At 61.9% G+C, this 115,343-nt stretch carries 102 protein-coding genes (1 of these 102 running past the window's edge); 34 read left to right on the top strand and 68 right to left on the bottom strand.

Features of this window, described 5'->3' with window-relative positions; genetic code table 11:
* Window positions 1-293 carry the beginning of a MacB family efflux pump subunit gene (locus tag K8B33_RS00510; protein ID WP_223422097.1) on the bottom strand. It extends 1,690 nt beyond the left edge of the window, so 293 of the gene's 1,983 nt are visible here — the first part of the coding sequence; the start codon lies at window positions 291-293; its stop codon lies off the left edge, out of view.
* The gene (locus tag K8B33_RS00505; RefSeq protein ID WP_223422094.1) at window positions 290-1,474 is read right to left on the bottom strand and encodes an efflux RND transporter periplasmic adaptor subunit; all 1,185 of its coding nucleotides are present in this window, start codon (window positions 1,472-1,474) and stop codon (window positions 290-292) included. The genes K8B33_RS00510 and K8B33_RS00505 overlap by 4 nt, the downstream gene beginning before the upstream one ends.
* A gap of 162 nt (window positions 1,475-1,636) precedes the next feature.
* Between K8B33_RS00505 and K8B33_RS00500 the strand changes: the two genes are divergently transcribed.
* Window positions 1,637-2,251 carry a trimeric intracellular cation channel family protein gene (locus K8B33_RS00500; protein ID WP_223422092.1) on the top strand — a complete coding sequence of 205 codons (615 nt, stop codon included), beginning with the start codon at window positions 1,637-1,639 and terminating at the stop codon, window positions 2,249-2,251.
* On the opposite strand, the gene K8B33_RS00495 is transcribed toward K8B33_RS00500, so the two are convergent.
* Window positions 2,248-3,234: an NHL repeat-containing protein gene (locus K8B33_RS00495; RefSeq protein ID WP_223422090.1), complete on the bottom strand. Its 987-nt coding sequence runs from the start codon at window positions 3,232-3,234 to the stop codon at window positions 2,248-2,250. The two genes, K8B33_RS00500 and K8B33_RS00495, sit on opposite strands and share 4 nt — an antisense overlap.
* A gap of 174 nt (window positions 3,235-3,408) precedes the next feature.
* Complete coding sequence (locus tag K8B33_RS00490; protein WP_223422088.1) at window positions 3,409-4,398, bottom strand: NHL repeat-containing protein; 990 nt, start codon at window positions 4,396-4,398, stop codon at window positions 3,409-3,411.
* A 206-nt stretch (window positions 4,399-4,604) separates the two neighbouring features.
* Between K8B33_RS00490 and K8B33_RS00485 the strand changes: the two genes are divergently transcribed.
* Window positions 4,605-7,505, top strand: a complete 2,901-nt coding sequence (locus K8B33_RS00485; protein WP_223422086.1) for a hypothetical protein — start codon at window positions 4,605-4,607, stop codon at window positions 7,503-7,505.
* A gap of 22 nt (window positions 7,506-7,527) precedes the next feature.
* On the opposite strand, the gene K8B33_RS00480 is transcribed toward K8B33_RS00485, so the two are convergent.
* The 23 genes from K8B33_RS00480 to K8B33_RS00370 all read right to left on the bottom strand — a co-directional run bounded on the left by K8B33_RS00480 (window position 7,528) and on the right by K8B33_RS00370 (window position 31,171).
* Window positions 7,528-8,607 carry a 5-(carboxyamino)imidazole ribonucleotide synthase gene (locus tag K8B33_RS00480; RefSeq protein WP_223422084.1) on the bottom strand — a complete coding sequence of 360 codons (1,080 nt, stop codon included), beginning with the start codon at window positions 8,605-8,607 and terminating at the stop codon, window positions 7,528-7,530.
* A gap of 6 nt (window positions 8,608-8,613) precedes the next feature.
* Window positions 8,614-9,126 carry a 5-(carboxyamino)imidazole ribonucleotide mutase gene (purE, locus tag K8B33_RS00475; RefSeq protein WP_223422081.1) on the bottom strand — a complete coding sequence of 171 codons (513 nt, stop codon included), beginning with the start codon at window positions 9,124-9,126 and terminating at the stop codon, window positions 8,614-8,616.
* 328 nt (window positions 9,127-9,454) lie between these two features.
* The gene (locus K8B33_RS00470) at window positions 9,455-10,723 is read right to left on the bottom strand and encodes a DcaP family trimeric outer membrane transporter (protein ID WP_223422079.1); all 1,269 of its coding nucleotides are present in this window, start codon (window positions 10,721-10,723) and stop codon (window positions 9,455-9,457) included.
* 233 nt (window positions 10,724-10,956) lie between these two features.
* On the bottom strand, window positions 10,957-11,382 hold the full coding sequence (locus K8B33_RS00465) for a PaaI family thioesterase (protein WP_223422076.1): 426 nt from the start codon (window positions 11,380-11,382) through the stop codon (window positions 10,957-10,959).
* Between the two features lies 1 nt (window position 11,383).
* Window positions 11,384-12,940 (bottom strand): class I adenylate-forming enzyme family protein, encoded by a 1,557-nt coding sequence (locus K8B33_RS00460; protein ID WP_223422074.1) that lies wholly within the window; start codon window positions 12,938-12,940, stop codon window positions 11,384-11,386.
* Window positions 12,941-13,003: 63 nt separating this feature from the next.
* Entirely contained in the window at window positions 13,004-13,990 is a 987-nt protein-coding gene (locus K8B33_RS00455; RefSeq protein ID WP_223422072.1) for a Bug family tripartite tricarboxylate transporter substrate binding protein, read from the bottom strand.
* 258 nt (window positions 13,991-14,248) lie between these two features.
* Entirely contained in the window at window positions 14,249-15,643 is a 1,395-nt protein-coding gene (locus K8B33_RS00450; protein WP_223422069.1) for a hypothetical protein, read from the bottom strand.
* Between the two features lie 94 nt (window positions 15,644-15,737).
* Window positions 15,738-16,892 carry an acyl-CoA dehydrogenase family protein gene (locus tag K8B33_RS00445; protein ID WP_223422067.1) on the bottom strand — a complete coding sequence of 385 codons (1,155 nt, stop codon included), beginning with the start codon at window positions 16,890-16,892 and terminating at the stop codon, window positions 15,738-15,740.
* Between the two features lie 28 nt (window positions 16,893-16,920).
* A complete protein-coding gene (locus K8B33_RS00440; protein WP_223422065.1) occupies window positions 16,921-18,102 on the bottom strand; it encodes a thiolase in 1,182 nt (393 codons plus the stop codon).
* A complete protein-coding gene (locus tag K8B33_RS00435; protein WP_223422063.1) occupies window positions 18,099-18,485 on the bottom strand; it encodes a Zn-ribbon domain-containing OB-fold protein in 387 nt (128 codons plus the stop codon). Before K8B33_RS00435 ends, K8B33_RS00440 begins: the two co-directional genes overlap by 4 nt.
* 42 nt (window positions 18,486-18,527) lie before the next feature.
* The gene (locus K8B33_RS00430; RefSeq protein WP_223422061.1) at window positions 18,528-19,445 is read right to left on the bottom strand and encodes an SDR family NAD(P)-dependent oxidoreductase; all 918 of its coding nucleotides are present in this window, start codon (window positions 19,443-19,445) and stop codon (window positions 18,528-18,530) included.
* A gap of 17 nt (window positions 19,446-19,462) precedes the next feature.
* The gene (locus K8B33_RS00425; protein ID WP_223422059.1) at window positions 19,463-20,245 is read right to left on the bottom strand and encodes an enoyl-CoA hydratase/isomerase family protein; all 783 of its coding nucleotides are present in this window, start codon (window positions 20,243-20,245) and stop codon (window positions 19,463-19,465) included.
* 22 nt (window positions 20,246-20,267) lie between these two features.
* Window positions 20,268-21,110, bottom strand: a complete 843-nt coding sequence (locus tag K8B33_RS00420) for an SDR family oxidoreductase (protein WP_223422057.1) — start codon at window positions 21,108-21,110, stop codon at window positions 20,268-20,270.
* A gap of 11 nt (window positions 21,111-21,121) precedes the next feature.
* Window positions 21,122-22,111, bottom strand: coding sequence for a Bug family tripartite tricarboxylate transporter substrate binding protein (locus K8B33_RS00415; protein WP_223422055.1), 990 nt, complete (start codon window positions 22,109-22,111; stop codon window positions 21,122-21,124).
* A 39-nt stretch (window positions 22,112-22,150) separates the two neighbouring features.
* Window positions 22,151-23,830: a long-chain-fatty-acid--CoA ligase gene (locus K8B33_RS00410; protein ID WP_223422052.1), complete on the bottom strand. Its 1,680-nt coding sequence runs from the start codon at window positions 23,828-23,830 to the stop codon at window positions 22,151-22,153.
* 59 nt (window positions 23,831-23,889) lie between these two features.
* Window positions 23,890-25,050, bottom strand: coding sequence for an acyl-CoA dehydrogenase family protein (locus K8B33_RS00405; protein WP_223422049.1), 1,161 nt, complete (start codon window positions 25,048-25,050; stop codon window positions 23,890-23,892).
* An 8-nt stretch (window positions 25,051-25,058) separates the two neighbouring features.
* A complete protein-coding gene (locus tag K8B33_RS00400; RefSeq protein ID WP_223422046.1) occupies window positions 25,059-25,880 on the bottom strand; it encodes an SDR family NAD(P)-dependent oxidoreductase in 822 nt (273 codons plus the stop codon).
* A 13-nt stretch (window positions 25,881-25,893) separates the two neighbouring features.
* A complete protein-coding gene (locus tag K8B33_RS00395; protein ID WP_223422044.1) occupies window positions 25,894-26,316 on the bottom strand; it encodes a MaoC family dehydratase in 423 nt (140 codons plus the stop codon).
* 16 nt (window positions 26,317-26,332) lie between these two features.
* The gene (locus K8B33_RS00390) at window positions 26,333-26,797 is read right to left on the bottom strand and encodes a MaoC family dehydratase N-terminal domain-containing protein (RefSeq protein WP_223422042.1); all 465 of its coding nucleotides are present in this window, start codon (window positions 26,795-26,797) and stop codon (window positions 26,333-26,335) included.
* On the bottom strand, window positions 26,769-27,953 hold the full coding sequence (locus K8B33_RS00385) for a lipid-transfer protein (RefSeq protein ID WP_223422039.1): 1,185 nt from the start codon (window positions 27,951-27,953) through the stop codon (window positions 26,769-26,771). Before K8B33_RS00385 ends, K8B33_RS00390 begins: the two co-directional genes overlap by 29 nt.
* A gap of 133 nt (window positions 27,954-28,086) precedes the next feature.
* Window positions 28,087-29,133 carry an AraC family transcriptional regulator gene (locus tag K8B33_RS00380; protein ID WP_223422037.1) on the bottom strand — a complete coding sequence of 349 codons (1,047 nt, stop codon included), beginning with the start codon at window positions 29,131-29,133 and terminating at the stop codon, window positions 28,087-28,089.
* A gap of 94 nt (window positions 29,134-29,227) precedes the next feature.
* Window positions 29,228-30,718, bottom strand: coding sequence for a tripartite tricarboxylate transporter permease (locus tag K8B33_RS00375; protein ID WP_223422035.1), 1,491 nt, complete (start codon window positions 30,716-30,718; stop codon window positions 29,228-29,230).
* Window positions 30,719-30,724: 6 nt separating this feature from the next.
* Entirely contained in the window at window positions 30,725-31,171 is a 447-nt protein-coding gene (locus K8B33_RS00370) for a tripartite tricarboxylate transporter TctB family protein (protein WP_223422032.1), read from the bottom strand.
* 350 nt (window positions 31,172-31,521) lie between these two features.
* Between K8B33_RS00370 and K8B33_RS00365 the strand changes: the two genes are divergently transcribed.
* The 8 genes from K8B33_RS00365 to K8B33_RS00330 are packed head-to-tail and all read left to right on the top strand — an operon-like array spanning window position 31,522 to window position 40,554.
* Window positions 31,522-32,685: a CaiB/BaiF CoA transferase family protein gene (locus tag K8B33_RS00365; protein ID WP_223422030.1), complete on the top strand. Its 1,164-nt coding sequence runs from the start codon at window positions 31,522-31,524 to the stop codon at window positions 32,683-32,685.
* 1 nt (window position 32,686) lies between these two features.
* Window positions 32,687-33,511 carry an FAS1-like dehydratase domain-containing protein gene (locus tag K8B33_RS00360; protein WP_223422027.1) on the top strand — a complete coding sequence of 275 codons (825 nt, stop codon included), beginning with the start codon at window positions 32,687-32,689 and terminating at the stop codon, window positions 33,509-33,511.
* 34 nt (window positions 33,512-33,545) lie between these two features.
* Complete coding sequence (locus tag K8B33_RS00355; protein WP_223422025.1) at window positions 33,546-34,712, top strand: acyl-CoA dehydrogenase family protein; 1,167 nt, start codon at window positions 33,546-33,548, stop codon at window positions 34,710-34,712.
* Window positions 34,713-34,737: 25 nt separating this feature from the next.
* Window positions 34,738-36,087: an MmgE/PrpD family protein gene (locus K8B33_RS00350; protein ID WP_223422023.1), complete on the top strand. Its 1,350-nt coding sequence runs from the start codon at window positions 34,738-34,740 to the stop codon at window positions 36,085-36,087.
* Between the two features lie 14 nt (window positions 36,088-36,101).
* Window positions 36,102-37,307, top strand: coding sequence for a CaiB/BaiF CoA transferase family protein (locus K8B33_RS00345; protein ID WP_223422021.1), 1,206 nt, complete (start codon window positions 36,102-36,104; stop codon window positions 37,305-37,307).
* Between the two features lies 1 nt (window position 37,308).
* On the top strand, window positions 37,309-38,133 hold the full coding sequence (locus K8B33_RS00340) for an HpcH/HpaI aldolase/citrate lyase family protein (RefSeq protein WP_223422019.1): 825 nt from the start codon (window positions 37,309-37,311) through the stop codon (window positions 38,131-38,133).
* Entirely contained in the window at window positions 38,130-39,707 is a 1,578-nt protein-coding gene (locus tag K8B33_RS00335; RefSeq protein ID WP_223422016.1) for a class I adenylate-forming enzyme family protein, read from the top strand. The genes K8B33_RS00340 and K8B33_RS00335 overlap by 4 nt, the downstream gene beginning before the upstream one ends.
* Before the next feature lie 10 nt (window positions 39,708-39,717).
* Window positions 39,718-40,554, top strand: coding sequence for a thioesterase family protein (locus K8B33_RS00330; protein WP_223422013.1), 837 nt, complete (start codon window positions 39,718-39,720; stop codon window positions 40,552-40,554).
* A 7-nt stretch (window positions 40,555-40,561) separates the two neighbouring features.
* Here K8B33_RS00330 and K8B33_RS00325 read toward each other — a convergent pair whose 3' ends face one another.
* Together K8B33_RS00325 and msrB are read right to left on the bottom strand one after the other, a co-directional pair.
* Window positions 40,562-41,230 (bottom strand): DNA-3-methyladenine glycosylase I, encoded by a 669-nt coding sequence (locus K8B33_RS00325; protein ID WP_223422010.1) that lies wholly within the window; start codon window positions 41,228-41,230, stop codon window positions 40,562-40,564.
* A complete protein-coding gene (gene msrB, locus K8B33_RS00320) occupies window positions 41,227-41,661 on the bottom strand; it encodes a peptide-methionine (R)-S-oxide reductase MsrB (RefSeq protein ID WP_223422007.1) in 435 nt (144 codons plus the stop codon). The genes K8B33_RS00325 and msrB overlap by 4 nt, the downstream gene beginning before the upstream one ends.
* A gap of 92 nt (window positions 41,662-41,753) precedes the next feature.
* On the opposite strand from msrB, the gene K8B33_RS00315 reads away from it, so the two are divergent.
* From K8B33_RS00315 to htpX, 3 genes are all read left to right on the top strand, one after another.
* Complete coding sequence (locus K8B33_RS00315; RefSeq protein WP_223422004.1) at window positions 41,754-42,980, top strand: pyridoxal phosphate-dependent aminotransferase; 1,227 nt, start codon at window positions 41,754-41,756, stop codon at window positions 42,978-42,980.
* An 11-nt stretch (window positions 42,981-42,991) separates the two neighbouring features.
* Window positions 42,992-43,540 (top strand): hypothetical protein, encoded by a 549-nt coding sequence (locus K8B33_RS00310; protein ID WP_223422002.1) that lies wholly within the window; start codon window positions 42,992-42,994, stop codon window positions 43,538-43,540.
* A 123-nt stretch (window positions 43,541-43,663) separates the two neighbouring features.
* A complete protein-coding gene (htpX, locus tag K8B33_RS00305; protein ID WP_223422000.1) occupies window positions 43,664-44,557 on the top strand; it encodes a protease HtpX in 894 nt (297 codons plus the stop codon).
* 184 nt (window positions 44,558-44,741) lie between these two features.
* Here htpX and K8B33_RS00300 read toward each other — a convergent pair whose 3' ends face one another.
* Entirely contained in the window at window positions 44,742-45,887 is a 1,146-nt protein-coding gene (locus tag K8B33_RS00300; protein WP_223421997.1) for an ATP-NAD kinase family protein, read from the bottom strand.
* A gap of 119 nt (window positions 45,888-46,006) precedes the next feature.
* Between K8B33_RS00300 and K8B33_RS00295 the strand changes: the two genes are divergently transcribed.
* On the top strand, window positions 46,007-46,195 hold the full coding sequence (locus K8B33_RS00295; RefSeq protein ID WP_223421994.1) for a PA1571 family protein: 189 nt from the start codon (window positions 46,007-46,009) through the stop codon (window positions 46,193-46,195).
* A gap of 78 nt (window positions 46,196-46,273) precedes the next feature.
* Here the strand turns inward: K8B33_RS00295 and K8B33_RS00290 are convergent, their stop codons facing one another.
* Window positions 46,274-47,416: a 4-phosphoerythronate dehydrogenase gene (locus K8B33_RS00290; protein WP_223421991.1), complete on the bottom strand. Its 1,143-nt coding sequence runs from the start codon at window positions 47,414-47,416 to the stop codon at window positions 46,274-46,276.
* 84 nt (window positions 47,417-47,500) lie between these two features.
* Entirely contained in the window at window positions 47,501-48,373 is an 873-nt protein-coding gene (locus K8B33_RS00285) for a hypothetical protein (RefSeq protein ID WP_223421989.1), read from the bottom strand.
* Window positions 48,374-49,120: 747 nt separating this feature from the next.
* Between K8B33_RS00285 and K8B33_RS00280 the strand changes: the two genes are divergently transcribed.
* The 9 genes from K8B33_RS00280 to K8B33_RS00240 are packed head-to-tail and all read left to right on the top strand — an operon-like array spanning window position 49,121 to window position 58,403.
* Window positions 49,121-49,666, top strand: a complete 546-nt coding sequence (locus K8B33_RS00280) for a hypothetical protein (protein WP_223421986.1) — start codon at window positions 49,121-49,123, stop codon at window positions 49,664-49,666.
* Complete coding sequence (locus tag K8B33_RS00275) at window positions 49,666-51,618, top strand: tetratricopeptide repeat protein (protein WP_223421983.1); 1,953 nt, start codon at window positions 49,666-49,668, stop codon at window positions 51,616-51,618. The genes K8B33_RS00280 and K8B33_RS00275 overlap by 1 nt, the downstream gene beginning before the upstream one ends.
* A complete protein-coding gene (locus K8B33_RS00270; protein WP_223421981.1) occupies window positions 51,615-54,647 on the top strand; it encodes a tetratricopeptide repeat protein in 3,033 nt (1,010 codons plus the stop codon). The genes K8B33_RS00275 and K8B33_RS00270 overlap by 4 nt, the downstream gene beginning before the upstream one ends.
* Window positions 54,628-55,359, top strand: coding sequence for a tetratricopeptide repeat protein (locus tag K8B33_RS00265; RefSeq protein WP_223421980.1), 732 nt, complete (start codon window positions 54,628-54,630; stop codon window positions 55,357-55,359). The genes K8B33_RS00270 and K8B33_RS00265 overlap by 20 nt, the downstream gene beginning before the upstream one ends.
* Window positions 55,359-55,667: a hypothetical protein gene (locus tag K8B33_RS00260; RefSeq protein ID WP_223421977.1), complete on the top strand. Its 309-nt coding sequence runs from the start codon at window positions 55,359-55,361 to the stop codon at window positions 55,665-55,667. The genes K8B33_RS00265 and K8B33_RS00260 overlap by 1 nt, the downstream gene beginning before the upstream one ends.
* A gap of 48 nt (window positions 55,668-55,715) precedes the next feature.
* On the top strand, window positions 55,716-56,426 hold the full coding sequence (locus K8B33_RS00255; protein ID WP_223421975.1) for a MotA/TolQ/ExbB proton channel family protein: 711 nt from the start codon (window positions 55,716-55,718) through the stop codon (window positions 56,424-56,426).
* Between the two features lie 14 nt (window positions 56,427-56,440).
* On the top strand, window positions 56,441-56,968 hold the full coding sequence (locus K8B33_RS00250) for an ExbD/TolR family protein (RefSeq protein ID WP_223421972.1): 528 nt from the start codon (window positions 56,441-56,443) through the stop codon (window positions 56,966-56,968).
* Window positions 56,965-57,468 carry an ExbD/TolR family protein gene (locus K8B33_RS00245; RefSeq protein ID WP_223421970.1) on the top strand — a complete coding sequence of 168 codons (504 nt, stop codon included), beginning with the start codon at window positions 56,965-56,967 and terminating at the stop codon, window positions 57,466-57,468. Before K8B33_RS00250 ends, K8B33_RS00245 begins: the two co-directional genes overlap by 4 nt.
* Window positions 57,468-58,403, top strand: a complete 936-nt coding sequence (locus K8B33_RS00240) for an AgmX/PglI C-terminal domain-containing protein (protein WP_223421967.1) — start codon at window positions 57,468-57,470, stop codon at window positions 58,401-58,403. Before K8B33_RS00245 ends, K8B33_RS00240 begins: the two co-directional genes overlap by 1 nt.
* A 120-nt stretch (window positions 58,404-58,523) precedes the next feature.
* Here the strand turns inward: K8B33_RS00240 and K8B33_RS00235 are convergent, their stop codons facing one another.
* Window positions 58,524-59,093, bottom strand: coding sequence for an elongation factor P hydroxylase (locus K8B33_RS00235; protein ID WP_223421965.1), 570 nt, complete (start codon window positions 59,091-59,093; stop codon window positions 58,524-58,526).
* Window positions 59,094-59,107: 14 nt separating this feature from the next.
* On the opposite strand from K8B33_RS00235, the gene K8B33_RS00230 reads away from it, so the two are divergent.
* Together K8B33_RS00230 and K8B33_RS00225 are read left to right on the top strand one after the other, a co-directional pair.
* The gene (locus tag K8B33_RS00230; protein ID WP_223421962.1) at window positions 59,108-60,499 is read left to right on the top strand and encodes an MATE family efflux transporter; all 1,392 of its coding nucleotides are present in this window, start codon (window positions 59,108-59,110) and stop codon (window positions 60,497-60,499) included.
* Between the two features lie 117 nt (window positions 60,500-60,616).
* Window positions 60,617-61,348, top strand: a complete 732-nt coding sequence (locus K8B33_RS00225; protein WP_223421960.1) for a hypothetical protein — start codon at window positions 60,617-60,619, stop codon at window positions 61,346-61,348.
* Between the two features lie 193 nt (window positions 61,349-61,541).
* Here K8B33_RS00225 and tusA read toward each other — a convergent pair whose 3' ends face one another.
* Window positions 61,542-61,796 carry a sulfurtransferase TusA gene (gene tusA, locus K8B33_RS00220; RefSeq protein WP_223421957.1) on the bottom strand — a complete coding sequence of 85 codons (255 nt, stop codon included), beginning with the start codon at window positions 61,794-61,796 and terminating at the stop codon, window positions 61,542-61,544.
* Between the two features lie 73 nt (window positions 61,797-61,869).
* Entirely contained in the window at window positions 61,870-63,132 is a 1,263-nt protein-coding gene (locus K8B33_RS00215; protein WP_223421955.1) for an MFS transporter, read from the bottom strand.
* Between the two features lie 79 nt (window positions 63,133-63,211).
* Between K8B33_RS00215 and K8B33_RS00210 the strand changes: the two genes are divergently transcribed.
* Window positions 63,212-63,508 (top strand): antibiotic biosynthesis monooxygenase family protein, encoded by a 297-nt coding sequence (locus K8B33_RS00210; protein ID WP_223421952.1) that lies wholly within the window; start codon window positions 63,212-63,214, stop codon window positions 63,506-63,508.
* Here K8B33_RS00210 and rlmM read toward each other — a convergent pair.
* Window positions 63,505-64,575, bottom strand: coding sequence for a 23S rRNA (cytidine(2498)-2'-O)-methyltransferase RlmM (rlmM, locus tag K8B33_RS00205; RefSeq protein WP_223421949.1), 1,071 nt, complete (start codon window positions 64,573-64,575; stop codon window positions 63,505-63,507). The genes K8B33_RS00210 and rlmM overlap by 4 nt on opposite strands.
* A 74-nt stretch (window positions 64,576-64,649) precedes the next feature.
* On the opposite strand from rlmM, the gene K8B33_RS00200 reads away from it, so the two are divergent.
* Entirely contained in the window at window positions 64,650-65,396 is a 747-nt protein-coding gene (locus K8B33_RS00200; RefSeq protein ID WP_223421947.1) for an outer membrane beta-barrel protein, read from the top strand.
* Between the two features lie 5 nt (window positions 65,397-65,401).
* Here K8B33_RS00200 and purU read toward each other — a convergent pair whose 3' ends face one another.
* Both purU and K8B33_RS00190 read right to left on the bottom strand, forming a co-directional pair.
* Window positions 65,402-66,304, bottom strand: coding sequence for a formyltetrahydrofolate deformylase (gene purU, locus K8B33_RS00195; protein ID WP_263284471.1), 903 nt, complete (start codon window positions 66,302-66,304; stop codon window positions 65,402-65,404).
* Window positions 66,291-67,310 carry an AraC family transcriptional regulator gene (locus tag K8B33_RS00190; protein WP_223421944.1) on the bottom strand — a complete coding sequence of 340 codons (1,020 nt, stop codon included), beginning with the start codon at window positions 67,308-67,310 and terminating at the stop codon, window positions 66,291-66,293. The genes purU and K8B33_RS00190 overlap by 14 nt, the downstream gene beginning before the upstream one ends.
* A 267-nt stretch (window positions 67,311-67,577) precedes the next feature.
* On the opposite strand from K8B33_RS00190, the gene K8B33_RS00185 reads away from it, so the two are divergent.
* The 3 genes from K8B33_RS00185 (at window position 67,578) to K8B33_RS00175 (ending at window position 70,727) form a co-directional block, all read left to right on the top strand.
* Window positions 67,578-68,480 carry an SDR family oxidoreductase gene (locus K8B33_RS00185; RefSeq protein ID WP_223421941.1) on the top strand — a complete coding sequence of 301 codons (903 nt, stop codon included), beginning with the start codon at window positions 67,578-67,580 and terminating at the stop codon, window positions 68,478-68,480.
* Window positions 68,481-68,603: 123 nt separating this feature from the next.
* Window positions 68,604-69,164 (top strand): GTP cyclohydrolase I FolE, encoded by a 561-nt coding sequence (gene folE, locus K8B33_RS00180; RefSeq protein WP_223421938.1) that lies wholly within the window; start codon window positions 68,604-68,606, stop codon window positions 69,162-69,164.
* A 3-nt stretch (window positions 69,165-69,167) separates the two neighbouring features.
* Window positions 69,168-70,727 carry a cryptochrome/photolyase family protein gene (locus tag K8B33_RS00175; RefSeq protein ID WP_223421936.1) on the top strand — a complete coding sequence of 520 codons (1,560 nt, stop codon included), beginning with the start codon at window positions 69,168-69,170 and terminating at the stop codon, window positions 70,725-70,727.
* Window positions 70,728-70,783: 56 nt separating this feature from the next.
* On the opposite strand, the gene K8B33_RS00170 is transcribed toward K8B33_RS00175, so the two are convergent.
* The 11 genes from K8B33_RS00170 to K8B33_RS00120 form a co-directional block, all read right to left on the bottom strand.
* Window positions 70,784-71,425: an outer membrane beta-barrel protein gene (locus tag K8B33_RS00170; protein WP_223421933.1), complete on the bottom strand. Its 642-nt coding sequence runs from the start codon at window positions 71,423-71,425 to the stop codon at window positions 70,784-70,786.
* Between the two features lie 142 nt (window positions 71,426-71,567).
* On the bottom strand, window positions 71,568-74,711 hold the full coding sequence (locus K8B33_RS00165) for an Ig-like domain-containing protein (RefSeq protein WP_223421931.1): 3,144 nt from the start codon (window positions 74,709-74,711) through the stop codon (window positions 71,568-71,570).
* Window positions 74,712-74,734: 23 nt separating this feature from the next.
* A complete protein-coding gene (locus tag K8B33_RS00160) occupies window positions 74,735-76,072 on the bottom strand; it encodes an OmpP1/FadL family transporter (RefSeq protein WP_223421928.1) in 1,338 nt (445 codons plus the stop codon).
* Window positions 76,073-76,094: 22 nt separating this feature from the next.
* Complete coding sequence (locus K8B33_RS00155) at window positions 76,095-77,330, bottom strand: lipase family protein (RefSeq protein WP_223421925.1); 1,236 nt, start codon at window positions 77,328-77,330, stop codon at window positions 76,095-76,097.
* Window positions 77,327-78,532 carry a DUF6801 domain-containing protein gene (locus K8B33_RS00150; RefSeq protein WP_223421923.1) on the bottom strand — a complete coding sequence of 402 codons (1,206 nt, stop codon included), beginning with the start codon at window positions 78,530-78,532 and terminating at the stop codon, window positions 77,327-77,329. The genes K8B33_RS00155 and K8B33_RS00150 overlap by 4 nt, the downstream gene beginning before the upstream one ends.
* 62 nt (window positions 78,533-78,594) lie before the next feature.
* The gene (locus K8B33_RS00145) at window positions 78,595-80,403 is read right to left on the bottom strand and encodes a choice-of-anchor D domain-containing protein (protein ID WP_223421921.1); all 1,809 of its coding nucleotides are present in this window, start codon (window positions 80,401-80,403) and stop codon (window positions 78,595-78,597) included.
* 284 nt (window positions 80,404-80,687) lie between these two features.
* On the bottom strand, window positions 80,688-81,716 hold the full coding sequence (locus tag K8B33_RS00140) for a helix-turn-helix domain-containing protein (protein WP_223421918.1): 1,029 nt from the start codon (window positions 81,714-81,716) through the stop codon (window positions 80,688-80,690).
* A gap of 109 nt (window positions 81,717-81,825) precedes the next feature.
* On the bottom strand, window positions 81,826-82,542 hold the full coding sequence (gene gspN / locus K8B33_RS00135) for a type II secretion system protein N (RefSeq protein WP_223421916.1): 717 nt from the start codon (window positions 82,540-82,542) through the stop codon (window positions 81,826-81,828).
* Window positions 82,539-83,573: an AraC family transcriptional regulator gene (locus tag K8B33_RS00130; protein WP_223421914.1), complete on the bottom strand. Its 1,035-nt coding sequence runs from the start codon at window positions 83,571-83,573 to the stop codon at window positions 82,539-82,541. The genes gspN and K8B33_RS00130 overlap by 4 nt, the downstream gene beginning before the upstream one ends.
* 253 nt (window positions 83,574-83,826) lie before the next feature.
* Complete coding sequence (locus K8B33_RS00125; RefSeq protein ID WP_223421912.1) at window positions 83,827-85,506, bottom strand: Na/Pi cotransporter family protein; 1,680 nt, start codon at window positions 85,504-85,506, stop codon at window positions 83,827-83,829.
* Window positions 85,507-85,585: 79 nt separating this feature from the next.
* Window positions 85,586-85,939: a DUF6482 family protein gene (locus K8B33_RS00120; protein ID WP_223421909.1), complete on the bottom strand. Its 354-nt coding sequence runs from the start codon at window positions 85,937-85,939 to the stop codon at window positions 85,586-85,588.
* 141 nt (window positions 85,940-86,080) lie between these two features.
* On the opposite strand from K8B33_RS00120, the gene dauA reads away from it, so the two are divergent.
* Window positions 86,081-87,814 (top strand): C4-dicarboxylic acid transporter DauA, encoded by a 1,734-nt coding sequence (dauA, locus tag K8B33_RS00115; RefSeq protein ID WP_223421907.1) that lies wholly within the window; start codon window positions 86,081-86,083, stop codon window positions 87,812-87,814.
* 34 nt (window positions 87,815-87,848) lie between these two features.
* On the opposite strand, the gene K8B33_RS00110 is transcribed toward dauA, so the two are convergent.
* Entirely contained in the window at window positions 87,849-88,814 is a 966-nt protein-coding gene (locus tag K8B33_RS00110) for a quinone oxidoreductase family protein (protein ID WP_223421905.1), read from the bottom strand.
* Window positions 88,815-88,877: 63 nt separating this feature from the next.
* Between K8B33_RS00110 and K8B33_RS00105 the strand changes: the two genes are divergently transcribed.
* The gene (locus tag K8B33_RS00105) at window positions 88,878-89,510 is read left to right on the top strand and encodes an NADPH-dependent FMN reductase (protein ID WP_223421903.1); all 633 of its coding nucleotides are present in this window, start codon (window positions 88,878-88,880) and stop codon (window positions 89,508-89,510) included.
* 38 nt (window positions 89,511-89,548) lie between these two features.
* On the opposite strand, the gene K8B33_RS00100 is transcribed toward K8B33_RS00105, so the two are convergent.
* The 3 genes from K8B33_RS00100 to K8B33_RS00090 are packed head-to-tail and all read right to left on the bottom strand — an operon-like array spanning window position 89,549 to window position 91,931.
* The gene (locus K8B33_RS00100; protein ID WP_223421901.1) at window positions 89,549-91,267 is read right to left on the bottom strand and encodes a potassium channel family protein; all 1,719 of its coding nucleotides are present in this window, start codon (window positions 91,265-91,267) and stop codon (window positions 89,549-89,551) included.
* 7 nt (window positions 91,268-91,274) lie between these two features.
* A complete protein-coding gene (locus K8B33_RS00095) occupies window positions 91,275-91,658 on the bottom strand; it encodes a DUF6394 family protein (protein ID WP_223421900.1) in 384 nt (127 codons plus the stop codon).
* 24 nt (window positions 91,659-91,682) lie between these two features.
* Window positions 91,683-91,931, bottom strand: a complete 249-nt coding sequence (locus K8B33_RS00090) for a DUF1244 domain-containing protein (RefSeq protein ID WP_223421898.1) — start codon at window positions 91,929-91,931, stop codon at window positions 91,683-91,685.
* Window positions 91,932-92,023: 92 nt separating this feature from the next.
* On the opposite strand from K8B33_RS00090, the gene K8B33_RS00085 reads away from it, so the two are divergent.
* Window positions 92,024-92,446 (top strand): DCC1-like thiol-disulfide oxidoreductase family protein, encoded by a 423-nt coding sequence (locus tag K8B33_RS00085; protein WP_223421896.1) that lies wholly within the window; start codon window positions 92,024-92,026, stop codon window positions 92,444-92,446.
* Window positions 92,447-92,503: 57 nt separating this feature from the next.
* Here the strand turns inward: K8B33_RS00085 and K8B33_RS00080 are convergent, their stop codons facing one another.
* The 9 genes from K8B33_RS00080 to K8B33_RS00040 form a co-directional block, all read right to left on the bottom strand.
* Window positions 92,504-99,922 carry a choice-of-anchor Q domain-containing protein gene (locus tag K8B33_RS00080; protein WP_223421893.1) on the bottom strand — a complete coding sequence of 2,473 codons (7,419 nt, stop codon included), beginning with the start codon at window positions 99,920-99,922 and terminating at the stop codon, window positions 92,504-92,506.
* Window positions 99,923-100,084: 162 nt separating this feature from the next.
* Complete coding sequence (locus K8B33_RS00075; RefSeq protein WP_223421891.1) at window positions 100,085-100,612, bottom strand: phage tail protein; 528 nt, start codon at window positions 100,610-100,612, stop codon at window positions 100,085-100,087.
* 15 nt (window positions 100,613-100,627) lie between these two features.
* The gene (locus K8B33_RS00070; RefSeq protein WP_223421888.1) at window positions 100,628-101,128 is read right to left on the bottom strand and encodes a phage tail protein; all 501 of its coding nucleotides are present in this window, start codon (window positions 101,126-101,128) and stop codon (window positions 100,628-100,630) included.
* A 25-nt stretch (window positions 101,129-101,153) separates the two neighbouring features.
* Window positions 101,154-101,666 carry a phage tail protein gene (locus K8B33_RS00065; protein ID WP_223421887.1) on the bottom strand — a complete coding sequence of 171 codons (513 nt, stop codon included), beginning with the start codon at window positions 101,664-101,666 and terminating at the stop codon, window positions 101,154-101,156.
* Between the two features lie 13 nt (window positions 101,667-101,679).
* Window positions 101,680-102,114 carry a DUF6916 family protein gene (locus tag K8B33_RS00060; RefSeq protein WP_223421884.1) on the bottom strand — a complete coding sequence of 145 codons (435 nt, stop codon included), beginning with the start codon at window positions 102,112-102,114 and terminating at the stop codon, window positions 101,680-101,682.
* A 48-nt stretch (window positions 102,115-102,162) separates the two neighbouring features.
* A complete protein-coding gene (locus K8B33_RS00055) occupies window positions 102,163-102,453 on the bottom strand; it encodes a DUF6916 family protein (RefSeq protein ID WP_223421882.1) in 291 nt (96 codons plus the stop codon).
* The gene (locus K8B33_RS00050; RefSeq protein ID WP_223421880.1) at window positions 102,450-102,977 is read right to left on the bottom strand and encodes a GNAT family N-acetyltransferase; all 528 of its coding nucleotides are present in this window, start codon (window positions 102,975-102,977) and stop codon (window positions 102,450-102,452) included. The genes K8B33_RS00055 and K8B33_RS00050 overlap by 4 nt, the downstream gene beginning before the upstream one ends.
* A 231-nt stretch (window positions 102,978-103,208) precedes the next feature.
* Window positions 103,209-105,371 carry a 3-hydroxyacyl-CoA dehydrogenase NAD-binding domain-containing protein gene (locus K8B33_RS00045; RefSeq protein WP_223421878.1) on the bottom strand — a complete coding sequence of 721 codons (2,163 nt, stop codon included), beginning with the start codon at window positions 105,369-105,371 and terminating at the stop codon, window positions 103,209-103,211.
* Window positions 105,372-105,397: 26 nt separating this feature from the next.
* Entirely contained in the window at window positions 105,398-106,609 is a 1,212-nt protein-coding gene (locus K8B33_RS00040; RefSeq protein ID WP_223421876.1) for an acetyl-CoA C-acetyltransferase, read from the bottom strand.
* Window positions 106,610-106,853: 244 nt separating this feature from the next.
* Here K8B33_RS00040 and K8B33_RS00035 point away from each other — a divergent pair, with 244 nt between their 5' ends.
* A complete protein-coding gene (locus tag K8B33_RS00035; protein ID WP_223421873.1) occupies window positions 106,854-107,612 on the top strand; it encodes a glutathione S-transferase N-terminal domain-containing protein in 759 nt (252 codons plus the stop codon).
* 39 nt (window positions 107,613-107,651) lie between these two features.
* Here K8B33_RS00035 and K8B33_RS00030 read toward each other — a convergent pair whose 3' ends face one another.
* From K8B33_RS00030 to K8B33_RS00005, 6 genes are all read right to left on the bottom strand, one after another.
* Window positions 107,652-109,082 (bottom strand): MFS transporter, encoded by a 1,431-nt coding sequence (locus tag K8B33_RS00030; RefSeq protein WP_223421871.1) that lies wholly within the window; start codon window positions 109,080-109,082, stop codon window positions 107,652-107,654.
* An 89-nt stretch (window positions 109,083-109,171) separates the two neighbouring features.
* Window positions 109,172-110,653, bottom strand: a complete 1,482-nt coding sequence (locus K8B33_RS00025) for a RimK family protein (RefSeq protein WP_223421869.1) — start codon at window positions 110,651-110,653, stop codon at window positions 109,172-109,174.
* A gap of 129 nt (window positions 110,654-110,782) precedes the next feature.
* The gene (locus tag K8B33_RS00020; protein WP_223421866.1) at window positions 110,783-111,508 is read right to left on the bottom strand and encodes a proteasome-type protease; all 726 of its coding nucleotides are present in this window, start codon (window positions 111,506-111,508) and stop codon (window positions 110,783-110,785) included.
* 113 nt (window positions 111,509-111,621) lie between these two features.
* Window positions 111,622-112,419, bottom strand: coding sequence for a transglutaminase family protein (locus tag K8B33_RS00015; RefSeq protein WP_223421863.1), 798 nt, complete (start codon window positions 112,417-112,419; stop codon window positions 111,622-111,624).
* Window positions 112,420-112,438: 19 nt separating this feature from the next.
* Entirely contained in the window at window positions 112,439-113,365 is a 927-nt protein-coding gene (locus tag K8B33_RS00010) for an alpha-E domain-containing protein (RefSeq protein ID WP_223421861.1), read from the bottom strand.
* Entirely contained in the window at window positions 113,359-114,795 is a 1,437-nt protein-coding gene (locus K8B33_RS00005; RefSeq protein ID WP_223421859.1) for a circularly permuted type 2 ATP-grasp protein, read from the bottom strand. Before K8B33_RS00005 ends, K8B33_RS00010 begins: the two co-directional genes overlap by 7 nt.
* Window positions 114,796-115,343: the final 548 nt, after the last annotated feature.

The following is a 115,343-nucleotide window of genomic DNA, read 5'->3' as shown; positions in this document are numbered from 1 at the left end:
GCTTCGCGACGCAACCAGGCCAGCTGATCGTCATTCAGCGTCGCCACGTTTTCGCCATTGAACAGATACGCGCCATCGCTGGGCTGATCCAGACAACCCAGAATATGCATCAGCGTGGATTTGCCGGACCCGGACGCGCCCATGATGGCCAGGAATTCGCCCGCGTGGATATCCAGGGAGATGCCACGCAACACGTCCACCGCCATGTCACCATTGATGTAACGCTTGCGCACATCACGCAGGCTGATCAGCGGTCTGTTTATCGGCGGATTGTTGATCGGCGTCGTGCTCAAAACAGCCCCCGTGGCACGCGCTGGCGATTGCCACTATTGGCGCTGGCGCGCCCGCCCGGCGCCGCATTCACCAGTACCGTCTCGCCCTCTTGCAGGCCACTGCGAATTTCCAGCGTGATACGGTCACTGACGCCGGTTTCCACTTCACGCTGCTCGCGCTGGCCGTTGCTGTTGATCACCGTCACCAGCCCTTTGCCGTCGCGCTGCGGCTGCACCGCAGAGACCGGCACACGCACCACATCACGCGCTTCGTTCAGTACAAAAAACACCTGCGCGGTCATCTGCGTCATCAGGCGACCGTCATGGTTATCCACGTCAAACAACGCCGTGTAGAGCACCACGTTATTGATGATTTCAGGTGTCGGCAGGATCTGCCGCAAGGTACCTTCCCAGCGGGTGCCGGGCATCCCCAACGGCGAGAACCAGGCCGGCATACCCGCACGCAGACGGCTGACATCCGCCTCGGACACTTCCGTCCACACCGTCATGGTGGAGAGGTCCGCAATGCGCATCAGGATCGGGGCCATCTGGTTGGCATTGAGGGTCTGGCCCTGGCGCGCGTCCATGGCCACCACCGTGCCGTTCATGGGCGCAAAGATGCGGGTATAGCCCAGCGTGGCTTCTTCAGCCCGCAGGGAGGAGCGGTTCTGCTCGATCTGCGCCTGCAAGGCCCGGATCTGCGCCTCGGTGGTCAACACGGTCGCGCGTGCAATCTGAAAGGCATCTTCACTGGTGGCATCATCTGCCAGCAAGCGCTCCTGGCGCTGGAACTGCTGCCGCGCCAGCGTCAATTGCGCCTGCCGCTCGGACAGCTGCGCTTCAAGCGCCACCAGCTGGGCACGACCGGCTTCCACCCGCGCCTGCTGCACATCCGCATCGATCTCGGCCAGCAGATCCCCTTCACTGACCGCATCCCCGACTTCCACATGCAGCCGTACCAGCTGGCCGGACACCTGCGCCCCCACATCCACGTAATCACGCGGCTGCAAATTGCCCAGAGCCGTCACCACATGCTCGATGTCGCCGCGCGTCGCTTCAGCCATCGGTAATTCAGCCTGCGCCGGTTGCCGCAGTGCCTGCCAGCCCAGCCACACCGCAACCAGCAGCACCGGCACAAGCCAGTAGAACGCGCGGCGCCAGCGCATTGATGAGCGGTTGTGTGTCGGGGAACGGGATACCACCTGCCTGCACTCCTGTCTGCGTTGAGGGTATGTCACCCGGGGACGGTTTCGTCCGGAAACAGCGCCGAGTCTATGGCAGCATTATGGAAAGATTATGGAGTGACGAGGTGAACACGAGCGACGAACGCCTTAACATGGCCAACTGATGATAAGGAGGCTGCCATGCCCCTGCTGTTGCTGTTCGATCTGTTCGGTACGGTCGTGTTCGCCATCTCCGGCGCCCTGGCTGCCGGGCGCAAGCAAATGGACCTGTTCGGTGTGATGGTGCTGGCGTTTGTCACCGCCATCGGTGGCGGCACGATCCGCGATCTGGTGCTGGGGGCAACGCCGGTGCTGTGGATCACCAAACCAATGTATATCTGGCTGGCCCTGGCGGCTGGCTTTGCCACCGTGGCGCTGGCACGGCATGTCCGCGTGCCACGCCAGGTGCTGCCGCTGGCCGACGCCCTGGGCCTGGCCACCTTCTGCGTGATCGGCACCGAACGCGCCCTGCTGCTGGGCTTCGGCCCCGGCGTGGCTATTGTGATGGGGGTGATGACCGCCGTGGTCGGCGGCATGATTCGCGACATCCTCTGTGGTGAGGTGCCGTTGATTCTGCGCAAGGAAATCTATGCCACCGCCGCCCTGCTGGGCGCGGCGGTGACGGCAGGGTGTGTCATGATCGACATGCCCTTGCTGGGCACCTGGGCGGGGTTCAGCGCCGCCCTGGCCTTGCGGCTGGCGGCGCTGTATCGCAACCTTTCATTGCCGCTGTTCACCTTGAGCGACCGGCGTTAGCGGATACCCTCGAGGTCATAGGCGTAGCCCAGCACATCATTATCCGCATCAATGGTCCAACCGGGCGGTACATCGCCGTCCACTGAAGAGGCATTGTTCCAGACCACAACCTGCTCGCCATTGGCGTCAAGCACGTACAGCCGGTCGGTCAGCGGATTGATCACTACATCAGAGGGGCCCTCGAGCGTGGTGTTCTCACCCGTAATCGTCCGATCCGGTGTGGTAGCGCCACCCTCCCGTTGACTGGCCTCGTGAAACGCAAATACCGCCTTTGCCGACTGGTCACCGACATAAAGCATGTCCCGCCCTTCGTCCAGGCTGAGACCCCAAGGGTACCAGCACTCCGTATAGGAGATCTGCGCATCCACCGCCGCCGCCCCATCCTGGGCACTGGCATTGGCGAGCCTGATAAGCGAGCAGCTGCCCGGATCAGCGACGTACAGCAGATTCCGTTGGACATCAGCAGCCAAGCGGCTGTCGGCGCTAATGTCCAGCCCGGTGATCACGGCGGCAGGCGCTGCATCCCCATCGATGCTGGCCAGCCCATCGAAGACCAGGATATTCGGATACGCGACCACATACAGCAGGCCCCGTGACGCGTCCAGCGCGGTGTCCGTGGCTGCATTCAACTGCGTGAGCGGGCCACTGATGCTTCGGGAAGGGAGTGACTCTCCGGTGACCGATGAAAAGCCATCGTAGACATGAATTACGTCCGTGTAACCGGCCACGAAAAGCGCATCAATGCCCCGGTGGTAGGTCAGCCCCGTTGGATCAAAAGAGCTACCGGGTACCGTCAAGATCAACGACGGGTCGCCGTTGATATCCTGTTTGCTACCGATATCAAACACCAGCAAAGCGCCGTTACTGTTATCGGTCACCACCAGATGGGTGAAGCTCGCATTGCCACCGCCACCACCACTGCCCCCACACCCCACGACCCCCGTAACCAACAGGCTGGCAAACACCTTCGTTGCTGCGTTCATTCTCATCCCCCGGTAGAGCCGCATTCAGGGCGGCATTTTTTCCGCAAGGAGCATAAGCCCAAGGAAGAAAAATGGACACAAGAAAAAGAGGTCCGAGACATGGAAGCCCCGGAGTCTGCGGCTGGCCACCCTCCAGGGTAATCTGCTGCCATCGACACTGAGCGACCCCAAGTGCTAGCGGATACCCTCGAGGTCATAGCTGTAACTCAGCACGTCATTATCCGCAGAAATGGCCCAATCGGGCGGTACATCGCCGTCCACTGTGGACGCATTGTCCCAGACCACAAGCTGTTCGCCATCGGCGTCGAGCACGTACAGCCGGTCGGTCAGTGGATTGACCACTACCTCAGAGGGGCCCTCGAGTGTGGTGGCCTCACCGGCAATCGTGCGATCCGGCACCCTCGCACCGCTCTCCCATTGGCTGGCGCGGTGAAACACAAATACCGCGCCTGTTACCTGATCACTCACATACAGCATGTCCCGGCGTGCATCCAGACTGATACCCCAAGGGTAATCGCATCCGGCATAGGTGATCTCGGCACTGATGACCGCCGCCCCGTCCTGCGCGCTCGCATTGGCAAGCCGGAAAAGCGAACAGCCGCCCGGGTCCGCCACATACAACAGGTTTCGCAGGGGATCAGTGGCCAACCGGCTATCCACAGCGATACCCAGCCCGGTAATCACGGCAGCAGGCGCCACATCCCCATCAATGCTGGCCAGCCTGTCAAAGACCAGAATATCCGGATACTCGACCACGTAGAGCAGACCCCGTGACGCATCCAGCGCCGTATCGGTGGCCTCGCTCAACTGCGTCAGCGGGCCGCTGATGCTCCGGGAGGGCACTGATTCCTCTGTTGCCAGCGAAAAGTCATCATAGATGTGGATGATGCCCATGTAGCCGGCCACAAAGAGCGCATCAATGCCCCGGTGGTAAGTCAATCCGGTCGGATCAAAATGAGGCGTGGGCAACGCCAGCGTCAGCACCGGATCGTGATTGATGGCCTGCTTGTCGGTGATATCAAACAGAAGCAGACCGCCATTGTCGTTATCGGTAACCACCAGATGACTGAAATTCGGATCGCCTCCGTCACCTCCCCCACTACCACCGCACCCCGATGCCGCGATAGCCAGTGTGATCACAAGCCATTTCGTTGCTGTTTTCATTCTTGCCTCTCCCTCGAGTATTCTGCAATCGCATAATACAGCCCTCGCAAGCAATGACGGCGAACCGCTGCACGATTTGGACGGCCCGCACACGATTATTTGTCCAACGAGAGAGCGTAACACTGTAATTGCCTGCGACCAGACAGCACAGTAGTCTGAGCATGCTGATAAGCCACAAAAAAAACGGCCCATAGAAGGAGTTCAGGGTGCGCATCCATATCCTCGTGCTGGCTCTGCTCTGGTGCACTACCGTTTTCGCTAACCCCTCCTTCAACGATCTGAGCACTGACTGGCGCCAGGGCGAGCGCTGGCTCACGGTGGAGACGCCCCACTTTCGCATTCACTACCGCGAGGGGGCTGAAGACTGGGTGGCACATACGGCGGACCGGGCCGAGGCGGCGCATGCGCGGCTGAGTGAGGAACTGAATTGGCAACCCCGGCAGCGCACCGAGCTGGTGCTGACCGATAACTATGATCTCGCCAATGGCTGGGCCAGTGCCCTGCCCTTCAACCAGAGCCGTTTGTTTCTGTCGCCACCGGATCGCTTCAACAGTCTGGAAAATCACGACGACTGGCTGGACATGTTGATCACCCACGAATACACCCATGTGCTGCATCTGGACAAAGGCGACGGCGTGCCGCTTGGCGTGCGCCGGGTGCTGGGGCGCTTTCCGTTTCTGTTTCCGAATCAGTTCCAGCCCACCTTCATGATCGAAGGGCTGGCGATCCAGAAGGAGTCCGATGCCGAGCGCCTCCGTGGCCGTGCCTACAGTGCGCTGTACGAAGGTGAGATACGCGCGCAGGTTGCCGCCGGGCCGCGCAGTCTGTCGCAAGTCAGCGTCACCAACCGGCGCTGGCCGTCGGGGGATGGCTATCTGTATGGCGCCTTTTTCTATCGCTTTCTGGAAGAAACCCGGGGTCAGGCACGCATTGATGCACTGATCGAGGATTACAGCAGCAATCTGCTGCCCTTTGCGTTGAACAGCACGGCGCGGCGCGTTTACGGAGCACGCTTCCCGGCATTGTGGGCGGCGTATCAGCAGTGGCTGCAAGACACCTTTGCAGAAGACGGCGCGCCGCTCTCGGGTGAGGCCCTGACACATCACGGGCTGGCGAGCTATCCACCGGTGGTGCGCGGCGATGCGCTCTATCGCATACATGATGACGGCCATGCCCGACCGCGTCTGGTGCGCTATCGCGCTGGCATGGCACCCGAGACCATCGCACGCCCCCGCAATCCGGGACTGTTTGATGTGAGTACGCGCGGCCACATCGTCATGGCCAGCGCGCAGCTGCGGCGGGAAAACCGGCTGTGGAGTGACCTGTATCTTCATGACGGGCGCCGCTGGCAGCGACTGACGCGGGATGGCCGGTATCGTGAGGCGCGCTGGCTGGATGCCGACACGCTGATCGCGCGGCGGCAGATCAACGGCCTGCCCGCCTTGCACCGGTTGCGCAGCAACGGCGAGGATCTCGGCCCGGTATGGCAGGGCCGGCACGGTGAGGTGCTGGGGCAATTCAGCCTCCACCCGGACGGCACGCATCTGGTCGCAGCGTTCAAGCCTGCGGGCCGTAGTTGGCAGCTGGCGCGGATTGATGTGCCGGCACAGGATGAACACGGCACTGATCGGGAAAGCGGCACGCTGACACTGCTGACGGACAATGATTTCATTCAGGGCGAGCCCAGCTTTGTCGAGGATGGCAGCCTGTTGTTCAGCGCCGATTATCCACCCGCTGATGGCACGGGGCGCAGTCGGCGTTTCAACAGCTGGCGCTTGCCCGCCGAGGGCGGCGCGCCGGAACGTCTTACTGATGTGAACACGGCGGCGATGACGCCCGTGCAGACCCGGGATGGCACTGTGTATGTGCAGCATCTGTCTGCCAGCGGCTACGACCTGTGGCGGCTGCACGACGCCACAGCCCTCGCCGACGCGGCGGCGGACGCAAACCATCAGGCACAACCCTCGCTGCACACTACGCCAGGCGAAGCGCTTGCTACGCCCGACAGTACGCCCGGCCTCAGCCCGGGCCCCCGCCCCGATCCCGAGGCGCGCCTGGACGCCGAAACGCGACCGTATCGGCCGTGGTACAGCCTGCGCCCGCGCTGGTGGCTGCCGGTGTTGCTGGCCAATGACGACAGCCTTCAGGCGGGCTTCTCCACCGCCGGGCAGGACGCCCTGGGGGAGCATCAGTATGCGTTGACCCTCACCTGGGAGACCCGCAGCGAAGAACCGGCGGGCTTTGCCACCTGGCAGTTCAGCAACCGCTGGCTGCTGTTCGGTGAGCGCGACCTGTCATTCTCCAGCGACGATGGCGAGGTGACCCGCGTACGCGCCTCCGACACGCTGAGCCTGTCTCGTCTGAATCTGTGGAATGCCCTGCACGACCGGCTGGAATTGCGCGCCGGTGTGTTTGTGGAGCGCGACAGCGACCGCTTTGTGGCCGATGGTATTGCGCCCTTTATTGATCGCCAGCGCGGCCTCGCGGGGCTGGCGCTGCTGTACGACAACCGCCAGCAGTTCCGCTACAGCATCAGCCCCGCTGCCGGGCGCCGCATTGCGCTGACCGCTGAAACCAATGACGCGCTCAGCAGTGATTTCGAGGGTGAGGTGTACAGCCTGGATTATCGCGAATTTCTGCATCTGGGCCGCTCTCACGTGCTGGCACTGCGCGCAGCGGGCAGCTGGGGAACCGACGCACCCAAGCCCGTGCGGTTGGGCGATCATCCGGGAGAAAGCCTGAGCGTATTCGGGCGCGACCGCTATCTGCTGCGCGGCTACCCGGACAACGAGATTTTCGGTCGCCGTGCCGCACTGGGCAGTGTCGAGTGGCGCTTCCCGCTGGCGCGCATTCAGCGTAACGCGCAAACCTGGCCACTGGGCGTGCGTGATCTGCACGGCGCGCTGTTCAGCGACACCGGCGCGGTCTGGAATGACACCCCCGGCCCGCGCGACGACACCGCCTTTACCAGCGTCGGCGGCGAGATCACCACCGAACTGGTACTGGGCTACAACCTGATACTGCCCCTGCGCCTGGGCGTGGCGCACGGGCTGGACAACACCCTGGGCGAAACCCGGGGCTATATCGCCCTGGGTGCCGCTTTTTGAAGACGATCCCGAAACAAGGAGCTCAGAGGTCCTGCGCCAGCCAGGGCAGTTGTGCGGTGAGTTCGTGCAGGCGGGCCTCCAGGGAGGCGGCGTCGCGGGTGAACAGGTTGAAGTGGCCCATCTTGCGGCCGGGGCGCACCGGGGATTTGGCATACCAGTGCAGGTGCAGATCGGGGATGTGCAGCCACTCCGGGTCCCAGGCTTCGCCGATAATGTTGATCATGGCGGCGCAGCCGTGCAGTTGCGGAGCGGCCAGGGGCAGATTGCAGAGGGCACGCAGGTGCAGCTCGAACTGGCAGGCACTGGCGGCGTCCTGGCTCCAGTGGCCGGAGTTGTGGACGCGCGGCGCCAGTTCGTTCACCAGCAGGCCCCTGTCGGTGTCGAACAGCTCCATGGCCATGACGCCGACATAGCCCAGGTGGTCCATGATGCGGCCCAGCCAGTCTTCGGCTTCGGCCTGCAGGTCCGCAACGCGGGCGCCGGTCTCGGTCATCGGGGCCCGGGTCAGGCGCAGGATGCCGTCGCGGTGCCGGTTTTCCACCAGCGGCAGGAACACCTTCTCACCATTGGCGTTGCGGGCACCCACCAGTGACAGTTCGCGGCTGAAATCAATGTGCGTTTCGATGATGGCGCTGTCGGCCGGTGGCAGGTCGCCGCCTTTGCTCAGGGCCCACTGGCCCTTGCCGTCGTAGCCGCCGCGGCGGGATTTGAGCCGGGCGCGCTGACCGAAATCCGCCATGGCGGTGGGCGCGTCGCCATGCCACAGGCCCCAGGGCGCGGTGGCGATGGCCAGCTCATCGAGCATGGTCTTCTGCTGGGCACGGTCCGGCAGCAGTGCATAGGTGTCGGCGTTGGGGAATTTCTCGTGGCTGATGAGCGCTTGCACCAATGGCGTCTGCGGGAAATGCTCACGTTCGGAGGTAATCACGTCGTAACGTGCCAGCACGGTGTCGGCGTCCAGGGTCTGGCGCAGGTCAGAGCCGCCAGCAATGATGTCGCCCTCTTCCGGGTGCAACCGGTCCACTACCACGCCAAGGCGCACGCCAGCTTCTGCCAGCATCATGCCCAGTTGCCCTTCACCGATCACCAGTACATGCCGCATCTGTGCTTATTTCCCGGTCTGGTCCAGTTCGGAACGATCGATGATGGCCGACTGACGCACCTCGTCGGCACGCTCGGCTTTCCAGTCCACCAGCTTCTGCATCAGCGCCGGTTCCTGCGTGGCCAGAATCTGTACCGCTAGCAGCCCGGCGTTATAAGCACCGGCACCACCAATGGCGAGAGTGCCCACGGACACGCCACGGGGCATCTGCACGATGGACAGGAGGCTGTCCAGGCCAGACAGCGCCTTGCTCTGCACCGGCACGCCCAGGACAGGCAACGGCGTCATCGAGGCGATCATGCCGGGCAGATGGGCGGCGCCACCCGCACCAGCGATGATGACCTTGACGCCCTGGGTGTGGGCCTCACGGCTGAATTCGAACAGGCGCTCGGGGGTGCGGTGGGCAGACACCACTTCAGCGTTCCACTGCACGCCAAACTGGTCGAGCACCTTGCAGGCCTCGCTCATTGTTGCCCAGTCGGAACGGGAGCCCATTACTACCGCCACGGGGTGCTGCATCGCCTCTCTCCACCTGACAGACCTGCGTCGGGCTGCTGCCCTGATCGCTGGCCAGGTAACGCCGGGGCCCGTTTCCTGAACGGCCGACCGGCAGTTGATTCACGCCTGTTCCCGCCTGCCCGATGCGGAAATACCACGCCGGGCGCCGCCATTCAAGCATTCCAGCAAGGGGGCGCCACAGGCTATACATCAGGGCGGGAGCGCAATGCTAGCATTCCGGGCCTCTGGGCGCCATTTTGCGGTGAACAAAAAAAGCCCCGCAAACGCGGGGCCTGAAGACGGGAGACACAGTCGAATCAGCGCAATCTTCCGTCAGTGCTGAACAGCGTCAGAAGTTGAACTGAGCGGACAAGGCAATCCGTGTCAGATCAAAGGTGTCGCCATCCGCCACCTCCAGATCGAAATACTGGTACTCGATGCCGTAGGTCATGGCCGTGGACGGCGACCACATCAGATTGAGGAAGGCCGAGTCGTAATGGGTCGTCGTGGTGCCACTGTAGGTGTCTGCATCGCGAATTCGCGACACCGAGTAAGCGGCCGTGCTGCGCAGCTGCTCGGTCCAGTAATGACGGTAGAAGACCGACGCGCCCCAGGCATCAACCCCGGCGATCTCGCCGCTGTCCACTACCGCATCCGGATAGGCGCGCAAGCCCATGTAACGACCCAGGTTGCCGTAATTGACCTGCAAACGGATATCGTCACGTCCGATAGTCGGGAAGCGTGCCGTCAGGCTGTAGGCATCCGCCCACTCGGTATCACGATCAACACCATCATCCAGCACCAGGCGGCGCGCGATACCCGCCGCGGACACATGCCCCCAACCGCCACGGAAGGTGAGCCGCGCGATCATGTCAGGGGTGTCCTGATGGTCAGCCCCCGTGTCCTCGGGATTCTCAATGGCGACCTGGAACATACCGCCATCGAAGGGCATGGTGTAACGCACCATGGTCTGGCGCACAAAGTTCACATTGGCTTGCTGGCCAAACGCAATCAGTTCACCGATCCCGTTGAGATCAGTGAATGTCGACCAGGTCTGGCCGATCAGCAGATTGCGGTACAGGCCGTAGGCTTCCCGCAGACGAGGAGCATAGCCATGGGACACAAACTCGTTTGCGGCAGTGTCCTCGCCGTAGAAGTCCCAGGACACGAAGGTCGTCAGCGTATCACCGGCTACCGGAGTACTTGTGCCGAAGCCGAAACGGCTTTGCCGCGCGCCCAGGTTGACCCGGTTCCCCTGATTGTCATCCAGCGTCTTGAGCGCACTCGGCGTCACGATTTCGTAATTGCGGCCATTGCTGAAGCCATTGTTGGACAGGGACAGGTCCGCCTTGACGTAGCCGCTGAACCGCAGCGTCGTATTACCGACCTGAATGCCGCCGTCGGGCGAACGGCGTACCAGGCCCGCCTCTTCCTCGGCGGTTCGTGGTGCCAGGTCCCTGCGCAGCGTCTCAATCTCTCTCTGCAACACATCAATCTGGCGTTGCAGCTCACTTGCCTCCCGGGCCCCTGTCTCCTGGGCCAGCGCCGGGGTTGTCAGAAGCGCCAGTGAACTGACCAGCGCCACGGCGCCTGCGTTTTTCCTGATTGGATTGAACATGAGCGATCCTCATTTTTTGTTTTCGAGGGTCGTGACCCACGAGTCTGAACCGGCGCCCTCACCCGGCTGCAGCGCAGCCGGCACTCTCCCGAGAAGGAGGAGCGCGGTGTGTCCAGAGCGTCCCGTTGCTGTAGCGCACGGCACAGGGACGCCCACTGATTCATCTGCGTTGTCGGGCAGACGAAACCTCAGAGCTGACTCCGCATATGGCATCTCGGCGTCGGCTCACAATCTCAGCCGGACTCATCCGGCGATGGCTTACCGAGCAGAAAGGATCCGCGACCTGTCGCCACTTTCCGGTCCTGGTCATCAAACACATCCGCATTGCCGACCGTGACCTGACGACCGTGCTTGATGATGCTGGCCCGGGCGCGCAGGCGGCCCCGCCCCGCCGGACGCAGGAAGCTGACATTCAGGTCCACGGTCAGCGGCCGGGAGTCGGCGCCACTGGCACCACGCACCGCCGTACCCAGCACGGTGTCTATCAGTACGCAGTAGATGCCGCCGTGCACCATGCCGTACGCCTGTAACAAGCGCTCATGCACGGGCAGGGTTATCTCGGCAACCGGCCCGTCCACAAATGCCACTTCCACGCCCAGGAACTGGCGAAATGGATTGGTCAAGGTCCAGGCGATTTCGTCTTCCGTTGTCCAGGGCATCTCAAGACACCTGCCGGGTGCGATCGGACCAGTAGGGCTCGCGCAGCACATGCTTGAGCACCTTGCCTGGGCCGGACAGCGGTAGCTCGGAAACAAACGCGACGGATTTCGGCACCTTGTAGCCGGCCAATGCGGCCCGGCAGAAATCGCACAGCGCCTGCTCGGTGACGGCCGCACCGGGTCGCAGCACCACCACAGCGTGGACGGCTTCGCCCCATCTTTCGCTGGGAATACCGATGACGGCGCAGGACGCCACGGCGTCATGCCGCGCCAGTACGTTCTCGACTTCCGCTGAATAGACGTTCTCGCCACCGCTGATGATCATGTCCTTGATGCGATCAACGATGTACAGATAGCCCTGTTCGTCCATGTAGCCACCGTCGCCGGTGTGCATCCAGCCGTCGCGCAACGCATCGGCGGTGGCCTGGGGATTATTCCAGTAGCCGAGCATCACGTTTGGCCCGCGCACCGTCACTTCACCTGAAACGCCACGCGGCACTTCGTGCCCGTTTTCATCCACGATGCGCACTTCCACACACAGTCCCGCACGCCCGGCAGAGCGCACGATGCCGGAATCCCATGCCTCGGGAAGATGGTTGAACCAGGGATTGATGCTGATCACCGGTGCTGTTTCGGTCATGCCATAAGCATGAGAAAACTGTGCCTCCGGAAAGGCCTGCATGGCACGTTCAAGCAAGGCGAGCGAGATCGGTGACGCACCATAGGTGATGCGCGCCAGACAGCTCAGGTCGTAATCAGGGAATTGCGGATGATCAAGCATCATCTGGATCATGCTCGGCACCAGCACGATGTCGTTGATGCGCTCGCGGCTGATCAGCGCCATCACCTCCTCGACCCGAAAGGCCGGGACAGCAACGCTGGTACCCGCGACAATAACCTGCGTGATCAGTTTGCCCAGGCTCGCAGTATGAAACAGCGGCGCCACATAAAGGCTGACATGGTGCGGCAAAGGCATGCCTTCCGCCATGCGGGCAATGGCTGAACTCCACAGATTCCGATGCGACAGCATGACGCCCTTGGGGAACCCGGTGGTGCCGCCGGTATAGAGAATGCAGGCCAACGCATCGCCGCCGCGCCGGCAATCATCCACTGGCATGGCGCCATCCAGCCATTGCGCCAATGAAACAGCGCCTGACGGCGTAGCGCCCTGCCCCACATGCACCACCGTGTTGAGGGACGTCGACTCACGCAACAGCCACGTTGCCATGGATGAAAATTCGTCATCGATAAACAGCAGCGTGGTATCACTTTCATCCAGCGCATAGACTATCTCGGCCAGACTCCAGCGTGTGTTGACGGGCACGCATACCGCGCCTGCCCACCAGCAGCCGAGAAAGTAGCCGCTGTGAAAATCACTGTTGAGCGCCAGAATGCCGACGCGCTCCCCCGCTGCTATGCCAACACGCTGCAGGCCGCCGGCAAGCCTGGCGCAAAGATCGGCCAGCTCGCGATAGCTCGTGCGACGATCATCTTGCACTGTCGCAATACGATCCGGAAATTGCTGCACTGCGCGGTGCAGCCCCTGCGTCAGATACATGGTGTATTCTTCCTCTGCAACGCATTCGGCACTAGATCAGATAAATGCTGTCAGCTCGTCCGGTCAGTCGAGTTGCACACCGACTTCCTGGATGATGTCGCGCCACATGGCGTTGTCACGTTTGACAACCGGCGCAAACTCCGCACCAGGAAGCGGATCAATGATCAGCGAAAGATTCTCGATACGTTCGATAACGGCAGGGTCTTGCAATGCTTTCATGGCGCTGTCGGACACACGCGATGCGATTTCCGGGTCCAGTCCCTTCGGGCCGAAGAATCCGAACCAGCCGCGCGTCGACATGCGCTCATAGCCCAACTCTTCGAATGTCGGTACGTCCGGCATCGCGGGCATGCGGTCCGGGCCTGTGACAGCCAGCGCGTTCATCCTGCCACTGCGCACGTGCGGCACCGCCCCCACACCGGACATGATCACGGCGGTGATCTGTCCGCCGAGCAGATCGGTAACGGAAGGCGCTTCGCCGCGATAAGGCACATGCACCCAATCCAGATCCGTTTGCTCCGTAAAGGCATGCATATAAAGATGCCCGGAGGAGCCGGCACCGTAACTGCCATAAACATGGCTGCGCGGCTCGGCCTTGACGCGTGCCACCAGCTCTTCCGGCGTAGTAATGCCCGACCTGGAAAGTACCGTGACCACAAGCGGCGTCGTAACAAGCTGTGCTACAGGCACCAGATCTTCAACCGGGTCAAACGGTGGCTTGCTGAGAAGATGAGGCGCCTGAATCAGCGAAGAGATGGTCAGCAGCAAGGTGTATCCATCGGCGCTTGCATTGACGACGGCTTCGGCGCCGATCATTGCACCCGCACCAGAACGATTGTCCACAATGATCGGCTGCCCGAGATCGCGGCTCATGAAATCACCCAGCACGCGGGCCAGTGAATCCGTCGCGCCACCGGGCGGGAAAGGCACCACGACGCGTATCGGTTTTTCCGGGTAGGCAGTGCTTGCCAGAACGGGGGAAACCAGCACGGAAATTGCCAAGGCCAGGCTGGCCAGAATCTGTAATGGTGCTTGTGTTATCCGCATCATGAAATGCTCCTTCAAGCAGGTTTTTCTTGATATGTGCCTCATAGTGAAACCGGGACCGGTCAGTCACAATGGCGGTTTCGATCAGTTCCCATTGGCCAAACAGGCCGAACCGGAAATTTTTTGAGGTTTTCGTCATGCCCGGCATAAACCGGAAAATAATCTGCATCAGAAAGAGCACGGCAAAGCGCCGCTACATGCCCCTTTGCGGAAGCTGTTACCCGAGGTAACACCAGAAGATATGACGTCACACAAAGCGAACTAGAGGAAAAAATAATTCGCCAACGACAGCCATAACGCACATACCAACACCCCGACGGCGACATAGACGCCATTCCAGCGCCAACCCAATGTTTGTGGGCTGACACCAATCAACTGGCTACTGATCAGCACGGTGGTGGCCACGGGCGAGCAACTCACGGCCAGTGCCCATCCGCTGGCAATACTCAATGCCAGCAGCTCTGCAGAAATGCCGAACACTGCTGGCTGCGCCATAGAGGCCAGCAGTATTGTGGCGACCAGTATCGGGTTCAGGCCCAGCTGCGGCAGCGCTGTCATGAGCACCAGCACCAGCAATGCGACCGGCAGCCCATGCAACCCCACGTGTGCCATGGCATCGGCAAAGGCATGCACCGGCAGCATGGCAGCCACCAGGGTCCCCATTAATGCACCGGCGCATAACACCGCCGTTTCTGCACGCAAACCACTGAACTGAGCAGGCGCGCGTCGTCGAAGACGCGTCAGCGAAAACAGGAAGCCACGGCCAGGACCGAAACGGCGAAACTGCATTGTCAGCCAGATCAATGCCGCAACAGGGGCAACCAGAAGAATGGCCAGTGCCAGTGTGACCTGCAGCCATTGCTCCACCAGCACCGCTGCGATGAACACCGCGCCCACCAGCAACAAAAAACGCAACACCGGATGCCCGCTCTCCGGCCCGGCGGTGAGCGCCGGTATACGACCCACCAGATGACGGGGTGCATCACGCCGATCCAGAAAAATGCCCAGCAGCATCAGCAGCACCGTGGCACCCAATCCCAAAGGCCAGAATCGCCACCACTGCAATGCCGGGAAAACCGAAAGAATCACCGCCATGGTCATGGTCAGCGGTGACCCCAGCGGCGATGTAGAGAAGCCTCGGGTGATCGCCGTCGACATGCGCCGGGTCCGTGCGGCACGGACTTCGCTATCGCCTCCCGCCAGCACCAGGCTGTTGGCGCGTCGCGCCATGACTCCGAGAAGATTCAGCACCGCCATGTTCAGCAGTACGCCAATCATGAGCGAGCCCGCGCTCAGGGTAGCGTAACGCTTGGTTGGCGGTTGATTGATGATGACGCGGCCGCACTGTCGCACCAATGGCGAGGTTTCAGCAGCCTCACGCAGGTAGGACAGCGCCGCAAGAAACGTAGCGAACCAGGCGGCGCGGCCAAAGCCTTCAAGCAATGCCTGTTGTGGCGCGGGCATCCGCAAGAAGAAGATGCACAGCACAAAGACGGCAGCGACCAGGACGGTACGCGGAATGTTTCCCAGCCGCGGCCACTCGCTCAGCAGATACAGCACCAGCGCCACAAATCCGGGAATCGCCAGTGGCATCCAGCCCGTCAGCTGATAGCTGATGGTGGAAAGCATTACCACTGGTAGTAACAGCACCCGCATTCCCGCCACTCCTCTCTATCTTCTGCCCTGCACCAACAAAAAAGGCCGGCGAGCTCTACGCAACGCCGGCCAGGCTGCCATGCATGGTGTCGTATCAGGCCGTCGCCGCCCGCACCATATTCCGGGCGATGATGATCTGCTGAATCTGGGTTGTCCCTTCATAAATACGGAACAAACGCACATCACGGTAGAAGCGCTCGATACCGTATTCCGTCATGTACCCGGCGCCACCGAAGATCTGCACGGCGCGATCCGCCACGCGCCCACACATTTCCGAGGCGTACATCTTGCAGCAGGCAGCTTCGGTCACGATGTCCTCACCCAGATCACGGCGGCGGGCCGCATCCAGCACCATGCTTCGGGCCGCATAGAGTTCAGCCTTGCTGTCTGCCAGCATCGCCTGCACCAACTGGAAATCGGCAATACGCTGGCCGAACTGCTGGCGCTCGATGGCGTAATTCAGGGCATCATTCAGCATGCGCTCGGCCACGCCGACGCAGATGGCGCCAATATGAATACGGCCCTTGTCCAGCACCTTCATCGCCGTCTTGAAGCCCCGGCCTTCCTGAAGGCCAATGATATTGGCGGCGGGCACACGACAGTCTTCAAAAATGACGTCGCAGGTGTGCGCGCCTCGCTGGCCCATCTTGCGGTCGTTCTTGCCGAAGCTGATACCCGGCGTGCGGGCGTCAACGATAAAGGCTGAAATACCACCTGCGCCCTTGTCGTCCGGATTCGTGCGCGCCATCAGGGTAAATACCCCCGCGTGGGGCGCGTTGGTGATAAAACGCTTGGTGCCGTTGATCACATACTCGTCGCCGTCGCGCACTGCGGCGGTACGAATCGAGGCGGCGTCCGAGCCTGAGCCCGGTTCGGTCAGGGCAAACGAGGCGATCACCTCTCCCGATGCCAGGCGCGGCAACCAGGCTTGCTTCTGCTCCTCTGTGCCATCCATCAGGATGCCCTGGGAACCGATACCCACCGTGGTGCCGATCAGTGAGCGAAACGCAGGGGAGGTCTTGCCCAGTTCGAACATCACCAGGGACTCTTCTTCCATGGTCAGTTCCAGCCCACCGTAGGCCTCGGGCACGGTCAGGCCGAACAGGCCCATGTCTTTCATTTGCGCAACGATGGATTCCGGAATGGCGTCGGTTTCTGCTACAAGATCCTCATTGGGCACCAGCGTGTCACGCACGAAGCTGGATACCGTATCGAGAAAGGCGTTCATCATTTCCTGGTCACGAATCATGGGACACTCTCGCATTCTGCTGAATAAGTTATAACGTCTCGGCGGTGCCAAGAATCGCCGTGGACTGGCTCGACAGGGTGCCGCCATTGCCGTGGGCCAGCGCTGTCTGCACGCCCGCGATCTGACGATCGCCGCATTCGCCACGCAACTGCTGCACCGCTTCAATCAGCGCAAAAATGCCGTACATGCCCGGGTGCCCCCAGGACAGGCCGCCACCGTTGGTATTCACCGGCAAGTGGCCACCGGGCGCGATGCCGCCGTTTTCCACGAAGGCACCGCCCTCGCCTTTCTTGCAGAAACCGAGGTCTTCCAGAAACAGCAACGTATTGATGGTGAAGGCGTCATACAGCTGTGCCACCTGGATGTCCTGCGGCGTCAGCCCGGCCATGGCGAAGGCGGCACGGCCGGAATCCACCGTAGCCGTCACGGTCAGGTCCTCCATTGAGGAAATCTGACGGTTCCAGCAAGCGGTGCCATTGCCCAGCACATAGACCGGCGGACGCGGCAGATCCTTCGCGCGTTCGGCGCGGACCAGCACATAGGCGCCGCCGCCGTCGGTGACCAGACAGCAATCCCGCACGGTCAGCGGGTCCGACACCATGCGGGCATCCAGCACATCCTGCAGGGACAGCGGGGCGCGATCGTAGGCGCCAGGATGACGTTGCGCCCATTGCCGCGCCGCCACCGCCACCTCGGCCAGTTGCTCACGCGTCGTGCCGTACTCATGCATGTGCCGCGCCGCCGACAAGGCATAGGCCGAGGGCGGCAGTATCGGATCGTAGGGATGCTCATAGGGTTGCGGATCGAGCATCCGGCGGCTGGCAACAATTTCGCGGCGGTTGAAAGTGGACGAGCGCTGCGCGCTGCCATAACACACCAGCACCGCATTGCACTGGCCGCTCTGCAGCGCCAGCATGGCCGGCATCAGGTGCGCGATAAAACTGGAACCGCCTAGCATGGTGCCGTCAATAAAGCCCGGACGGATGCCCAGGTGTTCCACCACGGCCATCGGCCACATGGTGGCGGTCACACTGGCCGTGCACAGACCATCAATGTCCTGCATGGTCAGCCCGGCGTCGGCCACGGCGCGCTTGGCGGCACCGGCCAGCAATTCCATATCGGTATAACCGGGCACCTTGCCGCACCCGAAGGTTGCCGCCCCGGCGATGGCAACACTGCCACGCAGTGAGGGATCAATATTCTGGGTCATTGCTGCTCTCCTGGCGTTGTAAACAGCACCAGCGCCTGGCCGTCTTTCATGCCGACATGGGCCGTTACGCGCATGCCGATATGCACCGCCTCCGGCGCCACGCCCTCGACGCGACTCATCATGCGAACGCCCTCATCCAGATCCACCAGCGACACGTTATAGTCGCCGCCCGCTTCGTCCTTGCGCCGCACGGTGGTCACCGAATAAACCGTGCCCTGGCCCGAGGCGGGCACCCACGACAACGCGTCCGCGCCGCAGTGGGGGCAAAGTTCACGCGGGTAGAAGACATGCCGATCACAGGCACCGCACTGCTGCAGCATGAACTCACCCTGATCCAGCCTGGCCTGCCAGGCCCTCTGTACGCCTGTTTCGTTGTCACTCATCTGTGCTCTCCAAAAACGCTGCACTCGCCAACAAGGCGTCCGTTACACCGGGTCCCAGCAAAACACATCGCCGGAGCGTTCCAGCGGATAGCAGGACGCCTCCAGCGCGGGCAGTGCATGGTCCAGCACGGTCTGCGGGGTCCAGCCTTCACTGCGATGCACAGAGCGCACCGGGCGCGGCTGGCTCATCAGCAGGATTTCGTTATTGCGCACCGCAAAGATCTGGCCGCTGATAGCGGATGCATCGCTCAACAGCGTGACTGCCAGCGGCGCAATCTTCGCCGGTGTCATCTGCTTGAAGCGCTCGACGCGCCGCTTCTCTTCCGGCGTTTCCGTCGGCACCGATCCGGTCATGCGGCTCCAGGCAAAAGGCGCGATGCTGTTTGAACGCACGTTGAATTTCTGCATGTCCAGCGCGATGGATTTGGATAACGCCACCACGCCCAGCTTGGCCGCTGAATAGTTGGCCTGGCCGAGATTACCGATCAGGCCCGACGTCGAGGTCATGTGCACATAGGCACCGCTGCCCTGTGCCTTGAAATGCGGCGCCGCAGCGCGGCTGACGTAGTAGGCGCCATACAGATGCACTCGAATCACGGCGTCCCATTCCGGTTCCGCCATCTTGTGAAAGAAGCGATCACGCAAAATACCGGCATTGTTGACGATGCCATCAATGCGCCCGAAGGTATCCAGCGCGGCGCCGATAATCTGCTCAGCACTGGCGGCGTCGGAGACACTGTCCGTGCTCGCCACCGCTTCGCCACCGGCGCGGATAATCTCATCCACCACCTGCTGCGCCGGACCGGCATCGAGGCCGTCGCCCGCGAGCGATGCACCGATATCGTTGACCACCACGCGCGCGCCCTGGCTGGCTGCCGACAACGCAATGTCGCGGCCGATACCGCCACCGGCGCCGGTGACCACAATGACTTTTCCTTCCAGCAACGCTGAATCTGACATGACAAGGTTCCTCGTACTCATTCAGGCCAGCGAAACATCGCCGGCTGTTTGTTCAGAAAGCGCGCGATCGCTTCGTGGTGGTAAGCACCGCCAAACACCAGCGATTGCGAGACCGCTTCAATATCCAGCATCGTGGACAGGTCACTGGTGCTCGAGGCAGTCACCGCGCGTTTGATCAGTGACACGGCCAGCGGCGAGGCACCCTCGAAACTGGCCGCCAATGCCAGGGCCCGGTCACGTAACTGCGCCACCGGCACGATCTCGCTGACAATCCCCAGCGCCAGAGCTTCCTCGGCATCGATCTCACGGGTGGACAACATCAGTTCGCGCGCCCGGCGCGGGCCGACAATGCGCGGCAAGGTGTAAAAGGCCCCGAGATCCGGCACCGCGCCCACGCGCATGAACGACATGCAGAAACGCGCGCGCGGTGTGGCGACAATAAAATCGGCGGCCAGCGCCAGACTGAACCCGGCGCCATAGGCCGGGCCATCCACTGCAGCAATCACCGGCCGATCCAGCAGCAGCAGATCCTTCAGCCAGCTGTGCAGATCCGCCATGCGATTGCGCCAGCCTTCGTTATCCAGTCCGGCGCTGCTGATGCCCTTGAGATCGCCCCCGGCGCAGAAGGCGCCGCCGGCACCCGCCAGCACCAGCGCATGCACATCACGATCGCTGCGCAATCGGGTCACCGTATCGCGCAGTTCATCGCGCATGGCTTCGTTCAGGGCATTACGCCGCTCCGGCCGGTTCAGCTCGAGCACGGCCACGCCCTGTTCCACTGAGTAACGTGTGGCGTTCATGGTTTTCTCACTGATGGTTTTCTCACTGATTGCGGGCCTGCCGCGACGCGGCGTAGGCCTCGGTATAGTCACGGCCGCCCAGCAACGAGCTGCCGCCATCCACGGTAAGCACGGCGCCGGTGACGAAACTGGCCAGCGGCGAGCACAGCACCAGGGCCATATCGGCAATCTCACGGGTGTTACCCAGACGCCGCAGCGGCACCGTGTCCGCCATCGCTTGCAGCGTGTCCGCCGACGGCGCCAGACGGCGCAGGCCTTCGGTGTCCCCGATCGGCCCCGGCACAAGGGAGTTGATGCGTATCCCCGCCTCGCCCCACTCGATGGCCAGCACGCGGGTCAGCATGTCGATCCCGGCCTTGGCGGCGCACACATGCGCCTGAAAGGCCGTGGGATTGAACGCCTGCGGCGCCGAGATGTTGAGCACCGCCGCTCCCGGTTTGCGCAGGAACGCGTGCGCCCCGCGCAAGACATTGAAGGTGCCGTTGAGGTCGATATCGATGACCGTGCGGAAGCCGTTCTCGGACATGCCGGTGGCCGGGGCCAGAAAATTACCGGCGGCCCCGGAGATCAGCACATCCAGCGGACCGAAGGCGTCCGAGGCCTGCTGCAGCGCCGCCTGCATGGCCGCATAATCGCGCACGTCGGCGCTGATACCCTGCGCTTCGGCGCCGTGCTGGCGCAGCCCGTCGGCGGCCGCTTCCACACGCTCGGCAGAACGGCTGACCAGCGTTACGCGCGCGCCCTGCCGTGCAAAGGCCTCGCCGATGGCCAGGTTGATGCCACTGCTGCCGCCGGCGACAAACACATGCCGCCCACTGAAATCCAGCGCCGACGCATACGGCTGTGCGTTATCTGAACTGCTCATACTGCCCTCGCTCATTCGATGCGGATGCCGGTCTGCTCGATCACCGAGGTCCACACGTCCAGGTCACTGCGCACCGTTTCGGCAAAGGTTTCCCGGTCATTGCCCACCGGACGCAGGCCAAAGCCGCGCATGACCTCGGAGACCTCGTCGGAGTGAATGATGCGGGCAATCTCTGTAGACAAGGTCTCAAGGATCGGCTCGGGCACGCCAGCCGGGGCGAACATGCCAAACCAGCCATAGGGGTCGAAGTTCTCCAGCCCCAGTTCACCCAGCGTCGGCACCTCGGGCACCAGTTCCGAGCGCTCGGCACCGGTCACGGCGATGACATTGAAGCGCCCGGAATCCAGATGCGCGCGCACCGATCCGGCATCGACAATGCCCAGGGTCAATCGCTCACCCAGCACATCGGTAATCAGCGGCGCCGCGCCCCGGTACGGGATATGCACCAGATCCATACCGGTCTGCTGTTTCAGCATCTCGCCATAGATATGCGCCGAAGTGCCGTTGCCGTAGGAGCCATAGCTGTGCTCGCCCGGCTCCGCTTTCACCCGCGCCAGCAGTTCCTCGAAGGTCGCGATGCCGTGGGACTTGGGCACCACCAGCAGGTTTTGTGAGCGCGCCACTTCGGTCAGCGGCGCGAAGTCCTCGGCGACATCGAACGGCAGGTTGGCATGCAGCGCGGGCAGCTGGGCCAACGCCACAATGCCCATCAGCAAGGTGTAGCCATCCTTGCGGCTGCGCGCCACCTGATTGCTGCCAGTAATACCGCTGGCACCGGGCCGGTTGTCCACGATCACCGATTGCCCCCAGGTCTCGGACATGCCCTGGGCAATCTGCCGGGCCAGCGTGTCGGTCGCGCCCCCGGCGGGGTACGGCACGATGATGCGAATGGTGCGTTCCGGGTAATCCGCCATCGCCAGGCTGGACACACTCAGCAGGCATACGGTCAGCAGCGCAGCAAGCGCCTTCATTGATGTTGTCAGCAACCTTGTCAGTAGCATGGGATAAACCTCCCGTTTGTCATTATCATTCGGCAGCAATCAGCTACCGGTCTGGTCGTAAGTCCGGTCCTGTTCTTCCTGCAACGCGCGCCACTGGATCTTGCCGGTGGCGGAACGCGGCAGGCTTGAGCGGAACTCCACATAGCGTGGCGCCTTGTACACCGCCATATTGGCGCGACACCAGGCGATAATGTCCTGCTCGCTCACCAGATCGCGACATTCCGGCCGCAACACGATGATGGCTTTGACCGCCTCGCCACTGCGCCGGTCCGGCACACTGACGATGCAGCCTTCCTGAATATCGCCATGGGCATACAAGGCGTTTTCCACCTCGGCGGGCCAGACCTTGTAGCCGGACACGGTGATCATGCGTTTGAGCCGGTCGCGCATGAAGAAATAGCCTTCGTCATCGACACAGGCGAGGTCGCCGGTGCGGAAGAAACGCTTGCCATCGCGCTCGATAAACGCGTCCCGGTCGGCCTCCGGATTGTTCCAGTAGCCCTGCATGACCTGATCACCGTGGGTGATCAACTCGCCCACCTCGCCGGTGGGCAGTTCCTCCAGCGTGTCCGGGTCAACAATGCGGGAATCCACACCGAAAGCCGGCATGCCCAGGCACTGGGGCTTGCCACGACGCACTGGATTGCCATGCAGGAAGGCGGCGGTTTCCGTTAACCCGTAGGCTTCGTTGAAGTAGATGCCATAGTCTTCGCGCAACATCTGCGACACCGCTTCCGGCATGGCCGCGCCGCCGCCGGATAACAGCGCCAGGCTGGACAGGTCGTGGCGGCGCACTGCCGGATTGGAAAAAAAGTCCACCAGCATGGCGGGGGTGGCTGACCAGAAGCTGACGCGGTATTTCTCGATCAGCGCGGCAGCGGTGTCTTCATCCCAGCGCGGCAGCATGACGACCGTGGCGCCCAGCAGCACCGGCAAGTTCATGCCATTCTGCATGCCCAGCAAATGAAACAGCGGCGCGACCGACAGGAATACGGTTTCCGCGTGCAACCCACGCCAGATGGCGGAGCCCGCAATGGCGCTCATGACCGAGCGATGGCTGTGAATGCAGCCCTTGGGATGTCCGGTGGTGCCCGAGGTATAGGGCAGAATGCTCATCTGCTCCGGGCCGAAGCGCTCCGGTGTCGGATGACGGCGCGCCGTCAGCGCTTCCTGCCAGTGCGCGACGACCGGATCGTCAATGCGGCGCCGCGACATCTGCACCCAGTCAGGCACCACCAGTTCGCATTGCGCGCCAATGTAGTCGGCATAGGTATGAATCAACAGATGGTCGAGCAGCCCGTCATCCACCAGTGGCCGTGCGCGCTCGTACATTTCCTGGGCCAGCAGCGCAACGCGGGCGCCACTGTCGCGAACAAAGTAATCCAGTTCCTGGGTGGTGCTCATGGCATTCACCGGCACGACCGCAGCGCCGAGTGTGAGCACCGCATAGTAGGCAATGAAATATTGCGGGCAGTTCTGGCTGAACAGCACCACCCGATCGCCCCGCGTGACGCCCCATTGCTGTTGCAGGTAACCAGCCAGCCAGGAGACCTCCTCCGCGAAGCGGCCATAGGTGAGCACACCGTCGTAAAAAATCACCGCCGGGCGCCGGGGATAGCGCGCCGCCGCATCCTCAAGGTTGCGGCACAACGTGACATCCGGCACCTGCAAGGTATGCGGCAGGCCCTTTGGCCAGAAACGATAGTGTGCGTTGCCCATGTTCACTCCAGTGCTGTTTTCTTGTGTGCGCATTGTTCTTGTCTGTGCGTGCAGGTCTGTCAGTCCCGATCCAGGGAGCGGGCCACCAGTTCCTTCATAATTTCGTTGGAACCGCCATAGATACGCCCCACCCGGGCATCCGTATACATGCGCGCAATCGGGTATTCGGTCATGAAACCGTAGCCGCCGTGCAACTGCAGGCACTCGTCGATCACCTGGCAATTGGTCTCGGTGACCCACCACTTGGCCATGGCCGACGTCGCCACATCCAGCTCGCCGCGCAGGGCCTTGCCGATACAGTCATTCACGAATACGCGCGCGGCGCGGGCACGGGTCTGGCACTCGGCGAGCTTGAAGCGGGTGTTCTGCATGTCCATCAGGCGCTGCCCGAATACCTTGCGCTCTCTGACATAGGCGACCGTTTCGCGCACAGCGCGTTCCATGACCGACATGGCACCGACGGCGATCAGTAAACGTTCGCGTGGCAGTTCCTGCATCAGTTGCGGAAAGCCCTTGCCTTCTTCACCGCCCAGCAGGTTGGCAGCCGGGATACGCACCTCATCAAAAAACAGCTCTGCCGTGTCCTGGCCCTGCTGGCCGATCTTTTCCAGCAACTTGCCGCGCCGGAATCCCGGCAGGTCGCGGGTTTCCACCATCAGCAGTGAAATGCCGCGCGCGCCCGGTGCCTGCGTATCCGTGCGCGCCACGACGCACACCAGGTCGGCGTGATAACCGTTGGTGATAAACGTTTTGGAGCCATTGATCACATACTCATCGCCCTCACGACGCGCCGTGGTACGGATCGCTTGCAGATCCGAACCGGCGCCCGGCTCGCTCATGGCAATCGCCGCCACGCGCTCGCCTGCCGCCATGCGCGGCAGCCACTGCTGCTTCTGCGCCTCGGTGCCGTGATTGAGAATGTAGTGCGCCACGATGGCACTGTGCACATTCAGGCTGAAGCTGCTGATCATGGCTCTGGACTGCTCGGCGCAGATAACCACCTCGTGGGCGAACGAACCACCAGCGCCGCCGTATTCTTGTGGAATACTGGCGCACAGCAGACCGTACTGCCCGAGCATGTTCCAGACCTCGCGATCAGTCCGTTTCTGACTGATCCAGCGCGCCTCGAGCGGCGCAAATTCATTTTCGAAGATCTTCCGTGTCGCATCCCGGAAGATCATCAGATCCTCATCCATCCAGTTATGCTGGTCGTTATGCATCACACACCTCAGGGTCGGCCGCCGCCACAGATCAGTGACTGCCCGCTGACATAATTGGACTCGGGAATGCAGAACAGATACACCGCACCCGCCGCTTCTTCCGGCGTGCCCGCACGCCCGAGGGGAATCGAGGCCTCCGCCGCCTTGAGGTTGGCCGACTTGACGCCGACGCGAATCTTGCGGCCTTCAATATCCACGGTTTTCTCTTCTTCCGTGGCCTGGGTCAGCCGCGTGCTGATCAGCGCATAGGCCACACTGTTGACGTTGACCTTGTAGCGGCCCCACTCCTTGGCCAGGGTGCGCGTCAGCCCGACAATACCTGCCTTGGCAGCCGAATAGTTGCTCTGGCCCGCATTACCCATGAGGCCGGAAATGGAGGAAATATTGACCACCTTGCGGAACACCTCTTGTCCCGCCTCGGCTTCCTTTTTGGCCTGCTCGCGCATATAGCCCGATGCTGCGCGCAAGATGCGGAACGGTGCCGTCAGGTGAACATCCAGAATCGCCTGCCATTGCTCATCGGTCATCTTCTGGATCACGCTGTCCCAGGTGTAGCCGGCGTTATTGACAATAATGTCCAGCCCGCCCAGCTCATTGATCGCGGTATTGACAAAACGCTCAGCGAAATCCACATCGGTGACACTGCCGACACACGCCACGGCCTTGCCGCCGGCCTGGATAATGTCTGTCACGGTCTCTTCCGCCGGGGCCGCATCCAGATCGTTAACCACCACCGCGGCCCCTTCACTGGCCAGCTTCAGGGCGATCTCGCGCCCGATGCCACGCCCCGATCCGGATACGATAGCCACTTTGCCTTGCAACTTGCTCATCGCTGTTCTCCGCTCAGACGGGGAAGCCGATCACGGCCTCGCCCTTGAGTTTGATGTCGTCATGCTGGTTGCGCGTGGTCAGGGCCAGGCGCACCCGCCGCTCCCCGTCCTGCTCGAATTTTTCTGCCACTTCGCCCTGGCAGGTAATCGCATCGCCCACATGGGTAATGGCCACGAAACGCACGCTCCAGGTACGCAGCTGGTGCTGTGGCACCCAATCAGTCAGGAGCCGCCCCAGAAAGGCCATGGACAACATGCCGTGGGCAAAGACATCGTCCATACCGGCCTGGCGGGCAAAGTCGATATCCACATGGATCGGGTTATGGTCGCCCGAGGCACCACAGTAGAGCGCCAGATCCAGGCGGCTGACCGGTGCCGTCACCAGCACCGGCAGCGTGTCACCCACGTGCAGCAGGTCATAATCAATGGCTGTCATCGCGTTCTCCGCTGTCTCAGTCATTGCGCACCACCGTGACACAGCGCAGCGCCGCCACCCGCACACCGTGCTGGTTGGTGACCTGCGTTTCCCGCACCACAAACTCCAGCGCGCCACCTTTCTTGGCATAGATATCCGCGATATGCGGCGTGAAGGTGAGGCGATCACCCACATAGGCCTGGGCGTGATACACAAACTGTTGTTCACCGTGGAGTACGCGGCCGATATCGATGTTCAACATTTCGCGCAAGGCCGCCGGGTTCGGCGACTCCATCTCCAGGCAGAACAGAAAGGTCGGCGGCACCGGGATACCCGCAAAGCCCGCCGCTTGCGCGGCGGCCTCGTCCCGATAGATCGGGTCCTGCTGGCCGATGGCCTTGGCAAAGAAGCGCAGGCGTCCGGCGTCCACGTCCGCACTGAAGACCGGCAAGGCGGCACCAATGAACGTCGTATCAATCATGGCGATACAAGGTGACGACACAGGCGCCTCCCAGCCCCAGATTGTGCTGCAGGGCCACACGGGCACCTTCGACCTGACGTTTATCAGCGGTACCGCGCAACTGCCAGACCAGCTCGGTGCATTGCGCCAGCCCGGTGGCGCCCAGTGGGTGCCCTTTGGAAAGCAGACCGCCGGAGGGATTCGTCACCACGCGACCGCCGTAGGTGTTATCGCCGTCGAGAATAAACTTCTCCGCACTGCCTTCAGCGGTCAGGCCCAGCGCCTCATAGGTAATCAGCTCGTTGGCGGTAAAGCAGTCATGCAGCTCCACCACTTGCACCGCTTCCGGACCGATGCCCGCCTGTTCGAATACGGCATCGGCCGCTGCACGGGTCATGTCATAGCCGACCACGCGACGCATATCGCCGCTGTTGAAGGTGCTTTCCGTATCCGTGGTCATGGCCTGCCCGGCAATCACTACATCCGTATTCAGACCATGGCGGCGGGCAAACGCTGCGGAGCAGACAATGGCCGCCGCCGCACCACAGGTGGGCGGGCAGCACTGGAAGCGGGTCAGCGGATCAAAGATCATCGGCGCGCCCATCACCTCTTCCAGTGAAAGCTGCTGACGAAATACGGCATAGGGATTGTTGGCAGCATGCTGGCGTGCCTTGACCGCGATGCGGCCAAAGGTGTCGGCACGGGCGCCAAAACGCTGCATGTATTCACGGCCGGCGCCGCCGAAAAATTGCGCCGCGCGGGGCGCCGTCTCGTCGTACCCTTGCAGCCCGGTCATCACATCCTGAAAACGGGCCACCGGGGAAGGGCGATCTTCGTAGGCGCCCTTCAACGCGCCCGGCGTCATCTGCTCGAAGCCCAGCGCCAAGGCACACTCTACCGCGCCACTTTCGACCGCCTGGCGCGCCAGGAACAACGCCGAAGAACCCGACGCACAATTGTTGTTGACGTTGAAAACCGGAATGCCGCTCAGACCGGTGCGATACACCGCCGCCTGGCCACTGGTGGAATCCCCGTACACGTAGCCCACAAACGCTTGCTGCACCTTGCCATAATCAAGACCGGCATCCGCGAGCGCCGCGCGGGTCGCCTGCTCGCCCATGATCGGATAATCATCGCTGGCGCCGGGCTTGCTGAATGGAATCATGCCAACGCCGACAACATGTACTTTCTGGTTCAAGGGAACCCCTCCTCGATGTGGGCCTGACCGCCATGGGACAGGCCGAGTAACAACATGGGTATAGAGTGAGTTCGGGAGGGGGTTTCAACAATGGCGCTTTGTTTCAAATGAATTGGCGAAAGCGGCCAGCATTTCAATAGGTTTCCACTTCACGCAAACTGCGGCTGCGGTATTCGCCCGGCGGCAAGCCGGTCCACTTCTTGAACGCACGATGAAACGTGCTGGGTTCGGAAAAGCCGACCATCGCCGCGATGTCCACCAGCGACATATCCGCGCGGCCCAGCAGTTCGATGGCCGCATCGCACCGCAGGCTGTCTTTCAGCAATTGATACGTCTGCCCTTCCGCGCGCAAGCGGCGACGCAAGGTCTGCGGCGTGACACCAAATACCGAACCGACCTCTTCGAGCGTTGGCATTTCGGTGCTCAGATGTCGACGCAACAAACGCCTGATACGTTCCGTCAGGCTCGTTTGATCACGGTACTTCACCAGCAGACTGGCCGGTGCCTGGCGCAGAAATGCGCGCAGGCTCATCAGGTTCTGCACGACCGGCAAATCCAGCCAGCGCGCCTCCAGATCAAATCCGAGTTCGCCATCCTGGTATTTGACCGGCGCCTGAAACAGCATTTTCACATACGCATCCCGCTCCTTTTCGGCGGCGGGATAATACACACGCAACAAGGGCAACCGGCGCGCCACCAGCCAGGACGACAAGCCCATGGCAAAAAACAGGAATACGCGTTCGGCATAACAGCCCATGGTGTCTGGCGGGCCTTTGTGGACGACACGCACACGCGCCACATCATTCTTGATCGACAAGCGCATCACGAAATCGCCGATCATCATGTGATAGAACGCAAAGCCCTCACGCATGGCTTCGCCGAGGTTGCCCGCTCGAATGAGATTCCGGGACATGTAGGCGAACGCACCAATGCGCACGGGCTGCGAGCAGAGCCCGAAACTTTCATCGCGCATGTTGTAGCGCATGACACGAATCAGGCGTGCGTACTGACGTTGTGAAACACGGGACAGCGGTGACGCCAGCAACGCGGGCGAGATATCGGCACGTAACAACATGGCATCGATATCCAGCCCCTGTTCCCGCGCCCCTTGCAGGATTTCAGTCACCTGATAGATCGGTATGGTGTGACGCGTGGTTCCAGACTCGATTTCAGCAGACATGGCCTTCACCCTTTTTCAGGCGGCGGTAGCGGGGCGAACCCGCGCCACCTCGATATTGCGCGCTGCCACCGGCAGACTCAATGCGCACTTGGTATTATTGACGTGCGCGCCACTGACGCAGCAACAGGTATACCGCGTACAGCAGCATCAGGGCCGTGGCAGCCAGGAAGGTGGCACTGATCGGTCGATCCAGAAACACACCGAACTCGCCGCGCGAAAGCAGCATGCTGCGCCGGAAGTGCTCTTCCAGCAGCGGCCCCAGTACGAAGCCCAGCAGCAAGGGCGCCGAGGGATAACGCAACCGATTCATCAGATAGCCCAGCACACCGAAGAACAGCGCCACATAAATATCGAAGACATTGTTTCTGGCGCTATACACACCGATGCAGATAAACACCAGAATGGCCGGGTACAGCACATGGTAGGGAATGGCGAGGATGCGCACCCACAAACCATTGAGCGGAATATTCAATACCAGCAGCAGAATATTGCCGATCCAGAAGCTCATGATCAGCCCCCAGAACATCTCCGGATACTCGGTCATGAACAGCGGGCCGGGCACGATGCCGTGGATCATCATGGCGCCCAGCAGCAAGGCCATGACCGCATCCCCGGGAATACCCAGGCTCAGGGTGGGAATAAAACCGGATTGAACAGCGGCATTATTCGCCGCTTCCGGCGCTGTGACGCCCTCAAGCTGGCCCTGCCCGAAACGTTCAGGCGTGCGCGACACTTTTTTCTCGAGCAGATAGGCCATGAAGGCCGACAGCGTCGGCCCGATGCCGGGCAGTGCGCCGATGGCTGAGCCGACCACCGAACCACGCCCCGCCGGCGCCCAGATGCGGCGCCATTCTTCCCGATTCGGAAACATGGAGCGCAAGGTGACCTTGCCCACGCGGGGGGCCGCACGCTGGCCGATATTGGAGAGAATTTCGGAAATCCCGAACAGCCCCATGGCAATGGCAATCAGGTTGACGCCATCACTGAGCCCCTGCAGGCCAAAGGTATAGCGGTATTGCCCACTGGTCACGTCGGTGCCGATGATGCCGATCAGCACCCCGAGAATCACCGCCGCCAATCCCTTGGCGGGGGACCCGCTGGAGAGCGTCGAGGCGGCAATCAGCCCCATCAGCATGACCGCAAAATATTCATAGGAACTGAAGCTCAGCGCGGCCTCGGCGATCATCGGCGCAAAGCCCATGACAATGACGATGGCAAAGGAGCTGCCAATGAACGAGGCAATCGCGGTCACAAACAGGGCGACACCCGCCTTGCCATTGCGCGCCATGGGATAGCCGTCCAGGCAGGTCACGGCATTGGTCACACTCCCCGGCAGATTCAGCAGAATCGCCGCCGTCGAGCCGCCATACTGTGATCCGTAAAAAATCCCGGCCAGCATGATCAAGGCGTAGGTGGGGTCAAGGTGATACGTCATCGGCAGTGCCAGCGAGATGGCCGCCATGGCCCCCACACCCGGCAACACACCGACGAAGGTGCCCACGGTGACACCGATAAGACAGAACAGCAGCGCTTCCGGCGTGATGGCGGTACTCAGGCCGAGGCCAAAATTCGAGAGCATTTCCATAATCGGTTATCCCCCGAACGCAGACAGCGGCATGCCGAGCGCGCGAATGAACAGCAGCACCCCCAACAGCGACATGACCAGGGCGATGACCAGCAGCGTCAACGGACGCAGCGGCGACTCCGCCATGCCGGACAACCCCACCAGCGCACCGATGGCCGGCACCATGCCGAGACGCTCCACCAGGAAAGCGAACGTCATGATGCCCAGTGAGACCATGATGACCGGCCGGAACGGGAAGGCCTCGCCTTCGGCGGGCGGGGCGAACATGACCTCCCACACCAGCACCAGCCCCATCAGGATCAGCAGCACCCCGAGAATGATCGGAAAGTAGCCAGAGCCCATGCGGCTCAGCGAACCCAGCGGGTACTCCCGGGCGAGCACGATGACGGCCACGCCCAGCAACAGCACGAAGGCGGCGCCGGTGATTTCGGGCACGTTGAGACGTTTCAGCATACGGGCGCTTCTCCTGCATAGTCTCGCCTGCACGATCTCTCTCGCGTGCAAGCCTTGTTATTCTGCAGGGATGGCCGTGCGCGGGCCTGAACCCGGCATGATCCGTAGCGCACGGACCCGGCAACACCCCTGCCGTCACTGTGCCCGGCAATGGCCCGGCAACCGATACGTCGAAGCTTGTGACTGGCGAGGCAGATCAACAATGGCCAGATGCATCAAAAAAAGATGACAGAATCTGCCACTCCCTGAATTGATCGATCACGCCAATCATTTCCAAGCTGTTTCGCCATTGGCGCCCCACCATGCCCTTCCTACACTCGCCGGGACACCAGTATTCCGGGGAAGCACTTATGACTGACCAACCGCCACTGCACGGTATCCGCGTGCTGGACCTGACTCGCCTGCTGCCGGGGCCGGTATGCAGCCTGCATCTGGCCGACCTGGGGGCCGATGTCATCAAGGTCGAGGATACCGGCGCCGGCGATTATGTGCCGCCGATTCTTCGGGCACTGATCAATCGGAACAAACGTGCCATCCGCATCAATCTGAAGCAGCCCGCCGGGTTGGACGCCTTCCTGCGCCTGGCACGCGACGCCGATGTGTTGATCGAGGGCTTCCGCCCCGGCGTGGCGGAACGTCTTGGCGTGGGCTACGAGGCACTGGCACAGATCAATCCGAAGCTGGTGTATTGCAGCATCAGCGGCTACGGCCAGACCGGGCCTTTCCGTGATGCCCCCGGCCATGATCTCAATTACTGCGGCTACGCCGGGGTGGCCGACCAGATCGGTTTTGATGCCCACTCCCCGGCCCTGTCCAACGTGCCCCTGGCCGACCTGATGGGCGGTTCCCTGACGGCCATGATGGGCATTCAGGCTGCGCTGTTTGACGCCGCCCGCAGCGGGCGCGGCCGTTATGTGGACCTGGCCATCAGCGATGGCGTGCTGGCCCACGCCGTCATGCCGCTGGCCACGCTGGGCACCCACGGCCATACCTACCCGGCGGGCGGCGACACCCTGTCCGGCGGCCTGCCCTGCTATGGTCTGTACCGCACCCGCGACAACCGCTTCATGGCCGTGGGCGCCCTGGAGCGCAAGTTCTGGGACCGCTTCTGCGACCTGATCGAGCGCCCGGACCTCAAGGCGCAACACCGCAGCCCGGACCCGGCGATCAACCGCGCGGTGCATGCCGAACTGACAACGCTGTTTGCCAGCCAGGATCAGGCCGCCTGGAACGAACGCTTCCGCGACAACGACTGCTGCGTGACGCCGGTGCTGAAGCTGGAAGAAGCCCTGCAACACGAACAGTTCCGCGCCCGCGACATGGTGCTGGAAACCGAGCACCCGACCTATGGGCCGGTCACTCAGGCGGCCTGCCCGGTACGCATGAGCCGCTTCCAGTTCACCCTGCATCGCCACGCGCCGCTGCCCGGCGAGCACACCCGCGACATACTGCGCGAAGCCGGGCTGCCCGACGCGGACATCGACGCGCTGCACAGCGCTGGCGCGGTGCGCTAACGTGGCCGCCGCCCACGACGGGATCGGCCGCGAGGAACACTGCGCCGATGCCCTGGACGCCACCCTCGCCGCCCGCGTCGCGGCCACCTTTGGCCAGCCTGCGCCCGCAGTGGGCGCTGCCCTGCCCTGGCTGTGGCACTGGGCCTTCTTCCAGACGCCGGTGCCTGCCGCCGGCATCGGCCCCGATGGCCACCCGGCACGCGGCACGTTTTTGCCGCCCGCAGAAAACCGCCATCGCATGTGGGCCGGCAGCCAGCTGCATTTTCATGCGCCCTTGCGCGTGGGCCTGCCGGCGGAGCGCCGCACGCGCATCGCCGCCATCGAAGAAAAGCAGGGCCGCAGCGGCGCACTGCTGTTCGTCACGCTGCAGCATCGCTACACGCAACACGGCACGCTGGCCATCGAGGAACAACAGGACATCGTCTACCGTGCGCCCACCGCGCCGCGCGCCGGGGAACCGGCGCCGCTGGCTGACTGCGACTGGTATGACGCCATCACGCCCGACCCGGTGTTGTTGTTCCGCTATGCCGCCGTGACCTTCAATGCCCACCGCATCCATTACGACCTGCCCTACACCACCGGCGCAGAAGGCTATCCCGGGCTGGTCGTCCAGGGCCCGTTAATGGCCACGCTGATGATGCAGGCCTTTACCCGCGCCCACCCCGGCGCCACCCCCACGCATATGCAGTTTCGCGGTGTGCGCCCGATGATCGCGCCCACCCCCTTCCGGGCCGGTGGTCGCCTGCGTGCCCCCGGCGAAGCCGACATCTTTATCGACAACGCCGACGGCCTGGCCCAGACCGGCCTGCTGCGTTTTACCGAATAGCTGCCCGACGAATAGCTGCCCAAGGAGAACCCTGATGTCCCTGTACCACGACAACGACGCGCTCGAGAGTATTCGCGAAGGCGTGCGCGGCCTGTGCGCCAATTTCGGTGATGCCTACTGGCGCGACATTGATCAGCAACACGCGTTCCCGGTGGATTTTGTCGCCGCCATGACCCAGGCGGGCTGGCTCGCCGCGATGATCCCGGAAGAATACGGCGGCTCCGGGCTGGGCCTGGCCGAGGCGTCGGTCATTCTGGAAGAAGTGAACCGTTGCGGCGGCAACTCCGGCACCATCCACGGCCAGATGTACAACATGTTCACGCTGCTGAAGCACGGCTCAGCGGCACAGAAGCAGAAGGTGCTGCCCAAACTCGCCACCGGCGAATTGCGGCTGCAATCCATGGCTGTGACCGAACCGACCACCGGCACCGACACCACGAAGATCAAGACCACAGCGGTGAAGAAAGGTGACAAGTACGTCATCAACGGCCAGAAGGTCTGGATCTCGCGCATTCAACATTCTGATCTGATGATTCTGCTGGCCCGCACCACACCGCTGGCCGAGGTGAAAAAGAAAACCGACGGCATGTCGATCTTTCTGGTGGATCTGCACCAGGCCATCGGCAACGGCATGACCGTACAGCCCATCGAGAACATGGTGCATCACGTTACCAATGAACTGTTCTTCGACAACCTGGAGATTCCCGCCGACAGCCTGATTGGCGAAGAAGGCCAGGGCTTTCGCTATATCCTTTCCGGCCTGAACGCGGAACGCACGCTGATTGCCGCCGAGTGCATCGGCGATGGCCGCTGGTTTATCGACAAGGCCAGCCGCTATGCCCGCGAGCGCGAAGTATTCGGCCGCCCCATCGGCCAGAACCAGGGCGTGCAGTTTCCGATTGCCGAAGCGCATATCGAAGTGGAGGCCGCCGACCTGATGCGCTGGCGCGCGTGCGCCGAGTATGACGCCGGTCGACCTGCCGGGGCCGAAGCCAATATGGCGAAGTACCTGGCCGCCAAGGCCTCGTGGGAAGCGGCCAACGCCTGCATGCAGACCCACGGCGGTTTCGGCTTCGCCTGCGAGTACGACGTCGAACGCAAATTCCGCGAAACCCGGCTGTATCAGGTGGCACCGATTTCCACCAACCTGATTCTGTCCTATGTGTCCGAGCATCTGCTCGACTTGCCGCGCTCGTTCTGAATCACAACGCAGGGAATTGCATGCCATGACCGCCACACAGGACCTGACCGACTTTCTTGCCCGGCTGCAGTACGACGACCTGCCAGAGGCGGTGATTGCGCGCACCGAGGAGCTGTTTCTCGATTGGCTGGCATCACTGCTGGCGGGCCGCCACGAACATCCGATCCCGCTGTTCGAGCGGTTCGCCACGCGCATGGGGCCCGCCGAGGGCTACAGCCAGCGCATCAATCACGGCAGCAACAGCTCGCCCTGGTTTGCCGCACTGGTCAACGCCGCCGCGTCCCATGTGGTGGAACAGGATGATCTGCACAACAGCTCGGTGCTGCATCCCGCCACCGTGGTATTCCCTGCCGCGCTGGCAGCAGCCCAGGATATCGCCTGCGATGGCAAGACCCTGATCCTGGCCGCCGTGGCCGGTTATGAAGCCGGTATTCGCATCGGTGAATTTCTGGGCCGCTCGCATTACCGGATTTTTCACACCACGGCCACCGTGGGCACCCTGGCCGCTGCCGTGGCGGTGGGCAAGATACTGCGCCTGGATGCCGAGGGTTTTACCCATGTGCTGGGCAGTGCCGGCACCCAGGCTGCCGGTCTGTGGGAGTTCCTGCGCGATGCCGCCGACTCGAAACAATTGCACACGGCCAAGGCCGCCGCTGACGGCCTGATGGCCGCCTACCTCACGGAAACCGGGCTGACCGGTGCACGCAATATTCTTGAAGGTGAGCAAGGGCTGGCCGCGGGCCTGTCCTCGGACGCCGATGCGCGTCATTTGAATGATCGGCTCGGCCAACGCTGGGCATTGCTGGAAACCTCGTTCAAGTTCCATGCGTCCTGCCGCCACACGCACCCGGCCGCCGATGCCCTGCTGGCGCTGATACAACGGGAAAACCTGCGCGCCGACGATATCGACCGCGTTACCGCGCGCGTGCATCAGGGCGCCATTGATGTGCTCGGCCGCGTCACCGTGCCGCAGAGCATTCACCAGGCCAAGTTTTCCATGGGCACGGTGCTCGGCCTGATCGCCGTACACGGCAAGGCCGGGCTGGAGGAGTTCCGCGACCACGCCCTCACCGATCCGCGCGTGGCCGCCTTTCGCGAGCGCGTCACCATGGTGCTGGACGAGCAGGTCAATAGCGCCTACCCGCAACGCTGGCTTGGCCGCATCCGCGTACAGACCCGCGACGGCCGCAGCCTCGATGGCGCCATCGACGAACCTCGCGGCGATCCGGGCAACACCCTGACGCGCCCCGAACTGGAAGACAAATTCCACCGACTGGTGGCCTTCTCCGGCGCCGGTACACCCACCCGGGCGCAGGCCTGGATTGATACGGTCTGGTCATTGCGCAGCCACACCGACCTGCGCAATCTGTTCTGATGGAGGACCACAGCATGTCACGCACAGCCCCTGCCCAAGCCCCCAGACCACTGGACGGCCTCACCGTCATCAGCATGGAACATGCCATTGCCGCGCCTTTCTGTACCCGGCAGCTGGCCGATCTGGGCGCCCGTGTGATCAAGGTGGAGCGGCCCGGCGTGGGCGACTTCGCGCGTCATTATGACGAGCGCGTCAACGGCCTGGCATCGCATTTCGTCTGGACGAATCGCTCCAAGGAAAGCCTGACGCTGGACCTGAAACAGGACGACGCCCGCCCCATTCTCGACAGCCTGCTGGCCGAGGCCGATGTGCTGGTGCAAAACCTGGCGCCCGGCGCTGCCGCACGGATGGGCCTGTCTTTCGATGCGCTGCATGAACGCTTCCCGCAACTGATCGTCTGCGACATTTCCGGTTACGGCGAAGGCGGTCCCTATCAGGACAAGAAAGCCTATGACCTGCTGATCCAGAGCGAAGCCGGTTTTCTGTCCGTCACCGGGGGCCCCGACGAGATGGCCAAGGCGGGCAACTCCATCGCCGACATCGCCGCCGGCATGTACGCCTACACCAGCATTCTCAGCGCGCTGCTGCTGCGCGGCCGCACCGGCAAGGGTTCCGGCATTGATGTGTCGATGCTGGAAAGCCTGGTGGAGTGGATGAACTATCCGCTCTATTACGCCTTCGACAACGCCACGCCGCCACCGCGCGCCGGGGCCGCCCACGCCACTATTTATCCCTATGGCCCCTTCGCCACCGGCGATGGCCAGCAGGTGATGCTGGGCCTGCAAAACGAACGGGAATGGGCGCTGTTTTGCGAAAAAGTGCTGGGTGATGCCGCCCTCGCCAGCGATCCCCGTTTCAGCAGCAACGCGCAACGCGTCGCCCATCGTGATCTGCTGCGCGACTTGATCCATGACACCTTCGCCACGCTCAATGCCGACCAGGTCATCGCCCGCCTCGATGACGCGCAGATCGCCAATGCCCATGTGAATGACATGCACGGCGTCTGGGCGCACCCGCAACTGCGCGCCCGCCAGCGCTGGACCACCATCGGTAGCCCGACGGGCGACATTCCTGCGCTGTTGCCGCCCGGCACCAGCAACGCCTGGACCCCGCGCATGGATGCCGTGCCGGATCTGGGCCAGCACAACGACCGCATTCTGCAGGAGTTGGGCTACGCGCCCGACCGCATCCGCGCGCTGCGCGAAAAAGGAGTGATCTGATATGCGTTCCGCATTGTTCGTACCGGCGAGCCGCCCCGAACGTATTCCGCGCGCGCTGGAAAGCGGCGCCGATGTGGTGATTGTGGATCTGGAAGATGCTGTGGCCCCGGCCGACAAGAACAGCGCGCGCCAGGCCTTCGCGGCGTTCCTGCGCACGCATCACGGCGCAAAGGTGGCGGTGCGCATCAACGGCGGCGATACCCCCTGGTTCGAGGACGACCTGGCCCTGGTGCGGCAACATGGCGGACTGCGCGCCCTGGTATTGCCCAAAACCGAATCCGCCTACCATGTGGCCGCAGCGCGCTTCCCGAGCTTGCCAGTCTGGCCGCTCATTGAAAGCGCGATCGGTCTCCGCGCGCTGGCCGAGATCGCCCGGACCGAGGGCGTGGAGCACCTGAGCTATGGCGGCCTCGATCTCGGTGTCGATCTCGGTCTGACTCCGGGTAGCCCGGCCGCCCGGCGCATTGTTGATGCCGTGCGCTATGACCTGTTGTTGCACGCCCGGGCCGCCGGGTTGCCCGCCCCGCTGGAGACCGTCTGCACAGAATTCAATGATGCGGATGTCGTGCACCAGACCGCCCGCCAGGCCCGCGATATGGGCTTTGCCGGCATGCTCTGCATCCATCCGAAACAGATTGCGCCCGCCCATGCCGGTTTCGGTCATGACCCTGCCGAGGTGGACTGGGCCCGACGCGTACTGGCCGGGGCCGCCGAACACGGCGCAGGCGCTTTCCAGCTCGACGGTCGCATGGTCGATGCCCCGGTCATCCGTCGCGCCCAACAGATCATGGCCCGTCACGGCCAGACAGAACAGGAGTCCGCATGAACAGCTTGATCACCGAGATGCCGGTCCATGCCGCCGCCGTCGATACCGTCTTCCAGTCCCTCCCCGACCGCCTGCGGCAATTGACGGCCGAGGCGCCGGACGCGCCTGCGGTGATTGACGATACCGGCCGCTGGACCCGCGCCGAACTGCAATCACGCGCCTACCGCATTGCCCATCGCCTGATCGCCTGCGGCCTGCAGCGCGGCGACACCGTGGCCGTGCTGGGCGCCAACAGCCGTGACTATGTCGCGCTGCTGGTCGGCACCCTCGCCGCGGGCGGCTGCTTCGTGCCGCTGTCCGGCATGGCCACGGGGGACAGCCTGGCGCTGATGATCGACGACTGCGACACACGTTTTGTGTTCTGCGATCCGCAGTATGCCGACACCCTGCCACCGCTGGCCGGCGTGCCCGCCGCCCACCATCTGCTGTTGCAGGGGCAGCTTGACGGCTGGCAGGCGCTGGAAGACTGGCTGGGCGACGCGCCCGACCATGCTCCCGACATCACCCTGCACGAGGATGATGCGTTCAACATCATTTACAGCTCGGGCACCACCGGGCGCCCGAAGGGCATTGTCCACGACCATCGCCTGCGCGCGCATCAACACGATCGTTTCGTGCGCATGGGCTTCGGGCCCGGTTGCGTGACCCTGCTGGCCACCCCGATCTATTCCAACACCACCATGGTGGGCCTGTTGCCCACCCTGAAAAGCGGCGGCCTGCTGATACTGATGAGCAAGTTTGACGCCACCGGTTATCTGGCGCTGGCCGAACAACACGCCGTTACCCACACCATCATGATTCCCGTGCAGTATCAGCGCCTGCTCGCCGAACCGGCGTTCGAGCACACCGATCTGTCGCATTTCCAGTTGAAGATGTCCTCCGGCGCACCACTGCGCGCACCGCTGATCAAGCAGTTGGTGGCACGCTGGCCCGGCACGCTGCTCGAACTCTATGGCATGACCGAAGGCGGCGGCAGCACGGTGCTCAACTGCAACGCCTTCCCCGACAAGTGGGACTCGGTCGGCAAGGCCGGTGAGGGCACGCAGCTGCATGTCATCGACGAACAGGGCCGCGTTCTGCCGCCGAACACCGCGGGCGAACTGGTCGGCCGGGGCAGCATCATGATGCGTGGCTACTACAAGCGCCCGGAACAGACCCAGGAGATGCTCTGGCACGATGAACAGGGCCAGGTGTTCTACCGCACGGGCGACATGGCCCGCATCGACGAAGACGGCTTTGTCTATCTGCTGGATCGGCGCAAGGACATGATCCTGTCCGGCGGTTTCAATATCTTTGCGGAAGATCTGGAAAAGGTATTGAGCAGCCACGAACAGGTGGAAGACGTGGCTGTCATCGCGGTGCCCTCCGAAGCCTGGGGCGAGACCCCACTGGGCATCGTGGTGCGCCGGCCCGGTGCCGACATTGATGCAGAGACATTGCGCCACTGGGTCAATGAGCGACTGGGCAAGACCCAGCGCCTGTCCGCGATCGAATTCCACGACAGCCTGCCCCGCAACCCCCTGGGCAAGATCATGAAACGCGAACTGCGCGCGCCCTACTGGCCACAGCAATAGGGGACACGACATGACGCAACCCACCCCCTGGGCACCGCTGTACACGCGTGATGGCGACCTGTTCCTCCCCACCTCGCTGGCCAACGGCCCCTGGCATGGCGCCGTGCTGCACGGCTCCGCCGTGGCCGGGCTGTTCGGTTTTCTGGCCGAGGCGCTGGTGGCCGAGCACCCGACCTTCATGCTCAATCGCCTGACCCTGGATTTCATGCGTCCGGTGCCCAATGCGCCGCTGCGCAGTGAATGCCTGGCCCTGCGCGATGGCGGGCGGCTGAAGCTGTGGCAAATCCGCCTGTATGCCGGCGACAGCCTGATGGCCCAGGCCCTGGCACTGGCCCAGTACCGCGACGACGTAGCCGTGCCCGATATTGCGCCCCGCGCCCCCGCACCCCTGCCCCATCACAGCACCCTCGACGAGATGCTGATGGCCGAGTGGATGCGCACCCGGCGCCCGGATGTGCCGCACAGCATTCATTCGCTCCTGGAAATCCGCCCGCTATCGCCGTGGAACCTGAGCGGCTACGGCAAGTGCTGGCTGCGCCTGCCCGCTGCCATTCTGGCCGGTACCCGTCCCTCGCCACTGGTGCATCTGGCCATGCTCGCCGACATGGGCAACGGCGCCGCACACCTGGATCTGGCCCCGGGGCTGGGCACCATCAATGCCGACATCACCCTGTCGCTGTACCGTTACCCCGAATCCGACTGGATCGGCATGCAGGCGGAGAACCTGTTCCAGCCCCACGGCACCGGCATCATTCATGCGCGGCTGTATGACGAACAGGGCGGCATCGGGCATGTGATGCAAACCGTGCAGGCGCAACGCAAAGCGAAGCGGGCGGCGCCTGCCTGACGGGCTATCACCCCACAGTCATGGCCAGAATACGGCTGATATGCGCCTGCGGCAGGCCGCTTTCCTGTTGCCATTGATTGAAAGCCTGCTGGGCGGCGCGGCGGTCGCGCTGGCTGGCCAGTGCCTTGTCCACCACGCCATTGGCAATCAGGCCGGCAAGCACGTCACCGGTGGGGTACCAGGTATCGCGCCCCACCATGCGCAGGAACGCCGGCGCGGAATTGCCGCCCAGCTGCTTGCCGCGCCGGCTCAGCTCACGCCACAGATCGGCCACCGCGTCGTCCGGCCACTGACCGATAAAGCGCCCGAAGCTGCCGTGTTCACGGGCCACGTCCGTCACCAGCTGCGCGTTGTGACGAATGGCGCGCATCTTGCCGTAATGGCGAATCAGCCGGGTGTCCTGCATGCGGGCATCCAGCATGTCGTCGGGCATCAGCACCAGTTTTTCCGGATCGAAACCGAAGAAGGCATCCTCGAAGGCGGGCCACTTGGCGTCCACCAGGCTGTGGGTCAAGCCAGCGCGAAACACCCGGCGCATCATGGCGGACAGGTAAAAGGCATCGCTTTTCTTTGCCAGTGCCGCCGGAGTGAGGATGGACGGCAGCCCCGCAGCGACGGCTTTGGGGCCGCCGTGGCGACGACAGGCCAGGCTATGGATGTCGGAAAAGGGCTTCACGCGTCGCGCTCTCCCCCATCCTCACCCTGCCCCTCTTCCGCCAGCGTCAGCGAGGCGGAATTGATGCAGTAACGCAACCCGGTGGGCGCCGGGCCATCCTCGAACACATGCCCGAGGTGGGCGTCGCAACGGGCGCAGAGCACCTCGGTACGCACCATGCCCAGGGTCATGTCGCGGATCTCTTGCACCGCCTCGCCAGCTACCGGCTGATAGAAACTGGGCCAGCCGCTGCCGGAATCGTACTTGGTCTGTGAGCTGAACAAGGGGGTACCGCAGCATACGCAAAGATAGGTGCCGGGCGTCTTGCAATCGTTGTAGCGCCCGGTAAAAGGCCGCTCGGTGCCATGCTGGCGCGTGATGCGGTAGGTTTCATCATCCAGCGCTGCCCGCCACTGGGCATCGCTTTTTGTCGCTTTATCCGTGTCTGTCACTGTGTCACTCCCGCCGGGTGTCCGGCTTCATATACAGCGAAGGAAACGCCATTGTAGAATGCTCCTTCCCTGTTCTGACCAGTCTGTTATTCATGAGTGCGGATTCTTCCCTGATTCTCAAGTCCGATAAACTGAAAGGCGTATGTTACGACATCCGCGGCCCCGTCATGCGTGAAGCCAACCGCATGGAGGAAGATGGCCATCGGATCATCAAGCTGAATATCGGCAACCCGGCGCCGTTCGGCTTTGACGCCCCGGACGAGATTCTGCAGGACGTGATCCACAATCTGGCGGATTCCACCGGCTATTGTCATTCCAAAGGGCTGTTCCCGGCGCGCAAGGCGGTGATGCACTACTGCCAGGAGAAAGGCATTGATGGCGTCACCATCGACGACATCATTCTCGGCAACGGTGTTTCCGAACTGATCGTGATGGCCATGCAGGCGCTGGTCAACAACGGCGACGAAATCCTGATTCCGGCGCCGGACTATCCCCTGTGGACTGCCGCCGTGCGGCTCTCCGGCGGCACCCCGGTGCATTATCTGTGTGATGAACAACAGGACTGGCAGCCGTCGCTGGACGATATTCGGGCCAAGATCAACCCGCGCACCCGTGCGCTGGTGATCATCAACCCGAACAATCCCACCGGCGCGAACTACAGCGAAAGCTTCCTGCAGGAACTGCTGGAGCTGGCTCGCCAGCACAACCTGATCATCTTTGCCGACGAGATCTACGACAAGATTCTCTACGATGGCGAAACCCATACGTCTATTGCGTCGATGGCCGATGATCTGCTGTTCGTCACCTTCAACGGCTTGTCAAAAAGCTACCGTGTGGCCGGTTTCCGCGCGGGCTGGATGATCATCTCCGGGGCGCGCCATCGGGCGACAGACTTTATCGAAGGGCTGGAGATGCTGGCCTCCATGCGGCTGTGCGCCAATGTGCCGGCACAGCATGCCATCCAGACCGCCCTGGGCGGTTACCAGAGCATCGACGATCTGGTGTTGCCCACCGGCAGGCTGGGCAAACAGCGCGATCTGGCGGTGGCCATGCTCAACGACATCCCCGGCGTATCCTGTGTTACGCCGCGCTCGGCGCTGTACCTGTTCCCGCGCCTGGACCCGGATATCTATCCGATAGAGGATGATGAGGCCTTTGCACTGGATCTGCTGCGCCAGGAAAAAGTGCTGGTCGTGCAGGGCACGGCGTTCAACTGGCCGAAGCCGGATCATTTCCGTATCGTGTTTCTGCCGAATATGGACGATCTCACCGAATCCATTACCCGCATCGGGCGGTATCTGGAGAAGCGCCGTAAATAGCGCCGTCAATCATGGCTGATATTCATATCGACGATTTCTGCCGCGATGCCGCGCGCATTCTGCTGCAGCTGTACAACAGCTTCCCCCGCCCCCGGGCGGTGTATGTGGAGGATATCTCCGGCCCGGACGAGCCGGACGAGGTGGGCCTGCACTCGGGACGCTATATGGCTTGCCTGGGCGCCCTGTTGTGGCTCGCCGATGAAGGCTACCTGCGCTATACCAGCCTGATCTACCAGGACGGCATTGATCAGGCGGTGCTGACCAACAAGGCGTTCGTGCTGCTCAGCGCCGCCAGCGCGGTGCGGCTGGCCCAACCGGCGCCGGACCTGCCACCCTCGGTGGCGGCGGAGCACAGCGCGCTGGTGGAACAGATCCGCGCAGCCTTGCGCCAGGGCACGTCTGACGACATCAGCACCATCATGCGGTTCTTTTTTGCGCGCCGGCCGGAGGCGGTTATCTCGCCCGCCAGCCTGAGCAACTACGCCGTAGACGCCGATGCCGTCGACGAGCATGGCTCAGCCCGGAACCTGCCGGATGCCAGCTGTCAAAGCAACGGGTAAGATCAAGGGGCAGTCATACCGGTTTCACTTGAAATCCGCACGAAAGCCCACATTATTCATAACAAATCACTGATAACGAATCGCTATGAACACTATTACGGACACTACGGAGAGCCACACACAATGATGCGAATTGGCCTGTTTCTGCTGACTAACATAGCAGTACTGCTGGTAGCCGGTATCGTCCTGAGCCTGCTGGGGATCAACTCGACCCTGGCCGCCAACGGCGTGGATCTGGACCTGCAGGCACTGCTGATCTTCAGTGCCGTGTTCGGTATTTCCGGTTCCATGGTGTCGCTGTTCATCTCCAAATGGATGGCCAAGCGCGCCGCCAAGGTCCGGGTTATCGACCAACCCCGCACCCAGACTGAACAATGGCTGATGGCGACCGTGCGCGAGCTGTCCACCAAGGCCGGCATCGGTATGCCGGAAGTGGGCATCTTCCCGGCCCAGCAAGCCAACGCGTTTGCCACCGGCTGGAACAAGAATTCAGCGCTGGTCGCCGTATCCGAGGGCATGCTGCAACGGTTTTCGCCGGAAGAAGTGAAAGCGGTGATGGCGCACGAAATCGGCCACGTCGCCAACGGTGACATGGTCACGCTGAGCCTGGTGCAGGGGGTGGTGAACACCTTCGTGATCTTCTTCTCGCGCATCATCGGGCACGTCGTGGACCGGGTCATCTTCAAGACCGAGCGCGGTTATGGCCCCGGCTATTACATCACGTCCATCGTGGCGCAGATCGTACTGGGCATTCTGGCGTCCGCCATCGTCATGTGGTTCTCCCGCTTCCGGGAATACCGCGCGGATGCCGCGGGTGCACGACTGGCCAACCGTCAGGGCATGATCAGCGCGCTGGAGCACCTGAAAGCCGAATCCGGCGTGCCAGACCAGATGCCGGAATCCATGACCGCGTTCGGGATCAACATGGGCGTGCGCACCGGCATGCGCCGCATGTTCGCCTCCCACCCGCCGCTGGACGACCGCATCGCCGCCCTGCGCGAAAACCGCCACGCCTGATCGGGTATGCGCGGGGTGCCCGCAGGGTGCCAGTAGGGTGTGCTGAGTGCAACGAAGCGCACCATTAGCCCCAGCTCACTGCCGCACCTGCGGTGTGTGCTGGCAGCTTGCGGTGCGCTTCGTTGCACTCAGCACACCCTACGCACACCCTGCGCCCCCGGACGATCTGCCCTGCACCCTTCATTTATTCGCTGGCGTCGGTGGCGACGCGGTAAAGCACTTCATCTTCATAGCCGGCGATGACCGGCAACAGACCGCACAGGTCGCGATCCAGCGCAGCGTCGCCGGTGTCCACCAGCAAGGGCCGACCGTCCAGCGAGGCCAGCTTGATGCGGGTCGCCAGGATATGCAGCCCGTCACGCCCCAGACGCCGGATCACGGCCGGGCTGAGCTGCTGATTGCCCCGCCCGAACAGGTGGCCCTGGCCGCCGATCACCGTCAAGACCGCGCGCGCCGGTGCGTCCCCCATGAACTCCAGAATCTGGTCCGCCGTCACGTCGGCCGCCAGCAGCGCCCCGTCACGCACCAGATCCACCCCCAGCAGCGTGTTTGGCAGCCCCAACTGTTCCATCAACGCAGCCACCGTCGACCCGGAGCCCATCAGGTAGGTGACGCCGGGCGCCATACGTTCCGCCAGCCAGGCGCAGGCCTCACCGACCTGCAGATCTTCCTGCTCCGGCGCGCCGCATTTCACCTGCTGCAACAGACGTGCATCCGCCGGCACTGACAAGCTGCCGTAATAGCGCGCCCGCACCTGCCCGTTGCGGAAGGCCACTTCGTCGATATCCCGCACTTCGCCTTCCATGACATTCACCAGCTCGCCCCGGGCCAGCGCCACCAGCAGGCGCCCCGCCGCTTCCGGGTTCACCGCGTAAACCGCTGAATGCATCTTGCAACCGGCCGGAATACCCAGGGCCGGCACCGCCGCGCCAACACTGTCCAGCACATCTCGCGCCGTGCCATCCCCGCCGGCGAACAGCAGCACATCAATACCCGCCGCCACCAGGGCAGCGGCCGCCGTGCGCGTATCCTCTGCGGAGGTCAGGCCTGCCCCCGGCTGCCCGATGACCTCCACCGGCAAGCCGGCCGCTTGCGCCCAATCCGCGCCCATGTCGCCGCCCCAGACCCGCAGCAGCACCGGCACCCCGGCCTCGGCCAACAGCGCCAGCGCCCGCTGCGTGCGCGGCCCGGCCTGCGGCACAGCGCCTCGGGCCAGCGCCTCGCGCATGATCTGCTCGCCGTCGCTGCCCTTGAGCGCCACAGCGCCTCCCAGCCCAGCGCAGGGATTGACCAACAAACCGATAACCAGCGGATTTTCCTGAGAATTCATACGGGCGTCATATCTCGAAACAATACTTCACTTGGAGGCGGCAAGAACGCCGCGTTAGTGTACCTGTGTTGACCGAGCACAATGATCAAACCAAGAGCCATCAGCCCGAAAGGTGCCCCATGAGCGAGAAAACCGCGAAACTGTACGCTGTAAAGCAGAAGCCGGACTTCCATGGTGCGGCGCTTATTGATGCTCAGGGACGTGAAATCCCGATCACGGAAGACATGATACAGCAGGCGTGCGAGCGCCTCGAACATGTCTGGCACTACCCGGCCCATGAGCGCGCCGCGCATCACCGCGCCGGCTGACCCTATCCGCTCAATCACCGACCTCTTTAACGAAAAAGCCCCGATGGCCTGAAGCCATCGGGGCTTTTTTCGTCCGGTTTATACGTCTGGCAAGAACGTGGCGCCCAGGGCTGTCAGCACAGAAGCCCAGCTCCCGTGCACCTCGCCCCGGATCTCTACCCCGGCCACCTCGTGACGTGCAGGAAATTCCCGGCGCAGGCGGTCGAACCCGGCACGGCCCTCATCGCCAGCCACCACCGCAGCCAACGCAGCATGCGTGTCCCGCATATCCCAACGCTGCCGCAGCAGCGCCAACATATCCGGCGCGCCGTGGATGCCGCCCTTGATCTGCATTGCCTTGATCTGCATTGACGGGGATTCGGGCAACACCGCCGCGTCAGCGGCCTGGCCCAGATGCGCGCACAGGGCCTCATACACCATCAATGAGCCTCGCGTGCGACCTTCCACACTGTAACCGGCAATATGCGGCGTTCCCCAACGCACCAGGGCAAAGAGTGCCGGGGGCACTGCGGGTTCCGTCTCCCAGACATCCAGCACCACCTCCGGGCCGTCAGCCTGCAAACGCGCCAACAGCGCCGCATTGTCGATCACCGGGCCACGGCTGCTGTTGATCAGCAACTGCCCACGTGTCAGCCGCGCCAGCCTGGTCGCATCCAGCAAGTGATGCGTGGCATCCGGGCCCGTCTTGCTCAACGGCACATGCAGCGTGACGACATCACAGGCCAGCGCCTCATCCAGCGACGCCCAGCCCCCTGCCACAGTGTCCCCCGCCGCCGCCCGGGGCGGATCGCAACAGCGCAGCTGGCAACCGGCGGCCGCCAGCAAAGCGGCCACGCGCCCTCCCGCATTGCCCACCCCGACGATGCCCACCTGCAGATCCGCCAGCGCCCGACCCTGCTCGCACGCCCAGTCCAGCACCGCCTGCAACACATACTCCGCCACCGCCATGGCATTGCAGCCCGGCGCATGGGCAAAGTGGATGTCGTGACGGGCCAGCCAGGCCTGATCCACATGATCGGTGCCGATGGTGGCGGAGCCGACAAAACGCACCGGCGTATCTGCCAGCAAGGCTTCATCCACGCGGGTCACCGAACGCACCAGCAAAACCTGCGCATCGCGCAGATCCGCCTGTGTCAGCCCGCGCCCCGCACGGGGAGTGACCTCACCCAGCGCCGAGAACAGCGTCAGGGCGGGCATGTTTTCGTCGGCAATGATCTTCATGGTGTGACGTCATCCTGGCGTTCACTATCAATGGGTTTCCGCCACACCATTGTACGCCGCGCCGATCACCTCTGCGCCAGCGCCTTACGGGGTCGGGGTAAAGCCATGCACTTCAATCTCGTAGACACGGACATCCCCGGCCGAAACCGAGGCACCATTCTGCAGCTCGATGCTGATGTCGCCCGCTGGCCGCCGCTCGCGAGCCACTCTGCACCAGTGTCGATCACTGGAAAAAACGGCGCTGGCACAATAGGTAGACACCTCATTGTGGCGGAACAGATAGTAGAACTGATCATTCCCGGCCTCTTCAACGCTCGCATCCAGCAAGGAAAATGGACGGGGAATCGATGCGCCCGCATTGGAGTGCACGACCACCTCGGTAATCTGGTAATCCTGATCCAGCGCGACGCCCAGCCATTGCCCTACAGCAGAGCCACTCCAGTAGTTACCTGTCGTACTGCCATTGTTGATATAACCCGCATCGCCCTGGTTAACAGCGGCATAGGTGCTGCCTCCATACGCAGCAAGTGAAACCGGATTGTCGTAATAGACGGTCATGGACAGCGATGTGGTTTCAAGCCCCTTGTGGGAGATGAACCAGGTGCCTGCAGACGGGTTCTCCACCTCACACGTAATGTTGGCGCCATCCATCACCGTATCGCATTCCACCATTGGCCCATTCAGAAGCGCGTCGCTCCCCTTCATGGTTTTCAACATGATCATGCGCGTGCTACCGGAACTCCCACTCCGGTTCGCCACCACTTTCAGGCGTGCGTAACCCGCCGGCACCTCAATCCTGGCATGGCGCCACTCCCCCTCGGGCACGCTGCCAGAAGCGCTTTGCAATGACTGCAACGTCACCACATCATTTGCCGGCCCGGGCGAGCCGCTGCTACCACCGCCGCCGCAAGCCGCCAACACCACAACCCCCAAACATGACACAACCAAAGCAGGCATCTTCACCCGAACATCCTCCGTATTGATGAATAAAACATTCCCGAAATCTGACCTTATCTACTCTTGCTTTCGCACCACGCGTAGCGCGCACAACCGCGCACACAACAGAGCACTCCAGTAAGAGCAATCCAGCGACTGCTACAACGGTGGCAAGAGGTCAGAAGACCATTGCAGGTGAGGGTATAACGGCAAAGGATGGATGCGATGGCCCACACGACCCGGCAGCCATAGACGACGCCATGGGCGCCTATAAAGAGTGTTACACACGCATCCTTGCCTGTTCCCGAATCCTGAAAGATCCGCCTCCATTTTCTTTCGGCGCGCATTGTAAAGCAGATCGGGGCAAAAAGCGTAACTGTTATCACAATGACCGCCTTGAGGCTTCCCGCTCCCCGCCCCACCGTTACACCAACAAGGTCGCCGAGGCAGCAGCGCGAGACCGTCGGCCATGCTGCCCGGGGCTGGGAACCCGAGCGGCCGGCCAGCACCCGGTCGGCCTGTTTTCGTAATCGGCCACAGGACTCAGGCATTCGGCCTACAGTAGCAATCGTGTCGATATCATACCGACAACGGTCGCGAAAAAGCAGAAAGTGACCCACCTCACACTCGCTCTGCCCAACGTCTGGCAAAATCCAGACTTGATTTAGTCCTTTCTTCTCAGTTACAAATGCTCACATAAGCCGACGCCGTGACGGCGCGAAGGGTCAATAACAATAAACAGCATTACCACAGCCTCAGGCCATATCAATGAAAATGCGTACCGGTCTCATGGCCCTCAAGGCCATGTTAGTGCTTTTCTCCGTTCATTCTCCCGTTGCCACCGCAAATGGCGCTGCCGCGCTGGGGGCAGAGCCGCTGTCCCAGCGCATTGAAACCTTGCGCCGTGAGGTGCTGGATCTCAATCGCGACCTGTCCCTGCTCGAAGAGGAGCTGCTCTACCCCAGCTCCCAGGCCGCCCTGTTCCTGTCCGTGGATGTGGGCACCCCCATCCGTCTGGTGGACATCAACCTGACCCTCAATGGTCAGCATGTGGGCTACCACTTCTACTCCGATCAGGAATTCGACGCGCTGACCAAGGGTGGGATCCAGCGCCTGTACACCGGCAATCTGCGCAGCGGGCGCAACCAGCTCGAGGCGGTTATCACCGGCTATGACCCGCGCGGCAAGGATTACCAGCGCAGCACCTCCTATACCTTCGAAAAAGGACCAGGCCGGAAATGGATTGAACTGCGCGTCGTCGATGACCTCGACGCCATGCAGCATCGGTTCGAATTCCACGAATGGGATCAGTGATGCGCGCCGGTACCGGAACCCGACAACTGACAGCCGGCGTACTGTCTGCCGCCCTTGCAGTGTCCGCCCTTGCAGGGTCCGCCTTTGCCAGTTCGCCCACGCGGCTGGTGCTGTTCGATGATCTGCCCACCGGCCCGCAGGCGATGAGCGAGGAACAGCAGCGTTATCTGGTGTTCGGCGAGGCCATTTTCGACTATTACAGCGATCGCCAGTTCAGCACCCTGTCCGGGCTGCGGGTCAATCAGACGCGCGGGCTGTTCAACGGTGATACCGGCTATGCCGAGTTGCTGATGGGCGAGTTGTACGTCAGTTACGGCCTGCCGGCAGAAGCCGAACAGATTTTTGACCGGCTGCTGGCGCGCGACATGCTGGCACAGACGCGCGCCGAAACCTGGCTGCACAAGGCGTCTCTGCACTATCGTCAGGGCGAACACGGGACGGCCCGGCGCGTTCTTGAGGGCAAGTCGGTTCAGGCGCTGCCTGAGGCGCTTGCGGTACGCGGCCAACTGATGCTGGCCAACATCCTGATTGCCCAGGGAGACTTTGCCGGCGCGACACGACAGCTGGAACAGGTGGCCCTGACCAGCGTGTCCGGTGCCTACGCACGCTATAACGTTGCCGTAGCACGTCTGCGCAGCGGCGACCTGCGCAACGGCCTGCGCGCCCTGGATGACGTCATACAACTGCCACCGGACAGTGAAGAAATACGCGCACTACGTGATCGCGCCGCACTGACCAAAGGGTTGAGCCAACTGCGCGCAGGCAACTTCAGTGGTGCCCGGGATGCACTGATCCAGGTGCGGGCCGACGGCCCCTTTTCCAACGAGGCCCTGATGGTCCTGGGCCTGGTCAACTTCGAACGTGGCGCGCCCCGCGCCGCCCTGCCCTTGTGGATGGAGCTGATGACGCGCCATCCGGCGCACGAGTCTGTTCAGGAAGCCATGCTGCTGGCCCCGCGTGCGTTCGAAGAACTGGGCGCCGAACCGCAGGCGCTGGCCGGGTATCAGCAGGCGGCACGGAATTACCGTGCGGCACTGCATGAGGTAGAGCGCGCCATTCGCAATGTGGATAACGCCGAATGGCTGCCACAACTGGCGGACAATGGCGGGCAACGGCGTGACGTGGACCCGATGGCGCGCCTGGCGCGCTTCGACGCGGCGCAGGGGGAAGAAATGCCCTACCTGTACGCCCTGTTCGCGAGTCACGGCTTTTCCGAACGACATCATCAATATCAGCAGATCACGCGCCTGCGTGAGCTGTTGCAGCGCCGACAGCGCGAGTTGCCCGCCTTGCAGGACACACTGGCCCAGCGCCAGCGCCAGCATGCCCGGGTACTCCCGAGCGCCCGCGCACGCCTGGAAGCCATGCAACAACAGCAAACCCGGCTCAGCGAAGAGGCCGAAATGCTCAACAGCGCGATGTCCGCGCAACTGGATATCCGTTATGCCCATGACATGGCCGACCTGCCGCAATCCATCATGTGGCAACGGCTGCAAGCACTGAATTCACAACCGGGCCTGTCACCACAACAACGCCGTCGCCTGGCGCGTCTGCGTGGCCTGCTGCTGTGGGATATCGCCCACGGTGCAGAGCAACGCCGTATTGAACTCGAAAAAACGGCGCGGGCGTTACGCGATGAGGCTCGCATCCAGGCGCTGCGTGCCGCCGCACTCGAGCAGCTGCTCAACGACGCTGAAGCGGCCGGCAAAACGCAGTTGGCCACCCGGTTGCAAGCACGAGAAGCTGACATTGCCAACTTGATCAACGACGCCGACGACGCATTGGCCGAACTTGGTCAGCAATTAAAAAATGAAGCCCTGCGCGTGCTGGCCGAACGGCGCGCTCGCCTGGGCGAGCAGCTCGGCGAGGCACATCTGGCCATCGCGCGCCTGCAGGATGCCGCCTACTCAGGTACACGACCTGGCACTACCACCCGAGGAGATCAACGATGAGCGTGCCAGGCTTCCGCCGCCAGACGCTGGCCGCGATGGTCATGCTGCTCACGGCTGGCTGCGCCAGCCAGCAGACTGCCGAACCGGTGCGTTACGGCGGCACCACGCTGGCCGATCTGGAGCAGATGGATATCGCAGTGGCGCCGGAAGCGCTGGAACGTGCTACACCGCAGCAGGCGCTGGAGAGTTATCGCCGCGCCGTAGAGCTGTTCCAGGACCCGGCGCAGCGCGTGGCACCATTGCAGCGCATGGCGGATCTGGCCGTGTCGGCGGCAGAAGACCAGCAGTTCCGCACCGAAGATCTGAGGGAGCAGCCGCAAGTCGACACACTTGCTGGCGCCGACCGCAGCGTTGATGCCGATATCGATGCCATGCTGTATGACAACTTCATGCGCAGCGCACAGGACACGCATGATCCCGAGGAGAAGTTCGCGCTACTCGGCCTGGCCAGCAACGTGGCGGCTGATCTGGAGGGCGGCAAGCTGAATGCCAATCTCAGCACCGCCATCATGCTCTATCACAGCCTGCTGGAAACCTCACAGGACCCGGACCAACTGGCCCATACCTGGTACAGCCTGGCCAAAGTCCATGAGCTGGCCGGTGATCTGGACAGCTCGCTGGTAGCGCTGGAAAACCTGGTTGAGCGATATCCGGACAGCGAGTACGTGGTCGAAGCGGAATTCCGCCGTGGTGAGCTGCTCTTCATGAACAGCGAGTACGACACAGCCGCCAGCGCGTATGCCACCGTGATCGCCGCGCAGCCCCGTAGCGAGTTCTACGAACAGGCGCGTTACAAGCGTGGCTGGAGCGAATACCTGATGGGTGATTTCCAGCGTGCCCTCGCTGATTTCTTCCGTCTGATTGATCACTTGCATGCGCACCCGGCCATGGCCAGCGACACCTCCATGCAGGCCAAGCTGATGCAGGATACGCGGCGTGCTGTCAGCCTCACCTTCATCAATCTTGATGGTGCAGAATCCGTGCGCAACTGGTTTGCGCGCACCGGCCACAGAAACTACGAGGCGGATATCTACGAGAGCCTCGGCGAGGTCTACCTGCAGCAGGAACGCTATCGCGATGCGGCAGATACCTTCGATACGTTTGTCCGTGTCTATCCGGCGGACCATCGCGCACCGGCCTTCTCTACCCGAGAAATCCAGGCCTATCAGCGTGGTGGCTTTCCGTCGCTGGTGCTACCGGCCAAGGAACAGTTTGTTGAACGTTACGGCGTCAGCAGCGAGTTCTGGCTGGCTCAGCCAGATATCCGCGCCCAGTATCTGGACCAGCTGAAAGGCCACATTCTTGATCTGGCCCGGCACTATCATGCCGTAGCCCAATCCGGTACCAACGCCACTGACTATGCGCTGGCAGCAAGATGGTACCGCGAGTATCTGGACACGCCGCCGCCGGGTGAAGCACAAGCAGACATCAATCACCGCTATGCCGAAGTGCTGTTCGCCAGCGAGGCATTCGAGCAGGCCATTACCGAATTCGAACGTACCGCCTACAGCTATCCGGAATACGCCGACGCTGGCGACGCCGGTTACTTTGCGCTGGTGGCTTATCAAGCAGAGCAGGAACGCCTGAAGGCGGCATCTGATGCCAGCACCGAGGCCCAGGCCGCACAGGATGATCTGCGACAACGCAAGATTCGCAGCGGCCTGCTGTTCGCCAGCACCTTCGCCACCCATGAACGGGTGCCGCAAGTGCTGTACAGCCTGACGGAAGATCAGCTCGCCAGCGGCGATACCCGGGGCGCCGTGCGCACTGCCGGCATTCTGGTGAATCGCCAGCCGCAACCCGATGACGCCATGCTGCGTTATGGCTGGGCCACCATTGCCAATGGGGAATTCGATCTGGGGCGCCATGATGTGGCCGAGTATGCCTACAGCACCCTGCTGGCCCTGCCCGGCTTGAGCGACGCCGAACAAGGCCGCTATCGCGAGCAGCTCGCTGCCAGCGTTTACCGGCAGGCCGAAACACTGCGTGATGAACAGGGTGACACGCTCGCTGCCGCCGCCATGTTCATGCGGGTCGGCCAGGTCTATCCGCAAGCCAGCATCAGAAAGAATGCAGAATTTGACGCCGCCACCCTGTATATCGCGGAAGCCGACCACACCTCCGCCATCAAGGTGCTGGAAGATTTCCGTCGGCGCTATCCGGATGATGTCCTGACCGAAACGGTGCCAGACAAGCTCGCCGTCGCCTATGAGGCCACCGGCAACTTCGCCGCCGCTGCTCTGGAGCTGGAACGTATCGCTGATGCCAGCGAGGAAAGCGATCCGGAATTGTCACGCCAGGCCCTCTGGCAAGCCGCAGCAATGCAGGATCAGGCGATCGAGGCAACAGGCAGCCGCGAACATACCGAGGGCGCCATTCGGCTGTATCGCAAGTACGTGTGGGCCTGGCCGGAACCCGTCGCCGTGCGCGCCGAAGGTCAGTATCGCCTGGCCTCGCTTTATACCGCGCAGCAGGACAATGAACGCCGTGACTTCTGGTTGCAGAAACTGGTGGAAACACTCGCCGATGCCGGTGACGACGCCAGTGACCGTGTTGCTTGGCTCGGTGCCTGGGCTGGCTTCACCCTCGCAGAAGAGAAGTTTCAGGCGTTCAGCAGCATCCGCCTGACACAGCCCCTGCGCCGCAGCCTGACGCAGAAAACAGACGCCATGCGCGAGGCCCTGCAACGCTATGAAAATGTGGCAGCCATCGGTGTTGCCGAATATGCCACCGCAGCGCAATTCCAGATTGGCGAAATGTACCGCGTGCTCGCCAGCGACATCATGGACAGCGAACGCCCCCGCGGCCTGGATGAACTGGAACTGGAAATGTATGAGCTGCTGCTGGAAGAGCAGGCCCTGCCCTACGAAGACCAGGCCATTGATCTGTACATGGCCAACACCGACATGGTCGCTGACGACATTTATGACGACTGGGTAAAACGCAGTTTCAGTGCATTGGGCGAGTTGCTGCCCGGTCGCTATGCCAAATATGAACAGGTGGAGCCCTATGTCGACATCATCTATTGAGTTGCAGCGGCACCGGGCACTGTTGATGCCGGTACTGTTAATGCCAGTACTGGCGCTGACCCTGCTCAGTGGCTGCGCCAGCCATCCGGAACATGGCCTGGAAGGCAGCGGCCAGCCCGGCGAATCACGCCATGCTGCCCAGCGTGTCGGCATTGCCGCTGCTGACAGTGATGCCGAACATATCCCGCCGGTGCCCCATGATCCGGCCGTTCGCCCCATGGCGGCGGCCGCCACGGAAGAATACTTTCGCGGGCTGCAGTATCTGCGCAATGATGACCTGCCCCGCGCACTGGTGGTGTTCCAGTCGCTCACAGCACGCTACCCGGCCTTGTCGGGGCCGTGGGTCAATGTCGGCCTGATCGCCTTGCGCCAGCAAAACTGGCAAGACGCCGAGGCTGCATTGCGCCAGGCGCTGGACGTCAATGCACAAAACCCCTACGCACACAACGCCCTGGGTATCGCCTTGCGCGAACAAGGACGCTTCGCTGAGGCGGCGGACCACTATCAACACGCTGTGACGCTTGATCCGTTGTACGCGCGGGCCCATTTCAATCTCGGCGTGCTGGCCGAACTGTATCTGCAGGACATACCGCAAGCCCTGGCGCACTTCCAGGCGTATCAGGCGCTGCAACGGCAACCCGACAGCACGGTGGCCAACTGGATTACAGATCTTGAACGGCGACAACCTGACGTTACCGAGGAGACATTGTGATGCGGCATTTCAGTACTCTCGGTATCCTGCTCGGCACCCTGGCAACGTTACTTTTCGGCAATCTCGTCTTTGCCGAAGAGCGTGACACAGGCAGCAGCAACCGCGCCGGCGTCGGCACTAATATCATCGGCAGCCAGGAAGCACCTACGGTGTTGAATGTGGTGCCCTGGAAAGAGCGCGAAGTAAAACTGGAACGCAAAGATCCCACGTCATCATTGCTTGATCGTGTACTTGAACCGCTTGATCAGGACGTGTTGCTGCGGGAGATCGAATACCACCAGCGACTCAATGCGTCGTCCGGACAATAACGTTTAAACCGTAACGCCTGCATATCAGGCATATCTCAGGAGACAGGCATGCCCACATCCACACTCGACGCCGCCACCTCACCGGCTGCAGATCCGGGCCTGGTCGCTACCATCATCGGATTCATCCAGAATGGTGGTCCGTTCATGTATCCCATTCTTGTTGTACTGGCCGTCGGTCTCGGCATCGTGCTGGAGCGGATCATCTATCTGCAGAGCATCAAGAGCCGTAACCAGAAAACCTGGAAAGAAGTGTTTCCACTGCTCTCCAAGGCACAGTTCCGCCAGGCTATGGAAGCGGTGCAAAACAAGGAAACCGGTCTGGCACGCGTCATCGGCTATGGCCTGGATCGCGCCCGCACATCACGCCGCCACGAAGACGTGGAGCTGGCGATGGAAGAGGGCCTGATGGAAGTGCTGCCACGTCTGGAAACCCGCACCGGTTACGTCGGCACGCTGGCCAACATCGCCACCCTGCTCGGCCTGCTCGGGACCATTCTGGGTCTTATCGCAGCGTTTACTGCGGTAGCCAGTGCTGACCCGGCACAAAAAGCGGATCTGCTTTCTGCCTCTATTTCTGTGGCCATGAACACCACGGCATTTGGTCTGATGGTGGCGATTCCGTTGCTGCTCGCCCATGCGTTCATCAACTCGATGACCAACAAGATTGTCGACAGCATGGAAATGGCCTCGGTGAAATTCATCAATGTCTATCGCCATGCCATGACCCAGCAGGAACAGCGTAAAGCTGAAGCCGAATAAGCCAGGAGCCCGGTATGCGCTTTCGCAGACGAGAACGTGATACCGAGGTGGAACTGAACATCACTGCCTTTCTGAACCTGATGGTAGTGCTTATTCCGTTCCTGCTGCTCAATGCAGTATTCGCCCAGGTCGCCATCCTGCAGCTGAACCTGCCGTCGGATGACGCCGCGCCCTCGGAATCAGAAAACCAACGCGCCATCGTGCTGGAAGTCATGATCTATCAGGACCGCTATGAGGTGATTGACCGCCAGAGCGGGCCATTGAAGATCCTGCCCAATACGGAGAATGGCGAGCACGACCGTAGTGGCCTGCATGAGTATTTGCTGGAAGTAAAAGGCCGCTTCCCGGACGTCAACGACATTACCCTGCTGTGCGAGGATGACACGCCCTATGAGTTGCTGATCCAGACCATGGACACCGTGCGCCTGCGCGAGGTGGAACTGAACGGGCAACGTATTCGCCGTGAGCTGTTCCCGGATATCGGTATCGGTTCGGCGCCGCCGGATACGCAACGTGCTGACAGTGCGGGAGGTACGTCATGAGACAGCGATCCCCCCGCGCCAAGCGCAAAGGCCGTCACTACAGCAGACGCAAGAAAGTCATGCCGCTGAACCTGACGGCGTTGATGGATATCTTCACCATTCTGGTGTTCTTCCTGCTGGTCAATCAGACCAATACCCAGCAGCTGCCAGACAACCCGGATATCACGCTGCCGGCATCCATTGCCCAGGAAGTGCCCAATGAAGTGCTGACGGTACAGATCAGTGCCAGGGACATTCTGGTGCAGGAACGGCCCGTAGTGTCTGTCAGCGAAGCGTTGTCCGGCGACGACCGCGTGATTCCCGCTCTGGTGGAGGTGCTCAATACCTATTCCGAGCGAGCGCGACGTCTGGGCAGCAACGACGAAGATCGGGAGTTGATGATCCTGGGCGACCGGCATGCTCATTTCGCCGTCATTCAACGCATCATGTACAGCGCCAGCCAGACTGACTACAACAAGGTCTCCTTCGCAGTGCTGCGCATCAGCGGGGAGGACGAATGATGGCAAAAGCATCACGCAAGTCCGTCCTCCTCTCTGATGGCATGCTGCCCTGGGACCCGCTCCCCGGAGAACGCCGCCGCCAGTACGGTATTCTGGCGGTGCTGTTGTTACTGCTCATCCCGCTGGTCTACATCATCGAAACCACGGACGTGCCGAAACGCGATACCAGCGCCGATGAAATTCCGGAACGGTTGGCGCGACTGGTGATTGAGCAGAAGCAGCAACCCGAGCCCCCCAAGCCGCCAGAGCCCGAACCGGAACCGGAGGCACCCAAGGAGGAAGAGCCAAAACCTGAACCGGAGACACCGCCACCGGAACGCACTCCCGAACGGGTTGAGCAGGCCCGCGAACGTGCGCGCCAGGAAGTTCAGGTGTTCGAGGATTCTCTGGCCGGGCTACGGGATCTGGCCCCGCCGGTATCCTCGGCGCGCGAACTGCGCCGGGGCGGGGATCAGACCACCGAGGTCCAGCGTGACCTGCTCACCAGCCGTGCAGGGCGCAGCTCCGGCGGTATCAGCACCGGCAGTGTGTCCAGTGGTGGTGGCGGCGGTGGCCTGGAAGGCGGCCAGATGGCGCAGGTGGAAAGCGAGATTGCCGCCAGCGCCCAGGCAGCGGCGACCGTAGAACAGCGGCCCGATGGCACAGGCCGCCGGACCACCGAGCAGCTACGCCGTACTTTCGACCGCTACGGTGGCCGCATCAACAGCGTCTACCAGCGGGCATTGCGCGGCAATCCCACCCTGGAAGGCACCGTGGTGCTGGCACTGGAAATCGCGCCGGACGGCAGCGTTACCAACGTGTCCATCCGTTCTTCGGAGTTGAACGATGACGAGTTGGAACGGCGCATCCTGATGGTGGTCCGCAGCATGGACTTTGGCGCGCTGCCCGTCTCTGTCTGGAAGGGGGATTACCCGATCAACTTCTTCCCGGGCTGACGCTGACCGGGCAGATCAGCGCCCGGTTTCGACACGGCTGTCTGCGGGAAATGCCATGGCACCGGCATTTTCCCGCACGGCAGTCCCCTGCTCTGTTGGCCTGCTCATTCGCCCGCCCATTCACCTGCCCAATGTATAGTGCGCACGTAACACCCTCACCCAGCGCGCCCAACGCTGCTCACGCGCCTGTGCGCGAAACACTTCGGCCTGCGATGCTACGGCCCGGGCAAATGCGTCATTGCGGCTGGCCGCCTCACCCAACACACCCGACAGACCCTCAAGGTTATCCAGCGACACGCTGAAGGGATGCCCACAGGCCTCGCAGAACAGCAACTCCAGCGCCTGCGGCCTGACCTCAACCTGCTCGAATGCCTGCTGCTGCACCGCGTCACGGCCGTCCGGTGCGTACCAGTACCCGTAATCCGGCAACTGCCGACGCTTTTCGCCCGCCACGCACCAGTGCGCCACTTCATGCAAGGCGCTGCGAAAATAATCCCGGGTATAAACAATGCGGTGCGGCGCACCGGGCTGATACAGCGGCTCTTCAGCGCCCCCGCACAACACGGTGTTGTAGTGTGCAGCAAACGTCTGCGCAAACAGGGCTTCCAGATCCTGCGCACGATGCACCGGCTCGACAGGCTGATCCGCCTCGCCAGCGTTGGTGTAATGGGTTAGATTAGCCACCCTCATGAGAGACCCTTCCCGTGCCTGTGTCCTGGTTACCTGTTTCCGCTGAACGCCGTACCGAGTTGACGTTGCTGTTGCGTCTGGCGCTGCCCATCCTGGGCGGCCAGCTGGCGCAGACCGCCAACGGCTTTGTCGATACCGTCATGGCCGGCCGCGTCAGCGCCACCGATCTGGCGGCCGTCGCGGTGGGCGCCAGCATCTGGGTGCCGGTCTACCTGTTCATGGCCGGCGTGCTGATGAGCACGACCCCCATTCTGTCCCGCCATCTCGGTGGCGCAGCTTACCATCGTATCAACCCGCTGACACAGCAAGCCCTCTGGCTGGCGCTGGGCCTCGGCATGGTGGGCTTTGCGGTATTGCGCAGCATGGCCCCGGTGCTGGACTGGATGGACGTGGACGAGAGCATGCGGCCCATGGTGCTCGGCTATCTCAGCGCGCTGAGCTGGGGCATGCCCGCCGTCGCCCTGTTTCTGGCGTTGCGCAGTTATACCGAGGCCATGAGCCATACCCGGCCGGTGCTGTGGATCAGCGTGATCGGGCTGGTCATCAACGTGCCCGCCAATTACGTGCTGATCTACGGCAAGCTGGGCTTCCCTGCCCTCGGCGGCGTTGGCTGCGGCTGGGCCACGTCACTGGTGATGTGGAGCATGGCCCTGATGATGGCCGGCTATGTGGCCAGCCACCAGACGTACCAGCGCGCACGACTCAACTTCCGCCAGCTATCACTGGAGCCTCGCACCCTGAGCTACATGCTGCGACTGGGCTTGCCGGTGGGGCTGACCATTTTTTTCGAGGTCAGTATCTTCGCCGTGATCGCGCTGCTGATCAGCAGCCTCGGGCCGGTGGTGGTGGCCAGCCACCAGATTGCACTGAACTTCGCCTCACTGTTGTTCATGGTGCCGTTAAGCATGGCCATCGCCGTGACCGTACGCATCGGCCATGAGCGTGGCCGCAAGGATCACGCTGCCGTGGTCAGAGCCACCGGCACGGCACTGTGGCTGACCATGCTCTGCGGCCTGACTGCGGCACTGCTGCTGTTGCTGCTGCGACACCAGGTGCCGGCGATTTATACCGATAACGAGCAGGTACGTCAGTTGGCAGCCGGATTGCTGCTGTTTGCCGCGCTGTATCAGTTGTCGGATGCCTTCCAGGTCACGGCCAATGGCGCCCTGCGCGGCTTCGAGGACACTACCGTGCCGATGTTCTATACCCTGCTGGCCTACTGGGGTGTCGGATTGCCGCTGGGGTTCGTGCTGGGCCGCACCGATCTGCTGGTGCCCGCCATGGGCCCGGCCGGGTTCTGGATCGGCCTGCTGGCGGGCCTGACCTGCGCGGCAGTGCTGTTGGGGATGCGGCTGCAGAACCGACTACTGCGCAACAGCGCTCCGGGCAGCGGCAGCGGCGGCTAGCACTTGCGGCGCTCGTCGCAAGCAGCTAACGTAAAGTCAGGCTATACGACAAGTCAGCTTTTACGACGCGTCAGGCTGTGCGAACAAACTGGTGAACCGCACTGCAAGGAGGGCGACATGCCCAACATGCACCACCAGCCTCCCCACAGCGGCGAGCACGGCGGCAAAGCCGGTGACAACAAGGTTGTCTCGCTATGCCACCACCGCAACCAGCGCCGCGCCCGGCACGATGATACGGGCCTGTCTCCGCCCGCACACATTGTGCGTCTGTCGCCGGAATACGACGGCATAGAGCTGCTTTACGCCAACGATCGCCACCCGGACAAACTCTTCTCATTGAAAGTGCTCGCCTGGGCCATGCTTGATGACGACAGCATCACCGCCCTGGTGCCCTGGCTGAAACGCGTTGTGGCCGCAGAACAGCTGGAGGACCCGCTCAATGGCCGCTGGATGGGTTATCGCCTGCCGGGCAGCGACTATCTGTTCACCGATATCCCCGATCACAAGGTGCAGGAACTCAATGCTGCTGTAGACTTTTTCGGTCACGGCGCGAGTGGTCAGCAAATTCCCGACACCATCGGCACCCATGCCGTGTTTTCCAGCGACGGCTTTCACACGATCCGGCTGGTGGAAGTGGTCAGCTGGCAGCTCACCACCCGCGGCGAAGTCCACGCGCTGGTCGCCGATGAGACAGAAATCACCCGCACGCCGGTGCTCCCTGGTGACCCCTGCCTGTCTGATGCCCAGACCCATGCGGACTTCTGTTACTTCTTCCAGCACGGCATTGCCAACCGCATCAAGGACCAGGACCCCGAGGCGCTGGCGGCCATTGCCACCCTGGCAGAGTAGCCACAGCCCGCCGTGATAGCGGTTTGCTATCACAGGAATCAGGGAATACCACTTCTGACGCAGCGCCGTGGCCCGTAATCTGGCAACATCAGACGTCGCAACACCTCTCTTTGATCCGGCGCTCACCGCCAATATGGAATGCCCGCAGCGAACAACGGAATCGCGCGCGGGTATTTTTTTGTCTGGTCGTTGGCTACTTCTTGCGAATCCAGAAGCGAAACTGCGCCCCCTCCACACGCTGGTGCGCCAGCGTGTGGCCGAGAAACTGGCAGAAACGTGGAATGTCACGGGTGGTGGACGGGTCGGTGGCCAGCACCTCCAGCACCTCGCCGGAAGCCATGTCGCGCACCCGGTTGTGCAGCAGCATCACCGGCTCAGGGCATACCAGACCACTGGCATCCAGATGATGCTGGGCCGTTGGCGCCTGTTCTGTGGAGGGTTCAGTCATGGTGTAACTCATTCAACGTGTGGCTCATTCAGCGTGTGACTTATTCAACTTGCATGTCAGCCTGCAGGCCTGATCAGCGACGCGCTTGCTGGCTGCGCCACCATAACGGGATGGCCATTATAGCCGCCAGGCACAGCAGTGCCGAGAACAGAAAATGGCCGCTGAAGCCCAGCCACTCGGCACTGAAGCCGCTGGCCAGCGCAAACAGCCCCACCGCCATCAACTGCATGGAGGCCTGCAGGGTGTAATCCGCCCCCTCATGCCAGGCCCGGCACTGATCCATCATCACGGTGAACAGCGCGACCGTCGCCATGGCATCGGCACACTGCTCCGCCATGGCCAGTGCCCAGATTTGCCCTGTCGACGCCTCGCCGGCCGCCAGCCAGGCCCAGCCGGCAAAGGCGAGCGCGTGCAACAGGCCAAATACCGTCAACGCCACCGGGCGCGCCAGCCGCATCATCAGCAGGCCACCCACCACGGCGGCCAGCAGCCCTGCCACAGAGACGGAAAGATCCAGGACGCCGATCTGCGGCAGGGTCCAGCCACTGTCCACCAGAAACGGCTTGAGCATGCGCGACCCGAAACTGTCGCCAACCTTGTAGCCCAGCAACAACAGCAACCACCAGAGCATGCCCGGCCGCCCCCAGAAACGGGTGATTTCCCGGCGCCAGGCGCGAAAATCCAGCCGCTGACGGCTGGCCGGATCTTGCTGCGTCGCGGGCTCCGGAAAACGCGATACCGGCCACAGCATCAGCAGCAACAGCAACGCCACCAGCAGAAACGTGGTGGTCCAGCCCAGCAGGCCCACCCAGATCAACAGGGCGCCGCCTCCGAGCATCATGCCGAGCTTGTAGCCCGCCACCTGAATGCTGTTGCCTGGCCCGCGCAGGCGCGCCGTCAGCAACCGCACGGCAAGGCCATCCGCCGCAATATCCTGGGTCGCGCAGCACAGATTCAGCAGCCCCAGCAGGCCGATCAGGATAAACAGATGGGTGCTGAACAGCGTCGCCGGATCAATCAGAGCCACACCCAGCACCACCATCGCGGCAGCCGCCTGACAGCCGATGATCCAGCGCTTGCGGTGATTCGGTTGCCCGGCGCCGACCCGGTCGACCCAGGGCGCCCAGATAAACTTCAATGCCCAGGGCAAGGCCGCCAGGCTCAGCAGCCCGATATGCGGCAGCGACATGCCCGCGTCGCGGGCCAGCGCTGGCAGCGCCTTGGCCATCAGCCCCGACGGCAGGCCCTGGGCAAAATAGAACAATGCCAGCACGCCCAGCAAGGAGCGATGCTGCCAGACAGGATGCTGACGCAATGTCGTCAGGGAAGAAGCCATCATGTCCATCCTCTACCTGTCCAGCGCATCATTGGCTACACTTGCGCCCTGATAAAACGGCACCAGGGGAGATGCACGCGTGATTCGGGTATTGATCGAAAGACAGATTGTCGAAGGGCTGGAACAACCCTACAGCCAGGCCGTTACCGGTATGCTGCAAGCGATCGTCCGGGCGCCGGGCTATCTTTCCGGCGAATCATTGCGCGATGCCAATCGCCCGCAGCATCACTTCATTCTTTCTGCCTGGCAGAGTCGCGCGGCATGGATGCGCTGGCTGCACTCCAGTGAGCGCCGCGATGCGCTCAACGATATCAGCCCGTTTCTGGAAGAGCCCGAGCGCATTACCCTGCTGGAGCCGCTGCACGGTCGCCATTAACGCACCACGGCCACGGTAATCTCCTCGCGGTCATGATACAGCTGCGCGGCACGAACGCTATGCCCTGTATTGCGGCTTGCCAACGCGCCCTCCAGACGCTGCAGTAATTCATCCACCGTCGCGTGGCGCTGTTTCATCGGCAGTTTCAGATTGAACACCGCCACGTTGGCCCAGCCGTTGACCAGCCACTTCTCCATCAGCGCCAGCGTGCGTGATGGCTTGTCCACCACGTCGCAGACCAGCCAGTCCAGCGTGCGTGGCGCGCGCCAGGTAAACGCATCCCCGGACACATGGGTCACCGGGTAGTCCGACAGCAGATGCGACGCCAATTTGCCGTGATCCACCGCTGTCACCCGGACACCATGGCGCGCCAGTTGCCAGGTCCAGCCCCCGGGCGCGGCGCCGAGATCCACGCCGGAGCGGCCAGCGCGCAGCCAGTGGGCCCGCTCTGCGGGTGTCATCAACGTCAGCCAGGCCTCTTCCAGTTTCAGCGCCGAGCGACTGGGCGCCACAGCAGGCAACCGCAGGCGGGGAATACCGTTTTCCCAGAGCGAAATCTGCCCGGCATCGGCGCAGCCCATGACGCCGCGCCCGGAATCCTCGAAGAACAGGTGCAGAATGCGCCCACTGCTCTCGTCCGGCACTTCTTGTAACAGGCCTTGCTGTTTGAGCGCCCGCTCAAACGCCTGACGAAAGCCCTTGATGAAGCGTTGCAGGCCACGGCCCTCATTGGTGTCCGGGTATTCCAGGCGCACAGCGCTGAACGGCCCCAGTGGCCGGGCCATCGCCACCAGCGGTGTCACGCGATCAGCAGGCGGCAAATCCGAGAATGCCTGCACCACCGGCCAGGCCGTGCGCGGGAAGATCAGCCCCCGGCGCCCCGAAGACCCGCTACACAGAACCCCGGCATCCTGCCCGGGGGTGTGCCAGGTCAGCCAGCCCGCGTCTTGCCGGGCCCGGGCATAGCCGCCCATGCCCCGCTCCGCCGTGCGCTGGGTCAGTTCTGCTGCGCAATCCGCCTCAAAACCGGGCCGGCAAAGCACCAGCAGACTGTCGAGGATGGTCATGAGTTACCTCAGGTGGTTACAATGAACGCCATTGTCGTCTCTCTAAAAAGTAAAACAACAAAAGTAAAACAACTATGACACCTTTCGCTCTCAGGGCCCTGCCGCCCACACGCCTGATCTCTGCCTGGATCTCTCGCGCCAGTGCTGTTCGCCCGGCACTGCGTGGGGCCTTGCTGACGCTTGCCATGCTGCACGGCGCGGCCGCCGGTGCCAGCGACGCGCTTGCGCCGCCGGATGTCGATCTCTTTGCCGAGGTGCAGTACGCCCGGGCCGACTTGCGTCAGTTTGATCAGGACAGCCGTGCCGAGGGGTACCGTTTGCGCGGCGGCATCTGGTTCAACAGCCTTGAGCGCCACGGCGTGGAAGTTGCCCTGGAAGGTGCCCTCAGCCAGTTCGTACGCGACACCCGGGACAGCGAATTTACCCGCGACCCGACCCCGCAGGAAATCGCGGCCCCGCCGGGCGGCATCGGCACGCTCGAGGACGTGGATGTCCGCGCCCAGGACCGGCTGGACATCAGCGGGTTCGAGATCGGCGGCAGGCTGATGCATGAGAAGATCGTTTATATTCGCGGCGGCTTGCTGGCCTACCGGACCAAGACACGCAACAACAGTGTGCTCACCTACAATGGCAGCACGGGTAGCGTCACGGTGCAGCCCGTTGCTGCCACAGACAGCCTGTCCGGCACCGGGACCTATGCCGGCCTGGGCATCAATGTGGCGCTGGTCCAGGACATCAGTCTGGTGCTGGACGTCACCCGCTATCGGATCGAATCAGAGAATGTGGACAGTTTCGCTGCGGGCCTGCATCTGCGCTTCTGACGCCCTCAGCGGACGAACACCACCGTCTTGTTGCCATCCACAATCACGCGGTCTTCCAGGTGCCAGCGCACGGCGCGCAGTAACACACTGCGCTCCACATCCTGCCCCAGCGCCTTGAGGTCTGCCGGGCCATGACGGTGTGACACCCGCGCCACGTTCTGCTCGATGATCGGCCCCTGATCCAGGTCATCGGTCACGTAATGGCTGGTGGCGCCAATCAGTTTGACGCCCCGCTCCCAGGCTTGCTGGTAGGGATTGGCACCCACAAAGGCGGGCAAGAACGAGTGATGGATATTGATGATGCGGTGCGGATGTTGGGCCACGAATGCCGGGCTGAGAATCTGCATGTAACGCGCCAGCACAACCAGATCCGCCTGCCCTTCCAGTAAAGACAGCGCCTGCTGCTCCGCTTCAGCCTTGTTGTCGGCGGTCACCGGAATATGGTGATACGGAATGCCGAAACGCTCGACCTCACCACGCAGATCATCATGATTGCTGATCACCATGCTGATGGTCGCCGGCAGATCGCCACCCATGGTGCGCCAGAGCAGCTCCATCAGCGCATGGTCGTGGCGTGACACCATGATCGCCATGCGCTTCTTCTGCGCTGCCAGGGTCAGTTGCCAGTCCATGCCGTATTGCCGTGCCACCCGTGACTCGAAGGCATTTTTCAGCGTATCCCAGGAGCAATCCAGGCCCGGTGTCTGGAATTCCATGCGCAAAAAGAAGGTGCCGGAATCCGGATCAGAGGCGTGCTGATCGAAGTCGGTAATATTGGCACCATGGTGATACAGGAAGGTGCTTACCGCGCTGATGATGCCTGGCTGGTCAGGACAGGTGATCAGCAGCCGTGCCGTGGTGGCATCCACCACCTGGCCGCTCTTCAGGTCCGGCTCAATGCTCGCCAAAATATTCTCTCCGGTACGCCGACGGGGTCTTGCCGGTCCATTTCTTGAAGGCGCGATGGAACGAGCTGGCTTCGCTGAAGCCCATCAACAACGCAATTTCATCAATGGAAAGGTCCGGTTTCGACAGATAGTAGATCGAGGCGTCTTTACGGATCGTGTCCTTGATCTCCTGATAACTGGTGTTGCCCTCTTTCAGGCGCCGGCGCAACGTCTGCGGCGTCATGTTCAGCTTTTCGCAGATCTCCGAGAAATCCGGGAAATTATTGCCGTATTCCTTGGAGATGATGGCACGAATCTGTGCCGGCAGCCCCACGTTGTGGATATTGCCGTCGATCAGCTGCGCCAGGGAGTCCCTCAGAAAACGTGACAGCGACAACTGGTTCTGCACCAGTGGCAAATCCAGATAATCGCTGTTGAAGATCACCACATTGGTTTCGGATTCGAAGACCACCGGACAGACAAACACGGATTTGTAATCTTCATCTACCGGGCCGCTCTTGGCAAAATCGAACTCCACCCGCTGACCTTCAATGGCCTTGCCCACCAGCCAGCTCATGAAGCGCAGCGACAACATCAGCGTTGATTCAATGATGACCTCACGGAAATCCAGACGCGGATCAGCCTTGACCACCAGCCAGGCGCGCTCACCCTCCCGATGCAGCTCAGTGTGCACATGCAGGTCAAACAGGTCGTAGAACTGGATGCCCCGGCGTATGGCCTTCTCCAGATTGGAACAATTGATGACGGCATGGGCCATCATGCTGAAGGTCCCGGGCTTCGACTTGCGCCCCTGGCCGAAGCCCAGAAACTCATCCTGAGTCTGCTGCATCACTTCCAGCATCAGACGGATGAAGGCATCCCGCCCGATGCGGGCATCGGGGTCGTCCAGCAGCGCCCGGGGAATACTGGCGGCTTCAAGCAGCGCCGGAATCGAGGCGCCGGAGCGCGCAGCCCCCTGAAGCACACGGATCACGTGACTGATTGCGATGGTGTTGCGTCTAAACATCCTGATGCCATTGCGGCGCGCGCCGCCCTGAATTCTTGTTCACCCCGATGGGCAACCCGGCAACGCAGCTCCCACCGACCAGAAATTCTCTTTATAAATCATATCACTACAGACGGCGCAGCCACTATCATCCAGGCATACCCGAGGGCTCAGCGCTCACGCGACGCACCATGATAGTTAATGTCAGCCAGATTGGCACATTACGTCATTGAGCGAAGCCCCGCAGGACGCAGACCATACCATCTTCCGCCAAGGAGGAAACAGCAGATGTCCACACTGAATTTCGATGACAAAGTGGTAATCGTCACCGGCGCTGGCAACGGTCTGGGCCGCAGTCATGCACTCGCCTTCGCCGCCCGGGGCGCCCGGGTTGTGATCAACGATCTCGGCGGCTCCGCCACCGGAGAGGGCGCCGACCGCTCAGCGGCGGACAAGGTCGTGGACGAGATCACCGCCGCCGGCGGCGAAGCTGTCGCCAACCATGACTCCGTGACCGACGGCGACCGCATTGTCCAATGCGCCCTGGACAACTTTGGCCGGGTGGACATCGTCATCAACAACGCCGGCATTCTGCGCGATAAATCGTTTCATAACATGACCGAGGACGACTGGGATCTGGTCTACAACGTGCATGTCAAAGGCGCCTTCAAGGTCACCCACGCCGCATGGCCCCATCTGCGGGAACAGGAGTACGGGCGCATCATCTTCACCGCCTCCGCTGCCGGCATCTATGGCAACTTTGGCCAGGCCAACTACGCCATGGCCAAGCTGGGGCTGCATGGCATGGCCCAGAGCCTGGCCATCGAAGGGGCCAAGCGCAATATCGTCGTCAACACCATCGCCCCGATTGCCGGCAGCCGCATGACCGCCACCATCATGCCGCCACAGATCGTCGAGCAACTGAAACCCGAATTCGTCACGCCACTGGTGCTCACGCTCTGCCATGAGGCGCACCGCGACAGCGGCAGTCTCTATGAGGTAGGGGCAGGCTGGATCGGCAAGCTGCACTGGGAGCGCTCCAAAGGCCACGGCTTCCCCATCTCGCAACCCCTGACCCCCGAGGCGATCGTGGAGCAGTGGTCCGCGATCACCGACTTCACCGATGCAGACCACCCCGGCAATGGCCAGGAAGCCATCATGGCAATGCTCGGCAATCTGCAGAACACTTGAGGAGAACACCTGAGGAAAGCACCTGAGCGAATGGCCGCGCAACCAGCCGCCCTGGCGGCCGGTTGACGCCCTCTTGACCAACATCCGTGAATACTCGGCGGATTATAAAGAGGGGAAGCGGCCATGAGCGCTATCAACAGCCTTACCGAGCACTACCGTCAGATTCTTGTCGACATCGGCGAAGACCCGGATCGCGAGGGCCTGCGTGACACACCCAAACGCACTGCCAAGGCCATGTCTTTCCTGACCGAGGGCTACACTCGCTCGCTGTCAGACGTCACCAACAACGCAGTATTCGAATCGGCCAGTGACGAAATGGTCGTGGTGCGCGGCATCGAATTCTATTCCCTGTGCGAGCACCATATTCTGCCTTTCTTCGGCACCTGCCATATTGCCTACATTCCGGATGGCAAAGTGTTGGGCCTGTCCAAATTTGCACGGGTGGTGGACATGTTTGCCCGCCGCCTGCAAATCCAGGAAACACTGACATTCCAGGTCGCCCACGCCATCCAGGAAGTCACCGGCGCCAAAGGCGTGGGGGTGGTGATGGATGCCCAACATCTGTGCATGATGATGCGCGGTGTGGAGAAGCAGCACTCATCCACCACCACCTCCGTCATGCTGGGCACCTTGCGGGAGTCAGCCGCAGCCCGCAGTGAGTTCCTGTCACTGATCAAGGGCTAGGGCGTGAGTGGCAAGCTGGTACTGATCCTCGGCGACCAGCTCACCGACACCCTGAGCTGCCTCGCCGCGGCGGACCCGAAGCGCGACAAGGTGGTCATGGCGGAAGTGCTGGCCGAGGCCACCTATGTGCGCCATCACAAGAAGAAGATCATTCTGATCTTCTCGGCCATGCGTCACTTTGCCGACACCTTGCGCAGCAAGGGCTGGCACGTCGACTACTTCACCATCAACGATGGCCTGCCGGATATCGCGGCGGCCGTGGCCCGTAGCGCCGCGCAACATGACAGCGAACGGATTGTGACCACCGAGTGTGGCGAATGGCGACTGGATCAGGACATCCGCAGCTGGCCTGAGCAGCTGAAGTTGCCCGTCGACATCCTCACCGACGACCGCTTCCTCTGCGACAAGGCGCAATTCGCTGATTGGGCCAGCGGCCGCAAGCAACTGCGCATGGAGTACTTCTACCGAGACATGCGTCGCCAGACGGGTCTGCTGATGACCCCGGATGGCAAGCCCGAGGGCGGCCAGTGGAATTTTGATGCCGAAAACCGCAAACGCTTTGACGGCAGCCGCCCTCTCGCACGCCCGATGCAGTTTACGCCAGACGCCATCACCGACGCGGTCATTGCGGATGTCGAAACACACTTCCCCGATCATTTCGGTGACAGCACACCCTTCTGGTTACCGGTGACGCGAAAGCAGGCACGCCAGGCGCTGACGCATTTCATGGACAAGGGCCTGCCCGCCTTCGGTGATTATCAGGATGCCATGACCAGCGCCGACGACTTTCTGTTTCATTCGGTGTTATCGCCGGCCATCAACTGCGGCCTGCTGACTCCCAGTGAGGTCTGCCATGCCGCCGCAGAGCGCTACTACAGCGGCCATGCACCGCTGAATGCCGTGGAAGGTTTCATCCGGCAGATCATCGGTTGGCGAGAATACGTGCGCGGTATCTACTGGCTGACCATGCCCGGGTATCTCGACGAAAACCGCCTGGAGAGCCATGCCCCGCTGCCCTGGTTTTACTGGGACGGCAACACGCGCATGCGCTGTGTCAGCGAGGCGGTCCGCGCCACCCGCGAACACGCCTACGCCCATCACATCCAGCGCTTGATGGTCACCGGCAATCTGGCTCTGCTGCTGGGTGTGGACGTCAAAGCCATCCATGAATGGTATCTGGCGGTCTACGCAGACGCGTATGAGTGGGTGGAGTTACCCAATACCCTGGGCATGGTCATGCATGCGGACGGCGGCTATCTGGGCTCCAAACCCTATGCCGCCAGCGGCAAATACATACAGCGCATGTCCGACTATTGCGCTGACTGCCCCTACTCTGTCAGCACTGCTGAACAAGACAATAGCTGCCCGTTCAACAGCCTCTACTGGCATTTCATCCAGCGGCATGAGAAGCGCTTTGCGAACCACCCACGGATGGCAATGATCTATCGGAGTTGGGAGAAGATGGATGGCAAAAAACGTGACGCCATCCTTCGGCGCGCGGAGAAGCTGCTGACGAGGCTGAAGCGGAAACCCGGAGAGGCCGAGCTTGAGCCTCCCTTGTAAACCGGGATGATCGGGAGGGGGCTGAACTCCCGGTCATCCCGTGCTGGTACGATACCTCAGAAATTCCAGCGGGCACCCAGGCGAATCTGATCGTAATCAAGATCACCACCAGCCCCGCCACCGAAATCGATATCGAGCTCTTCAAAGCGGAAGTCCAGAGCAAAAGACAGATTTTCAGTAGCGTGGAAAAGGCCACGTAACTGATAGCGCAGGGCCTCAATCTCAGCGCCCACGTTCTTGCCATAATCGACATGGCTGACAGACGCATTGATTTCAAACTGATCCGCCGGCGCCCAGCGCAGACCTGCACCAATGCCAAAACCCGAGAAAGAGGCGCCCAAGAAAGATATGTTCTCGTAGTTCAAGACACCATAAACGTCCAGGGCACTGCTTGCGCTCTCCATCAGGCCAAAACGCCCGCCCACGCCGAAGGAGAACTGATCAAATGCGGCATCATCACCACTGTCATCGAAATAACCCTGTGTACTCTGACCAGCAATGAATACGTTCGGGTGCAGCAGAGCAGATCCCTCAAGCGCAAAGCCATCCACATCCTCAGAGAATCCGCTCTCCGAGAGCTCGCCGTCGACGATAATGTCCAGCTGCAAATAGTCGTAACTAATCAGGCTTTGGGCTGAAGCCGCGAAAGGCACGGCGGCCAACGCGATGGCCGCAGCCAGTCCATTGATTTTATTCATAATTAATCCCTCAATCTTGTAGATATAGCCCCACAGAAAGCCTACCGCGCGGTCATCATCGGCACAAGCACCCGGCAACCTGATCGTTCTGGCTCCCCTTGTCACACCCCGGTCTGCCTCGCGCACCGGGGCGTGCCCGGGTTCAAGGTTCTGCCGGTGCTGAAATGATCGGTTCAGACACATACTCCAGTTGCGCGTCGCCGGTCTCGATGCCGAGGTAGAGCGCGCCGGTCAGCAGCACCGGCTGGCCGATTTCCAGCTCAATGGTCAGCGCGATCGGTGACAGGTTCTGCTGTCGAATCTGCAGGCGGCCATCATCAAGAAACGTCAGCGCCCCGCTCAGCTCCAGCGTCAGCGGATAGCTGCGCAGGTTGTGCGCCACCGGCAACAGTTCACCGCCCAGGTTATGGTTCACGACCTCGGGGTCCAGTTCCGGCGCGTCCAGGTACAGTGACAGTTGCGCCATGAAACGCGCCTCGCCGGCCTCCTCAACGATCCACCCCTTGATGCGGCCGTAATCCGGCGCTTCACACTCTCCAGAGGCCGCGTTACAGGTATAACGCATGCGCATGACCTGCGGCCCTGTCTGCGCGGGGAGCGCCTCAAAGTTCAGCGATGCAGCGATATCTGACAACTCGACGTGCACCACAGTGCCGGACAGCAGCACCTGGGTGGGATGGATATAGGCCAGCACACCCCCCTGATCCTTGACCTGGTCGGGAATGCCCGGATCGGCCGCGTCGATGTCTTCCGGCGGTACATAGCCGTACACCTCCACATCCAGATTGCCGTTCAGAAACAGGTAGGTCTCGTCAGGGCAATCCAGCGGCGCATCGTCGGCATCAAAACCACACCCCACATTGGCATCGCGCAGGGCATTGCCCGAGGCCGCTGTGCCATCAGCATCAGGGTTGGCATCCGGATTGCGTGACAGCCGCGTGCTGTTTGCCAGCGCCATCGGGTCCACGGAGGGCAGCGTCTCACCGGCGTCTAATACGAAATTGGCATTCACGTCCGCCCCGGGCAGATTGCGCAAGGCTTGCATCACGGCATGTGAGGGCGGCGCGCCCAGAAAATGAATGGCCATATCCGGCCCGCCTGCCGTCGCCGGCACGGCCTCGTCGGGGGTTTGCGCCAGTAACCGGGTTTGCAGCGGCAAGCCGCGCCGGTCACAGATGGCGTCGCTGCCGCAGACCGGATCCAGCTCGGACGAACGCAGGGTATAGCGATACAGACTGCCGACCGTCCAGGGCGCGGTCGGGGTAAACGTCAGCGTGCGCATCCCGACCGTCACCTGGCCGTCAACCGGATCACCCACCGGATCGCCTGCGGCGTCAATCTCCTCCACCACAAGGGTGTCTGCGGTCACCGAATCCGGATCCATGTCCTGGGAGAAGGTAACCCTCAAGGAACGATCCGCGGGCAGGCGCGCCAACGGCAGGTGATCGTCGTCCGGCTTCCCACCCAGGCAACGGCCGGCATCATGGTTCGCCAGGTCGGCTTGTTCGGTAACGCAGGGGAAGCCCGGATAGGCACTCAGCACCACCGGGGCACGCGGCTGCTCCGTGACAAAGGTCGGCAAGGCAAACGTATCTTCCTGCACCGCCAGGGCATTGCCCGCCAGGTCGGTAATGCCGTCCTCCAGCACCAGGCTGTATTCGCGCGGCGTGGCATCAGGGCTGTAGATCAACGGTTCCACCGGTCGAATGACCAGGGCGGCACCGTCGGTGTGAACACGGGGCGTCTCCGCCAGCAGACCGTTCTCATACAGGTGCACACGCCCGACCAGTGTGGTGGGGTCGAGAACCTTGGTGAAATTCAGGACCAGCGGATCGCCGGGACGGATCAGCTCAGGGTGGGTGCCGGGCAGCCCGCTCTGCAGCTCGGGCGGCGTCGTGTCGTCCAACGGGGGCGGCGGGTGGTTTTGATCCAGATAGGAGCGCATGGAAAAACTCAGCACACTGCGCGCAGATTCGTCGCCCAGGATACGAGGCTCCGCCACGCCCACCGCATCGACGACCAGCCTGCCCTCCTCGACAAACACGGTGCCCACCAGCTCAAGATGCATCAGGTTCTGCGTGACGGCCGCATTGGCCCGGGGATCTTCCGTGGTAATGGCCACGTCCATGTACAGTTTCAGCCAGCGCGGCGCACCGGGCAGGCTGCTGTAGGGATTCTCCAGCATGTAACCCATGGCGTCCGATACAAACTGGATCTCCACCGCGCCCGAGTCGAAACCGGCCGGCACGGCGCCGCCAATCAGCACCTCGAGAGACGTACCGCTCAGGCGCGAGCCGCGCGCAATACGCAACGGCGAGGTATCCGGAAACGTGGGGATATGGGCCAGCTCGGCCCGTATGTCGCCGCTCTGCTGGGTGCTGTTGTCCTCGCCCAGCAATACCGAGGCCATGGGCACCATATTGACCGGCTCGCCGGTCAGCGGCGACACAACTGCCCCGCCCTGCGCGTCCGGCACTTCCTGCACCATGGTGGAGCGATTCCCCGTGTCCTGCGGCGAGAACGTCAGGCTGTACGCGTCCAGCGCATCACCATAGGCACTTCGGATGCCGCCGAGCAGTTGCAGGGTGTAGTCCTCACCCGGCAGCAACTCGGTCAGGGGATCAAGCGTCAGGTGACGCCCGCGCACCAGCACCTGCGCTGGCACCAGCGCACCCTCGCTGTCGGTCAGGCTCAGGGTATCGCCATAGCGCACCGTGTCCCGCGCCAGCGGTTGCGTAAACAGCAACCGGAAGTTGGAGAACGCCAGAATGGGCAACGCCTCGCCATCCGGAATCTGACGCTGCACAGTAAAACCCGTGCTGCTGGCCATCTGTTCACGCGGGCCTTCTGCGGCCGCGCCCGTGGTGAACGAGAAGCTGGTCGGTGCCATCTCTCCGGCAGCCAGACTCAGTGCCTCGATCTGCAAGGTGTATTCACTCAAGGGCGCCAGGCGTGCCTCGGGCACAAGCACCAGGCCGCGCCCCTCGCCCACCTCGCGATGGCTGAACGCCACCGTCTCCCCCTCGCCATCCAGTAACGTCAGACGACTCTCCGGGTGCGACGCGGTGATCTCGCTGCTGAAGCGCAGCACCAGCGGTGCCGACGCGGGCACTTCAATCTGTTGCGGCGCCGGATAGCTGTATACCAACCCTTGCTGGCCGGCGTAGCGATCCGGCCCTTGCCGGATGTCCGCCTTGTCATCCCCGCAACCGGCCAGCAGCAGCGCGCTCATCAGCAGCGCCCCGATCAGCGGCGCATTGAATGCAGGTAACCTGATGCCTGTCATGATGTGCTCCTTACTACGCCCGGTCAGAATCGCAGCGTCACGCTGCCCGCAAAAACATGCACCTCGCCCTTGGCGCGCACGGTTTCCAGTGGGTCGGGATCTGACGGGTCCGACGTCACCAGATCAAACTCGCGATGTTTGAGATGATGGAACTGGTAGCCGACATCAATCTGTACCGGATGCGCCATGAACGGCAGGCGGTGGGCCACCACGCTCAAACCCAGACCCAGCACCAGCTTGTCGTTATCCAGATAATTGACGTCCGGGGTGCGCGTGCTGCGCAACGCCGAACGCTCCCAGGCGGCGCCAGTCTTGACGGTAAAATGCTCACTGACGTCGTGTTCAAGGCCGAGGCGTGGAATCACGATATCGCGAAAACGTGCTTCGGCCTGATCGCGCACGGTGTCCCCTTCGAATTCGCGGCTCAGCCGTTGCCATGTCTGGTATTCCCCGGTCAGCCCCACACGGGTGCGGCCAGCAAACGCGTACTGTATGCCCAGGGTGGTAATCTCCGGCTGAAATGAATCGATGGCTCTGATGGCCAGCTCAAGTCCCGGCCCGGTCACGGTGCCGGGAATTTCTGCCTCGGCATCCACACGCACACGGGTGTTGGAATAGCCGCGATAGCCCAGTGCAATATCCAGATGATCCATCCAGCAGTCTTGCACGCTGCAGAACGTCTCGCCCATGTTGACGTGGAACCCGAGGATCGGCCGCAGCACCGGCTCGGCGGTGACATCCAGTCGTTCGCGGCGGGTATCTCCCTGGAGATTCGTCTCGGTATACAGCTTGGCGTCACTGTGCAGCGTCAACCGGAGCGCTGCGCCGAAATTAATGCCTCGCCACAATTGGGTGCCGACGCCGATCGACAGGAACAACGGTTGCCGACCGTAGTGCAGGAACTGGCCGAACTCGGATGTCTCGGCATTGAACGCCAGCATCTCCTGCGCATACCGCTCTGATCCCAACATGAAACCGAGGTACAGGGGATGCCGGAACGTTGTCAGGTTGCTCAGATCGGTTTTCAGACCCAGCAACAACTGCTGCGACGGGGTGTCGTCCAGCACACTGCCACTGCGTTGCGCGGGCGCCGCGCCGCCGAGGCTTTCCGCACGCAAGGTATGGTCCGCATGGAACAGACCGCCCGTGAGTTCACCTCGGCCGTCCCGCGCCAGGGCGGCGGGATTGTAGTAGACCGACGAGACCTGTGTGCTGAACAGGGACAGTGCTTGCGCCGTGGCCACATCATGAGGCAACACACCGTAGGTGGACGGCGCGTTGCCCATGGCGGCCAGCGTCGGTGTCGCCGCCAGGCTCAGCGCTGCACCGAAAAACGTACCCGCAATCGTTGTTATTTTCATAAGGTTGCCTCCGCGATACCGCTCAGGGAAAACAATGGGATGCCGGCAGCTGCCCGGCCAGCCGCTGTTCGATAAAGGCGTTGACGCCCTCATTGCCGTGATAGACCAGATTCAGATGACGGATCACGCCGGTGTCGCCGCCGGTGTCATGGCTTTGCCAGGTCACGTCCACGCCGAGGGCGCAGTAGTCATCGCGCAGGGTTTGCGCCTGCCCATAGGCCACCAGACTGTCCTGCTGCTCGTGGTACAGATACACCGGCACCGGAATGGGTTGATCACCAAGCTGGTTCTCGGCAATGCGATTGAAACGCTCGGCATTGAGGGGATTGATGTCGGTGAGATCATCCAGCGTGATACCCGCAAACCCCTGCAGCAGCTCCAGCACGCACATGTCCTCCTGCATTGCCTGCAACGCCGCCATGCCCGCCTGATTCACAAAGGGCGCCAACGACAGCTCGGGGTACGCATGGTCCTGCCCCAGCAAGGCATAAAACATGACGCCAAAACCGGGCTCCCCGTTGAGCGGCAGCGCCACCGCCGCCAGATTGGCGGGCACACCGCCCCCGGCCACACCCACCAGATTCAGGGTCGGCGCGTAATCCGGTTGCATCTGCCCGGCCCACATCGCCGCACCGCCGCCCTGGGAATAGCCACGAAACAGCACGGGCGCCAGATCGGAAAGGCCGGCCTCGGGAAAGCGCTGCGCCGCACGCACGCCGTTGATCAGGGCGGCGCCCATGGATCGGCCGACCATGTAGGTGGTGGCCGGGTCCGGGTGATAGCCCTCATAGTCGGTCACCAGCACGGCATAGCCACGCTGCAGCATGTCGTTGAGGGTGGCCTGTTCATAAAAAGCACCCTTGTCGATCATGCGCGAAGGTGCGCAGCGCGCCGCCGGCCCATGCGTCCCCGGGCCCATGCCGATCAGCGGCATGCTGCCCGGATCGCCCGCGCGCGGTACCACCAACGTGCCCGTCACCGCATTCGCTTCACCGAGGGCATCCGTGGAGCGGTACATGACCTGCCAGGCACGTGCCATGGCGCGCGCGGACGGCGGCCCCGCGTTGACCTCACGCGTTTTGATGATGTCGCCCGGCTCACCGGCAGGCAGCGGGACCGGGGGCTGATACCAGTCATCGGCGACGGCGATCAGCGGGCCGCTGATCACTATCGTCAACAGCGCCGTCAGCAGCGCGGTCAGCAACACCGTGAGACGTCCTCTGGTGCGTCTTGTGTCAATCCTGGTTGCGTCGATCATGGTTGCGTCCTCTCTGTTGCGCCCGGTGCCAGACTCGGTGCCAGGCCCATTGCCAGCGCCATACGATTGCCCGTGCCGGTCATGAACAGATTGATAAAGCTTTCCAGGCCGCCACAATTCTCGAACGTCGGCATATCGTAGGTCCCCTCCAGATAGACGCCCTCCAGAACGCCTCCCGCTTCCACGTCAAACGCACCACCGGAGGGGGTTGCCAGATGCAGCGTTATCGGTGTGGCGGTTCGACAGGTTTCGCCGCCACCCGACAGCAACGGCAGACCCAGCATGCGCACGCTGATGGCGGGCACCCGCACGTGCATGAGCGTTTCCGTTGTCAGGGTTTCGCCGTCGAGGTGGCCCTGGGTCTGTGCCACCGGCTCGAACAGCAACTCGGCGTCGGCCGTCAGCAAACGCAACAACCAGCGCATGTGCAGCCGGGTGTGGGCAGGCGCGAAATGCATGTCGGCGGCCAGCGCGCCGTCGTCTTCCAGCACGCCGCTGATCTGGCCCTGTAACGCCGCCGTGCCGTCTGCGGCACGAATCAGCGTCTGCCCGCTTATCGGCAAGGCAAATTCTCCGCCTGCGCTGCCTTCACCCACGATCAGGGTATGCAGGACGTTATCCTGATCCGGTTCAAGCAGACACTCGGCTTCGAATTCGCCGATACCGGTCAGCGCGCCCTGCGCGTCCAGCGGTCGCAGTGTCATGACCAGATGCTCAACCCTGATCGCCACCTCGCCCGCATTCTGTTGTTCAAATATCAACGGCGGCGTCTCGCCCTGCGCGTCAATCTGAAAATCGCCGGGCGCTCCCGGCATGGCTTGCTCGGGCACCGTCATGGGCACCGAGAGGTCCAGCGTCAACGCGGGGCCGTCGATCCGGGCCTGAGCCTGAACCGTGCCCGAAAGCGTGCGCGAACCGAGAAAATCCAGCGCATTGCCAGCTTGCCCGCTGACCAACGCCTCGGCGTTTATCCGGAACGCCTCCGTCAACTCACCCACCGGCACCGTATCCGGTATCTCGGCGGTGATCGCCACCGTGAGGGGCTGTTCTTCCAGCAGCGGGAATACACAGGTGTACTCCAGCATCAATGAGGGGGTATCGTCTTCGGCATGAGCCGGTGCCAGGGTGGCGATGCCGCCCCAGAACGCCGCAGACAGCACACAGGTGCTGATCAGTCGGCCCGGCCGTATCACTGATTTCATGCAGGTATCCCGAAAAAAAAGCCGGATTGCCCAGGCAGGCCAGGCAATCCGGGGGACTGACTTCAGAGGTCAGCCTCAAGTGAGACATGAATGGTGTTATCCGGACCGGCCATGAACATGTTGATAAAGCCGTCGAACCAGCCACCACAGTTTTCAACCGGAGGCAGGGTGTAGGTCGCCTCGAGGTTACCGCCCAGGAAGGGATCAAACTGCTCGCCTTCAGGCGTCTTCAGCTCAATCTCGATCGCTTCGCTGGTCCGGCACTCATCACCCCCGCCAATCGGCAGCGGGATACCCAGGCCGATCACTCGCACGCGCGGCAGTTTGATATACATGGTCGCGTGAGCGGTGAGCACGCCATCCACCAGGGTGCCGGTGGTTTGCCCGACCATCTCGAACTCCACATCCGCGTCCGATGTAATCCAGCCCATGATCGGACCGAGGAACGGAATATTGTAAAGCGGATAGAGAATCTCGAATTCGCCGTGGGACGGATCAAGCGTGAGATCAGCGACGAAGTCACCCGTTGCCAGATCCAGCACGGCTTGAATGCCACCCGTCAGCGGTACCGTGCCGTGAGGTTTCTTGATGAAAGACTCACCTGTCAGGCTCATCGGGAAATCGACGGTATTCCCGCCCCCGGTGGAACCCTGACCGCTCAGCGGCACCAGCGTGGCGGTGTCCGCCGCGTTGGATTCGATTTCAAGCGTGGCCGCGCGATTGCCGGTGGCCGTGGGCGAGAAAGAGATGGTGATGGCGCAGGTTGCATCCGGCGCGACCGTCGTGCAGTCATTGTTTTCAATAAACTCGCTGGCTTCAGAACCGGTAATGCTGATGCTGTCGACAAACAAGGATTCCAGGCCCGTGTTGCCTATCGTCACCGTCTGCGTCGCGGCGTCGCCGACCTGCACCATGCCGAAGCTGACAGACTCCGGGTTCACGGTGATCTCCGGGGTCGGTGTCATGACACTGGAACCCATCAGCGCCACAGAGACGCTCGGCTCTTCGGCGTCGTTGGACTCGATCACCAGTTCCGCGCTGAAGCTGTCCTCATTGACAGGATAGAAGGTCACATCAATCGTGCAGCTGTCGCCGGCCGCAACGGTGGTGCAATCGTTGCTTTCAGAGAACGCACCGGCATCAGGACCTGCCAGGGTAATATTGTTGATACCCAGCTCTGCGCCGCCCGTATTGGAGACGGTGACAGATTCCGTGACGGTCAGACCACCCTGAACATTGCCGAAATCGAGCTCGTCCGGCGTCACGCTGATACGCGGTTCTGTCGGCGTATCGCCACCCACCGTAAAGCGATGCAGCTCCTGATCCTGTCCGGCATCTACTGCGCAGGACACGATAAAGGCTTCCGGGTTATCCGGGTCCGAGTGCCAGCTGCCGCCGAAATCAACGTAGCTGCCATCGGCACGGCGCGCGATCATGGCCATACGCAAATTGTCTTCGACCGCAATGATCACCTCCCCTTCATTATTCTCCATGAAGGTCAGTGATGGCGTTTCGCCATAGGCGATCAAGTCGAAATCCCCGGCGGACGGAGGCACCGGCTGCTGATCAATGATCATCGGCACGGTCAGATCAAGATTGAGGTTATTGCCGGACAGATTCGAATCGGCGTAGGCCATGCCTTCAATCGTCGTGGCGCTGACGATATTCAGCCCGGTCCAGGTATTGCCCATCGCCGTGGCAACGATATTCAGATCAAACGCCCCGGTGGGCTCGTTGACGGGTATGGTGAGCGGCATATGCGAACTGATGTCCGCACTCAGTGGTTGCACACCGATCAAAGGATATTCACAGCTGTACATCAGCTGCAGATCAACATCGACCGAATTAGCGATGGCGACGCTGCTGCCCATACCGCCGGCAGCCGCTATCAAAACAGCTGTGGCCAGTTTCTTTCTTATCCCGCATGGCGGGCGTCTGTTACTTGTGGACTCCATGATACTTTCCTCCGTATCCCTGTTATTGGCGTTCTTGATGCAGAATGCTCCGATAGGGAATGCTCAAAACAACGAAGCATAATCAGCGCGATCATTATCTGTTCGGGGAGACGGAGGGGGTCATTGATGTAAACGGCAATGATGTTGTCAAATCGGGAATGATGGAAAAACCTGTGAAACACGTCATGACCGGTGCTACATCATGCATCGTTTTTCTTTTTGCGACGACGAACCTCACCGGGCGTCGTGCCCGTCCAGACCCGATAGGCTTTGGTAAAACTGGCCTGATCGCTATACCCGAGCACCTCGGCAATACGTTGCAAGGAAAGATAAGTTTCCGTCAGGTAGCGTGTCGCAAAGGCCTCGCGTATCTCATTGCGCATACCATGGAAGGACGCCCCGGCCCGGCGCAGGTGATGGCGCACAGAGCGGGGGCTCATCTCCAGACGCTCCGCCACCCGCTCCAGGGTGCTGTCGCGCCCCGGGTTATCCAGCAACTTCTGGCGAACCAGTGCGACCACCTCCATATCGCCATTGGCCTGCAAGGATTCGCGCGAGCGCGCACCGGCCAGATAGTAGGAGAGCGACGCATCATTGCTCCAGGGCGGCCGCCCTGAAAGCGGCATCAATACCTGGCTGACAGGTGCACCGAACACCATACTCGAGCCTTCAACCATGCTTTCCCACTCGTTCGCGGGGCGCTGTGCATGAAAATCGAACTCGAAACGCAGATGCCGGCATACCAGAGAGGCCAGTGAATGAACGCTGCCCATGTAAACGGCCACAATGAAGGGTCGCAAACCACCAAGATCCCACACATCATGCAGCCGGACGCGAATCTCTCCACCGACACACTGGATATCCATATCCATAATGGGCAGCGCGACACGAATGTACTGCACATGCATTCTGATCAGATCACGTTGATCCTGCTGCCAGAGCAAGGAGAAACCCAGCAGCCCATGCCCGAGCAGATCCAGCTTCTGACCAAAGCGGAAACCGGCACGCTCATCGTCGAGCAATCGACGCGCCTGATCAAGGATCTGGATGGTTTGTCGCATGTTCAGCATCATATCCGGGTTATCCAGTTCCCGAATATCCAACTCAGCGCCATACAGCACGGCATCTCTCGCGATACCCTGTGCGCCAACAAAATCCAGAAACTGGCGTGCATAGCGCACGGGAATCAAAGGTACTTCGTAGGCCGTGCTGTTCTTCTTATGCAACATGACGGATGTCGCCCACCTCGATGTGCCGGAACACCTGAAAATCTATACATATTGCAGATTATCGTGTCCCCGACGCCGGCGCGTCTTGTCCAGAATGCCGCCTTGCTTGTCAATGGGGGAACGCATACGTGTTATGGAATATTTCACTCGCCGGGTCACCGTCCTCGGTCATGCCAAATAACTGTAGCAACGCCGTATAAATACGTAACGACACTTCATCTTGCCCCAACCGTGCCTGCATCAGTGTCTCGCCCGCCGGCCCCGCCATGGAAAATTCGGGCCGGCCCTCCACCATGCCCAGCACGCCGTCCAGGGCTGGCACACTGACACTCTCCAGTTCCCGCCAGGATACCTTTCCACCACCATAGCGGAGCTTGCCATCGACGTGTTTCAGCGTGCTGTTGCTCAGTGCCAACGCCTCTATATCAATTTCAAAGATACCGTCGGCACTCACATCTGGCAGCAGGTCCTCCACGAGCATGACGGGCAACGTCACGAGCCACTGCTCCAGGCGCCAATCTCGCGAACCGCGACCCGCCCAACCCGAGGCATCGAAGCCGCCCGCATCAATGCTCAAGCGCACACCGGGCGAGAGGCCACGCCGTTCCAGCCTCCAGCGTGCCAGGAAGTGGTGTTCCCGCCACCTGCCCTGCACAGCACCATCCCACCAGACGCCCTGTACACGTGTAATGATCGGGCGTTCTGATTCTGCATCCATTGTCAGTAGCGGAGAAAGCACCGTTGCGGCAGGAATACCGGCAAGCAGAAAGCCGCAGAGACTGACAAGAAATACCGCACTCAGTAGCACGCGCTCGCTCACCGTCATAGCATTCTGCTTGCACGCCTGACATCGCCCGGTGTCTTACCCGTCCAGCCCCGGTAGGCCTTCGTGAAGCTGGCCTGGTCACTGTAGCCCACCTTCTCGGCAATGCGACTCAACGGCAAACGCGTATCCTTGAGGTAGCGGGTCGCATAGGTCTCCCTGATGCTGTTGCGAATATCATGAAAGGCGAAACCGGCCAGATTCAGATGATAGCGCACCGATCTCGGGCTCATGCCCAACTCATCCGCAACACGATCCAGCGAGCCATTGCGGCCCGGGTTATTCATGACGTGCTGCTTCACGCGCACAACGACTTCCACCGCACTTCCTGATTGCAGCGTGCCCGTATCCCGGTGTGTGTCGACCTCGATGCTTTCTCTCGACCTCGCTGCCGCCAGGCGACGCGCCAGACCATCTTCGTTACCCCACGGCCGGTACCCGGACAGCGGCATTACAATGCGGTTCTTATCACAGCCGAAACGCACTTCGGCACCGCGTGTGAGGGTCAACCATGAGGATGTGCTTTTGTCTGCCGGAAAATCGAACTCGAATACGAAATCGCGACACACCAGAGACGCCAGCGTATGAATGCTGCCCATGTACATTTTGGCCACAAAGGGGCGTAACGCCCCAAGCTCCCAGGTATCGGCGAGAGCAATACTGACCTCATCACCGAAACACTTGATACGCATGTCCATAATCGGCAGGGCGACACGAAGGTAGTCCACGATCATTCTTATCAACGTGCGATGATCGCGTTGCTGCAACAACGCGAACCCGAGTACGCCGTGACCTTGCAGATCAAGGCGTTGACCAAATGCAAAGCCTGACTGGTCATCCTCCAGCAGCATTTCCGCACGGCCGAGCACGCGCACAACCTGAACCATGGAGAAGAATCGATTGGGGTCATCCAGTGTCGTTTCGCGCACGCCCGTACCAGTGAGAAGCATCTGCCGACTGATGCCTCTACTTTCCATGAAGCTGACAAACGCGCGCACATAACGAACTGATATAATAGGCACTTCAAATGCCATGCTGTCTGCTCTGTACATTATTTTTCTCGCGCCAGATACAGGTTAGTTGTTATTCCCCCCAGTTCGTCATTTTCTTATTATTGCCTTCCTGTCTTATTATTATTCTCCTGCGCGGGCATTCATTGATCTGATCGACAAGATTCTTGTCAAAAGCGGGCACGAATTATTAATTTTGTAAAAAGGCGGAAAGAAAGACATGTTTCGTGAACCAGCGCACATTCACCAGGGCGGAAGCAGTACGTTCGCGCCAGCTTCAGCCCTGTATTTCTGTGTCCACTGGCTCAACATCCGGGGAGCTTTCGGTGTTCATACAGGCCTGCACGGCGCGTATCAGCCCTATCAGGTTCTGATCGAGCTCCCGAATCACGTTGAGTGCCGTTGAGTGCAGCAAGCCCTGCCACCCACGTTGCTGAAGCTGCATCAGCAACTGACGCATCGTGTCGCTGTGGCGCTCTGTCAGCGCCGCGAGTGTGTTCGCCGAGACGCCACTGTGCGGCGCTTCATGCCCCGACAAACCCATCTTTCCAATCAGCAACGTCTCCAGCGTGTTCAGCGTCGACAGCACATGCGCACTCAAGTCGCTGACCCAGGCGCTGGTGGCTGTGCGCAAACGCATATCATCCAGGTTACTGCGCACATCCTTGACCGCCTTGGAGGCGTACACGGCGTCGCGCGTCGCGGCGGCCAGTGCGCTGACCCGCTCGGCCTGTGCAGACGACAGCTCGCTGGTCTGCATGGCAGTAATGAATGTCAGGATTTCGCCTTCCAGATTTTTCAGCGCCTGGTACTCATCCAGAAAACCGGGCGCACCGGTCAGACGCCGGCGCGGCACCGAGGCGGGGCGCAACGCCTGCCCTGTTCGACCACCAAATGCGCTGGCCGTCAGCTGCATGGCCCGCCCCAGCGCATGCAGCGTTTCTTTTTCGAGACCTGCCACGGCGGCCTCACTGATGGACGGCGGCACCTTGCTGACAAACTGGCTGACCTGGTTGCGACGGCCCGCCACATACTTTTCCAGCAACGGCGCGGCGTAGCCCAGCAAAGGATAGAACATCAACACACCGAGCAGCGTAAAGAGGGTATGAAAGGCCACCAGGCTGTAGAGCGGATCTTCGATGCCCAGCCAGGCTTGCATTGGTGCAACGAAGGGCAACAGCACCAGCAAGGCAAACACCGCCGTGGCCGTACTGTAGATGACATTGAACACCGCAACCCGGCGGCTGGCGGCATCGCCGCGCAACGCGCCCAGCGCCATGGTACTGGTAGTACCGATGTGTGCGCCGATGGTAATCGCCGCGCCCATGGGTAGCGTGATCACGCCAGCGTGCAAGGCTGACAGACTGATCATCATAGTCGCAGAACTGGATTGCAGCAGCGTCGCCAGTACCAGCCCCACCACAGCAAAAATTGCTACCGGATAATCGGCGAGCCAGACCATGTCCACCGTGGAGGCGAAGGTCTCAACGCCTTCTTTCATGAACCCCAGGCCGGACAACAACAGACCGAAACCCAGCAACAGACGCGCCGCGGCACCGGGGCGATTGTGTTCGGCCAGCATGGCAACACCCAGCCCGCCAAGCCCCAGCAGCGGCAGGGACAAGGCCCCCATATCCAGCTTGAAACCGACGGTGGCGACGATCCAGCCTGTGACAGTGGTGCCGACATGGGTGCCCACCACAACGCCGAGGGCGTTCTTCATGGGCATGATGCCCGCGCCCACAAAGGCCAGCACCAGCAGACCAACCAGCGAGCTGCTCTGCATCAGTGCAGTGGCCGCTGCGCCCACCAGGACGCCGGTCCAGGCGCGCCCGGTGCTGCCACGCAACACCCGCACCAGCACGTCATTGCCCAGTCCCTTGAGGCCCCGTTCAATGTAATCCATGCCAAGCAGGAACAGGCCAAGACCCGCCAACAACTGCCATGCGTCCAGCATCAGGTCATCAGGCTCCGTGCAATGAGTTCAGAGCCTTACTATACGATAACCTGACGGATCAGCACGATGACCCAGGTCATCAACGCAGCGCACCACCAAAACCGCCACGACGCATGCGCCGCCGCGCGGTAGTGCCGGCGGGGCCCGGCCAATCGATGGGCACTTCCATAGGTGGGACCCGACTGGGTTCGATGCCGATCATTTCGTTGTACGGCGAGGCATGCAGTAACGTTGCCTCGAGGACTTTCAGGCAGGACAGTGCTTTGCGCACGGCCTCCATACTGCGGAAGCTGAGCACCTTGCCGTCATCATCAGCCAGCACATGCCAGTCACCGCCCAACTGCACTTCCACGGTGTACAGAGACAGGTCCACCGAACGGATCCGCAGGCGCCCGACAACAATATTCTTGAGCTGGCTGATCGACATTTTCATGCTGTTGAGCATGCCTCGACCAAGGTCAGGTGCAAGTGAAGGCACAGCTGCGGCAAGATCAGTTGTATACTCGCCATTTCGGGCCGCCCTGACAGCACGTCATCCGCAGGGCGTCGAGGGCGTATGGCGCGGGGGGGAAACATGGCCGATCGCTCACATCTGACCACCGTGCGCTTTGCCAGCGCCTTGCAGCAGGCGTGCCTGCGCGAACCCTATACCCGCAGCCGCCTGCGGCAAGACCTGCTGGCGGGGCTGTCGGTGGGCATCATTGCTATCCCCCTGGCGATGGCGCTAGCCGTCGCCATCGGCGTAGCGCCGCAGTATGGCCTGTACACCGGGATCATCGCGGGTCTGGTGATCGCCCTGACCGGTGGCTCGCGCTTTTCGGTGTCCGGGCCCACCGCCGCCTTTGTCGTGGTATTGCAGCCCGTCGTTTTCCAGTTCGGCCCTGGCGGGTTGCTGCTGGCCACACTGATGGCCGGCGTCATCATGGTGTTGATGGCACTGGCTCGCTTCGGACGCTTCATAGAATACATTCCGGAGCCGGTCACCCTGGGCTTTACGTCCGGCATCGCCATCGTCATTGCACTGCTGCAGGTGCGTGATTTCTTCGGCTTGCCGATTGCCGGAATGCCACCGGATTTTATCGACAAGCTGCTGACACTGGGCAGCCACCTTCGCGATGTCCACTGGCCTACCCTGCTGACCGGCGCTGTCACCCTGGCGACGCTGATCATCTGGCCACGCCTGCGCACCGGCATCCCCGGCCATTTACCGGCGGTAATGCTGGGGGTCATAGCGTCACTGTTGCTCGCGCATTTCGGCCACGACATCGCCACCATTGGCAGCCGTTTCAGCTTTCTCTGGCCGGATGGCACCACGGGCCAGGGCATTCCGCCGTTTCTGCCGCAGTTCAGCCTGCCGTGGCATTGGGAGACGCCTGCAGGCAGCAGCCTGCTGTCGCTGGATATTCTGCGCGCGTTGCTGCCGGCCGCCTTTACCATCGCCATGCTCGGGGCCATCGAATCGCTGTTGTGCGCCGTGGTGCTCGACGGCATGAGTGGCCGGCGCCATAACGCCAACGGCGAGTTGCTCGGCCAGGGGCTGGGCAATATGGTGGCGCCATTCTTTGGTGGTTTTGCAGCAACAGCGGCGCTGGCGCGCTCTACCGCCAATTACCGCGCGGGCGCGACGTCGCCGGTGTCCGCCATCGTCCATTCTCTGGTACTGCTGGCCGCGGTACTGTTCTTCGCTCGCTGGCTCAGCTATCTGCCCATGGCCTCCATGGCAGCACTGTTGTTGATGGTGGCCTGGAACATGAGCGAGGCCCCCAAGGTAAAACACCTGTTGCAGCGGGCACCACGGGAAGATGTGCTGGTGTTGCTGGTTTGCCTGTCGCTGACCGTGGTGTTCGATATGGTGATTGCCATCGGTGTCGGCATCGTCCTGGCCTCGTTGCTGTTCATGCAGCAGTTGGCCGGCATGACCCGTGTCAGCGATGTCAGCAGCCAACGCAAGCTCACGGGCGACACGCCGCTGCCGGAGGGCTGGCATCTGATCAAGATTACCGGGCCCCTGTTCTTTGCTGCCGCAGATCGCGTGTTTGATGATTTGCTGGAGGAATGCGAGGGGCAGCGCGGGCTGGTGTTGTACATGGATGGTGTGCCGATTCTGGACGCCGGCGGCCTCAACGCCTTCATGAAGTTTCTGGACAAGGCCGCCCGGGCGGGCACCGAAATCGTCGTCGCCGACCTGCAATTTCAACCATTACGAACGCTGGCGCGTGCGGACCTGACACCGGTGCCCGGCCAGTTGCGGTTTACCCCCACACTGGCCGCCGCACTGGAGTCACTTCAGCCTGACCAAAGCCTCTGACATCCGGACTCTGACATCCCGCCTCTGACGCCCTTCAGGGCACCAGAACAATCTTGCCCGCACCACCGGCTTCCAGGGCCTCGTAGGCCGCCACACCGTTTGCGAGCGGCCATTCGTGGGGCGGCGGTGGCAAGGGCAAGGCGCCCTGATCAAACTCGGCCCCGAGACGCGCCAGCATGGCCGCGCAGGTGGCGCTGTCATGCAGCAACGAGTTGACCCCGATCAAGGTCGCAGAACGCCGGTAGAAGGCCAGCACTGGCAGCGTTGTCATGCCGTCTGCGGGCGCTGCAATAGATACCAGACGTCCACGATCCGCCAGCACCGCCACCGCCGGCGCCAGCCAGAATCCGGTGGTATCGATGACGATATCCGCACCCGCCTCGCACTTTTCGCTGACCCGGCTGACAAAATCATCCGCCTCACCCAGCAACAGCGCTTCCATATCCGGCGCCACAATCGCCAACTCGGTCAATTGCGCTGCGCGCCGCACGGCACCAATGACGCGCGCCCCTCTTGCCTTCGCCAACGCCGACATCGCAAGCCCTACCGCACCGCTAGCCCCAATCACGATGACCGTGGCCCCTGCGGTAACGCCGGCACGCTCAATGGCTTCCCAGGCAGTAATCCAGGGCACACCGCAACTGGCGGCCTGGGCAAAGCTCAGGCTCTCCGGTTTCAGTGACACCGCCGCTGCCGGCAGCGCCAGGTAGTCGGCATGGCTGCCGTCGCGGGTAAAACCGATGCCCTTGCCGGAGCCCCAGACCGCCTTGCCTTTCAGTGCTGCCGGCCCGTCCTCGACAATGCCGGCAAAGTCCCGGCCCGGGACACGCGGCAGCGTGGTGTAAGGGAAACGCCCCAGTACATTTTTCAGATCGCTGGGGTTGAGGCCTGCGGCGCACACCCGCACCAGCACCTCGCCATCGGCCGGTACCGGTCGCGGCATCTCTGCAAGCGCCAGCGCATCCAGCGCACCGGCATGATCAAATTTCAGGGCTTTCATAACGGGCTCCACAGCATTGGCAGAAACGGTATGCTTGCCAGAGACCCATGATAAGGAGCGCACATGACGACCGATACCCCTCCCGGCAACTCCACAGACAACGCCACAAACAACCCCGCAGACACGCCGCGCATTCTGGCCTTCGCTGGCAGCGCACGCAGCGCCTCCCTGAACAAGCAGCTTGCCCGCGCGGCAGCGGAAAGCGCGCGTCGTCAGGGCGCTGATGTGACGCTGGTGGACCTGCGCGATTACCCGGCCCCGTTGTATGACGGTGATCTGGAGGAGAAGCACGGTATTCCGCCGGCGATACGGCAACTGAAAACGCTCTTTGCAGCACATCACGGGTTGATGATTGCGTCCCCGGAGTACAATGGTTTTATCACGCCGCTGCTGAAGAACACGCTGGACTGGATCTCCCGATCGGACGGCGATGCCAGCGGCCTGGCGCTCTTCGAGGACAAACTTGCCGTGATACTGGCCGCCTCCCCGGGAGCGCTCGGCGGTATGCGCAGCCTGCAAACGGTGCGTCAGCTACTCACCAATCTGGGGGTCCTGGTGCTGCCGAATCAGGTCTCTGTGCCCCGCGCCGGACAAGCCTTTGACGACACGGGGCAGCTCACAGATGCAGCGCTCAACAAGCGGCTGGACAACGCCTGTGCGGCGTTATGCCGGCATCTGCGTTGCTTGCAGGCGTAACCGTCCTGTCTCGGTGCCAACGTTGCACATCGTGACGCTCAACCGTCCACCTTCGCCCTGGCGCGCCGACGACGTGCCAGCGTGCGCCAGACCCAGCCATCGGGCCGGTGCTCGCCAGTGTGCACGTAGCGCAGGGAGTTACGGTTGTGCAGGCTCCAGCCCAGCAGCGCCGCCGCTCTCCCGGTACCGCAGAACAACAGGCGGTCGTTGCTCTGTAACGTCGTTTCCGGGCCAGGCAAGAGAAAACTCTCGCCACCACGCCGCAGCATCAGCGGCACCAGATCCAGCATATTCTTGCGTTTGCGAGGGTCCCGGCAAATATTGCCCAGCGCCACCGTCTCGCCCAGTTGCAGCGACAAGGTCACTGCGCGCGCGCTGCGCTCGCAAATATTCACACTCCAGCAGTCCGGCGTCAGGTCGCCGCTGATATCTGCCAGGCGCTTTACCAGTGCCTGGTTCCAGGTGTTGCCCTGCTGCGCCGCCATATCCAGAAAATCCTTCAGCATCGGGGCGCTGAGCACGGACATGAAACGGCTCGCTGTCAGATAACTTGTCTGTACCGGCAGCTCCGGTTTTGCCAGCTTGAACAAGCCATGGTTATAGAGCCGGTTTTCCAGCGCCACCATATAAACGCGCGCGTTGATCTGGCGTGCCGTCATGATGATGGACAGATTGTCCGCATCGTCATCCGTGCCCGCCACCAGGGCGGAGGCCTTGTCGATACCCGCCTGCCTGAGCGTCACCGCTTCTGTGCCCTTGCCCTGGATGCTGCCGGGCGGACACATCGTCAGATCTTCCGCCACCACCGTGACCTCCATCCCGGCTTCGCGCAGCACACGATACACGGCCTGGCCGAAGTCACCGAAACCACAGATGATCCAGTTCCCTTGCGGCGGCTCCGGGCGTTGCGGCAGTCGGGCACCGGGCAACGAGGTCAGCCAGTCGTAGACGCGATGCCCGTCCGGTTCGACCATGCCCATCAGCAGGCGCCGGGCAAAATCCTCACACGGGTTAACCACCAGATCAGTACCGAAAGACAACATGTTGTTGGCCGTCTCTTCACTGTCGGCACGACAAAACACCAGTATCTCGCGATTGAGCAGCTTCGCTGCGATAGCGACCTTGAGGTTGGTGTGGTCGCTATCGGTCACGGCAAGCACCCCGGCGCACCACGGGTGCTGCAAGCCCGCATCAATCAGATTGCCGGGAACCTCCGCATCCATGCAGAAGGCCGGCACATGAATACCCGAATCCTGGCTCCGCAACTGTTCCATGTTGCCGGCGTCCTGATCAATCACGGCGATGCGATACCCGCGTCCGATTAATGCGCGAGCCAGCAGCTTGCCTGTATCGCCGTAGCCACAGATCAGATAGAAGGGTTCGCGCAGCCCGCCCATGCTGCGCAACTGGCGACTGCGGATCAGCGCATTGCGGAATTCCGGGTCCTGGATCAGGGAAATGATGGTACCGACGGAGTACAGCCAGGCGAACACGGTGAGGTAAATACTGACCATGGTCCACAGGCGCTGGGCATTGGAGAAGTCATAGGGCACTTCGCCGAAACCGATCGTGCTGCCGGTATAACTGACCACATAGAACGCCTGAAAGAACGTCATGGACCAGGGCTCACCCTGATCATCCACGCCGGGCATCAGGGTAAAACCGAACACCGCCAGCGCATAGGCACTGATCAACACGATCATCGGCGGCCGCATGCGCCGCATGATGATCGGAAAGACAGAGCGCATTGGCGTCATGGTTGCATCATCGGTGCAGCGTGACCGTTTCGACGGTCAACAGGATCGTGGACACCGCGTTGGCCAGCAAGGCACCGCCAGAGAGTGACACGATACTTGCCATCACCGCAGGCGTCAGGCCCACGTCCAGCACATGCACCGCGACAGCCCAGACCACGGCAGCAGTGATCAACTGCAGATCCGCAACCAGGCTCGATGCCAGCAGCACCGCACCAATCTGGGTGCGCTCGCCAAACTTCAGCACCGTGGCAATCAGGCTGACAATGATCGCTGCAAACAGCTCATAGACGTTATGGTGTTCCGGGTTGTCGATCTCACCCAGAAAAAACCCGAAGTTCAGGGTCAGCGCCAATAAAATGAAAAACCCGAAGATCACTTTTTCCAGATTCATGAATGACGATCCTTGTGTATAGCGTTATTTCTGATAGCGCGCCTTCCACTCACTGTACGGCATGCCATAGATGGTTTCACGGGCACTTTCGTAATCCAGCACCTCGCCCCGCTCCTCTGCTGCGGCGACGTACCACTTGGCCAGGCAATTGCGGCAAAAGCCGGCCAGGTTCATCAGGTCGATATTCTGCACCGCCTTGTTATCGTCCAGGTGCGCCAGCAAACGGCGAAATACGGCGGCTTCGATATCACGGCGGGTGTCGTCATCAGTCATGGCAGGCTCCGTTACAGCGTCAGAGTGTCTCATGGTAACCTTGTCGGAGACTTCTGACAGCCCTGCATCCCGATCACTGACGGTTTTATGCCATGCCCACTGACACGCCTCCGACGCGCAAGATCTGGCTGCTTTACGATACCGCCTGCCCGGCCTGCGATTATTATTGCAACCTGGTGCGGATACGGGAGTCCGTGGGTGAGCTGGTGCTGGTAGACGCACGAGAGCCGGGGCCACTGCTGGATGAAGTGACGGCACTGGGGCTGGATATTGATCAGGGCATGGTGCTGAAGGTCGATGAACAGTTGTACTACGGCGCCGATGCCATTCACGCGCTGGCCCTGCTCGGCAGCGACAGCGGCTTTTTCAACCGTATCAACTATCAGGTATTTCGCTCTGCGAGGCTGGCACGGGTGCTTTATCCGGTGCTGCGAGCCTGTCGTAATCTGTTGCTGAAAGTGCTGCGCAAGACCCGTATCAACAATCTCGATCTGGACAACAATGATCGCTTTTAGCTACGCGCCGGAGTGAGCCGGCCGCACACCGCCTGCAAGAAGCGGTGTGCGGTCGTTTCAGGGCTTGAGAATCACTTCTGCACGGCGATTCTGCATGCGCCCTTCACGGGTGTTGTTGTCCGCCAGTGGTGATGCAGCACCCCGCCCTTCTGCACTGAGCCGGGCACTGGCAATCCCCGCCGCTTCCAACAGCATCACCACGCGCTCGGCACGCTGCAGGGAAAGTGCGTCGTTGTGAGCCTGCGGGCCAGTGTTGTCCGTGTAGCCGCGCACCACCACCTGCGCCTCCGGGTGCGCCTGGAGATAGGTCACGACCTGATCAAGGTCAGCCTGCACCGGCTCGTTGGTGTCAAAACCGAATGTCACCACGCCCACGGTGAAGGGAGTAGCGGGCGCCAGGCGCGGCTGTGGCTGTGGTTGAGGTTGTGGCTCTGGGTCTGGTTGCGGTGCCGGTTGCAGCTCTGGCTCAGACGCAGGCTCCGACACAGGCTCGGGCGCTGGCGTGCTCGCTGCTTCAGACGCGCGCTCCGATGCCGGCGCAGACCGGGGCGCTGGCCTGCCAAAACGGTAAAACAGCCCCAGAGACAGCAAATCGCTATCGTCGTCTTCAACCGTGTAGCGATCCCAGGACAACCGCATGACCCAATGCGTCGCCAGACCATACTGCATCCCGGCGCCGAACGTCGCATCGGTGCCGGAAAAGCGTTTTGTGTCACCGGCCAGGCCGTACTCGGTTTCCCAGCGCAACGCCCCGCCACGCAGATAAGCGGCCAGGCGTTCGGTAAAGGGATAGCGCAGCAGCAGCGCCGCCTCGGCGCCACTGCCGGACGCCGCGGGTATACCACGTAGCTGATCGATGGTGACCGGCCCGGTACCGGCCAGGCCGGTGGTGATTTCACCGAGATCAACATAACCGGCTTCCACAGCCAGATAACGCCAGCCATAACCACCGAGGAGTTTCCAACCCAGGCGATCCTCGTCATCCACCGTTGCGGTACCGGGCAGGCCTTCGTTCGCCAGCCGTTGCTCGACGTCGTTGGCGTCGATGTCGGTCATGGCCCAGCCGAGCGCGCCGCCCAGGTACCAGCCATCACCCGCGTGAGCGGGCAACGTCAGTGATGCCAGCAGCAGAACGGTCAACAGCACAGCGCGACGCTTCACGCGCAGCAGCATCAGCGCCAGCAGCGGCAGCAGCGACCAGGCCGCACCACCTTTGCTGGTGAAGCGCGCATCACGGAAGGTGTAGGTGGCTTCCGCCACCTCGGACACATTCAGGCCCACCTGATAGGCGATCACCTTGAGCGTGGTCTCGCTGTTCAGCAGCAGTTCGGTGTTGTTCGCCACCTCGGTGCCATGGGACAGCGTAGGGGTAGTGCCGTCTGTGGTGTAACGCAGCATGGCGCCCACCGTCGTGCTTTCCAGGCGCACCGTCACCCAGCCCTCGTATTCACCGGCGGGCGGGTTGAAACGTGGCGTTTCGGCGGTCACGGCGGCGACCATGGTGAGGTCGCAAGAGGTGGTGCAGTCCGCGCTCGACACCGTCACGCTCTGGTAGCCCGTCGCCATCACCTCGACCCGATGATCTGACTCAATCGGGGGCGCGATCAGCGTGAAATCACCGTAGGTATCCGTCAGTGTTTCATAGCGCCCGTCGCTGTCCTCAATCGGCGTGGTATCCGACAAGAGGGTCACGATGCCGCCGACAACGGGTTCGCCCAGTGGTCCGCTCACGCTGCCGTGATAAAGCTGCGCTGCCAGCGCCGCCAGCGCCGCCTGCCCGGTCGGCAGGCCTGGCCCTTCTGCGCTCAGTGACACCGTGGGCAGCGAGCCCGCCAGATCATCCGGCAAGGTCACCGTGAACACGGCCGGATGACCCGCCTCGGTATCGTCGGTCGCTTCACCGCTGCCGCTGACCAGAATACCCGCAGCGTCCGCCGTGGCATCCACCGTCAACTGCGTGGTGACACCCGGTGCTGCACCCGACACCAGCACCTCGGTGTGGTTACGTGCGGTATCCAGGCTCAGCATGACCGGGCGCGCCACGCTCACACGCAACGGTACGTCGACCAGCAACGAATCGGACCAGTCGGTATGGGGGTCGACGACCGCTACGGTATAGGTCCCGGCAAACGCTCCTGTCTCCGGCGCGGTAAAGCGGTACGTGCACGGTGACGCGGTACAGGTCACCGAGGTGCTGAACGACTGCGGCCCGTTGACGACGATGTCATAGGTGCTGCCCTCGCCCCCGGCGAGCAGCAGGTCACGACCACTGCCTGGCTGCAAGGGTCCGCCCTGCGGATCACTGACGCTGACCGCGTCGAAGACCTCTACCGTCACCATCTGCCAGTCACTGGCCGCATGGGTCGCGTTACCGGCAAAACGGGCACGGAACTGCTGCGCGCCCGGCGCACTGGTCGATACCGTCAGGCTGGCCGTATCGTCCACCAGCGCAGACGACGACAGCGCCACCCACTCGTCGTCGTCATCCAGCCGCTGGAATACGATATCGCCGCTCGGCAGCGCACCATTGGCACTGAGCACGGCGGTCAGCACGATGTCATCACCGCTTTCCAGCATGGCCGCATTGCTGCTGAGCAGCAGCGAGGTGGTGATGATCAGGTTTTCCAGATCATAGTGCAGCGGCGCGGCGGCACCGGCGGTGTCCGCCGTCACCTGGTAACTGCCCACCACGCCGTTTGCCGTCACCGGCAGCGCTACGGCGCCCTCGGCAGCAATCGACACGACGCTGACCGGATCGGCCAGCGACGCGCCCGTGGCGGGGGCGGTAAAGGTCACCTGCCCGCCCACGACGGGCTCGTCGAAGTCGCTGGTCACGGTTGCGCTCAGCGGTACCGGGAAGTCGCTATTGATAGGGGTTTCCTGCTCATCCCCGCCTGCCTCGGCCAGGACGAAACCGCGCGACTGGAAGGCACCGGCATCACAGCGATCGCCGTCGCGTGCGATGCCACGGATGTCGGTGTCGGCACAGGTGGCGGCATCTGCCGCGCCCAGCGCAGCACTGCCGGGCAGCAGCGCCACATAGGGCAAGGCACCCGCACTGCTGACGGGGAACAGCAACGGATCGCCATCGCGGATCGCTTCGCCGCCGGAACCGCCCTCTGTCACGTTATGGCGCAACGTCAGCACATCCCCGGCGGTACCCCAGAGACGGTAATTGCTGCCAGCGTTGTTCCAGAGCACGCTGTTCTCCACCAGAATGGTGGTATTGGCATCGAACCGCTCCAGATAAATCGCACCCTGGGCGTCATTATCAACGACCGTCATGTGCCGCAATGTCAGTTGCCAGTTGCTCCAGTTCTCGGTAAATGCAAAGGCACCGAGCCCACCGCTCTGATGGCGGATCACCACGTTTTCCAGGGTGGCGACGATGGTGGTACCGCCGATCGCCTCACCGCGCAGGTAGATGGCCCCGCTACCGCTCTGCCCGTTCTCGATGACCACATTGCGGACCAGAACCTCACCGCCCGCGATCTGGGGAGAGATCCGTACAGGACCATGATGCCCGGTAAAGATCACATCCTCGATCGTGGTACTGGTGCCACGGAACTCCAGAGGGCCTTCGCTGCCATGCAGGCTGGCACGGCCATCACTGACCCGCAGGTTACGCAGGGTGAAGGACGCGGTCCCGGGGGCCACGTACAGGACCGGCGAGGTGCTTTCCCCGGTCAGTTCGATATCCGCCCCGGCCCCGTCTATGGTCAGGCTCTGATCGATATTGAAGGGACCGGCTGCTGCCGCCGAAATGGCGTTTTCACCACGACAGCTCAGCGCAGGCTCGAATTCGATGCGGTTACCACTGACGGCGTAATCCAGCAGGCGATCAAGACTGCCCCGCTCGCCGCTGTCACACCGGGTCACCCGCCATACCGCGTCCGCCGTGGCGGTCACGGTAAAGTTGCGCTGCAATTGCACGGCCTGGTAGTTGGCGTCGCCATCCGCTGTGGCCCGTACCGTGATCTCACCCGCGCCGAACACCTCCAGTTCATCATCCTGGAGACTGGCCGGACCACTGAGCACCTCGAAGCTGACCTCCGCGCCGGACGAGGCGCTGGCAGTCAGAGTGATCGTGAACGCCTCGCCACTGATGCTCGTGTCACTGATGGCATCGAAATCCAGCGTCTGGGCGGCTTGCTGCACCTGCAGCGTACGCACCACGTCCACGGCGGCCGCATAGTCGTCATTGCCTGCCTGGCTCGCCGTGATATCCACCTCGCCTGCGCCAACGATGGTGACGGTGTTGCCGGATACGGTCGCGACGCTGTCATCCGACGACGCAAAGCTCACCGGCAAGTTGGAATCCGCTGTCGCCGTCAGCGTAAAGGGCGCATCACCAAACGTCACCGGCGCCAGCGCAGCAAAGGTAATGACCTGCTCGGCACGATTCACTTCCAGTGTGCGGACCACTGCGGTGGCTGCGTTGTAGTTGTCGTCACCGGCCTGACTCGCGGTAATGTCGGTGTCGCCCGCCGCAACAATCGTCACGGTGTTACCGGAGACGGTAGCCACCGACGGGTCTGAACTGACATAGCTGATCGGCAGGCCGGAATCCGACACGGCATCCAGCGTAAAATCTGCATCGCCGACGGTACGCGCTGCCAGGGCATTGAAGGTAATGACCTGATCCGCCTTGCTGATCACCAGCGTGCCGGTTTCCCCGCCTTCGTAATTGTCGTCATTGATCACGACCGCTACGTCATAGGTGCCGGCATCCGTGGGCGGCTCGGTGCTGCCTTCATAGGTCACGGTGACACTGACACCCACCGGATCGGTGGTCACGGTGACGGCACGCGGTGTGCCGTCATAGACCTGCTCGGTGTTGCTGATCGACGCGTTGGCCTGCGCGCGCTGCACGATGAAGGTGTGTTCAACGGGCGTCGCGGCCAGATAGTTGGTGTTACCTGCCTGCGTCGCGGTGAGCGTGCTGCTGCCCGCACCCACGATCGTCAGGGTGGTGCCACTGAGGGTGGCTACCGTGGGGTCACTGCTGGTCAACGTGACCGGCAAGCCCGAGTTGGCCGACGCGCTCAACGTGACCGGGCTATCCCCGAACGTCGCACCGCCCGGTGAGGCGAAGGTAATCGTCTGCGTGGCCTGGGCAATAGCATGGGAATGCGAGCCTGATTGAGACCCACGATGAGCGGTGTCACCGGAATAAATCCCGCGGAACGACTGGAAGCCCGCATCGTAGGCCTCGCCATCAACGGTAAAGACCGCCACATTAGCAGCCAGCGGCGCTGTGCCGATATCGACCCAGTCGCTGCCGTTATACCGCTGGAACACCACATTGCCCGTCACATCCGTATCGTCAGGCTGAACCGTGGCGACGAGTTCGAAGTCCTGACCATAGGTGCTGCCGCCGCTGCTCAGCGAGGTGCTGGTGGCGTACAGGATCGTGGTCGGGTCCGTCGTGCTGTCCCCGTCGGCATCACCGCCACCGCTGACCGCCGCGGCGTTCACCAGTTCGGCTTCAGCGTCAGTGGCCACAGAGACGGTCAGTGTCACGGCCGGATAGCTCTCGCCACTGGGCAGCACGTCACTGCGCTGGCATGCCAGCGGTGACAGGGTGCAGCCCCAGCCGGTGCCTGCCATGCTGACCGCCGTCATGCCGTCCGGCAGGGTATCGGTCAAGGTGACGGCGGAGCCGTTCGTGGGCCCCTGGCCGGTGTTGCTCACCACCAGGGTGTAGGCGGCATCCGTCTGCCCCTGATAGAAGTTGCCTTCATGGGATTTGCTGAGACTCAGCGCAGGTGGCGCCACGATCGTCAACCTAAAGGTTTCATCGCGCTCGCGCTGGTTGCCGCTGATTTGGCCCGAGACGGAAAGCGTGATGTCCGTGACCCCTTGCGACGACGGCGACAAGGTCACCACCAACTGGCGTTCATGCCCGGTACCGGTTAACGACAAGGCGCTGTCCGGCAGCACACTCTGGTTCGAAGAGGTGGCACTCACGGTCACGCCCAGGCTGGCGTCGCCAACCAGGAACGAGATGCTTTCCGTACGCGTGCCACTGAGCGGGGCCATGGCCGTCTGATCGGCGATGAGGCCCAGCGTCGGATGGGCCTCGTAGGCGCCGATGTCGGTCTGGTTTGTCGGGGTCGATGAGGCGGCGGCCACCGCACGCGGCCAGCCGCGCTGGTCGTTAGCGGTCACGCCGGGCAGTGTGGTGTTACCCGCATCCAGTGCCGGACTGCCATTGCGCAAGGCGTGAGTTTCAGTAGCGCCATGATAATTCGCCAGCGGGAACAGCCCGGGGTCCGCCACACCGATCTGGTTGGCATTGGCGCCATGCGACAGGCCACCGGCGCCGCCGGTGCCGATCAGGTTGTGCTGGCTGCTGCTGTGCAACACACCGAAGATGTCATCCGCCGTATCACCGGCGCCGCGGAAGTTGGCGGCCACCAGCGTGTTGTACAAGCGCGTCGGCGCGTCGGTGGTGACAACGCGCAGCCCCCCGGCGCTGGCATTGGCGTTAACCAGCCCGGAGCGGTTGTCAGCGATGGTGACGTGCGTCAGCCGTGCCTCATTGGCGCTCTCGTGGGGCGCCAGTTCCAGCCCACCCACCGTGCCTGATGCGGTGTTCCCGGAGATGGTGCTGTTGGTAATCCGCACATCGCCGTAATACTCAAGAATCGCCAGACCGCCTACGCTACTGGTCGCATCCCCTTCAGCACGGTTACGCGACACGGTGGTATTTTCCATCACCAGATTGCCCAGCCGAGTGATGGCCGCGCCGCCTTGCACTTCGGCGCTGTTATCGTCGATGGTCACGCCGCGCAGCACCACATTATTGGTGCCGATGATTTCCAGTGCACCGGCAGCACCGCCGGTGCCCAGTGCGCGGTTATTGCGAAATTCGGTGCGCTCGATGGTGATCTGCTCACCAAAATAGGCGCCCAGCGCACCGCCGTGGCCCACGTTGGTATTGATGACGTTATCGGAAAAAACCGTGTTGTAGATGCTCAGGGTGCCGACATGCGGCACCAGCTCTCCTTCACTGCCATCCCAGTCGATGGCGCCACCGTACTCGCTGGTGGTGTTGTAACCATGGCGGAACCAGAGCGCTTCGAATACGGTATCGAAGCCGGTATCCCAATCCGGATTGACCAGCATGATCTGACCGTTGGCGGGATTGTTCGCCGTGGCACCGGCCTGAATGATGGTGGCGCGCGGATCACCTTCGCGGTTACCGCCACTGCCCACAAAGGTCATGCTGCGACGCACTTGCAACACATCACCCAACGTATAGGTGTCCGCCGGAATATGCACGGTAATCACCGGGTGGGCCGCCTCGGGGATCGCGTTGGCCTCACTGATGGCAGCACGCAGTGTACAGGTGTTGGTGCCACCGGCCTGGCAATGGGTGCCCGCCGTCGTGTCCGCGGTACTGTTGACCACGAAGGTCAGTGCCGACGCCGTAGCGGGCAAAACCACCATCAACATAAGCAGCAGACCCATCAGCCAGCTGCCGGACTGACGATACCCTCTGCTGCGGGATGGCTGCTTCAGCTCGCCTCCCTGCGCTACCGAATCAAACTCCATTTTTTGTGCCCCCAAAATGTTACGTGTTCAGCGTCGTGTGTGCGCCGTTCTTTCTTGCTTGTCCTTTTCCACCCGGCTTCAGCTACGCGGCGGGAAAATGCCCTGCAGAGCGATACAAAATCTCAGGCCCAGACAGGGCTGACGATTGTTATGCGGTATGCCGCTCCCCGTGGGGGCCAGCGCGGCGGGCGACATCTGCACATCGGCCTGGCCGCTGGCGGCATAATGCGTGACCTGCGCCCGGGCGGTTCCCGCCCAGCCGGCATCGGCCGGCGAACGGCTGGATGGCGTACCCGGCAACGCCCGAAACTGGTGCGCGTGCGGGGGCAGGTTCGCTTCCGTCAGCGTCACCGTTTCCGCGCCGCCCATCTCGCCCTGGTCATACGCACTCAATCCGGGGCCCTGCCCCCACATCAGTGGCGTGCGACCTTCCAGATTCGGCAGCGCGAAGGTGCTCTTGCCGTCACCGCCGTACATGGTGCCCAACAAGGCAAACAGCGCCGTGTTCTGGGAAAGGGGCATCAACTGTCCGTTACATTCGGCCCAGGTCCTTGGTGCAAAGTCGAATGAGAAAATTCTGATTTCGGCCACAAATGGATCAGACATTCTGGAAGCTCCTTATCAATTCCGGCTGGGGAAGAGGCCCTGAAGGGCCACGCAGAAACTCAGCACGGTATAGGGCTGCATATTGTTGTGCGGCTGCGACCCACCCGCGTCGGTGACCAGATCACCACGCATCGCGGTTCCACTCACCGGCTCACCGTAGGCATTGGCAGCCGGGCGCGCCCAGATGTTACCCACCGGCGTGGTGCGATCAGCCGCCGTATTACTGGCCGACACCGGGTGTGTATGGGGCGGCATCTCAGCCTGGCTCAGCGTCACGGCGGCGCTACCGAGCGGTTGCCCCTGAACGATGCCACCGTCGACATGCACCGGGGCACGACCGCGCAGGTCTGGCAACGCAAAGTTGACTTGTCCGTTGCCGCCATACATGGTGCCCATCAAGGCAAACAACGCCTGGTTCTGGTTGATCGGCAACAGCTGCCCATTGCACAAGGCCCAATGCCTGGGTGCAAAGTTGAAAGAAAAGACCGAGATCTGGCCAAGAAAGGGTTCGCTCATAAAAATATCCTCCGACGTCGGCCGCTCAGGTCTGGGTGGGAAAAATGCCATACAGGGAAATGATGAAACTGACCGCCAGATACGGCATGCGATTCTCGTGCGGCTGGCCGCCGCCGACGCCGTCGCTCAGGTTGGGCGCCATGGCTGAGGGTGAGCCCGCTGTCGCATAGGCATTGCTGGCTGTTGCGGCCCAGACATGCCCGGCAGGATTGGTACTGCTCGCTTCCGCCGACGACGCCACCGGCACATGGGAATGTGCCGGAATCTGCTGCAGTGTCAGCGTTTCCATTTCCGTACCGCCCGACTGCCCCATAACGAACGTCTGCCCGCCGCCGGTGCCCTGATGCAGCGGAAGCCGGCCACGCAGGTCCGGTACCGCGAAGGTCATCTGGCCGTCACCGCCATAGGTGGTACCGATCAGTGCGAACAGCGCGTCGTTCTCGGAGATGGGCAGCAAGGCCCCATCGCAGAAGGCCCATCCCGCAGGCGCAAAATTGCCGCCGAACATTCTTATCTCGCCTAGATAGCGGTCCCCCATAATGCCTCTCCCTTCAGTCTGTGAGGTGGCTGAAAAACGCCACGTAGCCTTCCCCGGCAACATTGTCGTCACGGCTGCCGTCATGGCTGCGCTGCATGAACAGATCGAAGCTGCCAGCCTGGGCGTGCTCGACGCGGTAGAGCGCATCCTGAAGCGCGCTGCCCGGCGGCAACTCGAAGCGCAGCGCGAACTGTTCCAGTTGCGCATCGCGCGTGTTGTCTTCCACCCCGACAAGGCGCGCATCCACCGACCCGTAGCGCGGATGGGCGACATAAAAGATGTCACCTTCCAGCGCGCCGAAGTCATGCCGCCGCGAGAGACCCTGCGGCACGACCGGTGCGGGCGGGTGCCCGCTGGCGCCCGAACGGTTGCCTTGACTGTCTGCGCCGCAGCCCGCCAGCACCCAGGGGGCAGCTGCCAGACCCGCGACAAAAGTACGTCGTTTCATAGTATTCCCCGCAAAACCCGCTGCCGCTGACCACCTGCGCCGGACAATTCAGTCCTGGCAACTACAGGCAGCCTCATAAGACATTTGCTCGGCATCCCTGCCGGTTGGTACAAGAAACAATGGCCCCTCACCCAGTACCGGATGACGGATCAGATAGGTGCCCTGCATTAACGGCGCGTCCAGCGGCCCGGAGAAATACAGGGAAAACTGACGAAAACCCTGGTCACTGCGGGCCTCGTTCACACTGTCCAGCCGCAGGGCCACCGGCGCGCCCTCTGCCACCTCGAAAGCGAAATCACTGCCCGTCAGGGGCCGGAACTGCTCAGGGGTAAGGATCATCGGTTTGCTCCCGCCCGCAGGCCGCCCGTGAGGGTCGCCGGGTACCAGACCATGCGCGCATGGACGCCCGCCTGCTGTTCGATCTGAAAGCCAAGACGCTGGTAGAGGGCGGCCGCGGCCAGGTTGTCCTGCCGCACCGACAGCGTGACCGGCGCGGGCATGCGCGCCGCCACCTGCTGCATGGCACGGATCACGGCGCTGCCGTGGCCCTTGCCGCGCGCTTCGGCGCGCAGGGACAGGTCAACGAGGTGTACGCCGCCCTCGCTGAAATCGAGAATCAGGCGACCGATCTCGGTATCCAGCTCTCCGATAATGAGGTGCATGGCATCAGGATAGCGCTGCCCGTATGCGTTGCTCTGGGCGGTGAATTGCATTTCGATAAGGGATTCAGACAGGTCGCGATCGCCGATCAGGCGCAAGTCATTACGGGTCGAGCTATACAGCCCCGCCAGAAAGCCAGCGTCTGACGAACGGACAGGCCGGAGATACAGCCCGCCAGGAAGATCCACTCCCGACCCCAACATACGCCCCCCCAGGGCAGATCATATTTTAGCGTCCCATTTAATGGGATCTGGTTCGTTGCATAATGTAGCGAAATGTATCAGCGCGCTGACGTGAGTGTCCACAGACTTTATCGGGCTTCCATGCTGGCAGATTGCCATCATCGGGATACAAAAAAGCCCCGCGTGTGGCGGGGCTTTTTTGTACTACCGGGTTTACTTCAGATTACTTGAAGACTCTTACTTGAAGGTCTCTTACTTGAAGATCTCGCCCTTTTCGGCTTTCTCGACCAGCAGGGCCGGCGGAGTGAACCGTTCGCCGTACTTGGCTTTCAGCTCCTCGGCGCGTTTCACGAAGCCACGCAGCCCGCCTTCATACTGGTTGATGTACTGGATCACACCACCACTCCAGGCCGGGAAACCGATACCGAAGATGGAGCCGATGTTGGCATCCGCGACGGACTCGATAACGCCTTCCTCGAAGCATTTGACCGCCTCGATGGCTTCCACGAACATCAGACGCTCTTTCATGTCCTCGAACGGGATCTCCTTGTCGCCACCAAAAGCCTCTTTCAGGCCCGGCCACAGGGTCTTCTTGCCACCCTGAGGATAGTCATAGAACCCTTTGCCCTGGGCTTTGCCCGGACGCTCAAGTTCTTCAACCATCTTCTTCATGACTTTCTCGGCCGGATGCTCAGGCAGTTCCGGCTTGCCCTCACGCTTGGCATCATCACGGGCGGCCTTGCCGATACGCAGCGCCGTTTCCATGTTGATCTCGTCGATCAGGTTCAGCGTGCCCACCGGGTAACCGGCTTGCATGGCAGCCTGCTCGACAGAGCTGGCGCTCAGGCCTTCGCCCAGCATGGAAATCCCTTCGTTGGCAAAGGTGCCAATCACGCGGGTGGTAAAGAAGCCACGGGAATCGTTGACCACGATCGGGGTCTTCTTGATCTGCTGCACGTAATCGTAGGTTTTCGCCAGCGCTTCCGGGCTGGTTTCTTCACCGCAGATGATTTCCACCAGCGGCATCTTGTCGACCGGGCTGAAGAAGTGAATGCCGATAAAGTCCGGCTTGCGCTTCACACCTGCTGCCAGGCCGGTGATCGGCAAGGAAGAGGTGTTGGAGCCCAGCACAGCATCCGGCTTGACCACGTCTTCGATTTCCTGGAACACCTTGTGCTTGAGCTCGGTGCTCTCGAACACGGCTTCGATGACAAAATCCACGCCGTCGAAATCTTTGGCATCAGCCGTCGCGATGATGCGGGAGAGAATTTCTTCTTTCTTCTCCTTGGTCATCTTGCCTTTGGATACTTCCTTATCGAGCAGATTGCTGGAGTACTGCTTGCCCTTCTCCGCATTCTCAATGGAAACATCCTTCAGCACAGCAATAGCACCAGAACGTGCTGTCACATAGGCCACACCTGCGCCCATCATGCCAGCACCCAGAATGCCCACTTTCTCGGCCTTGAACTTCGGCACGTCTTTCGGACGGCTGGCACCACCATTGATCGCCTGCAAGTTGAAGAAGAACGCGGTGGTCATATTCTTGGCTACCTGACCCGTCACCAGATCAATGAAGTAGCGCTCTTCGATCTTGAAGGCGTTATCCACATCCACCTGGGTGCTTTCTACCGCAGCCGCCATGATGTTCTTCGGGGCCGGATAGTTGGCGCCCTTGATCTGCTTGCGCAGATTGGCAGGAAACGCCGGCAGGTTCATGGCAAACGCCGGCACGCTCGGGGTGCCGCCCGGAATCTTGTAGCCTTTGACATCAAACGGCTGCTGGGATTTCGGGTTCGCCTTGATGAACTCTTTGGCCTTGGCAATCATCTCGTCTTGCGTCTCGACGACTTCGTCGATCAGGCCGACTTTCATGGCCTTGTCCGCTTTCATGCGCTGACCCTGCATCAGCACATTCATCAGCGCATTCTGGATACCGAGCATGCGCACGGTACGCACCACACCACCGGCACCCGGCAGCAGGCCGAGTGACACTTCCGGCAGGCCGAACTGTGCTTTCGGATTGTTCAGTGCGATACGACGATGGCAGGCCAGCGCGATTTCAAGACCGCCGCCCAATGCCGTGCCGTTCAGCGCGGCAACAACGGGAATGCCCAGTGTTTCCAGACGACGCAGGTCGCCCTTCAGCACACGCCCGCCTTCTGCCATCTTGCCGGCGTCTTCTTTGGTAACCTTGATCAAATCTTTCAGGTCACCGCCAGCAAAAAAAGTGCTTTTTGCAGACGTGATGATCACACCGGCAATGTCGGCTTTTTCTTTCTCGATACGGTTGACCATGTCGTGCATGGAACGGGTGTATCGTTCGTTCATGGTATTCGCGGATTGCTGCGGATCATCCAGGATCAGCGTGACAATATTATCCGCGTCTTTTTCCCAGCGAATGGTTGATTCAGTCATCTCAATTCTCCGTGTCCGGTGGCCGCTCAGAGGCGCTCAACGATAGTGGCGATACCCATACCTGCGCCGACGCACAGGGTGCAGAGGCCAAACTTCTTATCGCGACGCTCCAGCTCATCAAGCACAGTGCCCACAATCATGGCACCGGTAGCACCCAACGGATGCCCCATGGCAATGGCGCCACCGTTCACGTTGGTAATGTCATGGCTGATGCCCATGTCTTTCATGAAGCGCATGGCCACCGAGGCAAAGGCTTCGTTGATTTCCCACAGGTCGATGTCTTCGGCTTTCAGGCCAGCTTTCGCCAGTGCCTTGCGCGCCGCCGGAGCCGGACCGGTCAACATGATGGTCGGATCGGCACCGCTGACAGCGGTGGCAACGATACGGCCACGGGCCTTGGCGCCGATTTTCTCGCCAGCGGCTTTGGAACCGACCAGCATCAGCGTGGCACCGTCCACAATGCCGGAGGAGTTACCCGGGGTATGCACGTGATCGATTTTCTCGATCCAGTGGTACTTTTGCAGCGCGACAGCGTCAAAGCCACCCATTTCGCCCATCATGGCGAAGGACGGGTTCAGGCCACCGAGCGTGTCAGCGGTCGTGCCAGCGCGGACGTGCTCGTCACGCTCCAGTACCACCAGGCCATTCATGTCCTTGACCGGTACCACTGATTTGCTGAAATAGCCTTTCTCCCAGGCGGCCGCCGCGCGGTTCTGGGAAGACGCCGCGTACTCATCGACATCGCGGCGGGAGAAGCCTTCGATGGTGGCGATCAGGTCAGCACCAATCCCCTGGGGAATGAAGCCGGTGTCGTAGTTGGTCTGCGGGTCCAGTGCCCAGGGGGTGCCGTCGGAGCCCATGGGCACGCGGCTCATCACCTCGACACCACCGGCCAGCACCAGGTCTTCCATGCCGGAGCCGACTTTCTGCGCCGCCAGGTTGACCGCTTCCAGGCCGGAAGCACAAAAACGGTTGACCTGCAGCCCGGATACCGTTTCCGGCAGCCCTGCCGCCAGCGCGGCAATTTTCGGCAGTACGCCACCCTGGTCGCCCAGCGGCGACACAATGCCCATGACGATGTCATCAATCATCGCCGGGTCCATGTTCGGAAAACGGTCCTTGATCTCATGGATCAGGCCAACCACCAGTGAAATGGGCTTCACGGTGTGCAGGGCGCCGTCCTTTTTGCCCCGGCCACGGGGCGTGCGAATCGCATCAAAAATATAGGCTTCGGTCATGGAGAGGGTCCTCTCGCCTTCTGTCAGCTTGTGAGTGGCTGTTGTCGCCGGGCATGACGCCCGGAAGGGCCATTAGACTGCACCACCGCGTGTATACAAACAATGACAGGACAGCTCATAGCGATTGAGCACTTCTGTTAATGCCCACTCAGGGCAATAGTGCTCGCCGGACACAACACGCCCGTTGACCCCACCGAAGGCTCGGCATAGTGTGCCTGCTGATGTTCAATCAGGAGTAGCACCCATGAGTGCGGTATTCGATATCACCACCTCCCTGCTGGCCACGGTCAGCGAGCAAGGCCGGGGCGTGCAGTCCAGCGCCGCCGGGCGCCAGCCGGAAGAGCTGCTGGAGCTCTACGACATGGAGGGCTGCCCGTTCTGCCGCGTGGTCCGCGAAGCGCTGACCGATCTGGATCTGGATGCGGTGATCTACCCCTGCCCCAAGGGCGGTGTGCGTTTCCGGCCGCTGGTGGAAAAACTGGGCGGTGTGCAGCAGTTCCCGTTCCTGATGGACCCGAATACCGACGAAGCCATGTATGAGTCAGCCGAGATCATCGACTACTTATACAGCACCTACGGCAACAAGCCGGCCCCGCGCCAGTGGCTGCTGCGCACCGCGCGCACTGCGGGCTCGTTCGGCGCTTCCGCCCTGCGCGCCGGGCGCGGCCTGCGTGCCAGAAATGCCGCCCTGCCGGAAGAACCACTGGAATTGTTCAGCTTTGAGGCCAGCCCGTTTGCACGGCCGGTGCGTGAGCTGCTGACCGAGTTGGAGATTCCCTACATCCTGCGCCAGACGGGGCGGACCCAGGCGCTGGACTGGGTGTTGCCGCCGATGCGCGAGCGGATCGCCCCGGACTATCGCCCCACACAGCGCAACCGGGTGGAACTGATGGAACGCACCGGGCGCGTGGCCGTGCCCTATCTGATTGATGTGAATACGGATGTTGAGCTGTACGAATCCACACGCATCGTGCAGTACCTCAAGGACACCTACACCGCATAACAAGCCATCCGGGCCGCATTGCGCGGCCCGGGTATTTGATCAATCTCGACGCGGCCCCGGCGGTTGTTCCTCTTCCTCGCCGGACAGCGACTCGCCGGACGATTGCTCCCCGGACAGCGGCTCCCCGGATTCGCCAGCCTCCTCATCCGCCGCCAGCTTCTCTGCCGCCGTGTCCTCGGCACCGACCACCAGCATTTCCAGCTTGTCCGCAATATCCCACTCCGCCGGCTCGCCGGTATGGTGCTCTTCGAAGTCCTCATTGCGGGGGTCGATCTCGGCCAGCATTGGCGTGGAGGCAGGCGTCACCGTGACGTATTCCCCCTGCTCCGCCAACGGCACCTGGTCGCTGGCACGGAAGCGATAGAAGACCGCCGCGCCGCCCAGCAGCAGCACCAGACTGATGAACACGAACAGGGCGGGCGCCCCGAAAACACCCATCAGCGCGGCCCCGGCCAGCGGCCCGATCATGGTGCCGACACCGTAGGTCCGCAACAGCCCGGCGCAGGCCGCCACCAGCTGATCATTGGGCAGCTGGTCGTTGGCCAGTGCCACGCTCACCGGATAGGTGCTCGCCGCCACCGCGAAGAAGATGCCGCTGAACAGAAACAGCGCCAGCATGGAAAAGCCGCCGAGCACCGAGGTGATGGCCGCTGCCAGCGCGCCGGCAAACAACAGCCCCGTCAGCACCGGCAGGCGCCCTATGCGGTCAGAAAGCCAGCCCGCCGGCCACTGCAGCACCACCGCGCAGATCACCGAAAAACCCATGTACAGGGACAGCTCCCCCAGTGCCAGCCCGGCACGCAACGCGTACACCGGCGCCAGCGCCAGAAACGCGCCCAGGGCGATACCGGACACCAGCACACCGGTCATGCCGGCTGGCGCCTGGCGGATCAGCTTGCGGATACCGAGGTGTTCTGTGGGCGACGGCGGCGTGGGAATCAGGCTCTGGGTCAGCGTCAGCGGCACCATGGACAGCACAATCAGCATGGCCACCACGCTGTAGGCGACAAACTCCAGGGGATTGCCCAGCCCGACCAGCAACTGGCCGAGGGCCGAAGCCAGATAGAAATTGATGGTGTAGATGCCCAGCAGCTTGCCGCGGGACTCATTGGTGGCCCGGTCATTGATCCAGCTTTCGGAGACAGTCATCAGCCCCGCCAGACAGAAGCCCACCACCAGACGCATGATCGCCCAGGCTTCGGGGCTGACAATCACCGGATGCATCAGAACCGTGGCACAGGCCACCGCCGCGAAAGCGGCAAAGGCGCGGATATGCCCGACCTGGCGGATGATGCTGACGGCGTAGGTCGCGCCGAGCACAAAGCCCACGGAATAGAAGGCCATGATCAGGCCGAGGGTGGCTTCCGCTACCCCTTCCATATCCAGGCGCAGGGCAATCAGGGTGCCCAGCATGGCGCTGCCGCTGACCAGCAGTGCCAGGCTGATAAACAATGCAATAACAGACAGCATGACAATTTTCATGCGCTGCATTGTAACAGGTGGCGCACTAATAACGAGCGCTGAGGGCTCCAACGAGCGCTGAGGGCTCCGAGAAACGCCTAGACAGACAACCCGAGGCGGCGGGCCTCCATGCGCCGCAGAAACTCCAGCATGATCTGGCGGTACAGATCTTCACCCAGCCAGGCGTCCTCCACCCCCGCATCCACATTCGGGTTGTCGTTGACCTCCACGACCACCACACGGTCGCCGGATTGCTTCATGTCGACGCCATAAAGGCCGTTACCCATCAGGCGCGCTGCCTTGAGTGCAGTACGCAGGACCTTGGCCGGCACTTCCTGCACCGGCACCGTCCGGGAGGTGCCGGACACGGTCTTGCCAGTCTTGTGGTTGTAAATCTGCCAGTGCCCCTTGCTCATGAAATACTGGCAGGCAAACAGCGGGCGGTTATTCAGTACGCCGATGCGCCAGTCGTAGTCGGTGTACATGAATTCCTGGGCCAGCACCACGGCGCTCTGCCGGAAATACTCGCCCAGGGCGGCCTCCAGGGCCTCCGCGCTATCCGCCTTGGTAATGCCACGGGAGAAACTGCCATCGGGAATCTTCAGCACCACTGGCAAACCCAGATCGTCCACCATGGCGGCAATATCAAGGGGGCCATCCCGGAACAGGAAACGGGTTTTCGGCACCGCAACCTTGTTGCCCTGCATCAGTTCGGCAAAGTAGATCTTGTTGGTACAGCGCAGGATCGAACCCGGATCGTCCATCACCACCATGCCTTCCTGCTCTGCCTTGCGGGCAAACTGGTAGGTGTGGTGATCCAGCGCTGTGGTTTCACGAATAAACAGGGCGTCGTATTCGGCCAGCCGCGGATAGTCTTCACGGCCCACGGTTTCCACATTGATGCCCAGCTGGGCGCCAGCGCGCACAAACTTGCGCAGCGCCACCTTGTCGCTGGGCGGCATCGCTTCGTCCGGATTGACCAGCATGGCGAGGTCATAACGGTATTTACGGCGGCTGCCGACCTTGCGCCAGACCCGGGCATTGAATGCTTCCAGCGCCGCCGCAAAGGCGTCTTCCTCTTTACCCTTGAGCTGGTGCAGCCCCAGCGGGCGTACCAGCTCGACGGTCCAGGTCTCACGACGACGGAATTCCAGTTGCAGGATGGGGCACGGCAACTGATCAAAGATCTGCCGCGCCAGTTCCGCCAGCCCGGCATGTTCGGTCTGGCCGAAGAATATTTTGACCGTCAGGCGCTCTCCGTCCTGGCGATGCTTCTTCATGGCCTTGTCCAGCGCCGCATCAAAGGACTCGAAATGCAGCCCGTACAAGGCCTTGCGTGACAGGTCGTTGACGGTACGCACGGAGGGCAGCACCCGGTGCCCGCGGGCCTCCGCCAGCAACGAACAGTAGTACCCGGGGCTGAGGTAACGGTAGCTGCGGCACAGGTTGATCACCTGAACCCGTCCGGCAGGGAAACTGGTGCTGCTGTCCAGGTACTCCCGGGCGCTCATCAGATGGCGGGCGGGGTAATAAGCAGCCCAGTCACGGCGGTCTTCGACCACCAGAATTACATGCGTCATGGCACTCCCTAACGGCACTGAATGGCACTGAATCACGGCACCAGACTGAAAGAGGTTTCAGACCTGAACTGTAAGGCAATGCCGTGGCTGTTCGCCATAGGGTTCAGAAAAATTAAGGGCTCGGAAAAATCACAGACGCAAAGGGGGCAGATTCCGGAAGGCCTGGCTCAGCGCGTCAGACCAGGCCTCACGCAGTTCCCGATAGAAGGCATGGTGCTCATCAATATTGTAATGCTGCCCCCCGGCGAAGCTGTCTTCCGGGTATGTCAGCACGTCCAGCGGCATGCCCACCGAGAGGTTGGAGCGCATGGTCGAATCGAAGCTGATCAGCGCGCACTTGACGGCCTGGTCCATGGGCAGGCGGTAATCCACCACCCGATCCAGAATCGGCTTGCCGTACTTGCTCTCACCGATCTGAAAATAGGGCGTATCCACCGTGGCCTCGATGAAGTTGCCCGCCGGGTAGACATGAAACAGCCGCGACCCCTGGCCCCGAATCTGCCCGCCGACCAGAAAGCTGCCGCCAAAATCCACCCCGCTGCCTTGCCCCTGCCCTTCGTCGCGATCAATCACCTCGCGCACGGTGGCCCCGACCTGCCCCGCCACCTCGTACAGATCGCGGGCGTTATACATATTAGGAACCGTGTCGTCCCCGGCCCTGCTACGCAGCAGGCTCAACACACTCTGGGTGGTCGCGAGATTGCCGGCGCTCAACAGCACGATCAGGCGCTCGCCCTCACGCTCGAAGCGGTGCAGCTTGCGAAAGGTGGCAATCTGGTCTACCCCGGCATTGGTGCGGGAATCCGCCGCAAAGAGCATGCCCTGTTCCAGGCGCATGGCGACGCAGTAAGTCATCTGGGGTCTCCGGCAGGGACGGGCTACTTCAGAGAGCCCGCTCCGGCATAGCATAGCGTTACGCAGGCAATCACCGCCAGCGGCGGGCGCGACACCTGCCAATCAATCGGCCTCTATTGATCTAGCCGCGCCACCGTCGCCACCGCATGCATGGACTCGGGGCCGCCGCCATAACGCACCCCACGCACCGGGCAGGCATCCAGGTAATCCAGCCCGACCGCCAGCTTGAGATGCTGCAGGGGTTGCCGCGACTGATTGGTGATATCAAAGGTATGCCAGACACCATCACACCAGACCTCCGCCCAGGCATGGCTGGCCACATGGCCCTCATCTTCACTGTAAAGGTAGCCGCTGACATATCGGGCCGGCAATGCCATCAGCCGGGCGCATGCGAGGAAGACATGCGTGTGGTCCTGGCAAACCCCCTGTTGCAGTGCAAATGCCTCGCCCGCTGAACTGGCTGAATGGGTGGCGCCCGGTGTATAGGGCATCACCTCCAGCACCCCGCGCATCAGTGCCTCCAGGCGATCCAGTGTGTTGCTCGGCCGGCCCTCACCCGTAAATTGACGCATGAATGCCGTGATGGCCTGGCTCGGACGGGTCAAACGCGTATAGCGCAGATAGACCAGCGGCGATAATCCGGTCAGCTCATCCTCCTGCACTTCATCCAGAATCTCCACGTCCCCACGCGCAAGAATGGAAATGGAGGAATGCGGCTGGTCCAGCGTCAGCACGTGCAGGATGTTGCCGAAGCCATCGCTGCTGAGCAGCGGCGCCTGTGGCATCTCCAACTGCCAGTTGAGGATGCGCTGCCGTGATGAGGGCTTCGGCGTCAGACGAATATACTGGGTGCTGTGACGCGCCTCTTCATCATAACGATACGTGGTGAGATGCTCGATAGACAGTTTCATTGCAGCCTCACATCAGTTCTCACATCAATTCCAGGTAAGCAGACTGGATGTTGTCTGCCAGTTCGTTGATCCGGCGCAGGAAGTCGGTGAGATACTCATGCAACCCCACGGAAAAAACGTGCCCGATATCACCGTATTGCAAACGCGCATACAACACTGCTGCCAGGCGTTTGGCATCCAGACCGGCGTCGCCTTCCACTGCCGGCAGCAATTCACATAACATATCGACACAGGAACGTAGCGAGCGCGGCATCTCCGCACGAAAGATCAGCATGTCCGCCACGTTCTCTGCCGTCACCCGATCCGTATACAGCTCACGATAGGCTTCATAGGCCCCCACCGAACGCAGCAGCGCATTCCAGCGGTAGTAATCCACGGCACCGTTACCCGGCGCATGAATCTGGTGTTTTACGTCCAGAATCCGCGCCGTATTGTCTGCGCGCTCGATAAAAGTACCGATACGAATAAAACGGAATGCGTCATTACGAATCATGGTGCCATAGGCGGCGCCACGGAAAAGATGCGAACGCTCCTTGACCCAATCCATAAAGGCGCTGGCACCCATGGCAATCAGGCCATAACGGCGGATATTCTGCAGTTCGATCCAGGTCGTATTGATGCTCTCCCAGACTTCACTGGTAATACGCCCGCGCACGGCATGGGCATTCTCACGGGCCGTGCGGATGCAGTTATAAATGCTGCCCGGATTTTCCTCATCCAGCGAAAAGAAGTGCAGTACATTATTGACCTGCACCGTGTCATAGCGCTCGATGTAACGCTCCAGCGTCCCGGTAATTTTCAGCGGTGCCGCCACCTCGTCATCCACCGTGGCGGCAAACGGAATAAGCGACAGGTTCCAGGCCACATCCAGCATCCGCGCCGCGTTCTCGGCACGCTCCAGATGACGGGACATCCAGTAGAGTTCTGATGCAGTCCGGCTCAGCATGGCGGCGCCTCCAGTACCCAGGTGTCCTTGGTGCCCCCGCCCTGGGACGAGTTCACCACCAGCGAACCTTCTTTCATTGCCACACGCGTCAGGCCGCCTGCCACGAGGCGCATCTCCCGGCCACTGAGTACAAAGGGCCGCAAATCGATGTGGCGCGGCGCGATGCCTTCCTCCACAAAGATCGGACAACTGGACAGCGACAGCGTCGGCTGCGCAATGTAGTTATCCGGATTCGCCAACACCCGGCTGCGGAACTGCTCGATCTGTTCAGTGGTACTGGCTGGGCCAATCAACATGCCGTAGCCCCCGGCACCATGCACCTCTTTCACCACCAGCTCCGGCAGGTGCGCCATCACATACTTCAGATCGTCAGGCTCACGACATAACCAGGTGGGTACATTCTTGAGAATCGGCTCTTCCGATAAATAGAAACGAATCATCTCCGGCACAAACGGATAGATGGACTTGTCATCCGCCACCCCGGTACCCACCGCGTTGGCCAGAATGACATTGCCCTCGCGGTACGCCGTCATCAACCCCGGCACACCGAGCATGGAGTCCGGATGAAACGCCAGCGGATCAAGATAATCGTCATCAACACGCCGATAGATTACATCCACCCGCTGCGGCCCGGCCGTCGTGCGCATGTACACAACGCCATCACGCGTAAACAGATCCGCCCCTTCCACCAGCTCGATACCCATCTGCCGGGCGAGAAAGGCATGTTCGAAATAGGCGCTGTTGTAACGGCCCGGTGTCAGCAATGCGACACAGGGATTGGTGATATGACAGCTCTGCTCCAGCATCTCGTGCAGCATGGCCGGATAATGATCCACTGGTGCCACCCGGTGACGCGCAAATAATTCCGGATACAGCCGCATCATCATGCGACGATTCTCGATCATGTAGGACACGCCGGACGGCGTGCGGAGATTATCCTCCAGCACATAATAATCGCCGTCGTTGTTACGGATCAGATCCACCCCGGCAATATGCGCGTAGACATCATTGGGCAGATCGATGCCCTGCATACAGGGCTGATAGTGCGCATTGGCAAACACATGCGCCGCCGGAATGCGGCCATCACGAATGATGCGCTGTTCATGATAGATATCGTGCAGGAACATGTTCATGGCCCGCACGCGCTGCAGTATGCCCTGCTCCAGCAGGGCCCACTCACTGGCGGGGATCACCCGGGGCACGCTGTCGAAGGGAATCAGCCGTTCGGTGCCTTCGTCTTCGCCATACACATTGAAGGTAATGCCCACCCGGTGAAACAACAGGTCGGCTTCCTTGCGTTTGCGCTCCACCGTATCCATGGACACGCCTTCCAGCCAGCGCCAGTAGGCTGCGTAGTGGTCGCGGACCTTGTCCCCGGAGGCAAACATTTCGTCATAACCGCCTGCAGGCGGACTGCTTGCCTTGATCATGTGCGTCCCGTCCTCGCTCATGCCATATGAATGTATGGATGCAGCACAGGTACGAAGCACAAGACGTGCCAGCTCTGCGCCACGGGACGCGGGGTTCTCAGGCCTGGTCGCACGGTAAATGCGCAACCCTGCGCTTTGGGGTGGCAGGTAGCGCACCAAATAGGGGCGAAGCCGGAAGCGGGCAGCGGCTCAGCGGCTCAGCGGCTCAGCGGAGTTGGTCACCCTCCAGCAAGTACGCGTTGAGCCGGGGCACTCCCTTCCGGGACCGCTCAAGCCGTCCATGGGCGCTCGCGCTTTGGCCATCCATGGCCAAAGAGGTCCCTCCAGGGAGTGCCCCGGCTCAACGCTGGCAGTAGATTCTAAGTTCGGTAGCGGTTATCGACTTTCTGGAGGAACAAAACCGCCAGTTGGCTGGGAGCTATTAACCGGGCTGCGCGTGACGGCCCTCGGGGGGCGGGGATGTATTTTCAGGACTGTGTGAGGCATGGATGCCGAACACAAGACTACAGGGATGTATTTACGGCGGGTCCTGAAAATACATCCCCGCC

The sequence above is a fragment of the Alcanivorax limicola genome (assembly GCF_019931215.1).
GTDB classification, from domain to species: domain Bacteria; phylum Pseudomonadota; class Gammaproteobacteria; order Pseudomonadales; family Alcanivoracaceae; genus Isoalcanivorax; species Isoalcanivorax limicola.
Note: the sequence above shows the minus strand (reverse complement) of the source record. Positions and strands in the feature narration are given on the sequence as shown.

Coding starts and splice junctions, on each gene's coding strand:
- K8B33_RS00245 (WP_223421970.1), top strand. CDS start 56,965: ATGAGACAGCGATCCCCCCGCGCCAAGCGCAAAGGCCGTCACTACAGC.
- K8B33_RS00190 (WP_223421944.1), bottom strand. CDS start 67,310: ATGTTTAGACGCAACACCATCGCAATCAGTCACGTGATCCGTGTGCTT.
- K8B33_RS00225 (WP_223421960.1), top strand. CDS start 60,617: ATGCCCAACATGCACCACCAGCCTCCCCACAGCGGCGAGCACGGCGGC.
- K8B33_RS00240 (WP_223421967.1), top strand. CDS start 57,468: ATGGCAAAAGCATCACGCAAGTCCGTCCTCCTCTCTGATGGCATGCTG.
- K8B33_RS00010 (WP_223421861.1), bottom strand. CDS start 113,365: ATGCTGAGCCGGACTGCATCAGAACTCTACTGGATGTCCCGTCATCTG.
- K8B33_RS00410 (WP_223422052.1), bottom strand. CDS start 23,830: ATGGGCAACGCACACTATCGTTTCTGGCCAAAGGGCCTGCCGCATACC.
- K8B33_RS00440 (WP_223422065.1), bottom strand. CDS start 18,102: ATGACCCAGAATATTGATCCCTCACTGCGTGGCAGTGTTGCCATCGCC.
- K8B33_RS00100 (WP_223421901.1), bottom strand. CDS start 91,267: ATGACGCCAATGCGCTCTGTCTTTCCGATCATCATGCGGCGCATGCGG.
- K8B33_RS00265 (WP_223421980.1), top strand. CDS start 54,628: ATGTCGACATCATCTATTGAGTTGCAGCGGCACCGGGCACTGTTGATG.
- K8B33_RS00125 (WP_223421912.1), bottom strand. CDS start 85,506: ATGCTGGACGCATGGCAGTTGTTGGCGGGTCTTGGCCTGTTCCTGCTT.
- K8B33_RS00450 (WP_223422069.1), bottom strand. CDS start 15,643: ATGCGGGTGCTGTTACTACCAGTGGTAATGCTTTCCACCATCAGCTAT.
- K8B33_RS00105 (WP_223421903.1), top strand. CDS start 88,878: ATGACGACCGATACCCCTCCCGGCAACTCCACAGACAACGCCACAAAC.
- K8B33_RS00055 (WP_223421882.1), bottom strand. CDS start 102,453: ATGATCCTTACCCCTGAGCAGTTCCGGCCCCTGACGGGCAGTGATTTC.
- K8B33_RS00330 (WP_223422013.1), top strand. CDS start 39,718: ATGACGCAACCCACCCCCTGGGCACCGCTGTACACGCGTGATGGCGAC.
- K8B33_RS00415 (WP_223422055.1), bottom strand. CDS start 22,111: ATGCTACTGACAAGGTTGCTGACAACATCAATGAAGGCGCTTGCTGCG.
- K8B33_RS00065 (WP_223421887.1), bottom strand. CDS start 101,666: ATGGGGGACCGCTATCTAGGCGAGATAAGAATGTTCGGCGGCAATTTT.
- K8B33_RS00445 (WP_223422067.1), bottom strand. CDS start 16,892: ATGATTCGTGACCAGGAAATGATGAACGCCTTTCTCGATACGGTATCC.
- K8B33_RS00310 (WP_223422002.1), top strand. CDS start 42,992: ATGGCTGATATTCATATCGACGATTTCTGCCGCGATGCCGCGCGCATT.
- tusA (WP_223421957.1), bottom strand. CDS start 61,796: ATGACTGAACCCTCCACAGAACAGGCGCCAACGGCCCAGCATCATCTG.
- K8B33_RS00270 (WP_223421981.1), top strand. CDS start 51,615: ATGAGCGTGCCAGGCTTCCGCCGCCAGACGCTGGCCGCGATGGTCATG.
- K8B33_RS00150 (WP_223421923.1), bottom strand. CDS start 78,532: ATGAAATCAGTGATACGGCCGGGCCGACTGATCAGCACCTGTGTGCTG.
- K8B33_RS00370 (WP_223422032.1), bottom strand. CDS start 31,171: ATGCTGAAACGTCTCAACGTGCCCGAAATCACCGGCGCCGCCTTCGTG.
- K8B33_RS00490 (WP_223422088.1), bottom strand. CDS start 4,398: ATGAAAACAGCAACGAAATGGCTTGTGATCACACTGGCTATCGCGGCA.
- K8B33_RS00335 (WP_223422016.1), top strand. CDS start 38,130: ATGAACAGCTTGATCACCGAGATGCCGGTCCATGCCGCCGCCGTCGAT.
- K8B33_RS00260 (WP_223421977.1), top strand. CDS start 55,359: ATGCGGCATTTCAGTACTCTCGGTATCCTGCTCGGCACCCTGGCAACG.
- K8B33_RS00340 (WP_223422019.1), top strand. CDS start 37,309: ATGCGTTCCGCATTGTTCGTACCGGCGAGCCGCCCCGAACGTATTCCG.
- K8B33_RS00425 (WP_223422059.1), bottom strand. CDS start 20,245: ATGAACGCCACACGTTACTCAGTGGAACAGGGCGTGGCCGTGCTCGAG.
- K8B33_RS00165 (WP_223421931.1), bottom strand. CDS start 74,711: ATGACAGGCATCAGGTTACCTGCATTCAATGCGCCGCTGATCGGGGCG.
- K8B33_RS00035 (WP_223421873.1), top strand. CDS start 106,854: ATGAGTGCGGTATTCGATATCACCACCTCCCTGCTGGCCACGGTCAGC.
- K8B33_RS00395 (WP_223422044.1), bottom strand. CDS start 26,316: ATGACAGCCATTGATTATGACCTGCTGCACGTGGGTGACACGCTGCCG.
- K8B33_RS00170 (WP_223421933.1), bottom strand. CDS start 71,425: ATGAATAAAATCAATGGACTGGCTGCGGCCATCGCGTTGGCCGCCGTG.
- K8B33_RS00200 (WP_223421947.1), top strand. CDS start 64,650: ATGACACCTTTCGCTCTCAGGGCCCTGCCGCCCACACGCCTGATCTCT.
- K8B33_RS00060 (WP_223421884.1), bottom strand. CDS start 102,114: ATGAAACGACGTACTTTTGTCGCGGGTCTGGCAGCTGCCCCCTGGGTG.
- K8B33_RS00095 (WP_223421900.1), bottom strand. CDS start 91,658: ATGAATCTGGAAAAAGTGATCTTCGGGTTTTTCATTTTATTGGCGCTG.
- K8B33_RS00380 (WP_223422037.1), bottom strand. CDS start 29,133: ATGTCTGCTGAAATCGAGTCTGGAACCACGCGTCACACCATACCGATC.
- K8B33_RS00355 (WP_223422025.1), top strand. CDS start 33,546: ATGTCCCTGTACCACGACAACGACGCGCTCGAGAGTATTCGCGAAGGC.
- K8B33_RS00480 (WP_223422084.1), bottom strand. CDS start 8,607: ATGCGGCATGTACTGGTGATCGGTGAAGGGCAACTGGGCATGATGCTG.
- K8B33_RS00300 (WP_223421997.1), bottom strand. CDS start 45,887: ATGAATTCTCAGGAAAATCCGCTGGTTATCGGTTTGTTGGTCAATCCC.
- K8B33_RS00160 (WP_223421928.1), bottom strand. CDS start 76,072: ATGAAAATAACAACGATTGCGGGTACGTTTTTCGGTGCAGCGCTGAGC.
- K8B33_RS00350 (WP_223422023.1), top strand. CDS start 34,738: ATGACCGCCACACAGGACCTGACCGACTTTCTTGCCCGGCTGCAGTAC.
- K8B33_RS00235 (WP_223421965.1), bottom strand. CDS start 59,093: ATGAGGGTGGCTAATCTAACCCATTACACCAACGCTGGCGAGGCGGAT.
- K8B33_RS00315 (WP_223422004.1), top strand. CDS start 41,754: ATGAGTGCGGATTCTTCCCTGATTCTCAAGTCCGATAAACTGAAAGGC.
- K8B33_RS00500 (WP_223422092.1), top strand. CDS start 1,637: ATGCCCCTGCTGTTGCTGTTCGATCTGTTCGGTACGGTCGTGTTCGCC.
- K8B33_RS00455 (WP_223422072.1), bottom strand. CDS start 13,990: ATGATGCGGATAACACAAGCACCATTACAGATTCTGGCCAGCCTGGCC.
- K8B33_RS00280 (WP_223421986.1), top strand. CDS start 49,121: ATGAAAATGCGTACCGGTCTCATGGCCCTCAAGGCCATGTTAGTGCTT.
- K8B33_RS00365 (WP_223422030.1), top strand. CDS start 31,522: ATGACTGACCAACCGCCACTGCACGGTATCCGCGTGCTGGACCTGACT.
- K8B33_RS00130 (WP_223421914.1), bottom strand. CDS start 83,573: ATGGCATTTGAAGTGCCTATTATATCAGTTCGTTATGTGCGCGCGTTT.
- K8B33_RS00155 (WP_223421925.1), bottom strand. CDS start 77,330: ATGATCGACGCAACCAGGATTGACACAAGACGCACCAGAGGACGTCTC.
- K8B33_RS00080 (WP_223421893.1), bottom strand. CDS start 99,922: ATGGGTCTGCTGCTTATGTTGATGGTGGTTTTGCCCGCTACGGCGTCG.
- K8B33_RS00420 (WP_223422057.1), bottom strand. CDS start 21,110: ATGAGCAGTTCAGATAACGCACAGCCGTATGCGTCGGCGCTGGATTTC.
- K8B33_RS00005 (WP_223421859.1), bottom strand. CDS start 114,795: ATGATCAAGGCAAGCAGTCCGCCTGCAGGCGGTTATGACGAAATGTTT.
- K8B33_RS00400 (WP_223422046.1), bottom strand. CDS start 25,880: ATGAGCAAGTTGCAAGGCAAAGTGGCTATCGTATCCGGATCGGGGCGT.
- dauA (WP_223421907.1), top strand. CDS start 86,081: ATGGCCGATCGCTCACATCTGACCACCGTGCGCTTTGCCAGCGCCTTG.
- rlmM (WP_223421949.1), bottom strand. CDS start 64,575: ATGACCATCCTCGACAGTCTGCTGGTGCTTTGCCGGCCCGGTTTTGAG.
- K8B33_RS00470 (WP_223422079.1), bottom strand. CDS start 10,723: ATGTTCAATCCAATCAGGAAAAACGCAGGCGCCGTGGCGCTGGTCAGT.
- K8B33_RS00290 (WP_223421991.1), bottom strand. CDS start 47,416: ATGAAGATCATTGCCGACGAAAACATGCCCGCCCTGACGCTGTTCTCG.
- K8B33_RS00015 (WP_223421863.1), bottom strand. CDS start 112,419: ATGAAACTGTCTATCGAGCATCTCACCACGTATCGTTATGATGAAGAG.
- K8B33_RS00110 (WP_223421905.1), bottom strand. CDS start 88,814: ATGAAAGCCCTGAAATTTGATCATGCCGGTGCGCTGGATGCGCTGGCG.
- K8B33_RS00050 (WP_223421880.1), bottom strand. CDS start 102,977: ATGTTGGGGTCGGGAGTGGATCTTCCTGGCGGGCTGTATCTCCGGCCT.
- K8B33_RS00120 (WP_223421909.1), bottom strand. CDS start 85,939: ATGAAAATGTCGATCAGCCAGCTCAAGAATATTGTTGTCGGGCGCCTG.
- K8B33_RS00030 (WP_223421871.1), bottom strand. CDS start 109,082: ATGCTGTCTGTTATTGCATTGTTTATCAGCCTGGCACTGCTGGTCAGC.
- K8B33_RS00025 (WP_223421869.1), bottom strand. CDS start 110,653: ATGACGCATGTAATTCTGGTGGTCGAAGACCGCCGTGACTGGGCTGCT.
- K8B33_RS00185 (WP_223421941.1), top strand. CDS start 67,578: ATGTCCACACTGAATTTCGATGACAAAGTGGTAATCGTCACCGGCGCT.
- K8B33_RS00075 (WP_223421891.1), bottom strand. CDS start 100,612: ATGTCTGATCCATTTGTGGCCGAAATCAGAATTTTCTCATTCGACTTT.
- K8B33_RS00285 (WP_223421989.1), bottom strand. CDS start 48,373: ATGCCTGCTTTGGTTGTGTCATGTTTGGGGGTTGTGGTGTTGGCGGCT.
- gspN (WP_223421916.1), bottom strand. CDS start 82,542: ATGACGGTGAGCGAGCGCGTGCTACTGAGTGCGGTATTTCTTGTCAGT.
- K8B33_RS00495 (WP_223422090.1), bottom strand. CDS start 3,234: ATGAACGCAGCAACGAAGGTGTTTGCCAGCCTGTTGGTTACGGGGGTC.
- purE (WP_223422081.1), bottom strand. CDS start 9,126: ATGCAGCACCCCGTGGCGGTAGTAATGGGCTCCCGTTCCGACTGGGCA.
- K8B33_RS00070 (WP_223421888.1), bottom strand. CDS start 101,128: ATGAGCGAACCCTTTCTTGGCCAGATCTCGGTCTTTTCTTTCAACTTT.
- K8B33_RS00040 (WP_223421876.1), bottom strand. CDS start 106,609: ATGACCGAAGCCTATATTTTTGATGCGATTCGCACGCCCCGTGGCCGG.
- K8B33_RS00465 (WP_223422076.1), bottom strand. CDS start 11,382: ATGCCCTGGACAACGGAAGACGAAATCGCCTGGACCTTGACCAATCCA.
- K8B33_RS00140 (WP_223421918.1), bottom strand. CDS start 81,716: ATGTTGCATAAGAAGAACAGCACGGCCTACGAAGTACCTTTGATTCCC.
- folE (WP_223421938.1), top strand. CDS start 68,604: ATGAGCGCTATCAACAGCCTTACCGAGCACTACCGTCAGATTCTTGTC.
- K8B33_RS00250 (WP_223421972.1), top strand. CDS start 56,441: ATGCGCTTTCGCAGACGAGAACGTGATACCGAGGTGGAACTGAACATC.
- K8B33_RS00085 (WP_223421896.1), top strand. CDS start 92,024: ATGCCCACTGACACGCCTCCGACGCGCAAGATCTGGCTGCTTTACGAT.
- K8B33_RS00045 (WP_223421878.1), bottom strand. CDS start 105,371: ATGACTGAATCAACCATTCGCTGGGAAAAAGACGCGGATAATATTGTC.
- K8B33_RS00405 (WP_223422049.1), bottom strand. CDS start 25,050: ATGCATAACGACCAGCATAACTGGATGGATGAGGATCTGATGATCTTC.
- K8B33_RS00275 (WP_223421983.1), top strand. CDS start 49,666: ATGCGCGCCGGTACCGGAACCCGACAACTGACAGCCGGCGTACTGTCT.
- htpX (WP_223422000.1), top strand. CDS start 43,664: ATGATGCGAATTGGCCTGTTTCTGCTGACTAACATAGCAGTACTGCTG.
- K8B33_RS00215 (WP_223421955.1), bottom strand. CDS start 63,132: ATGGCTTCTTCCCTGACGACATTGCGTCAGCATCCTGTCTGGCAGCAT.
- K8B33_RS00090 (WP_223421898.1), bottom strand. CDS start 91,931: ATGACTGATGACGACACCCGCCGTGATATCGAAGCCGCCGTATTTCGC.
- K8B33_RS00375 (WP_223422035.1), bottom strand. CDS start 30,718: ATGGAAATGCTCTCGAATTTTGGCCTCGGCCTGAGTACCGCCATCACG.
- K8B33_RS00435 (WP_223422063.1), bottom strand. CDS start 18,485: ATGAGTGACAACGAAACAGGCGTACAGAGGGCCTGGCAGGCCAGGCTG.
- K8B33_RS00460 (WP_223422074.1), bottom strand. CDS start 12,940: ATGTATCTGACGCAGGGGCTGCACCGCGCAGTGCAGCAATTTCCGGAT.
- K8B33_RS00430 (WP_223422061.1), bottom strand. CDS start 19,445: ATGTCAGATTCAGCGTTGCTGGAAGGAAAAGTCATTGTGGTCACCGGC.
- K8B33_RS00255 (WP_223421975.1), top strand. CDS start 55,716: ATGCCCACATCCACACTCGACGCCGCCACCTCACCGGCTGCAGATCCG.
- K8B33_RS00145 (WP_223421921.1), bottom strand. CDS start 80,403: ATGGGCAGCAGCGTCGCCATCGCTAATTCGGTCGATGTTGATCTGCAG.
- K8B33_RS00020 (WP_223421866.1), bottom strand. CDS start 111,508: ATGACTTACTGCGTCGCCATGCGCCTGGAACAGGGCATGCTCTTTGCG.
- K8B33_RS00345 (WP_223422021.1), top strand. CDS start 36,102: ATGTCACGCACAGCCCCTGCCCAAGCCCCCAGACCACTGGACGGCCTC.
- K8B33_RS00295 (WP_223421994.1), top strand. CDS start 46,007: ATGAGCGAGAAAACCGCGAAACTGTACGCTGTAAAGCAGAAGCCGGAC.